Source organism: Aliivibrio wodanis (assembly GCF_052920805.1).
Genome location: NZ_JBREXA010000002.1, coordinates 2,422,195 through 2,537,537 on the forward strand (window position 1 = coordinate 2,422,195; position 115,343 = coordinate 2,537,537).

At 41.0% G+C, this 115,343-nt stretch carries 73 protein-coding genes, 19 tRNA genes, 15 rRNA genes, 9 pseudogenes and 1 riboswitch (1 of these 117 running past the window's edge); of the genes and pseudogenes, 90 read left to right on the plus strand and 26 right to left on the minus strand.

Going from position 1 to position 115,343, the window contains the following annotated elements:
• Positions 1-4: 4 nt before the first annotated feature.
• From ACU5DF_RS19155 to ACU5DF_RS19200, 10 genes and pseudogenes are all read left to right on the plus strand, one after another.
• Positions 5-81: transfer RNA gene (locus tag ACU5DF_RS19155), tRNA-Arg, on the plus strand.
• Between the two features lie 44 nt (positions 82-125).
• Positions 126-201: transfer RNA gene (locus ACU5DF_RS19160), tRNA-His, on the plus strand.
• 85 nt (positions 202-286) lie between these two features.
• Positions 287-363: transfer RNA gene (locus ACU5DF_RS19165), tRNA-Pro, on the plus strand.
• 42 nt (positions 364-405) lie between these two features.
• A tRNA-His gene (locus ACU5DF_RS19170) sits at positions 406-481 on the plus strand.
• 74 nt (positions 482-555) lie between these two features.
• Positions 556-632 (plus strand) — tRNA-Pro (locus tag ACU5DF_RS19175).
• Between the two features lie 558 nt (positions 633-1,190).
• Entirely contained in the window at positions 1,191-2,906 is a 1,716-nt protein-coding gene (locus ACU5DF_RS19180) for a dipeptide ABC transporter ATP-binding protein (protein ID WP_446713893.1), read from the plus strand.
• Positions 2,907-2,970: 64 nt separating this feature from the next.
• Positions 2,971-4,525: pseudogene (locus tag ACU5DF_RS19185) on the plus strand (ABC transporter substrate-binding protein).
• Between the two features lie 143 nt (positions 4,526-4,668).
• Positions 4,669-5,646, plus strand: coding sequence for an ABC transporter permease (locus ACU5DF_RS19190; protein ID WP_446713894.1), 978 nt, complete (start codon positions 4,669-4,671; stop codon positions 5,644-5,646).
• A gap of 2 nt (positions 5,647-5,648) precedes the next feature.
• A pseudogene (locus ACU5DF_RS19195) lies at positions 5,649-6,591 on the plus strand (ABC transporter permease).
• A gap of 237 nt (positions 6,592-6,828) precedes the next feature.
• Positions 6,829-8,409: a BCCT family transporter gene (locus tag ACU5DF_RS19200; protein ID WP_045103185.1), complete on the plus strand. Its 1,581-nt coding sequence runs from the start codon at positions 6,829-6,831 to the stop codon at positions 8,407-8,409.
• 77 nt (positions 8,410-8,486) lie between these two features.
• On the opposite strand, the pseudogene ACU5DF_RS19205 reads toward ACU5DF_RS19200, so the two are convergent.
• The 4 genes and pseudogenes from ACU5DF_RS19205 to ACU5DF_RS19220 all read right to left on the minus strand — a co-directional run.
• Positions 8,487-9,365, minus strand: a pseudogene (locus ACU5DF_RS19205) (IS3 family transposase); the annotation flags it as partial.
• Positions 9,329-9,835 (minus strand): helix-turn-helix domain-containing protein, encoded by a 507-nt coding sequence (locus tag ACU5DF_RS19210; RefSeq protein WP_446711479.1) that lies wholly within the window; start codon positions 9,833-9,835, stop codon positions 9,329-9,331. The pseudogene ACU5DF_RS19205 and the gene ACU5DF_RS19210, both read right to left, overlap by 37 nt.
• Positions 9,836-9,919: 84 nt before the next feature.
• A complete protein-coding gene (locus ACU5DF_RS19215; protein ID WP_045103184.1) occupies positions 9,920-10,636 on the minus strand; it encodes a 3'-5' exonuclease in 717 nt (238 codons plus the stop codon).
• A 9-nt stretch (positions 10,637-10,645) separates the two neighbouring features.
• Positions 10,646-12,526 (minus strand): DUF294 nucleotidyltransferase-like domain-containing protein, encoded by a 1,881-nt coding sequence (locus ACU5DF_RS19220; RefSeq protein WP_446713895.1) that lies wholly within the window; start codon positions 12,524-12,526, stop codon positions 10,646-10,648.
• A gap of 168 nt (positions 12,527-12,694) precedes the next feature.
• Between ACU5DF_RS19220 and ACU5DF_RS19225 the strand changes: the two genes are divergently transcribed.
• The 3 genes from ACU5DF_RS19225 (at position 12,695) to ACU5DF_RS19235 (ending at position 14,704) form a co-directional block, all read left to right on the plus strand.
• On the plus strand, positions 12,695-13,618 hold the full coding sequence (locus tag ACU5DF_RS19225) for an SPOR domain-containing protein (RefSeq protein ID WP_446713896.1): 924 nt from the start codon (positions 12,695-12,697) through the stop codon (positions 13,616-13,618).
• Between the two features lie 10 nt (positions 13,619-13,628).
• The gene (locus tag ACU5DF_RS19230) at positions 13,629-13,892 is read left to right on the plus strand and encodes a hypothetical protein (protein WP_045103181.1); all 264 of its coding nucleotides are present in this window, start codon (positions 13,629-13,631) and stop codon (positions 13,890-13,892) included.
• Positions 13,893-14,113: 221 nt separating this feature from the next.
• A complete protein-coding gene (locus ACU5DF_RS19235; RefSeq protein ID WP_446713897.1) occupies positions 14,114-14,704 on the plus strand; it encodes a hypothetical protein in 591 nt (196 codons plus the stop codon).
• Positions 14,705-14,793: 89 nt separating this feature from the next.
• Here ACU5DF_RS19235 and gorA read toward each other — a convergent pair.
• Together gorA and ACU5DF_RS19245 are read right to left on the minus strand one after the other, a co-directional pair.
• A pseudogene (gene gorA, locus ACU5DF_RS19240) lies at positions 14,794-16,150 on the minus strand (glutathione-disulfide reductase).
• Between the two features lie 250 nt (positions 16,151-16,400).
• Positions 16,401-17,241, minus strand: a pseudogene (locus ACU5DF_RS19245) (23S rRNA (adenine(2030)-N(6))-methyltransferase RlmJ).
• 152 nt (positions 17,242-17,393) lie between these two features.
• Here ACU5DF_RS19245 and prlC point away from each other — a divergent pair.
• Positions 17,394-19,437, plus strand: a pseudogene (gene prlC, locus ACU5DF_RS19250) (oligopeptidase A).
• Positions 19,438-19,590: 153 nt separating this feature from the next.
• Here prlC and cyaY read toward each other — a convergent pair.
• Positions 19,591-19,905, minus strand: coding sequence for an iron donor protein CyaY (cyaY, locus tag ACU5DF_RS19255; RefSeq protein WP_446713898.1), 315 nt, complete (start codon positions 19,903-19,905; stop codon positions 19,591-19,593).
• 81 nt (positions 19,906-19,986) lie between these two features.
• Between cyaY and lptM the strand changes: the two genes are divergently transcribed.
• The 6 genes from lptM to ltrA (ACU5DF_RS19285) all read left to right on the plus strand — a co-directional run bounded on the left by lptM (position 19,987) and on the right by ltrA (ACU5DF_RS19285) (position 25,871).
• The gene (gene lptM, locus ACU5DF_RS19260) at positions 19,987-20,106 is read left to right on the plus strand and encodes an LPS translocon maturation chaperone LptM (protein ID WP_446713899.1); all 120 of its coding nucleotides are present in this window, start codon (positions 19,987-19,989) and stop codon (positions 20,104-20,106) included.
• A gap of 69 nt (positions 20,107-20,175) precedes the next feature.
• Positions 20,176-21,429, plus strand: coding sequence for a diaminopimelate decarboxylase (gene lysA / locus ACU5DF_RS19265; protein ID WP_446713900.1), 1,254 nt, complete (start codon positions 20,176-20,178; stop codon positions 21,427-21,429).
• Between the two features lie 79 nt (positions 21,430-21,508).
• Positions 21,509-22,339 carry a diaminopimelate epimerase gene (dapF, locus tag ACU5DF_RS19270; RefSeq protein ID WP_045103169.1) on the plus strand — a complete coding sequence of 277 codons (831 nt, stop codon included), beginning with the start codon at positions 21,509-21,511 and terminating at the stop codon, positions 22,337-22,339.
• A complete protein-coding gene (locus ACU5DF_RS19275; RefSeq protein WP_045103168.1) occupies positions 22,336-23,052 on the plus strand; it encodes a DUF484 family protein in 717 nt (238 codons plus the stop codon). Before dapF ends, ACU5DF_RS19275 begins: the two co-directional genes overlap by 4 nt.
• Positions 23,045-23,956: a tyrosine recombinase XerC gene (gene xerC / locus ACU5DF_RS19280; RefSeq protein ID WP_045103167.1), complete on the plus strand. Its 912-nt coding sequence runs from the start codon at positions 23,045-23,047 to the stop codon at positions 23,954-23,956. The genes ACU5DF_RS19275 and xerC overlap by 8 nt, the downstream gene beginning before the upstream one ends.
• Before the next feature lie 604 nt (positions 23,957-24,560).
• Positions 24,561-25,871, plus strand: coding sequence for a group II intron reverse transcriptase/maturase (gene ltrA, locus ACU5DF_RS19285; protein ID WP_446711496.1), 1,311 nt, complete (start codon positions 24,561-24,563; stop codon positions 25,869-25,871).
• A gap of 132 nt (positions 25,872-26,003) precedes the next feature.
• Here ltrA (ACU5DF_RS19285) and ACU5DF_RS19290 read toward each other — a convergent pair whose 3' ends face one another.
• Together ACU5DF_RS19290 and ACU5DF_RS19295 are read right to left on the minus strand one after the other, a co-directional pair.
• Positions 26,004-26,801: a Cof-type HAD-IIB family hydrolase gene (locus tag ACU5DF_RS19290; RefSeq protein ID WP_045103166.1), complete on the minus strand. Its 798-nt coding sequence runs from the start codon at positions 26,799-26,801 to the stop codon at positions 26,004-26,006.
• A 130-nt stretch (positions 26,802-26,931) separates the two neighbouring features.
• Entirely contained in the window at positions 26,932-27,897 is a 966-nt protein-coding gene (locus tag ACU5DF_RS19295; protein WP_446713901.1) for an alpha/beta fold hydrolase, read from the minus strand.
• A gap of 238 nt (positions 27,898-28,135) precedes the next feature.
• Here ACU5DF_RS19295 and ACU5DF_RS19300 point away from each other — a divergent pair, with 238 nt between their 5' ends.
• Positions 28,136-29,353 (plus strand): EAL and HDOD domain-containing protein, encoded by a 1,218-nt coding sequence (locus ACU5DF_RS19300; RefSeq protein ID WP_446713902.1) that lies wholly within the window; start codon positions 28,136-28,138, stop codon positions 29,351-29,353.
• Positions 29,354-29,465: 112 nt separating this feature from the next.
• On the opposite strand, the gene ACU5DF_RS19305 is transcribed toward ACU5DF_RS19300, so the two are convergent.
• The 4 genes from ACU5DF_RS19305 to hslR all read right to left on the minus strand — a co-directional run bounded on the left by ACU5DF_RS19305 (position 29,466) and on the right by hslR (position 35,023).
• The gene (locus ACU5DF_RS19305) at positions 29,466-31,478 is read right to left on the minus strand and encodes an AsmA family protein (RefSeq protein ID WP_446713903.1); all 2,013 of its coding nucleotides are present in this window, start codon (positions 31,476-31,478) and stop codon (positions 29,466-29,468) included.
• A 243-nt stretch (positions 31,479-31,721) separates the two neighbouring features.
• Positions 31,722-33,347 (minus strand): phosphoenolpyruvate carboxykinase (ATP), encoded by a 1,626-nt coding sequence (pckA, locus tag ACU5DF_RS19310; protein ID WP_045103162.1) that lies wholly within the window; start codon positions 33,345-33,347, stop codon positions 31,722-31,724.
• A 347-nt stretch (positions 33,348-33,694) separates the two neighbouring features.
• On the minus strand, positions 33,695-34,570 hold the full coding sequence (hslO, locus tag ACU5DF_RS19315; RefSeq protein ID WP_446713904.1) for an Hsp33 family molecular chaperone HslO: 876 nt from the start codon (positions 34,568-34,570) through the stop codon (positions 33,695-33,697).
• Positions 34,571-34,621: 51 nt separating this feature from the next.
• Positions 34,622-35,023, minus strand: coding sequence for a ribosome-associated heat shock protein Hsp15 (gene hslR, locus ACU5DF_RS19320; protein WP_446713905.1), 402 nt, complete (start codon positions 35,021-35,023; stop codon positions 34,622-34,624).
• A 280-nt stretch (positions 35,024-35,303) separates the two neighbouring features.
• On the opposite strand from hslR, the gene gspC reads away from it, so the two are divergent.
• From gspC to nfuA, 15 genes and pseudogenes are all read left to right on the plus strand, one after another.
• Entirely contained in the window at positions 35,304-36,215 is a 912-nt protein-coding gene (gspC, locus tag ACU5DF_RS19325) for a type II secretion system protein GspC (protein ID WP_446713906.1), read from the plus strand.
• 32 nt (positions 36,216-36,247) lie between these two features.
• A complete protein-coding gene (gene gspD / locus ACU5DF_RS19330; protein WP_446713907.1) occupies positions 36,248-38,275 on the plus strand; it encodes a type II secretion system secretin GspD in 2,028 nt (675 codons plus the stop codon).
• The gene (gene gspE / locus ACU5DF_RS19335) at positions 38,275-39,774 is read left to right on the plus strand and encodes a type II secretion system ATPase GspE (protein WP_446713908.1); all 1,500 of its coding nucleotides are present in this window, start codon (positions 38,275-38,277) and stop codon (positions 39,772-39,774) included. Before gspD ends, gspE begins: the two co-directional genes overlap by 1 nt.
• Positions 39,775-40,994: pseudogene (gene gspF / locus ACU5DF_RS19340) on the plus strand (type II secretion system inner membrane protein GspF).
• A 63-nt stretch (positions 40,995-41,057) separates the two neighbouring features.
• Positions 41,058-41,510: a type II secretion system major pseudopilin GspG gene (gspG, locus tag ACU5DF_RS19345; protein ID WP_045103155.1), complete on the plus strand. Its 453-nt coding sequence runs from the start codon at positions 41,058-41,060 to the stop codon at positions 41,508-41,510.
• 32 nt (positions 41,511-41,542) lie between these two features.
• Positions 41,543-42,136: a type II secretion system minor pseudopilin GspH gene (gene gspH / locus ACU5DF_RS19350; protein WP_446714280.1), complete on the plus strand. Its 594-nt coding sequence runs from the start codon at positions 41,543-41,545 to the stop codon at positions 42,134-42,136.
• Complete coding sequence (gene gspI / locus ACU5DF_RS19355) at positions 42,129-42,509, plus strand: type II secretion system minor pseudopilin GspI (RefSeq protein ID WP_045103153.1); 381 nt, start codon at positions 42,129-42,131, stop codon at positions 42,507-42,509. Before gspH ends, gspI begins: the two co-directional genes overlap by 8 nt.
• Positions 42,496-43,173 carry a type II secretion system minor pseudopilin GspJ gene (gene gspJ, locus ACU5DF_RS19360; protein ID WP_446713909.1) on the plus strand — a complete coding sequence of 226 codons (678 nt, stop codon included), beginning with the start codon at positions 42,496-42,498 and terminating at the stop codon, positions 43,171-43,173. The genes gspI and gspJ overlap by 14 nt, the downstream gene beginning before the upstream one ends.
• Entirely contained in the window at positions 43,170-44,213 is a 1,044-nt protein-coding gene (gspK, locus tag ACU5DF_RS19365; RefSeq protein ID WP_446713910.1) for a type II secretion system minor pseudopilin GspK, read from the plus strand. The genes gspJ and gspK overlap by 4 nt, the downstream gene beginning before the upstream one ends.
• On the plus strand, positions 44,182-45,432 hold the full coding sequence (gene gspL, locus ACU5DF_RS19370; RefSeq protein WP_446713911.1) for a type II secretion system protein GspL: 1,251 nt from the start codon (positions 44,182-44,184) through the stop codon (positions 45,430-45,432). Before gspK ends, gspL begins: the two co-directional genes overlap by 32 nt.
• Positions 45,432-45,920, plus strand: coding sequence for a type II secretion system protein M (locus ACU5DF_RS19375; protein WP_446713912.1), 489 nt, complete (start codon positions 45,432-45,434; stop codon positions 45,918-45,920). Before gspL ends, ACU5DF_RS19375 begins: the two co-directional genes overlap by 1 nt.
• The gene (locus ACU5DF_RS19380) at positions 45,917-46,678 is read left to right on the plus strand and encodes a type II secretion system protein N (protein WP_446713913.1); all 762 of its coding nucleotides are present in this window, start codon (positions 45,917-45,919) and stop codon (positions 46,676-46,678) included. The genes ACU5DF_RS19375 and ACU5DF_RS19380 overlap by 4 nt, the downstream gene beginning before the upstream one ends.
• A 9-nt stretch (positions 46,679-46,687) precedes the next feature.
• Positions 46,688-47,239: an ADP compounds hydrolase NudE gene (gene nudE / locus ACU5DF_RS19385; protein ID WP_045103148.1), complete on the plus strand. Its 552-nt coding sequence runs from the start codon at positions 46,688-46,690 to the stop codon at positions 47,237-47,239.
• Positions 47,240-47,244: 5 nt separating this feature from the next.
• Positions 47,245-48,063 (plus strand): 3'(2'),5'-bisphosphate nucleotidase CysQ, encoded by an 819-nt coding sequence (gene cysQ / locus ACU5DF_RS19390; RefSeq protein WP_045103147.1) that lies wholly within the window; start codon positions 47,245-47,247, stop codon positions 48,061-48,063.
• Between the two features lie 118 nt (positions 48,064-48,181).
• Positions 48,182-48,766: a Fe-S biogenesis protein NfuA gene (gene nfuA, locus ACU5DF_RS19395; RefSeq protein WP_045103146.1), complete on the plus strand. Its 585-nt coding sequence runs from the start codon at positions 48,182-48,184 to the stop codon at positions 48,764-48,766.
• Between the two features lie 162 nt (positions 48,767-48,928).
• On the opposite strand, the gene recG is transcribed toward nfuA, so the two are convergent.
• Both recG and ACU5DF_RS19405 read right to left on the minus strand, forming a co-directional pair.
• On the minus strand, positions 48,929-51,010 hold the full coding sequence (gene recG / locus ACU5DF_RS19400) for an ATP-dependent DNA helicase RecG (protein ID WP_446713914.1): 2,082 nt from the start codon (positions 51,008-51,010) through the stop codon (positions 48,929-48,931).
• Positions 51,011-51,026: 16 nt separating this feature from the next.
• The gene (locus tag ACU5DF_RS19405) at positions 51,027-51,359 is read right to left on the minus strand and encodes a DUF2500 domain-containing protein (protein WP_045103144.1); all 333 of its coding nucleotides are present in this window, start codon (positions 51,357-51,359) and stop codon (positions 51,027-51,029) included.
• 276 nt (positions 51,360-51,635) lie between these two features.
• On the opposite strand from ACU5DF_RS19405, the gene ACU5DF_RS19410 reads away from it, so the two are divergent.
• Both ACU5DF_RS19410 and ACU5DF_RS19415 read left to right on the plus strand, forming a co-directional pair.
• Positions 51,636-52,001 (plus strand): hypothetical protein, encoded by a 366-nt coding sequence (locus ACU5DF_RS19410; protein WP_045103143.1) that lies wholly within the window; start codon positions 51,636-51,638, stop codon positions 51,999-52,001.
• Positions 52,002-52,857: 856 nt separating this feature from the next.
• Positions 52,858-53,100 (plus strand): YecH family metal-binding protein, encoded by a 243-nt coding sequence (locus ACU5DF_RS19415; protein WP_045103142.1) that lies wholly within the window; start codon positions 52,858-52,860, stop codon positions 53,098-53,100.
• Positions 53,101-53,151: 51 nt separating this feature from the next.
• Here ACU5DF_RS19415 and ACU5DF_RS19420 read toward each other — a convergent pair whose 3' ends face one another.
• The 3 genes from ACU5DF_RS19420 to rsmD form a co-directional block, all read right to left on the minus strand.
• Positions 53,152-53,745, minus strand: coding sequence for a YhgN family NAAT transporter (locus ACU5DF_RS19420; protein WP_045103141.1), 594 nt, complete (start codon positions 53,743-53,745; stop codon positions 53,152-53,154).
• 139 nt (positions 53,746-53,884) lie between these two features.
• Positions 53,885-54,157, minus strand: a complete 273-nt coding sequence (locus ACU5DF_RS19425; RefSeq protein WP_045103140.1) for a DUF1145 domain-containing protein — start codon at positions 54,155-54,157, stop codon at positions 53,885-53,887.
• Positions 54,158-54,760, minus strand: a complete 603-nt coding sequence (rsmD, locus tag ACU5DF_RS19430; protein ID WP_045103139.1) for a 16S rRNA (guanine(966)-N(2))-methyltransferase RsmD — start codon at positions 54,758-54,760, stop codon at positions 54,158-54,160. It lies immediately after the preceding gene.
• 70 nt (positions 54,761-54,830) lie between these two features.
• Here rsmD and ftsY point away from each other — a divergent pair, with 70 nt between their 5' ends.
• From ftsY to glpG, 6 genes are all read left to right on the plus strand, one after another.
• The gene (ftsY, locus tag ACU5DF_RS19435; RefSeq protein ID WP_446713915.1) at positions 54,831-56,054 is read left to right on the plus strand and encodes a signal recognition particle-docking protein FtsY; all 1,224 of its coding nucleotides are present in this window, start codon (positions 54,831-54,833) and stop codon (positions 56,052-56,054) included.
• Between the two features lie 3 nt (positions 56,055-56,057).
• Positions 56,058-56,726: a cell division ATP-binding protein FtsE gene (ftsE, locus tag ACU5DF_RS19440; RefSeq protein ID WP_045103137.1), complete on the plus strand. Its 669-nt coding sequence runs from the start codon at positions 56,058-56,060 to the stop codon at positions 56,724-56,726.
• On the plus strand, positions 56,719-57,672 hold the full coding sequence (gene ftsX / locus ACU5DF_RS19445; protein ID WP_045103136.1) for a permease-like cell division protein FtsX: 954 nt from the start codon (positions 56,719-56,721) through the stop codon (positions 57,670-57,672). Before ftsE ends, ftsX begins: the two co-directional genes overlap by 8 nt.
• Positions 57,673-57,892: 220 nt before the next feature.
• On the plus strand, positions 57,893-58,753 hold the full coding sequence (rpoH, locus tag ACU5DF_RS19450; RefSeq protein WP_045103135.1) for an RNA polymerase sigma factor RpoH: 861 nt from the start codon (positions 57,893-57,895) through the stop codon (positions 58,751-58,753).
• 419 nt (positions 58,754-59,172) lie between these two features.
• Complete coding sequence (glpE, locus tag ACU5DF_RS19455) at positions 59,173-59,496, plus strand: thiosulfate sulfurtransferase GlpE (protein ID WP_045103134.1); 324 nt, start codon at positions 59,173-59,175, stop codon at positions 59,494-59,496.
• Positions 59,497-59,502: 6 nt separating this feature from the next.
• Positions 59,503-60,336: a rhomboid family intramembrane serine protease GlpG gene (gene glpG / locus ACU5DF_RS19460; protein ID WP_446713916.1), complete on the plus strand. Its 834-nt coding sequence runs from the start codon at positions 59,503-59,505 to the stop codon at positions 60,334-60,336.
• A gap of 71 nt (positions 60,337-60,407) precedes the next feature.
• Here the strand turns inward: glpG and ACU5DF_RS19465 are convergent, their stop codons facing one another.
• Complete coding sequence (locus tag ACU5DF_RS19465) at positions 60,408-60,818, minus strand: flagellar basal body-associated protein FliL (RefSeq protein ID WP_045103132.1); 411 nt, start codon at positions 60,816-60,818, stop codon at positions 60,408-60,410.
• 121 nt (positions 60,819-60,939) lie between these two features.
• Here ACU5DF_RS19465 and ACU5DF_RS19470 point away from each other — a divergent pair, with 121 nt between their 5' ends.
• Entirely contained in the window at positions 60,940-61,479 is a 540-nt protein-coding gene (locus ACU5DF_RS19470; protein WP_045103131.1) for a chorismate lyase, read from the plus strand.
• Complete coding sequence (gene ubiA, locus ACU5DF_RS19475; RefSeq protein WP_446713917.1) at positions 61,479-62,336, plus strand: 4-hydroxybenzoate octaprenyltransferase; 858 nt, start codon at positions 61,479-61,481, stop codon at positions 62,334-62,336. The genes ACU5DF_RS19470 and ubiA overlap by 1 nt, the downstream gene beginning before the upstream one ends.
• A gap of 85 nt (positions 62,337-62,421) precedes the next feature.
• Here the strand turns inward: ubiA and plsB are convergent, their stop codons facing one another.
• A complete protein-coding gene (plsB, locus tag ACU5DF_RS19480) occupies positions 62,422-64,845 on the minus strand; it encodes a glycerol-3-phosphate 1-O-acyltransferase PlsB (protein WP_446713918.1) in 2,424 nt (807 codons plus the stop codon).
• A 241-nt stretch (positions 64,846-65,086) separates the two neighbouring features.
• Here plsB and lexA point away from each other — a divergent pair.
• From lexA to ltrA (ACU5DF_RS19500), 4 genes and pseudogenes are all read left to right on the plus strand, one after another.
• A pseudogene (lexA, locus tag ACU5DF_RS19485) lies at positions 65,087-65,708 on the plus strand (transcriptional repressor LexA).
• Positions 65,709-65,849: 141 nt separating this feature from the next.
• Positions 65,850-66,644 (plus strand): class I SAM-dependent methyltransferase, encoded by a 795-nt coding sequence (locus tag ACU5DF_RS19490; protein ID WP_446713919.1) that lies wholly within the window; start codon positions 65,850-65,852, stop codon positions 66,642-66,644.
• A 108-nt stretch (positions 66,645-66,752) separates the two neighbouring features.
• Positions 66,753-68,084, plus strand: a complete 1,332-nt coding sequence (dinF, locus tag ACU5DF_RS19495; RefSeq protein ID WP_446713920.1) for an MATE family efflux transporter DinF — start codon at positions 66,753-66,755, stop codon at positions 68,082-68,084.
• A 613-nt stretch (positions 68,085-68,697) separates the two neighbouring features.
• Complete coding sequence (gene ltrA, locus ACU5DF_RS19500) at positions 68,698-70,008, plus strand: group II intron reverse transcriptase/maturase (RefSeq protein ID WP_446713678.1); 1,311 nt, start codon at positions 68,698-68,700, stop codon at positions 70,006-70,008.
• Between the two features lie 64 nt (positions 70,009-70,072).
• Here the strand turns inward: ltrA (ACU5DF_RS19500) and sthA are convergent, their stop codons facing one another.
• Positions 70,073-71,488, minus strand: coding sequence for a Si-specific NAD(P)(+) transhydrogenase (gene sthA, locus ACU5DF_RS19505; protein WP_446713921.1), 1,416 nt, complete (start codon positions 71,486-71,488; stop codon positions 70,073-70,075).
• 234 nt (positions 71,489-71,722) lie between these two features.
• Between sthA and fabR the strand changes: the two genes are divergently transcribed.
• Both fabR and ACU5DF_RS19515 read left to right on the plus strand, forming a co-directional pair.
• Positions 71,723-72,406, plus strand: a complete 684-nt coding sequence (gene fabR, locus ACU5DF_RS19510; protein ID WP_099047752.1) for an HTH-type transcriptional repressor FabR — start codon at positions 71,723-71,725, stop codon at positions 72,404-72,406.
• Positions 72,407-72,450: 44 nt separating this feature from the next.
• Positions 72,451-72,825 carry a YijD family membrane protein gene (locus ACU5DF_RS19515; protein ID WP_045103124.1) on the plus strand — a complete coding sequence of 125 codons (375 nt, stop codon included), beginning with the start codon at positions 72,451-72,453 and terminating at the stop codon, positions 72,823-72,825.
• A 105-nt stretch (positions 72,826-72,930) separates the two neighbouring features.
• Here ACU5DF_RS19515 and trmA read toward each other — a convergent pair whose 3' ends face one another.
• On the minus strand, positions 72,931-74,037 hold the full coding sequence (gene trmA, locus ACU5DF_RS19520) for a tRNA (uridine(54)-C5)-methyltransferase TrmA (RefSeq protein ID WP_446713922.1): 1,107 nt from the start codon (positions 74,035-74,037) through the stop codon (positions 72,931-72,933).
• Between the two features lie 148 nt (positions 74,038-74,185).
• Positions 74,186-74,416: riboswitch (cobalamin riboswitch) on the plus strand.
• Between the two features lie 45 nt (positions 74,417-74,461).
• Here trmA and ACU5DF_RS19525 point away from each other — a divergent pair.
• From ACU5DF_RS19525 to murI, 3 genes are all read left to right on the plus strand, one after another.
• Positions 74,462-76,297 carry a TonB-dependent receptor domain-containing protein gene (locus ACU5DF_RS19525; RefSeq protein WP_045103369.1) on the plus strand — a complete coding sequence of 612 codons (1,836 nt, stop codon included), beginning with the start codon at positions 74,462-74,464 and terminating at the stop codon, positions 76,295-76,297.
• A gap of 46 nt (positions 76,298-76,343) precedes the next feature.
• Positions 76,344-77,015 (plus strand): Dph6-related ATP pyrophosphatase, encoded by a 672-nt coding sequence (locus ACU5DF_RS19530; protein ID WP_446713923.1) that lies wholly within the window; start codon positions 76,344-76,346, stop codon positions 77,013-77,015.
• Positions 77,016-77,077: 62 nt separating this feature from the next.
• Entirely contained in the window at positions 77,078-77,866 is a 789-nt protein-coding gene (murI, locus tag ACU5DF_RS19535; protein ID WP_045103121.1) for a glutamate racemase, read from the plus strand.
• Here the strand turns inward: murI and ACU5DF_RS19540 are convergent.
• Positions 77,829-78,314 (minus strand): RNA recognition motif domain-containing protein, encoded by a 486-nt coding sequence (locus ACU5DF_RS19540; protein WP_045103120.1) that lies wholly within the window; start codon positions 78,312-78,314, stop codon positions 77,829-77,831. The genes murI and ACU5DF_RS19540 overlap by 38 nt on opposite strands.
• A gap of 570 nt (positions 78,315-78,884) precedes the next feature.
• On the opposite strand from ACU5DF_RS19540, the gene ACU5DF_RS19545 reads away from it, so the two are divergent.
• The 27 genes and pseudogenes from ACU5DF_RS19545 to ACU5DF_RS19675 all read left to right on the plus strand — a co-directional run bounded on the left by ACU5DF_RS19545 (position 78,885) and on the right by ACU5DF_RS19675 (position 107,869).
• A 16S ribosomal RNA gene (locus tag ACU5DF_RS19545) occupies positions 78,885-80,427 on the plus strand.
• A gap of 329 nt (positions 80,428-80,756) precedes the next feature.
• Positions 80,757-83,647 (plus strand): 23S ribosomal RNA (locus ACU5DF_RS19550).
• A gap of 136 nt (positions 83,648-83,783) precedes the next feature.
• Positions 83,784-83,899 (plus strand): 5S ribosomal RNA (gene rrf, locus ACU5DF_RS19555).
• A 402-nt stretch (positions 83,900-84,301) separates the two neighbouring features.
• A 16S ribosomal RNA gene (locus ACU5DF_RS19560) occupies positions 84,302-85,844 on the plus strand.
• A gap of 71 nt (positions 85,845-85,915) precedes the next feature.
• Positions 85,916-85,992, plus strand: a tRNA-Ile gene (locus ACU5DF_RS19565).
• A gap of 39 nt (positions 85,993-86,031) precedes the next feature.
• A tRNA-Ala gene (locus ACU5DF_RS19570) sits at positions 86,032-86,107 on the plus strand.
• A gap of 284 nt (positions 86,108-86,391) precedes the next feature.
• Positions 86,392-89,282, plus strand: a 23S ribosomal RNA gene (locus ACU5DF_RS19575).
• Positions 89,283-89,418: 136 nt separating this feature from the next.
• Positions 89,419-89,534 (plus strand): 5S ribosomal RNA (gene rrf, locus ACU5DF_RS19580).
• 401 nt (positions 89,535-89,935) lie between these two features.
• Positions 89,936-91,478, plus strand: a 16S ribosomal RNA gene (locus tag ACU5DF_RS19585).
• 71 nt (positions 91,479-91,549) lie between these two features.
• A tRNA-Ile gene (locus ACU5DF_RS19590) sits at positions 91,550-91,626 on the plus strand.
• 39 nt (positions 91,627-91,665) lie between these two features.
• Positions 91,666-91,741: transfer RNA gene (locus tag ACU5DF_RS19595), tRNA-Ala, on the plus strand.
• A 287-nt stretch (positions 91,742-92,028) separates the two neighbouring features.
• Positions 92,029-94,919: ribosomal RNA gene (locus ACU5DF_RS19600) — 23S ribosomal RNA — on the plus strand.
• A gap of 136 nt (positions 94,920-95,055) precedes the next feature.
• A 5S ribosomal RNA gene (rrf, locus tag ACU5DF_RS19605) occupies positions 95,056-95,171 on the plus strand.
• 401 nt (positions 95,172-95,572) lie between these two features.
• Positions 95,573-97,115, plus strand: a 16S ribosomal RNA gene (locus tag ACU5DF_RS19610).
• A gap of 96 nt (positions 97,116-97,211) precedes the next feature.
• A tRNA-Glu gene (locus ACU5DF_RS19615) sits at positions 97,212-97,287 on the plus strand.
• 2 nt (positions 97,288-97,289) lie between these two features.
• Positions 97,290-97,365 (plus strand) — tRNA-Lys (locus tag ACU5DF_RS19620).
• 25 nt (positions 97,366-97,390) lie between these two features.
• Positions 97,391-97,466: transfer RNA gene (locus ACU5DF_RS19625), tRNA-Ala, on the plus strand.
• A 31-nt stretch (positions 97,467-97,497) separates the two neighbouring features.
• Positions 97,498-97,573: transfer RNA gene (locus ACU5DF_RS19630), tRNA-Val, on the plus strand.
• A gap of 282 nt (positions 97,574-97,855) precedes the next feature.
• Positions 97,856-100,746, plus strand: a 23S ribosomal RNA gene (locus ACU5DF_RS19635).
• A 124-nt stretch (positions 100,747-100,870) separates the two neighbouring features.
• A 5S ribosomal RNA gene (gene rrf / locus ACU5DF_RS19640) occupies positions 100,871-100,986 on the plus strand.
• Positions 100,987-101,387: 401 nt separating this feature from the next.
• Positions 101,388-102,930 (plus strand): 16S ribosomal RNA (locus ACU5DF_RS19645).
• A 71-nt stretch (positions 102,931-103,001) separates the two neighbouring features.
• Positions 103,002-103,078: transfer RNA gene (locus ACU5DF_RS19650), tRNA-Ile, on the plus strand.
• A 39-nt stretch (positions 103,079-103,117) separates the two neighbouring features.
• Positions 103,118-103,193, plus strand: a tRNA-Ala gene (locus ACU5DF_RS19655).
• 287 nt (positions 103,194-103,480) lie between these two features.
• Positions 103,481-106,371 (plus strand): 23S ribosomal RNA (locus ACU5DF_RS19660).
• Positions 106,372-106,495: 124 nt separating this feature from the next.
• Positions 106,496-106,611 (plus strand): 5S ribosomal RNA (gene rrf, locus ACU5DF_RS19665).
• Together the 16S, 23S and 5S rRNA genes with 11 tRNA genes alongside form the textbook arrangement of a ribosomal RNA operon.
• 33 nt (positions 106,612-106,644) lie before the next feature.
• A tRNA-Asp gene (locus tag ACU5DF_RS19670) sits at positions 106,645-106,721 on the plus strand.
• A gap of 179 nt (positions 106,722-106,900) precedes the next feature.
• Positions 106,901-107,869: pseudogene (locus ACU5DF_RS19675) on the plus strand (IS630 family transposase).
• 75 nt (positions 107,870-107,944) lie between these two features.
• Here ACU5DF_RS19675 and pssA read toward each other — a convergent pair.
• On the minus strand, positions 107,945-109,297 hold the full coding sequence (gene pssA / locus ACU5DF_RS19680) for a CDP-diacylglycerol--serine O-phosphatidyltransferase (RefSeq protein WP_045103118.1): 1,353 nt from the start codon (positions 109,295-109,297) through the stop codon (positions 107,945-107,947).
• Between the two features lie 72 nt (positions 109,298-109,369).
• The gene (locus ACU5DF_RS19685; protein ID WP_446713924.1) at positions 109,370-109,801 is read right to left on the minus strand and encodes a GNAT family N-acetyltransferase; all 432 of its coding nucleotides are present in this window, start codon (positions 109,799-109,801) and stop codon (positions 109,370-109,372) included.
• A gap of 72 nt (positions 109,802-109,873) precedes the next feature.
• Here ACU5DF_RS19685 and murB point away from each other — a divergent pair, with 72 nt between their 5' ends.
• Positions 109,874-110,923: a UDP-N-acetylmuramate dehydrogenase gene (murB, locus tag ACU5DF_RS19690; protein ID WP_045103116.1), complete on the plus strand. Its 1,050-nt coding sequence runs from the start codon at positions 109,874-109,876 to the stop codon at positions 110,921-110,923.
• Complete coding sequence (birA, locus tag ACU5DF_RS19695) at positions 110,907-111,869, plus strand: bifunctional biotin--[acetyl-CoA-carboxylase] ligase/biotin operon repressor BirA (protein ID WP_446713925.1); 963 nt, start codon at positions 110,907-110,909, stop codon at positions 111,867-111,869. Before murB ends, birA begins: the two co-directional genes overlap by 17 nt.
• Here the strand turns inward: birA and coaA are convergent, their stop codons facing one another.
• Entirely contained in the window at positions 111,870-112,793 is a 924-nt protein-coding gene (coaA, locus tag ACU5DF_RS19700; RefSeq protein WP_446713926.1) for a type I pantothenate kinase, read from the minus strand.
• A 195-nt stretch (positions 112,794-112,988) separates the two neighbouring features.
• Between coaA and ACU5DF_RS19705 the strand changes: the two genes are divergently transcribed.
• The 6 genes from ACU5DF_RS19705 to nusG all read left to right on the plus strand — a co-directional run.
• Positions 112,989-113,064: transfer RNA gene (locus ACU5DF_RS19705), tRNA-Thr, on the plus strand.
• Between the two features lie 33 nt (positions 113,065-113,097).
• A tRNA-Tyr gene (locus ACU5DF_RS19710) sits at positions 113,098-113,181 on the plus strand.
• A 33-nt stretch (positions 113,182-113,214) separates the two neighbouring features.
• Positions 113,215-113,289, plus strand: a tRNA-Gly gene (locus tag ACU5DF_RS19715).
• Positions 113,290-113,375: 86 nt separating this feature from the next.
• Positions 113,376-114,560: an elongation factor Tu gene (gene tuf / locus ACU5DF_RS19720; protein ID WP_045103114.1), complete on the plus strand. Its 1,185-nt coding sequence runs from the start codon at positions 113,376-113,378 to the stop codon at positions 114,558-114,560.
• 228 nt (positions 114,561-114,788) lie between these two features.
• A complete protein-coding gene (secE, locus tag ACU5DF_RS19725; RefSeq protein ID WP_045103368.1) occupies positions 114,789-115,166 on the plus strand; it encodes a preprotein translocase subunit SecE in 378 nt (125 codons plus the stop codon).
• A 12-nt stretch (positions 115,167-115,178) separates the two neighbouring features.
• Positions 115,179-115,343, plus strand: partial view of a transcription termination/antitermination protein NusG gene (gene nusG, locus ACU5DF_RS19730; RefSeq protein ID WP_045103113.1) — the start only. The gene runs 381 nt beyond the window's last position; 165 of the gene's 546 nt are visible here — the first part of the coding sequence; its start codon is at positions 115,179-115,181; the stop codon falls past the right edge of the window.

Here is a 115,343-nt window from a genome sequence, read left to right on the forward strand (position 1 = left end):
GTATACGCCCGTAGCTCAGTTGGATAGAGCGTTGGCCTCCGGAGCCAAAGGTCGAAGGTTCGAATCCTTTCGGGCGTGCCATCCGGAATAGAAATTAAAGGCACAGAAAAAGTAATAAAGTAGTGGTGGCTATAGCTCAGTTGGTAGAGCCCTGGATTGTGATTCCGGTGGTCGCGAGTTCGAATCTCGTTAGCCACCCCATTATTTTGGTAACCAAGTTTACTTACGTAAATAAAGTTTCCAGTTTTGATTCAAGTAACATCCCAAGAATCGAAACAAAATTTGTCGGTGAATAGCGCAGCTTGGTAGCGCATCTGGTTTGGGACCAGAGGGTCGGGGGTTCGAATCCCTCTTCACCGACCACTATTTCAATAATCGCAATAGCGGTTATATAAAAAGTTAGTGGTGGCTATAGCTCAGTTGGTAGAGCCCTGGATTGTGATTCCGGTGGTCGCGAGTTCGAATCTCGTTAGCCACCCCATTAATTTTAAGGTAACTTAGTAAATAAGGTTCCCTTTTTGATTCAAGCTCCATCCCAAGAATCAAATAAAAACTCGGTGAATAGCGCAGCTTGGTAGCGCATCTGGTTTGGGACCAGAGGGTCGGGGGTTCGAATCCCTCTTCACCGACCACCTTTAAAAGCCTCGTCAGAAATGACGAGGCTTTTTTCATTTCTGCTTTATATTATTCTAACCTTTATCACAGAATCACTATTTTACGTTGTGACTTATTCCTGAATTAAACTCTGATTCTACAAGTTTCTATGACTTAGTTTTATTCTTATTTTGATAGCTTACACTGGCTTTAAACTAAAATTACGTTATAAAACTCTGGTACTAATCACGTATCTAAATTAATGCATCATTTCTAATGTTAAAATATATTATGTGTATTTATCTAAAAGTTTTGAAATTTAAGCTTGATAACTTACTTATTGAATTGTTATTAACTGTATGTTTTATTTTGATTTTATAGCACTTTACAATAGTCAAACATCTCATTTGATATAGTTTTAAATGACTTTTTATTCAGTATAATGACATATATTAGTTTTATACTCTTTGATTGTTGCTTTTTTGTGAATAATTGACTACATTGGTGTCCTAATCAGGTTACAGTATTTATCGCTGTTTCGAATGGAATCAATGTGCAGACAGGGCAGGATGCTGCCGAGTAGTCGGAGTCTGATAATGTCACTTTTAGAAGTTAAAAATTTACGTATCGAATACCCATCTCGCCATGGTGTTCATGCCGCAGTGAAATCGCTATCATTTTCAATAGAGCGTGGTGAAATTGTAGGGGTTGTTGGTGAATCAGGTGCAGGTAAGTCAACAGTAGGTAATGCTGTTATTGATTTATTAAGTCCTCCTGGTGTTATTGCTGATGGAGAGGTCTTTTTAGATGGTGAGAAAGTCTCGGGTTTATCAACAGAAGAGATGCGTAAAGTTAGAGGTTCTAAAATTGGTTTTATTTTCCAAGATCCGATGACGTCGCTAAATCCTCTGTTTACTGTCGAACAGCAAATTACAGAAACCATTCATGCGAATTTAAAAGTATCAGCAGCAGAAGCATATGAGAGAGCATTATCTCTTATGAATCAGGTTGGTATTCCACAGCCTGAAAACCGTCTAAAACAATACCCACATCAATTTTCAGGTGGTATGCGTCAGCGTGTTGTTATTGCGATCGCTTTGGCTGGTGAGCCAGATCTTATCATTGCAGATGAACCAACGACAGCACTTGATGTTTCTATTCAAGATCAAATTCTAAGCCTTATTCGAGATCTCTGCGTTGAAAAAAATGTAGGCTGTATGCTAGTAACCCATGATATGGGAGTTGTTTCTAACGTTACAGATAAAGTTGCAGTAATGTTCCGTGGTGATTTAGTTGAGTTTGGTAACACAGACAAGGTTCTAGGTAATCCAGATCACTCTTATACTCGTAGCTTAATTTCAGCAGTACCTCGCTCAGATATCAAATTAGATCGTTTTCCATTGGTAAGTTACATCGAAGAAGCTGTAGAGCATGAATGTATCGATGTAAAGACACATTGGTTAGGGCAAAGCCAAGATCATCGTGAATATTCAGGCCCATTATTAAAAGTGGATAATGTTAGTCTTCGTTTTGTGACGAAAGATTCTATGTTTGAAAGTCGCCGTGAATACGTTCAAGCTTCAAATAATGTTAGCTTTGATATCCATGAAGGTGAAACGTTTGGTCTTGTTGGTGAATCTGGCTCAGGTAAATCAACAATAGCCCGTGTTATTGCCGGTTTGTATACACCAAATTCAGGTTCAGTGACATTTGAGGGGGTTGATCTTACAGCTCTTAAATCTGAAAAAGAGCGTCGTCCAATGCGTCGACAAATGCAAATGGTTTTCCAAAATCCATATACTTCAATGAATCCGCGTATGAAAATCTTCGATATCATCGCAGAGCCTATCCGTTTTCATAAGTTGACCGGTTCAGAAGCAGAGACACAACAGATCGTGAATGATCTTCTTGATCACGTTGGTTTAGGGCGAATGGCTGCATTGAAGTATCCGCATGAGTTCTCGGGCGGCCAGCGTCAACGAATTTCGATTGCTCGAGCATTAGCAACACGTCCACGTCTATTAATTTGTGATGAACCAACCTCAGCGTTAGATGTATCGGTTCAGGCACAAATTCTCAATTTATTAAAAGATTTACAAGATGAGTTAAATTTAACTATGTTGTTTATCAGTCACGATTTACCAGTTATTCGTCAAATGTGTGATCGAGTGGGTGTGATGCAGATGGGTAAGCTATTGGAAGTAGCTCCAACTGAAAATCTTTATACGAATCCTCAGCATGAATACAGTAAGCAATTAATTTCACTTATGCCGGAATTTAAAGGCTTAAGAGAAGATATAACAGCGGTATAAACCGTCTAATAATAAGTAAAAACACAACAAACTAGGGATGAATTCCCGCATAAGGAGTTATGCAATGAAAACCATGAAGACAAAATTGGCTATCGCTCTGATGGCAGCAGGTCTAAGCTTTAGTGCAGCAGCAGCAGATATTACAGTTGCTTATGATGCAGATCCAGTTTCACTTGATCCGCATGAGCAGCTATCGGGCGGTACTTTACAACTATCTCATATGGTGTTTGATCCCCTAGTACGTTACACGCAAGATTTAGATTTTGAAGCTCGTCTTGCTGAAAAGTGGGAGCGTTTGGACGAAAAAACGGTTCGTTTCACACTACGCAAAGGTGTTAAGTTCCATTCTGGTAATGAGATGACTGCCGATGATGTGGTTTGGACATTTGAGCGACTAAGAAATTCACCAGATTTTAAAGCAATTTTTGAACCGTATGAAAAATTAGTAAAAGTTGATGATTATACGATTGAGCTTGTTTCTAATGGTGCTTACCCGTTAGTACTGCAAACTGCAACTTACATCTTTCCAATGGATAGTAAGTTCTACACCGGTAAAACAGCAGAAGGTAAAGATAAATCAGAAGTTGTGAAGCATGGTAACTCATATGCTTCTACACATATTTCAGGTACGGGTCCATTTGTTGTTAAATCTCGCGAGCAAGGTGTAAAGGTTGTGTTTGATCGTTTTGATGGTTACTGGGATACAAACTCCCCAGGTAACGTTGACGAACTAACACTGGTTCCAATTAAAGAAAATGCAACACGAGTAGCCGCTCTACTTTCTGGTGACGTAGACATGATTGCGCCAGTTGCACCAAATGATCATAAACGAGTGAAGAAAACAAAAGGTATTGATCTAGTAACTCTACCTGGTACTCGTATCATTACATTCCAAATGAACCAAAACTAGTAATGAAGCATTAAAAGACGTGCGTGTTCGTCAAGCGATTGTTCATGCGATTAATAATGAAGGTATTGTTAAGAAAATCATGAAAGGCTTCGCTACAGCAGCTGGTCAGCAAGGTCCATCTGGATATTCTGGTTATGATGCAGATCTAGTGCCACGTTACGATCTTAAAAAAGCAAAACAGCTAATGAAAGAAGCGGGTTACGAAAACGGCTTTAAACTTAGTATGATGGCACCAAATAACCGTTATGTGAATGATGCAAAAGTAGCACAAGCATCTGCGGCGATGCTATCGAAGATTGGTATTAAAGTTGATCTGAAAACATTACCAAAAGCACAATATTGGCCAGAGTTTGATCTGTGTTCTGCTGACATGATGATGATTGGTTGGCACTCAGATACAGAAGATTCAGCGAACTTCTCTGAGTTCTTAACAATGACTCGTAATGAAGAAACAGGTAAAGGTCAATATAACTGTGGTCATTACTCAAACCCAGAGCTAGATAGCCAAGTTACAGCAGCTAACGTAGAAACTGACATCGCGAAGCGTAATAAAATGCTACAAGGTGTTGAGAAAACATTGTATGACGATGCTGCATTTGTTCCTCTACATTGGCAGAACCTAGCGTGGGGTGCGAAATCTAACGTTCAAGTTCAACCAATTGTAAACGCAATGAACTTCCCATACTTTGGTGATTTAGTTGTTAAATAATCTCTTTTAAAGTGACAAGGTTGCTCTGAGCTTCAGGGCAGCCTTTCTTTTTAAATGAGATGTAATAAAAAGAAATGCGAGTAATTTTTTAGGTGTGGTTTTAATTGCCATATCATTTTTAGGATAGATTAAGGGGACAAGGAATGTTTACGTTTCTGGTCAAGCGCCTGTTTCAGGCACTGATAGTGATGTTTGTGATCAGTCTGGTTGCGTTTTCCATCCAAGATAATTTGGGTGACCCGTTACGTGAATTGGTTGGACAATCAGTTTCAGAAGCAGAGCGTCAAGCTCTGAGGGATGATTTAGGGTTAAACGACCCATTCATCACAAAGTACACTCGTTTTATTACTAATGCGGTTCAAGGTGACTTGGGCACGTCTTATTTCTTTAAAAAACCAGCGGTAGAAGTCATTCTTGATAAGCTAGTTGCAACCTTAGAGTTAGTATTAGGGTCCGCTATAATTATTGTTTGTCTCTCGATTCCTCTTGGTGTTTATTCTGCTATTCACCCAAAAAGTTTTTTCACTAAAGCTATCATGGCATTCAGTAGTATTGGTATCTCTGTACCCGTATTCTTAACCGCTATAATGCTGATGTATGTTTTCTCGATTGAATTAAATTGGCTACCGTCTTATGGACGAGGCGAAACTTATAATTTATTAGGTTGGGAATCAGGGTTCTTTACTCTTGATGGTTTAGCTCATTTGGTATTGCCTTGTATCTCATTAGCTTCAATTATGCTTCCTTTATTTATTCGTTTGGTTCGTTCTGAAATGTTAGAAGTGCTGAGCTCTGAATACATTAAATTTTCAAAAGCTAAAGGTATTGCAACAAATAAAATCTATTACCAACACGCACTTAAAAATACCATGCTACCGGTATTAACCGTGGGTGGTGTTCAGATTGGTACTATGGTCGCTTATACCATTTTAACAGAAACAGTATTCCAGTGGCCGGGAACGGGCTTCTTATTCTTAGAGGCGATTAACCGTGTTGATACACCACTGATTACTGCTTACGTTATCTTTGTCGGTCTAATTTTTGTGGTGACAAATACCATTGTCGATTTGTTATATGGACTAATTAACCCAACCGTAGATATCACAGGGAAAGGAGCGTAACCATGGATGTAACGACTAACCACGTTCCAACACGTTGGGAACGATTCAAATCATCAGACTTTTTGTATTATTTTTTACGCGATAAAGTAGCAATGTTCAGTTTTGCTGTATTTATGGTGTTTCTTTTAGGTGCATTGTTATCACCAGTACTGGCTCCAAGTAATCCGTATGATCTGAGTTCAATCGATATTATGGATTCTGAGCTTCCTCCATCTTGGATGGAAGAGGGCGATGAACGTTTCCTTCTAGGTACTGATGACCAAGGTCGTGATGTTCTATCAACCATTCTTTATGGTTCTCGTTTATCATTAACGATTGGTTTTCTTGCCGTTGCAGTACAGCTTACATTAGGCATTGTGATTGGTTTGTCTGCAGGGTATTTTGGTGGTCGAATTGACAGTTTCTTAATGCGTTTTGCTGATGTACAGTTATCATTCTCGACCATGATGGTTGCGATCATTGTATCTGCAATTTTTAAAGCAAGCTTTGGTACTGAGTTTTTCAGCCAATATGCGGTAATCATGCTCGTTGTGATTATCGGTGTTGCCGAATGGCCACAGTATGCACGTACGATCCGTGCATCTGTATTGGCAGAGAAGAAAAAAGAATACGTAGAAGCTGCAAAAGTGATGGGATTTCGTTCTCCACGCATTATGTTTCGTCATATCTTTACCTAACTGTCTATCGCCTATTTTGGTTATTTCAACAGTACAGATTGCCAACGCGATTATGTCGGAAGCCGCACTTTCTTTCTTAGGTTTAGGCTTACCAGTAGATCAACCGTCATTAGGTTCATTAATTAGTATTGGTTTTAACTATATTTTCTCTGGTTCATGGTGGATCACCGCATTCCCTGGCTTGGTATTAGTTACTTTAGTTTTAGTAATTAACCTGCTTGGTGACTGGTTAAGAGATGTATTTAACCCAAAAATTTATAAAGACTAACAACTAAAAGTTAACTTAAAAGCGGTGATTTAATCATCGCTTTTTTTTTGTTTATAAAACATCAATAACGTCTTACAGGAAAGAAAAGAAGCTTATTTTGTTGTTTTTCTGACTAATTTGTCGCTTTTACTGGTAATAATTTACTCAGTTGTTAGGATCATGCAGTGTGTTTAAATATTTTAAATCGAGTATTTGAATTAAACCAAAACAGAGAACTTCGGTTCGAAGTGAGGAATAATGAGTAGAAATAAGGACAAGTACAGTATAGATAATACGGATTATACTGTTGGACAGGATAACGTTCAAAAATGGGGGTTTGATGTACATAATCCCGTCTTCGGCATCAGTGCTGGTCTGATAGCCCTCTTCTTAGTTGCTGTTGCAGTAACTGATCCAGAAGCAGCAAAAACCGTTTTAGATGGCTTTAAATGGAAAATTATTAATGCGTTTGATGGTTTGTTCATGTGGTCTGCCAACATCTTTGTTATTTTCTGTTTAGCATTGATTGTATCGCCATTTGGCAAAATCCGTCTTGGTGGCGACAAAGCAAAGCCTGATTACTCAATGATATCTTGGCTCTCCATGTTATTTGCAGCGGGTATGGGTATTGGTCTCATGTTCTGGGGAGTTGCAGAACCTGTTGCTTACTTTACTGGTTGGTATGAAACGCCGCTTGGTGTTGAGGCAAATACCCCAGAAGCTGCGAAATTAGCACTAGGAGCAACCATGTTCCACTGGGGTCTTCATCCTTGGGCTATTTATGGCGTTGTTGCTTTATCTTTAGCATTTTTTGCTTATAACAAAGGCTTACCACTTTCAATGCGTTCAATCTTCTATCCAATTCTTGGTGATAGAACATGGGGTATTCCAGGACACATTGTTGATATTTTAGCGGTATTAGCGACCTTATTTGGCCTGGCGACATCACTAGGGCTAGGTGCTCAACAAGCTGCAAGTGGCTTTGAACATGTGTTTGGCATGGAAGGTGGCTTAGGCTTACAAGTTGCGATTATTTTTATTGTTACTTTACTTGCTGTTATCTCGGTTATGCGCGGTATTGATGGCGGTGTAAAAGTGATTAGTAATATTAATATGCTGATTGCAATTGTACTGGTTTCTTTTGTTGCTTTAGTGACATTTGCGGTATCAATGGGCACGATCCCAACAACAATCATGGGCTATGTTGAAAATATTATTCCACTAAGTAATCCTCATGGTCGTGAAGATGAAGCGTGGATGCATGGTTGGACTGTGTTCTATTGGGCGTGGTGGATTTCATGGTCTCCATTTGTTGGTATGTTTATCGCTCGAGTATCTCGTGGTCGTACAGTGCGTGAGTTCTTAACTGCAGTATTAATTGTTCCAACAATTTTCACCGTTCTTTGGATGTCTATCTTTGGCGGCGTAGCGATTGATCAAGTAGTGAATAATATTGGTACTTTAGGTTCTAAAGGTTTAACTGACGTATCACTAGCGATGTTCCAAATGTTTGATTCATTACCAATGGGTAACATCCTTTCATTAATTGCAGTCGTTCTGGTATTGGTATTCTTTATTACCTCATCAGATTCAGGTTCATTGGTTATCGATAGTATTACTGCTGGTGGTAAAGTTGATGCACCAGTACCACAACGTGTGTTCTGGGCATTCATGGAAGGTGCAATTGCGGTTGCTCTACTGTGGGTTGGTGGAACTCAGGCGATTGAAGCATTGCAAGCCGGTGCAATCTCTACCGCTCTGCCATTCACTATTATCTTATTGGTAATGTGTGTTAGCTTACTAATGGGTATGAGAACAGAAAAACATAACCGTTCTTAATTTTTAAGATGTTTGTAATAAAAAGCCGATGAAGATTAGTATCTTCTGAAGTGACCCCGTTAAGTTGGACATTTTAGTTAAGCGGCTTGTAAGGCCTGGTTTCGATATTCTATCGGAGTCAGGCCTTTTAGTTTTACCTTAATCCGCTTCGTATTGTAATACTCGATATATTCTTCGATCTTTTCTATTAACTCATCTGCATCCTTGAAGATGTATCCATGATACATTTCAGTTTTAAGTAAACCAAAGAAATTTTCAGCTACTGCATTATCTAAGCAGTTTCCTTTTCTAGACATACTTTGTTGAAGCCTATGCTTTACAAGTTCCTGTTGATAAGTCTTATGTCGATATTGCCAACCTTGATCACTGTGTAAAATTGGCTTCGAGCCCTTACTTAGTTTGCCTATTGCTTCTTTAAGCATATCCGTGACTAGCGGTAAACGTGCATTCTTTGTCACTTTATAAGCGATAACTTCTTGATTGAATAAATCAACCACTGGCGATAGGTAAACTTTTTGTCCGTTAACTTTAAATTCTGTTACATCGGTTACCCATTTCTCATCTGGTTTCGTAGCACTAAAATCCCTTTCAAGTACATTTGGGACTGATTTACCCACCTCTCCTCGATAAGAACGATATTTTTTGGGTCTTACTATAGATTTTAGGTTTAGTTGCGCCATCAGCCTTTGTACTGTTTTATGATTCAGCTCTACACCTTTTCTTCGCATAGCTAAATGGATCCGTCGATAGCCATAACGTCCTTTATGTTCATGGTAGATAGACTCAATCATCTCTAACTCATGCTCATAAGTATCAGGCCTTCTACTTATTTGAGCCTGATAATAGAAGACACTTTTTGCCAAACTGGTGATACGAAGTAAATATTTTAAAGGGTAATTAGCTTTGAGAGCTAAAACAATTAACGCTTTTTCTTTGTTTGTTGGCGTTTTTTCTGTTTCAGCTCTTCGAACTTTTTTAGAACAGCATTCTCTGTTCGTAAATAACTTAACTCTTCTCTTAGCTCTTCAATGGTCATTTCGTCATCTGATTTTTGTGTAGTATTGGATAATAATTTCATTGAAGGCCTTCCTATATTACTATTCTTGAGTCCCTTAAACCCCGCTTCATTATATGTTTTAAGCCAGACTGATAGCGTGCCAGGGGAGGATAAGTTTAATACTGCACTAGTGTGAGTGAGAGACCAACTGTTAGTCCACATTAATTTCAATGCTTGTAATTTTGTTTTGGCATTATCGGCATGTGTAGTTGGTAAAAATGAGTTTTTACCATGGATAGAAAATACTTGAGTCCAATATCGTATCTGACGAGCAGATATCGAATATTCTTTAGATAATTGAATTGATGTACGACTAACTAAGCACTGCTTAGCAATAATTAGTTTTAGCTCACGACTATATTTGGACATAAAAAAGACCCTCAGTAATTGGTTGTCCAATTATTGGGGGTCAGTTCACTTCATTGGCTTTTTTATTTATGAGAGGTTATCAATTTATAACCATAATTTTTTTATTGGGTCATCAGAAGAGAAATGATGGTGAACTTGGGCTTGAAAAAGCTCAGCAGTTGCAATGGCATCAGTTAACGCATGGTGAGGAGGGTAAGATGGTAAGCCATAACGTGAGCGGGAATTAGCTAAACGTATCGACTCAGAACGGTTTCCCTTGATCCAATTCATTAATCCCTTAGATCGTTGATGCTGATAGTCACCTTCAATTTGCATTGTATCGATAACAGGAAAAACAATTCCCTCACCAATTAAACTACGAAGGTTAGTATCAAAGAAATCACGCTCAATTCTTCGATAATGTACTACAACCACTTTCCCTGCTAGTGCATCTAAGACCTTAACCAGAATACGGCGTAAATCAGGTGCGTTTTGTAGATCTGTATGAGTGATCCCATGGATAACCACAGACTCTTCTTCTAAGCTATCTTGAGCTTTTACAAACCAATGCTGTGATTCACGACAGCGAATTCTCTGCAAACTAAATGGGACTAAACCAATACTGATAATACTATTTTGATTGGCATCTAACCCTGTGGTCTCAAAATCCAACGCAACAAAATCAATGTCGCTCAGTGGTGTCTCTTCGTCATAGGTTCCTGACTTATAAAAATTCTTAAGTCTTTTATCTTTACTGATCTTACACTTATGTTTAAAAAAAGAAGACCAATTTAAAATTTCTTGAGGAGAATAGGGAAACATCATTAACTCCTAGAATTTATTTGCACTATAGCGATACTTTAAAAAGTTTTGGGCATTGCTCAGGACTTGGAATGCATCTTTTAGGTTTCGTCGCTCAAAGTCAGACATATTTTCAGGCTCGATATTATTGTCAGGTTCAATATTTGCTTCAACGTCTAACGCTTGGTGGCGAAGGCGAACCAATGAAATAAATTCCATAGCATGCTGCAAATCGACCCCTTTTGATTTTGGTAAAATACCCGCTTCAATAATATCATCTAGACGTTCAAATGAGTTTTGGGCTTGAGAACCAATAGCTAAAGCATGCACTCGTATTAAATCTGCGAGGGGCGCTGTTCCACGGCGTTTTAAGTTAATTGAATTATTATGACGGCCATCTTTTTCCATCACAAAATCCTTAAAGAAACCTAATGGTGGCGTGCGACGTAAGCCATTTCTAGCAAGACAAGCGAGAAAACGATTATTCTTTTTAGCTCGTCGAACAATGAAACCATTTAGCTGTTCTGCCCATTTAGTTCGACCATAAACGCCATTCAAATCGAAGAAAATAGAACAGTTTAATAAGGCTTGTGGATCTGGATTATCAATCCAATCAGCGAAACATTCTTCCCATTCAGACTGTGTTTTTCGCCACTCTGGGTTGGTAGCCATAATATCGCCACTACAATGTTTATAACCACATGCTGCTAAGCCATCACAAACGAAATCAGATAGAGCTTTAAAGTAATCAGCATGTTCAGAGTCGTTATAGTCATTATCTAAAATAATTGCGTTATCTTGGTCGGTAACAATCAACTGCTCATCACGCGCCATTGAACCTAATGCTAAGAAGCAATAAGGGACTGGTGGTTCTCCAAGTTCTTCTTCTGCTAATTCTAACAGTCGTTGCTTAAAGCTACGTCCAATTTCTGACATTGCACTACCAACCATATGAGAATTAGCGTCTTCATTGACCATACGGACAAAACAATCTTTTAATTGGTCTGAAAGGATGACCAAATCTTCAATGGTTTGCTGCTGAAAAATACTGCTTACAAACAACAAACTATTTTGAGATTCATAGCGAACGATATCAGAGACTTCGATGACACCAATAGGCTGTTTGTTTCTCAATACAGGTAGGTGGTGGACGTTATAGCGAAGCATCATTAACATAGCTTCAAATACATAAGCGTTATGATCTAGCGAGATAAGCTCGGTAGACATAACCTCTGATACTGGGGTTTCAAAATCAAGTCCACATGCTAAAACCTTAGTACACAAATCTCGGTCAGTAATAATACCCACAAAATCATTATCTTCTTCATCAGTATTAATTTCTGGGTCGGTAATTAATACTGCTGATACGTTCTCTTCTGCCATGGTTTTAGCAGCAGATTGAATGGTTTCGTGCTTAGTTATCATTACCGCTTCACGGGTTAATAATGTTTTCACCTTAGAGGTAGTTAAATCGTTTGCATCATCACTATTATTTTCGACAGCTTGCTTTAGGCGAGTGGTATCCTCTACTTCAACAAAATCTGAAAACTCGTCATAACGCTCGCAGAAATCATCAAATACAGATTCAGGAATGCAATATAATAAGGAATCATTCAGTGCCTTGGCTGGGAAACGAACCTTGTTGTTCATTAATAGTCCCATTTGGCCGAAAATACTGCCTTCGTCGACACGATTATACAATTCACCATTACGACGATAAATTTCAATTATCCCACTGCGAACCATATAAAGATCTTTAATCTCATCACCAAATCCAATCACCATACTTTCCGCACGATAATAGGAAATCTCAACGCTTTGAGCTGCTTGTTTTATTGCTTCTTCAGGTAATAAACTAAACGGAGGGTATTGAGACAAAAAGTGTTGGATTTCTAACAGTTCAACTTCCATGTAAGGCTCGATAGTAAGGTAAAAAGTAAGGATTTAGTTTAGTTTAACATTATAGGGATAGCTATCTGAATTATGATTAAATCATACGGATATTTGAAACATCACGGATTTTTCACAATGATTTTGCTAAGCTAAGTAAATGATAAAAAATTAAATGGTAATCAAATAATGGCGATATATCAAAAACCTAAAATATTAACGCTTTTACCATTATCACTAATGATGATGGCTTCTACTACTCAAGCGTCAGACGCTTTAAATAAGCATCTTACCTCGACAAATAGTGCATTAGCCTCTACGTGTTTTAGTCAAGATATATCATCAAATAGATTAAGCAATTCATGTCCTGTCGGTGAGGCATTATGGGGAAATCGAGAACCTAAATTAGCGGCAGGTGAAAGTGAGTTTTGGATTCAATGTGGTGTCTTTAGCACAGAACTTAGTGCTGATAAATTACAACGAGTACAAAGTAAAGTGAATGCACCAATTAGCATGAAAGTAGAACCAAAACGTAATCGCTGCCTTATTGGTCCTTATCAAGATATAGCAACAGCTCGAACACAGTTAAAATCATTGCAAAGTGATAAGCTATTTAGTAATTCAATTTTACGTGAAGTGGAAGTCGCTGCTTCATCTTCTAAGAGCGTACCTAAAAAAGAAAAGGCAGTGCAGCCTAAAGTTGTTGTGAAATCTGAACCAAAATTAAAACCAACGCCTAAAGTACAATCAAAATTAGAGCGCAAATCTGAGTCATATTCAGTGACGATACGTAAGCAAACTGAAATTGATGGTCATCAGTTTATTGTTCCATTTATAGACAATGGTGATGAAGGTTTTTATATGGAAGATGGTAAACCTTGGTTACGTGCTAGTTTTGAACACAGTGCTGACATTTGTCAGAAATTAGGAATGAACTTATTGACCAAAGAGCAATGGTTGCAATTAATCGACTCAAACATCATGAATAAAAATAAGTGGCCAATACAACTGCCTTATTGGGGAGCTGATAATCAGGGCTTCTTTAAAGATGGTGCGGTAAGAATATTAAAAAATACATCAATGCTAAATGTGATGTGTACAAAGAAGGCATGAGGAAAAGTCGTTGGAAATCCAATTTAAAGGTCGCTGGGACAGTAAGTCTTTAGCTGAGAATTTACAAGAAGCATTAGAGACATTAGAAGAAGAGTTTGGTGTAAAAGCACTTTCAAATATAACGCTAAATATTTGCTTGGAAGATGAGCATCAAGAAGAGTTAGCATTGCTAAGCCCAACAGGACGTGCACTAGATTTTTTGGTGATTAATAATCCAAAAGATATTAATGAAGGTGAAAAAGCGCCGGTTTTAGAGTTTAAGCCGCGCGGGTGAGTATAGTTTAATCATATTTATGATCGAGATAATGAATGGGAAATTACATAGTAGTTTCCCATTTATTTATTAGCTGATACTGAAACTCCTTTCAGCATAGTTCAAATAAGATTATTACACCCATGTAATAGTTATTTGTTTTTTACAGGGATAGTCATTTCTCAAATAAAGATTACACTTATCTCATCAAATCGAGCTAAGAATCTAATAAGGTAATCATTATGGCTGAACACAACACTCCGCAATTTCAAGTTGGACAAACGTTTACAGATCATCCTTTCCAACAAGGTGATGGTGCAATGCTTGAGTTGTTCCGTAATGATTTACCAAACATGCTTTATGTTGGCCTTGGGAATATTACCGCTGACGAACAAGCAATATTAGGCCAAACTGACGTGCAACTAGGCGTGGTTTCTTCGGAAAAAGGCGGCTGTTTAGTCGTGGTTAGCTTTGGTGATCTAGCATTTGAAATGCAATTAAACTCAGCAGCTATTCCTGACGATTATTTCACACTGACAGAAGAGAAAACCCTGTCTACTTCTATGATTGCCGTTGATAGCGCAACGAATTTGCTAATCGCTGTTCGTGAGTTTACGTTACCAGAAGCGTTAAGCCGTCAGTTTGTTGAAGTGGTTAAAGCGCAGCGTGAGTTGGGTAATGTGGATGCGGTGAATATGGGAAATATGCAGTTAATAAACTCGTTAACGCCAGAAGCTCTGCAAGAAAAAATGGAGTTTCACCCCCTACAAAGCGTGATCGCTGCACCAGTATGTGGTTGCGGTCATAACCATCACCATGATCACTCGCATTAAATTTTAATGTGAGATAGAGAACAAACAAAAACGCCGCCAATATTAACTATTGGCGGCGTTTTTTATAGTTAAAACAGTCTAAAAGTAGACTATCTCATAGTAACAAATTCTTTCAGAACCTGTTGGGTGGATAGCAACAACTGCATCGAAATCAGCCTTAGTTGCGCCCATTTTCATTGCTACTGCAAAACCTTGGATCATTTCATCAACCGTGAAACCGATACCGTGTAAGCCAACAACTTTCTCGTCTTCACCAGCACAAACCAGTTTCATCTTACACGGTTGACGGTGCTTAGTTACTGCTGTGTACATCGCTGTGAAGCCTGATGTGTACACTTTTACGTTGTCTTTGCCGTATTGCTCGTCAGCTTCTTGTTCAGTAAGACCAATCGTACCAATCGGTGGGTGGCTAAACACAACAGTAGGAACTAATGAGTAGTCCATTTTTGCGTTTGTTTGACCATTAAATAGACGCTCAGACAGTAAACGACCTGCTTTAACCGCGATAGGAGTTAGCTCGATGCCGCCTTCCATGATGTCACCGACACAGTAGATGCCTTTCACGTTAGTTTCTTGGTATTCGTCTACTTTGATGTAACCGCGATCATTAGTAGCAACGCCTGTTTTTTCTAAGTTGATTGCGTCAGTCGCAGGGTGACGACCAATTGCCCAGATTAGGGTATCAACATTTTGTGTTTCACCATTTTCTAGGTGAAGTGTTAGGCTGCCATCCGCTTCTTTAACCACTTCTTTTGGTACAGAGTGAGTATGAAGAGTTGGGCCTTCTGTGTTCATCACTTCAACTAGCGTATCGATGATCATTGGGTCAAAGCTACGAAGAGGAGATTCTTTACGAACGAATAAATGAGTCTCTGTGCCTAAAGAATGAAGTACACCGGCAATTTCTACTGCAATGTAACCTGCACCAATAATCGCAACGCGTTTTGGTTGTTCAGTGATCTCAAAGAAACCATTTGAATCAATACCGTGTTCAGCGCCTGGAATATTAGGGATTGTTGGACGACCACCAACAGCAATAAGGATATGATCAGCGGTGTAGTGCTCGCCATTTACTTCAACAGTGTTTGCGTCTACAAACTTAGCGAAGCCTTTAATTACATTGATTTTATTGTTACCAAGAACGCGATCGTAAGATTGGTGAATACGACCAATGTACGCTTGGCGGTTTTCAACCATTTTGCTCCAGTTGAATTTTTTCAGTTCAACATCAAAGCCGTAATCTTCAGCGTATAAGTTAATCGCTTCAGCAACTTGTGCACCATGCCACATCACTTTCTTAGGAACACAACCTACGTTTACACACGTGCCGCCTAGATCTTGCGCTTCAATAAGAGCAACTTTTGCGCCGTGCATAGCCGCACGGTTTGCTGATGCGATACCGCCAGAACCACCGCCGATACAAATATAATCAAAATGAGTAGCCATTACTTTCTCTCCAATAAGTGTTATACCAATGCCAATCATTATCTAATTAATTACATTGGTATTAATTTTTTTACATACTATGTATGAAATGCGACCAAATTTTATTTTTTCAAGGTATAAGAGCTTCAAGGTCTACTAGGTTTCAGGTCGCTTCGCTTGCAGGTTTCAGGAAGGAGATAAAACTGAGCAATGCTATCTGCTTTTCCTGAATCCTTTGAGGGAGCTTGCGACCGGCCTGAACCCTTATTTTTTATTCCGGAACAATCCACTCTACTTTGAAGTGACCTGTTGCTGGTGCAATTGCTTCTTTTAAGAAAGGCAAAATAGTGTTCATTTGGCTTTCTAATTTCCAAGGTGGATTAATGACGATCATGCCAGATGCTGTCATGCCACGCTCGTTAGTATCCGCAGAAACACCCAACTCAATTTGTAGAATGTTACGGATATCTAATTTTTTAAGCCCTTTAATCATATCGTCGATGTCACAACGATTAACCACTGGATACCAAATCGCGTAAATGCCTGTAGCCCAACGCTTGTGGCTTTGGCCAATTGCGTTGACGACATCATAATATTCTTTTGCAAGCTCATAAGGTGGGTCGATTAAGACTAACCCTCTGCGCTCTTTTGGAGGAAGGCTTGCTTTTAGTCGTGCAAAGCCGTCTGTCTTTATAAATAGACACTTGGCGATCACGATGAAACTCTTGCTCAAGCAAAGGGTGATCGGCAGGGTGAAGTTCGGTTAATACCATGCGGTCTTGACGACGCAGGTGAGCACGACCAACACGTGGTGAGCCTGGATAGTAACGCAGTTCTTCACCGTCGTTTAATTCTGTGATGGCATTTAGGTAGCTAGTGATTTCCTCAGGAAGATCAGTTTGTTCCCAAAGACGTGCGATACCTTGCTTGTATTCGCCGGTTTTTTCAGACCATTCATGCGTTAAATCGTAACGACCAACCCCTGAGTGGGTGTCGTGATAAACAAATGGCTTATCTTTTTGTGTTAATGAATTAAGGATAAGGCTTTGAACAATGTGTTTAACCACATCGGCATGGTTGCCTGCATGAAAACTGTGACGATAACTTAGCATGGATGAACTCTCACTATTGGAATCACATGATTATACCCAAGTTTATAGCTCAATGTGTGTACTCTTGCTCCAGCCATTGAAATTTTATCCATTAAGCACCATCTTTAAGGGATAAGCCGATCCTAAAAACGAAAAATAGAAAAGGAATGAATATGTCTAATCCGTTACTTACCTTTACTGATTTACCGCTGTTTTCTCAAATTAAGCCTGAACACATTCAGCCAGCGGTAGAACAAGCCATTGCTGATTGTCGCGCTAAAGTGGAAGAAGTATTGGCGTCTGATACTGCCCCAAGTTGGGAGAGTATTATTATTCCTCTAGCAGAAACTGATGATCGTCTAAGTCGTATTTGGTCACCAGTGAGTCATTTGAATTCAGTGCAAAACAGTGAAGAATTACGCGAAGCGTATGAAGCGTGTTTACCTGCATTATCTGAGTACGGTACGTGGGTTGGTCAAAATAAAGGACTGTACGAAGCGTATAAATCAATTAAAGAGAGTGAGGCGTTTGTAACCCTATCTCAAGCTCAACAAAAAACAATCATTGATGAGCTGCGTGATTTTGAATTATCAGGCATTGGTTTACCTGCTGATCAACAAAAGCGCTACGGTGAGATCAGTAAGCGTACTTCAGAATTAAGCTCAAATTTCAGCAATAATGTGCTTGATGCAACCATGGGTTGGTCAAAACACATTACTGATGAAGCTGAATTATCAGGTTTACCAGAATCAGCAATGGCAGCAGCAAAAGCCGCGGCAGAAGCAAAAGAGTTAGACGGTTGGTTACTGACACTAGAAATGCCATCGTACATTCCGATCATGACTTATGCTGATAATAAACCACTACGTCGTGAAATTTATGAAGCGTTCGTTACTCGTGCATCGGATCGCGGTCCAAATGCCGGTAAATGGGATAACACCGATTTAATTTCTGAAGAGTTGCAACTTCGTCATGAAGTATCACGTCTATTAGGTTTTGCTTCTTATAGTGAAAAGTCACTAGCAACCAAAATGGCGGAAAGCCCAACTCAAGTCCTTGGTTTCTTAAATGACTTAGCAGCGAAAGCGAAACCACAAAGGTGAACGCGAAGTTGAAGAGCTAAAAGCATTTGTAAAAGAAGAGTTTGATATTGATGAGTTAGATCTATGGGATGTGACTTATTACTCTGAAAAGCTAAAACAAAAGCTGTACCAAATCTCTGATGAAGAGCTACGCCCTTATTTTCCTGAATCAAAAGCAGTATCTGGCCTATTTGAGGTCTTAAACCGTCTATTTGGTATGACAGTGGTTGAACGTGAAGGCGTTGATGTATGGCATGAGTCAGTGCGTTTCTTCGATATCTTTGATTCTACCAATACATTACGTGGTAGCTTCTACCTAGATTTATACGCGCGTGAGCACAAACGTGGTGGCGCATGGATGGATGAGTGTCGTGTGCGTCGTATTACTGAAAATGGTGAACTACAAACGCCGGTTGCGTACTTAACTTGTAACTTCAATAAGCCAGTAGGTGGCAAACCAGCGCTGTTTACTCATGATGAAGTCGTGACGTTATTCCACGAATTTGGTCATGGTATTCACCACATGCTAACGCAAATTGATGTTGCGTCAGTGTCTGGTATTAATGGTGTGCCTTGGGATGCGGTTGAACTGCCAAGTCAGTTCCTAGAAAACTGGTGTTATGAAGAGGAAGCGTTGGCGTTTATTTCTGGTCACTATGAAACGGGTGAGCCACTGCCAAAAGAAATGCTAGATAAAATGCTTGCTGCGAAAAATTTCCAATCTGCGATGTTTATTTTGCGTCAGTTAGAATTCGGCATGTTCGACTTCACTTTGCACACAAATTACGATCCTGATTTAGGTGCAAAAGTATTAGAAACGCTAGCTGAAGTAAAAGCGAAAGTGGCGGTATTACCAAGTGTTGAGTGGAACCGCTTCTCTCACAGCTTCGGTCATATTTTTGCGGGCGGTTACGGTGCGGGTTATTACAGTTACCTATGGGCAGAAGTATTATCAGCCGATGCGTTCTCTCGTTTTGAAGAGGAAGGCATTTTTAATACAGAAACTGGTCAAAGTTTCTTGAATAACATTCTTGAAATGGGCGGTAGTGAAGAGCCTATGGAGTTGTTCAAACGCTTCCGTGGTCGTGAGCCACAAGTAGATGCAATGCTACGTCATGCGGGTATTGGTAAATAAAGCTATACGCTGGCGCTAGCTAGAAACTAGACGCTTCGCTTCTATAAGAGCAGAAATTGCGGGTATGGATAAATAACTTATCAAGTTACCGTATTTTTGCTCTTATAGTTTCTAGACGCGAAGCGTTATAGTTAGCGATAGCGTATCGTAGATTTAAACCCACTCAATCTCTTCATCTGCGTGCTTTTGGCACTCTTCTTTTACCATTTCGATAAATTCCATACCTGTTTTAGAGCATGTCCATTTCTCATCGGTATAAGCAAAGTGGAAGCCACCAGATTTTGATGCTAACCAAATTTCGTGCATTGGTTCTTGTTTGTTAATTACGATTTGGCTACGGTTTTCAAATTCCAGTGTTAATACGTTGCCTGTGATTATTGGCTCAATATCTGCGCCAGAATCGTCAATCATATCTTCGAGTAATTGCAGTTTTTCATCGACTAATTCGTGAAACTCAGTGTTATTCATCTTATTTATCCTATTGCTTTTCTTGGCTGTGGTGCGATTATAGAGAGCATAACCAGATATTAACACTAATGGTAAAATCTTATGCAAAAAAGAGTGATGGCATTAATGCTATTGAGTGCCTTAACACTGGCAGGTTGTGGTCAAACGGGTTCGTTGTACATGCCGGAAGATGAAGCACCAAAAACAGAAGTAGCAGAATAATTTATTTGTAGTCAGTGTAGTTGAATTACCACTGGCTAATAAACACTGAACTAGACAAGGAAGACGACATTGGATTATTTCAATTATAAGGATAATGGACAACTTTGGGCTGAAGAGTTACCAGTTGCAGAATTAGCAGAGCAATATGGCACGCCGTTGTATGTCTATTCTCGAGCGACACTAGAGCGCCACTGGAATGCATTTGATAGCTCTGTTGGTGAACAACCTCACCTTGTGTGTTACGCCGTAAAAGCGAACTCAAATATCGGCGTGTTAAATGCACTTGCCCGTCTAGGTTCAGGGTTTGATATTGTGTCTCAAGGTGAGCTTGAGCGTGTTGTGGCTGCCGGTGGCGATCCAACTAAAGTGGTGTTTTCTGGCGTTGGTAAAACGGCTGATGAAATGCGCCGAGCGTTAGAGTTAAAAATTAAATGCTTTAATGTTGAATCAGAGCCTGAGCTTGAGCGTTTAAATTCAGTTGCGGCTGAAATGGGTGTAAAGGCTCCAATTTCACTGCGAATTAATCCAGATGTTGATGCAAAAACACATCCATATATCTCAACGGGTCTACGTGATAATAAATTTGGTATTGCGTTTGATCGTGCACCTGAAGTGTATAAATTTGCACAAACCCTATCTAATTTAGATATCCAAGGCATTGATTGTCATATCGGCTCTCAGTTAACGGATATTACGCCATTCATTGATGCAACAGATCGCCTTCTTGCCTTGATTGATGATTTAAAAGCACAAGGTGTCAATATTCGACATCTTGATGTGGGTGGTGGTTTAGGTGTGGTTTATCGTGATGAATTACCGCCACAACCATCAGAGTACGCAAAGGCATTATTAAGCCGTTTAGCTGGGCGTGAAGAACTGGAGTTAATTTTTGAACCAGGTCGTGCGATTGCAGCAAATGCCGGTATTCTTGTGACTAAAGTTGAGTTTCTTAAACATACCGAACATAAAAACTTTGCCATTATTGATGCTGCAATGAATGACTTAATGCGTCCAGCATTATATCAAGCATGGCAAGATATAGTGCCTGTAGCTCCTCGTGAAGGCGAAGCGCAAAGTTATGATTTAGTTGGTCCTATCTGCGAAACTGGCGACTTTCTTGGTAAAGATCGTGCTTTAGTATTAGAAGCAAATGATTTACTAGCAGTTCGCTCGTCTGGTGCTTATGGTTTTGTGATGTCATCGAACTACAATACTCGCTGTCGTGCTGCTGAAATCATGGTGGATGGTAAAGATGTACACCTAGTTCGTAAGCGTGAAGAGCTAAGCTCTTTGTGGGAACTTGAATCTATTTTACCGCATTAATATAAATTTTAAAGAGCAGGTGCTAAGGGGACTTGCTCTTTTGGTATTCAACCTAAAAATATAAAAAAGAAGAACAACTATGCACTTTCATTTTTCTAAAATGCACGGGCTTGGCAATGACTTTATGGTGGTTGACTGCTTAACTCAAAATATTTTCTTTTCACCAGATTTAATCCGTCGTCTAGCGGATCGTAACCGTGGTATTGGTTTTGATCAGTTATTGGTGGTTGAAGCTCCCTATGATCCTGAAACTGATTTTCACTACCGTATTTTTAATGCTGATGGCACCGAAGTAGAGCAGTGTGGTAATGGCGCTCGTTGTTTTGCTCGTTTCGTACGAATGAAAGGCCTAACCAATAAAATCAGTATTTCGGTTAGCACCAAAAAAGGCAAAATGACGTTAAAAGTGGAAGATGATGATCAAATAACGGTAAACATGGGTGAGCCAGTATTTGAACCAAATAAAATTCCATTTAAAGCAACTCAAGCTGAGAAAACCTATTTATTGCGTGCAGAAGATAAAACGCTTTTCTGTGGTGCGGTAAGTATGGGGAATCCACACTGTGTCACTGTGGTTGATGATGTTGATAATTATGACGTTGATAAATATGGCCCGCTAGTCGAAGGGCACGAGCGTTTTCCTGATCGTGTTAATGCTGGCTTTATGGAAATCGTTTCACCAAATGAAGTTAAATTACGTGTTTATGAACGTGGTGCAGGTGAAACTCAAGCGTGTGGAAGTGGTGCGTGTGGTGCGGTTGCTATCGGTATCATGCAAGAGTTATTAGGTGAAAACGTTAAAGTCTCTCTACCTGGTGGTGATTTGTATATCGTTTGGCAAGGCCCTGGGCATCCATTATTTATGACAGGTCCAGCTACACATGTTTATGATGGTCAATTATCAATATGAGTGAGTGTAATGTGATGGAGCAACAGCAAGAAGCGGTATTATCTACGCAATTAACAGAAGAGGTTGTTGCTCAATTTCTAATGGACCACCCTAATTTTTTCCAACAGTATCCTGAACTATTGAACAGAATTAAAGTTGATACACCTGAGCGTGGTGTTATTTCATTGGTTGAAGTTCAAGTTAATAAGTTACGAGATCGTATTGGTGATTTAGAAGAAGAAATTACACAAATTATGTCATTAGCGGCTAAAAACGATCGCCTTTTTCATGATTTCGCCGAAGTACAAAAGCAATTGTTGATTTGTGATGATTTTTTCCAAGCAGCAAAAGTAATTGAACACAAAGCAAAAGAACTGGGTTTGACTGCTCATATTAAAATTGTTGATCATCAACACCCTAAGTATCATGTAGAAAAAACGGCCCTCGCTAATTTTATTAAAAAATTTTTGAATGGCCACTCAGCTTATTTAGGTCGATTACGTCAGACAGAGAGAGATAGCTTATTAGCCTATGGTGGGCTTAACCATTCAAGTACTGAATTAGGTTCATTTGCAATTCTGCCTCTTGGCCAGTCTAACCCAATGGGAATTATCGCGTTTGCTAGTCATGATGGGGGTCACTTTGAACCCAATATGGATACTATTTTTTTAGAGCAATTGGTAAGTGTGTTCCATTATTTATTAATGCAATGGTCAAAATCTTCTCATGAGTGATGTACTTCCTCTTCAATATTCAAAACATCTTGATGCCTTTTATGAATTCTTACGTAATGAAAAAGGCTTAAGTATTTATACTCAACGCAGTTATAAGCGCCAACTAACAACGATTGCTGAGCAACTGGTTGAGTTAGGCGTAGAGTCTTGGCAAGACGTCGATGCGGGTTGGGTGCGTCAAATTACCAGTAAAGGCATGCGAGAAGGATTGAAAGCGAGTAGCTTATCCACTCGACTATCTTCACTGCGCAGTTTTTTTGATTTTCTTGTATTGCGTAACATATTAACGGCCAACCCTGCTAAAGGTGTTTCTGCGCCTCGTAAATCTCGGCCATTACCAAAAAATATAGATGTGGATGAGATGGGGCAATTACTCGAAGTAAACGAAGATGATCCATTATCGATTCGAGATCGTGCCATGATGGAATTGATGTATGGCGCTGGTTTGCGTTTGGCTGAATTAGTTGGTATTGATGTTCGTGATATTCAATTACGCCAAGGTGAATTACGAGTGATTGGTAAAGGGGATAAAGAGCGTAAAGTTCCTTTTTCTGGTCAGGCGAAAGAGTGGTTAGGGCATTGGTTACAAGTTCGAAATCAACTAGCAAAACCAGAAGAAACTGGATTATTTGTCTCTAAATTGGGCGTTCGTATTTCGCATCGAAATGTGCAAAAACGCATGGCTGAGTGGGGGATGAAACAAGGGGTCAATAGCCATATTAGTCCGCATAAATTACGTCACTCATTTGCAACCCACATGCTTGAATCGAGTGGTAATTTACGAGCAGTTCAAGAGTTACTTGGGCATGAAAATATTTCTACGACTCAAATTTATACCCATTTAGACTTCCAACATCTTGCTCAAGCGTATGACCAAGCGCACCCAAGAGCGAAGAAAAAATAATACGTTAACTTGATGATAATAAAAAAGCGAGGTGTGGGTAATTACGCATCTCGCTTTTTTAGTGCGCCGAGCATGGCGTTGTTCTAGGAGGTGAAAGTCCTCTACGGGCTCAGTCGAACGAGAACCGTTAGCCTATGCAAGGGTGTTCACCGTGAGGTGAAATCTGAAGGAAGCAAATGGCAAAACATGGTGGTGACGAACAGAAATCTGATAGTAGGCTGTGACAACTTGGGTAACCTAGCTATAGATAGAATAACCCTATGTTTCGACGAGAAGTGTGTCGCAGTAAATCAGGCATGACCATGGGAAAGAACAGCGTCTTACCTCGGGAGATCTTAGCCTTTGTCTCAAAGAGACTAGAGCGGCAGTGATGTCACTCGACGGAAGTTAAGAAGTCAGCCGACGGCATAGTACTTTAAACCAGTACAGTTTAAAGGAAGGCCTGAACCGAATATATCAAGAAGCAGCCGCTAAACACTCAAATACGTGGAGTAACAGCAACGATGAAACCCATCACTCTGTCCCAGTTGGTAAAACCGCAAGTAGCACTGACGGTGACAAAGCGTAACAAACGTATCTGGCGTAGAAAGAAAGGCGAGTCTTGGTGAATACCTCTCAACTACTAGAGCGCATTAGCGCTCCAACTAATTTGAACGCAGCATTACGCCGAGTGAAGAGTAATAAAGGGTGTGCGGGAGTTGATAGACTCAGCATCGAAGCGACCATTAATAAACTCAAGCAAGGCGATAATGGACAACAATTGCGTCAATCCTTATTAGAAGGTAGTTATCAACCTCAACCAGTCTTGGGTGTTGAGATCCCGAAAGCTAAAGGTGGTGTCAGGCAGTTGGGAATACCAACGGTTCTAGATCGAATAGTTCAACAAGCTATCACGATAGTGTTAACAGAAGTTTATGAGCCAAAATTCTCGAAGAGTAGTTTTGGTTTTAGGCCAATGCGTAGCGCTCATAATGCCTTAGCGACAGCGAGTCAATACATCAGAGAAGGAAGAGGATACGTTGTAGATATAGATCTAGAAAAGTATTTCGATACCGTTAATCACGATAGATTGATGCATCGTTTAGCAGAAGATATTGAAGATAAACGAGTTTTGAAGTTAATTAGGTCATATTTACAAAGTGGACTGATGCGAAATGGGATAATAGAGTGTAGACAAAGAGGAACCCCACAAGGTGGTCCTCTGTCACCTTTACTATCTAATATAGTATTAGATGAGCTAGATAAAGAGCTAGAACGTAGAGGGCATAAGTTCTGTCGATATGCAGACGATTGCCAAATCTATGTGAGTAGTCAGGAAGCTGCAGAGAGAGTCAAAGACTCGATCACCGTATTCTTAGAGCATAAACTGAAACTCAAGGTTAACCGAGAGAAAAGTGCGGCGACAAGAATAACGGAGCGCAGTTATCTAAGCCACAGTTTTAGTTACTCAGGTCAGATCCGTCTATCAAAAGAGGCGAAAGCAAGAATGAAAAAGCGGGTCAGAGAGATAACGAAACGAAATCGAGGAAGAGAGTTAAAGGCAATAATAAAAGAATTAACTCAATATCTTAGAGGATGGCAACACTACTTTAAATTGGCTTTAAAACCGAGTGTAATGGGAACTCTAGACAGTTGGATAAGACGCCGACTTCGGAGCTACCGCCTGAAGCAGAGAAAGCGAAAATACAGCATAGCGATGTGGCTACGCCAAGAGGGTGTAAGCGAGCGAAATGCTTGGAAATTAGCGATGTCAGATAAAGGTTGGTGGAGACTCTCAAGAACACCTCAAGTGAATCATGCACTTCCAAACGTAAAACTGATGGAGATGGGATTATACTCATTATTGGATGGGTATAAGGCACTGAAAATGTATTCGGAACCGCCGTATGCGACCCACGCTTGTACGGTGGTGTGAGAGGACGGAGGCCGCGAGGCCTCCTCCTACTCGATTAGTTGTTTGTTCTTGGATTGGTGATTTCTAGCTAACTATTTGTTTTTAAATAGAAGTCGACTATTTCGCCTATGATGGGCCAAGTAGTGAATAAGCTTATTTTAATAATAAATTTTCTAAGTAATGGGCAACGGCTTCGTCGGCAGATGAGCCGATAACCTCATTGTTTGGTAATGCTTTTTTTACTTTCTCATGCGATGTTCCCATCACGATCCCTTTACCGGCCATATGCAGCATTTCATAATCATTCATGCCATCACCAAACGCGATGCAGTTATCTAATGTCTTACCAAGTAACTTAGCTACCGCTTCTAATGCAGCACCTTTAGATACTTCTGAGGCCATCACTTCTAAACACCAAGGTGTGGAGAATGCGACCATTACTTGGTCACCAAAGTGTGCTTTTAGCTTAGTTTCATATTGCACCAAATATTCATGCTCTGGCATGGTCACGAAAATTTTTGCCATGTTTTCAACGGGCGGGTTTTCAACATCAAATAAAGTGTAAGTGAAGCCACTGTCATGGAATTTTTTCAACTCTTCGTCTTCTTTATGAATAAACCATTTATCATCTGAGTACATATGAATAGATAACAATTCATCATGTTTTAGTAGGTCCAATACTTGTGGAACTAAATGTTCAGGAAGGTTTTTACTGTAAACAAGATTGTCATCAGTATCGTGAACGCGAGCACCGTTGGATGTGATCATGTAAGCAGGAATGCCCACATCGTTACGAATATTACCCACATCAATGTGGTGACGACCCGTTGCAAAAATAAAGGTCAGGTCTTGTTGGTGCAGTTTATTAAGTGTTTTTTTAGTGAAGTCTGCAATTTTGTGTTCAGGAGTCAGTAGGGTGCCGTCAAGATCAGATGCAACGATAGTAATCATAAAGCCTCATAAAAAGAATTAATTTAAAGGAAATTAAATTCAGTTTACGTGAGTTTATAAAGAAAAAAGAGGGTAAAGATAATAAGATTGCTTTTCCTCTTTTACTTTAGCTCTATATTACATTTATCGTTTACTTATTATGTTGGTGGAAAAAATTGAGAGTCTCAGATAAAGCTTGATTGCGACAAGTATCAGATTCAAAAAGCAGTTCGTGCTTTGCTTCTTTTATTGTGACTAATTGGCAATTTGGAGCTCTTTTTTGAAATTCAATATGAGCATTATTATCAACAATACGGTCGTTTTCACCTTGTAATAATAAGGTGGGAATAACGCATGAATGGGCGTGTTCAATACAGAGTTTTGCCCCTATTAATCCTTGATTTACCCAATGATTACTTGCTCCACCAATTTGAAGTTCGGGTTTAACAGCATATAGAGCCCTGAACCATTGATAGCGAATTTCACACGTAGTAAGTAAATTATTTAAAAAAGGTTTTGCATGATATGGAGCTTGGCCGAATGCATACGATGGTTGAGAAGTACGTTGGCTTAAATAGCGACTAATAGTACCTGCCAGTGGCTTTAACCAAGGCTGTATATGAATACCATGCATTGGGGCACTTAAAGTTAATGCAGTATATGGATGTTCATGATTTTCAACATATTGAGTGGCAATTGCTCCTCCCATAGAGTGACCAAGTAGGTAGCTATCTTGGTAATTCATTGGTGTGATCAGCTTTTTAGTGATGCTATCTAAATCAATAACATAATCAGAAAAATCTTCAATATGCCCAATGTCACTGTTTTCTGTTAAACGATCAGATAAACCTTGCCCACGATGATCAAATGAGTAAATGTCATAACCTTGGCAAAATAAATCGTAAAATAGCTCTTGGTATTTATGAACACTTTCAATGCGGCCATTAACAACCATTATTGCTTTTTGATGTGTTGGGCTAGTAAAGCTGACCCAGTGTAACTGCACTCCTTTTTGTCCTTGATAAAAACCATGTTGTCGCTTTTCCCAGAAGGGAGAGACTTGATTTTTCATTGTCTCAAGGTAATGCGATTCTTGTATAAACGTGGTTTCTTTCATTAGACTCACCGAGTGATGATAAATAGGTAATTAATGCTATTATACAAATAATAATAAAATGAATATCATATTTTGAATAGTTCTCGCACAGGATTTAATCAAGCGCATATTTTTTTCTGTAGTATTCTATTATTATACCCACGATAGTCCACTTCATTATTTGTCTTAAGAATATAATGATAGTGCCGATAAGATGTCTTATTGTATTTATATTTTCACAGGATAATACTTTCAAGTTATGTATTCATACGTTGCTCGACAACCGATACTTAATCGGAAAAAACAAACGATAGGGTACGAGCTACTTTTTCGAGATGGTGAAAATAATGCGTTTCCTAATATAGAAGCGAATCAAGCGACATGTCGATTGTTGGTTGAAAATTTCATGTCAGCAGGCCGAAATCCTGCTTTGGAATCTCCTCGCAGTTTTATCAATTTCCCTCAAGAATCTTTGATCTCTCTTTACCCTACCGCTTTTCCGAAGCGTAAAATTGTAGTTGAGGTATTAGAAACCTGCATTCCTAACGATGAGCTATTTAGTGCGATAAAGCACCTACATCGAATGGGATATATTATTGCATTAGACGATTTTAGCTTAGGTGCTGAATGGGATCGTTTTTTACCTTATTCTCATATTATAAAGTTAGATATCATGCAGCTTGGCATTGATGAGTCATGTGAGTATGTTAAAAAACGCAAACAGCAAGGCTGTAGGCGCCATTATTTAGCTGAGCGTGTTGAGACTAACGAAGAGTTTCAACGTGCTTTTGATGTCGGATTTAATTTTTATCAAGGGTATTTTTTTAGTAAGCCTGAAATAATTAAAAACCGGATAGTAAAACCAGAAGAAGTACTAACGATACAATTGTACCAAGAAGTGTGTCGTGAAGAAGTGAATTTTTCGAGAGTAGAGCAGCTTATTACTCAAGATGTTTCTCTATCTTACCAATTACTAAAATTTGTTAATACAGCATCAGTGAGACTTGAAAAACCGATCTCTTCATTTAAGCAGGCGCTAGTGTATCTAGGGGAAGAACAAATCAAAATGTTCGTGACTCTTGTTGCTACCGCGCACGCTGCAATTAACAAACCGAAAGAACTTTATAAGCAATCGTTAGTTAAAGGACGCTTTTGTGAGTTGATGATTTATCGTTGTCAAAACGGGATGCCAGGGCAGCAAGCATTTATTGTTGGTTTGTTCTCATTACTTGATGCATTGCTTGATCGTAAGCTTGAAGAAGTATTAGGGCAGTTATCATTAACTAAAGAAATTGAGCAAGCAATATTAAGTCGTGCTGGTTTGCTGGGTTCAATGTTAGAGTTGTATGAATGTATTGACTCTGGTGATTGGGAAAAAATAGATCAGATCAGCCGGTTACTTGGTTTCTCAGCTAAAACAGTAGAAAAAACATATCAAGATGCCGAAGAATGGTATCACTGTATTCTTGCTAAATAGAGTCGTAGTATCTTTTAAGCTCTGTACTTCTATAATTTATTGAGAATTTAATATTAAAAAAATCCCCATCAATAGTTGTTATTGATGGGGATTTTTTGTTTATCTTATTATGTTATTGGCAGTTATTAATGACTTGTACTTCTTCTGAGAATAAGCGTTGTACCAATTGATGACATTCTTGGATCAATGACGTTGTTGTTTGAGCTTGTTTTGGGTTAACTAGATCGTAATCACCCTGAATACTATAACTAAAACCCTCCCCTTTGATTAAGATTGGAACGATAGAGATGCGTCCACGGTTTGCCAAGATAGTGATGGGGTCAATGTTTATTGGATATTGAGTTATAGCACTTTCGTTTTTGATTGTACTGTCAATATTGTCATTTGCCTTACTTTCATTTTCTCGTTCCGTTAAGCGAGTTAATTGTTCTTTGTCAGGAGTGAGGCCGAGTTTGCTTTGCCATAATTCTAGAGCGGTTTTGGTTGTGGTCATTTCTCTAGGAGCTAGGTTTAGTTCACCGTTAAAACTGTAATTAAAACTGTCTCGATTAGATGCAAGTCCATTACCACTAAAAGTAAATTCAGTAATACCATCTAGAGGTAAATCTGTAGATAGTAGCTGTGAAAAATAATCAACAGGTAACCCATCACCATAAGCTTCTAATTGCCAAGGTTGGCTGTCTTGAGCTAAATGAATTTTGCCATTAAAACCAATTAACCCTTCACTTAGAGGAAACAGAGCTCGATCTATCGACCACAACCCTTCTTGAGTATTCATTTCAATAAGCGGTTGTTGAGTAAGTAAATAGTTTACACTGGCGTTAGAAGCGCTTAATGATAGTTCTCCATTCCATAGTCCCCATTGAGAATAACGACGTAGTTCTAGATCGCTCCCTTCTGCATTTAACCCTGTTATTTGGTAAGGTTGTTGAGTATCCAGTTGTATTAATTGAATATTATTAATGTCTAATTGTGCAATGTTGACAAGATTAAGTTGGGTAATATATTGAGAGATTGCAGTCATCTCTTCGTGGCTAATAAGCCATTTTATCTGACCTAAAGTGAGGGATGTTAACTCGACGTCTGTGGGTGATACTTTTCCTGCAAGTTGAATGTTGCCATTGAATATATCAAATGAAAGGTTTGATATATTCGCTTCTTTGCCATTTAACATTAGATTAAATATAGGTTTTTCAATGGTATATTCATTCAAGACTAGACTGTCTGCATTGAAAGATATATTGGCATCTGTTTGTTGCCATAAATGATAAGGAAATAATACATTTTCGGCCGATAAACTTAAATTATTTGCAATCAATTGGGGTAATTCAATATTGATGTCTAGCAGGTCAATGCGATCAAATTGGTAGGTGAAATTCTGTTGAGCTAACCATTCTAAAGGTTTTCCGATTACCTCAGTATTATCAGATTCTAAATTAAATTTACGTAAAGTAAATTGAGGTATTACCCATAATTTATTTTCTTTCAATTCGGCTTGTGCAGTAATGGTACTGTCACGCCAAGTTAGTGAAATACCATGCAGTGCCGTGTAATTTTGTGTGTAAAAGCCATCGATTAATATGTCATTTAAGGCTTCGCCTTGCCAATATAGTTGGGTTGTTAAAAATTGAAAATCCCCTTCAAAAGGTAACGTTTTATTCTCATCAACAGACCAATTGGTTAATTGAATATGAGCATCTCTAATCACTAATCCTTTATGTGAAAAATCGAGATTAGAAATACTTAAGTGAGCAACCGAAATCCAAGCGGCTTTATCTGTGTTAGGAAAGCCATTCTGTAGGTTCAAACTATCAATTTTGATGTTATCAAAAGCCAGTTTTTTGTTTTGTATTGGATATTGTGAAAGCCAGAAATCGATTTGTTGAATATTTAGGTCATGTTCATTTTCTTCTGTATGAATCGTAATATCTGAAAGCGTCAGGTGTAAAGGAGATTGGATTGAGTAATTAATTCCACCAAAAGAGACCTGTTGCTGCGTTATTTTTTGTACCAATGGATTAAGTACTTGTTGCGCATAAGGAGTATGCAAAAGGGATAAGAACGCGACCACAAGTAATAAACAGAAAGCGATAAGCCAGCCTAGGCTTTTCAGTGTGGTATACATTGTTAACTCCAAGAAAATAAATTTGAATAGAAAGAGTGGAGTAAAAGTAAGATTCAATCAAGTTATAGTGAGGCTTTATATAAACTTAACGAAATATTTGCTCATTATTGTTTGTTCTAATCAATTTTTCTACACCATTATCGGGGCTGCTATTTATCTGAATTGGTATGACGATAAGCTAGAAAATAAAAAAGCCCTTCGTTGAAGAAGGGCCTAAAAATTCATCGATGTGTATTATAAGTCTTAGCTAAGTTGAGGGCCTGCTTTAACTAATGCTTTACCTTCTTCGTTATCGGTATATTGAGCAAAATTTTTGATAAAGCGTTGTGCAAGATCTTCGGCTTTGCTATCCCATTGTAGAGGGTCAGTGTAAGTATCTCGAGGGTCTAAGATTGAGGTATCAACACCAGGCAATGATGTTGGAACTTCAAGGTTAAATACTGGAATGTTTTTAGTTTCAGCGTGGTCAATTGAGCCATCTAAAATCGCATCAATGATTGCGCGAGTATCTTGGATTGAGATACGTTTTCCTGTGCCGTTCCATCCTGTATTGACGATGTAAGCTTCTGCGCCTGCTGCTTCCATACGTTTGACTAATACTTCAGCGTATTGTGTTGGATGCAGAGTTAGGAATGCAGCCCCAAATGCCGCAGAGAAGGTTGGTGTTGGTTCAGTAATTCCTCGTTCAGTACCTGCAAGCTTTGCCGTAAATCCTGATAGGAAATGATATTTAGTTTGTTCTGGTGTTAGTTTCGCAACTGGTGGTAGAACGCCAAACGCATCAGCTGTTAAGAAAATAACTTTATTCGCATGCCCTGCTTTTGAGACTGGCTTAACGATATTATCAATATGATAAATAGGATAAGAAACACGTGTGTTTTCTGTTTTTGAGCCGTCATCAAAATCAATGGTGCCATCATTACGAACGGTTACGTTCTCTAATAGAGCATCACGACGAATGGCATTATAGATATCTGGTTCAGCTTCTTTAGACAGGCGAATCGTTTTTGCGTAACAGCCACCTTCAAAGTTAAAGATACCGTCATCATCCCAACCGTGCTCATCATCACCAATTAGTTGGCGTTTTGGATCAGTCGAAAGTGTCGTTTTACCTGTACCAGATAAACCAAAGAATACCGCAACATCACCTTCTTCGCCGACATTGGCAGAACAGTGCATTGAAGCAATGCCTTTGAGTGGAAGAAGGTAGTTCATCATTGCGAACATACCTTTTTTCATCTCACCGCCGTACCAAGTACCGCCGATGATTTGTACGCGCTCTGTTAAGTTGAAAGCAACAAAGTTTTCCGAATTTAATCCGTGTTCTACGTAATTAGGGTTGGTTGCTTTTGCACCGTTCATTACCACAAAATCGGGTTCAAACGTTGCTAGTTCTTCCTCTGTTGGTCGAATGAACATGTTTTTCACGAAGTGTGCTTGCCATGCTACTTCAGTGATAACACGAACACTTAAACGAGTATCAGGGTTTGCACCACAGTAACCATCAATAACAAACAGACGCTTACCAGAGAGTTGTTCTGTTACTAGGGCTTTTAGATCATCCCAAACTGCTGGTGTGATAGCTTTATTGTCGTTTTTACCTTGATCAGACCACCATAATGTATTTTTAGTCGTGTCATCTTTCACGATGTACTTATCTTTTGGTGAACGGCCAGTAAAGATCCCTGTATCTACCGAAACGGAGCCAAGCTCTGTCATTACACCACGCTCATAGCCTTCTAGGTCTGGACGTGTTTCTTCTTCAAACAGTTGTTCATAACTTGGATTACGCAGTACGTCAGTAACACCAGTTAGACCATGTTTAGTCAGATCAAGCTGCGTCGCTTTTTTGTGTTCCATAACAGTCATAGGAGCTCCTTAAAGGAATTTTGTAGGGATTTTAATATTTTTAATATTTTGTAATTATTTATTGTCTGCTAAACATGCTATCAATGCGGTAAATTGAAAACAGGGAGATAAATCATAAATTAACTATAAAGTAGTAGTTGTTGTTTAATCATCATCACAAAATAGCAATAGCCCTATTCTACTCTTAAAGAAATCGTTTGCGCTAGATGTAATTGATTATTATTTAAGCAAAATTAAGTGTGGATAAGTGGAATTAAAAAGGTGTTTTATATCAAATTTAGTTATAAAAAAAGCCAACCTAATGGCTGGCTTTTAGACAAAATAAGTAACTTATTCTATATGATAAATTAATGAACGGTGTCATTACCTTTTGTCGCTTCTTCAAAAATATGAGCAACATCGATACTATCAAAATCGTAACTTGTGCCACAATAATCACAATGCAGAGAAATTTTTCCTTCTGTTTTTACGATGTCATCAACTTCAGCTCTTTCAATCGTAACGATTGCACCTGCGCTGCGCTCACGAGAACAACCACAGAAAAACTCTACATGCTGAGGTTCAAATAATTGCACTTTATCTTGGTTATATAAACGATACAGAACATCTTCGCCTTCTAGACCAAACAGTTCTTCATTTTTAATGGTATCTGTTAGTTGTTCTAAGTGCTCGAAGTCATCAGCAGAACCAGTACCGTCAGGCATAACTTGTAGTAACATACCTGCAGCATGAGGCCTGCCTTCAAATTCCCCTAGGCGCAACCATAAGCGAGTCTTCAATTGTTCTGAACGCTCGAAATATCCTTCAAAACATGCAGCTAAATCTTTACCGTCAAGTGCAACAACACCTTGGTAACGCTCACCATCTTTTGGTGCGATAGTAATAACTAGGTAACCTTTTCCCATTAATTGGTGCAGTGTAGCGTCATCAGAAATTTCGCCATCAAAGCGAGCGACACCACGAACTTTTTGGTCGTTATCGCCATTAATTACCACAAGAGAAACAGGACCGTCACCTTGAAGCTGAAGGGTGATTGAACCTTCAAATTTTAAGGTTGCTGTTAATAAGGTAGTGGCAACTAATAGCTCACCCAAAAGGTTTTGTACTGCTTTTGGGTATTCCTTGCTAGAAATAATTTGTTGGTAAGCATCGTCTAGTTGAACTAATTCACCACGAACAGATAAATCTTCAAATAAGTAGCGATGCAGTGTGTTATTTGCCATGAAATACTCCAGCAATTGTCTTAAGGATTGTTGTTGCGCACAGTATAGCGATTATTGTTGCTTGAATCTCATGATATCGCGTCGTTGTTTCTTATCAGGACGCTTATCTGGATGTGGGCTACCGAGAGAATTAAGTTTGCGTAATTTGGCATTTTCTTCTCGATGTTTAATGCTGTCAGTGGTTTCTTTATAAAGTGTTTGTGCAATGGGTGCGCCACGGCGTTGATCTGATACGATCTCGATGATCACTGTGAGCTCTTCGTTGTTGCCTTGACGAAGTTTAATTTCAGCGCCAACTTCAACTAGTTTACTTGGTTTGGAGCGTTGGCCGTTATATTGAACTTTACCGCCATCGACCATATTACGAGCAATAGAGCGTGTTTTATAAAAACGAGCTGCCCAGAGCCATTTATCGAGCCTGATGCCATCGCTAGTATTGGATTTGGAACTCATTATGGGTACCTAATGTCTTAGTATCTGCTTATGTAAATGGTGTCGAGATATTTTTTTTCAATCTTTTTGGGGGGAATTAATCAAAATTTGTATCCAATTAGGGTCATTACTGAAAAATAATGCTCTAATATAAGGTCGATTTATTGGATAACGTGATGTGGCTTCGAGGAATAATAAGAAAACGAAATCATTATCAGTAATTGTATATTGTTATTTTATAATTTATTCAAATGTCGCTATTTAATTGTTTTGCAGACATAGAAAGGAAGATCAGAGTCTAATGAGAGCTAATATGAAAATTGAGAGGATGTCTCAATATTGGTCAGCATACCAATCTGCGATTTCAAAAGGGTTAACTGTTACTTTGGTGGCTTGTTTTGCGTGGATATGTGGAGCTCTTTTTTGGTCTATGTTAGCACCACAAACATCGGTTTCTCAATGGGAGCCAAAAGCATCATCAATAAACTCACTAGCAAAGAAAAATAATGATGAGGATTCATTATCTGGTTTATTAAATGGCCAAGTCTTTGGGTTATTTAATCCAAGTAAGAAAATAGAACAACCCAAGGCCGTTGAAATTAAAGATGCACCTAAAACTCGTCTTAATCTTACATTATCTGGTGTTGTGGCAAGCTCAAACCCTGCGTTAAGTTTAGCCGTGATCGCGAATCGTGGTAAACAGAATACCTATGGCCTTGAAGAAACGATTGATGGTACACAAGCGACAGTGAAAGCCATCAGTGTTGATCGTATTATTATTGCAAATAATGGTCGTGATGAAACCTTAATGCTAGAAGGGGTGAAATACAGCAAAATATCTACTGAGCGTAATGCAACAGGTAGTTCAGGTACTGTATTAGGCAATAATCGCCAAAATTCAAATCAAGATGAATTAGACCAAATTCGTCGGGAGATGGCTCAAAATCCACAATCGGTACTGAAATATATTCGTCTTTCACAAGTGTCGAGCAATGGCAATATTACAGGTTATCGAGTTAACCCAGGTAAAGATCGTAAATTATTTGATTCGGTAGGCTTAAAGCCTGGTGATATTGCAACTAGTTTAAATGGGATTGATTTAACTAACCCATCAGCCATGAGCGCATTGTGGAAAAATATGTCAGAAATGACAGAGCTTAATTTAACCGTCCAACGTGATGGACAATTACATGACATTTTTATCGGGTTATAAGCGCTCAATAAAGAAATGAATAAGGGTATGTTGTGAAAAAGTGGATAGGCAAGGGAGCCTTATTACTTGCGAGTAGCATGGTGTGGACATCAGCCATCGCAAATGATTTTAGTGCAAGTTTTAAAGGGACAGATATTCAAGAGTTTATCAATATTGTTGGTCGTAATTTAGAGAAAACCATCATTGTTGATCCTTCTGTTCGAGGCAAAGTAGATGTACGTAGTTATGATCTATTAAATGAAGAGCAATATTATCAATTCTTTCTTAGTGTATTAGAAGTGTATGGGTATGCCGTCGTTGAAATGGATACTGGCATTCTTAAAGTCATTAAAGATAAAGATGCAAAAACATCGGCGGTTCCAGTTCTGGGAGCAAAAGACAATATCACTGGTGATGCTGTTATTACCCGAGTGATTGCAGTACGTAATGTTTCGGTGCGTGAGCTTTCCCCTTTATTACGACAGCTGAATGATAATGCTGGAGCTGGTAACGTTGTTCATTATGATCCAGCTAACATCATTATGATTACTGGCCGTGCTGCGGTAGTGAATCGTCTTGCTGAAATCATTGAACGTGTTGATCAAGCGGGTGATAAAGAAGTTGAAGTTGTTGATTTGGACAATGCTTCAGCCGCTGAGATGGTGCGTATCGTTGATGCTTTAAATAAAACGACGGATGCGAAAAATACCCCTGCCTTCTTACAACCAAAATTGGTTGCAGATGAACGTACCAATTCAATCCTTATCTCTGGTGATCCTAAAGTTCGTAATCGTCTGAAAAAATTGATCAAACAGCTTGATGTTGAAATGGCGACCAAAGGCAATAATCAGGTTGTTTATTTACGTTACGCTAAAGCCGAAGAGTTAGTTGATGTATTAAAAGGGGTTTCAGATAATTTAAGCGCAAGTAAAGGCACGAGTAAAAAAGGCAGTTCAAATAATCGCAGTGATGTGATGATTGCAGCTCATGCTGATACTAATGCGTTAGTAATTACTGCGCCGCCAGATGTTATGCGTGCAATGCAAGATGTGATTGCTCAGTTAGATATTCGTCGTGCTCAAGTATTGATTGAGGCCTTGATCGTTGAATTAGCCGAAGGTGATGGCGTTAATTTAGGCGTACAATGGGGTAACTTAGAAACTGGGGCTATGATCCAATACAGCAATACCGGTGCATCAATTGGCGCCACCATGGTTGGTTTGGAAGAAGCGAAAGATACGACAACCACTACTGCTGTTTATAATGATAAGGGTGAGTTTGTTCGAAATGAAACCACTACAGAACAAGGTGATTACACAGCTCTTGCTTCTGCGCTTGGCGGTGTACAAGGTGCTGCTGTTAGTGTGCTGATGGGAGATTGGGCTGCATTAGTTACTGCGGTTTCTACTGATTCAAATTCAAATATTTTGTCCTCTCCAAGTATTACCGTAATGGATAATGGTGAAGCGTCATTTATGGTCGGTGAAGAAGTTCCTGTATTAACAGGAGCAACGTCAGGCTCAAATAATGATAATCCATTCCAAACCGTTGATCGTAAAGAAGTGGGTATTAAGCTAAAAGTCGTACCACAAATCAATGAAGGTAACTCAGTTCGTTTAGATATCGAGCAAGAAGTGTCTAATGTACTAGGTGCAACGGCAGTTGATGTGCGTTTTGCTAAGCGTCAATTAAATACATCTGTAATGGTTGAAGATGGGAAAATGTTGGTACTGGGTGGTTTGATTGATGAAAAAGCAATGGAAAGTGAATCTAAAGTTCCTTTCTTAGGAGATATCCCTTTTCTAGGTTATCTATTTAAATCGACTACTACTAAAGTCGAAAAGAAAAACTTAATGGTATTTATTAAACCGACTATTATTCGTGATGGAATGACGGCAGATGGTATCACTCAGCGTAAATACAACTATATCCGTGCAGAGCAACTGTATAAGGCAGAGAAAGGCTTAAAACTAATGGATGACGGCCTTATTCCAGTATTGCCTAAATTTGGTAAGGAAGTTATTCACCCAGCTGAAATCCAAGCATTTTACGAACAATTTAGAGAAAATAAGGAAAAGTAATGGCGGATACCTTATTTCCTGAATCTTTAGCAATACTGCGTTTGCCTTTTTCTTTCGCAAAAAGGCATTCGGTGGTTATTGAATCTAGTTCTGATGGTTGGTTACTGTATTATGCAGTAATCCCTTCCCCAATGGTTCTGTGTGAAATCCGCCGAGTATGCCAGTCGGGCTTTTCATTAATTCAATTAACTAAAGATGAATTTGATACTAAAGTCACACAGGTATATCAACGCAATTCTTCAGAAGCTCAGCAACTAATGGAAGATATTGGTGCAGATAATGATGACTTTTTCTCTTTAGCAGAAGAGTTACCAGATAATGACGACTTGTTAGAGTCAGAAGATGATGCTCCTATCATCAAATTGATCAACGCTATGTTGGGTGAAGCGATTAAAGAAGGGGCGTCAGATATTCATATTGAGACGTTTGAAAAAGTATTATCCATCCGCTTCCGTATTGATGGTGTATTACGTGATGTCTTAAGTCCAAGCCGAAAACTTGCTCCTTTATTGGTTTCTCGTGTCAAAGTTATGTCTAAGCTCGATATTGCAGAGAAGCGCGTGCCACAAGATGGTCGTATTTCTTTACGCATTGGTGGTCGAGCGGTGGATGTTCGTGTATCGACAATGCCTTCCTCACATGGTGAGCGTGTGGTAATGCGTTTATTAGACAAGAACGCTACGCGCCTAGATTTAAACAGTTTAGGTATGGAAGCCAAGAACCATCAAAACTTCCAACATATTATTAAACGACCTCACGGTATTATCTTGGTGACGGGCCCTACGGGTTCAGGTAAATCAACCACCTTGTATGCGGGATTAGGGGAATTAGACAGCACTCAATCCAATATTTTAACCGTAGAAGATCCAATCGAATTTGATATTGATGGCATTGGGCAAACGCAAGTAAACCCAAAAGTAGACATGACATTTGCTCGTGGGCTACGTGCCATTCTTCGTCAAGATCCCGATGTAGTTATGATTGGTGAGATCCGTGATTTAGAAACCGCAGAAATTGCTGTTCAAGCCTCTTTAACGGGTCACTTAGTGATGTCGACACTTCACACTAACACCGCGGTTGGTGCGATTACTCGTCTTCGTGATATGGGAATTGAGCCTTTCTTAATTTCTTCTTCTTTATTGGGTGTTCTTGCTCAACGTTTGGTGCGTACCTTATGCAAGGAGTGTAAAACCCCTTATCAAGCCGATAGTGAGCAGAAGAAACTTTTTTCTTTATTGCCATCGGATGATCTCGTGCTCTATAAACCTACCGGTTGTGAACACTGTAATAGTAAAGGTTATCGTGGGCGTACCGGTATTCATGAATTACTGGTAGTCACTGAAAAAGTACAAGAACTGATTCATAAAGAAGCCGGTGAACAAGAGATCGAAAAAGAAGTGCGTAAGAATACGCGTGGTATTCAGCAAGATGGTTTATTAAAAGTTCAACAAGGTATTACTACGCTAGAAGAGGTGATGCGAGTCACTCGGGAAGGGTAAATGGCAGCATTTGAATACAAAGCCCTCGAAAAAAATGGCAAACACAAAAAAAAGGCGTAATGGAGGGTGATAATGCTCGCCAAGTGCGTCAACGTTTAAAAGAACAAGGTATTATCCCTGTTGAAGTGATTGAAACCAAATCTAAACAACAGAAAAGTGCATCTCAAGGTTTAAGTTTTAAGCGTGGTATTAGCGTTAATGATTTATCGTTGATTACACGCCAACTTGCGACTTTAGTTCAAGCGGGTATGCCACTCGAAGAGTGTCTGAAAGCCGTCGCAGAACAGGGTGAAAAAGCACACATTCGTAGCATGATGATGGGGGTTCGTTCAAAAGTGATTGAAGGGTATCCATTAGCGGAAAGTTTTGGTGAATACTCTCATGTGTTTGATGATTTGTTTTGTTCAATGGTTGCTGCGGGTGAAAAATCAGGTCATTTGGATACGGTATTAAATCGCTTAGCAGATTACGCTGAGAACCGTCAAAAGATGCGTAGTAAATTACAACAAGCAATGATTTATCCAATCATGCTGACGTTAATTGCGATAGCCGTTATTTCCTTTTTGCTTGCTACTGTGGTGCCTAAAATTGTCGATCAGTTTGTGCAAATGGGACAAGGGCTACCAACTGTAACTGAAATATTACTGGCTGCCAGTAATTTTGTTGTTCACTGGGGGCTTTTGGTTGTTGTTGCTGTTGTGCTGGTGCTTGTTGGGGTGAAGTGGTTACTTACCAAGCCACATTTACGTCTAGCGTGGGATAAGAAAATTTTACGACTTCCTGTTATTGGTAAGGTGGTTCGTGGTTTAAATACCTCTCGTTTTGCTCGAACATTATCCATTTGTACTTCAAGTGCGATCCCATTACTGGATGGCATGAAAGTCGCCGCAGATGTAATGAGTAATAAGTATTTTAAACAACAAGTATTAGAAGCTGCTGATAATGTTCGCGAAGGGGCAAGTTTACGTATCTCTCTTGAGAAAACCAAATTGTTTCCACCAATGATGCTGCATATGATTGCTAGTGGTGAGCAAAGTGGTGAATTAGAGCAAATGCTAACGCGCTCGGCAGATAATCAAGACCGTGATTTTGAATCATTAGTAAACATGGCATTAGGTATTTTTGAACCCTTACTTATTGTCTTCATGGCAGGGATCGTACTCTTCATTGTAGTTGCGACCTTGATGCCAATTATCGAATTAAACAATTTGGTGGGGTAGCATTCACTGCTATCTATTTTTCTTTTTATTTATATATGAATTTTTAACGTTAGGAGTTATTCCATGCAAGTCAATTCAGCTCAACGTAAACAAGGCGGCTTTACTCTTTTAGAAGTCATGGTTGTTATCGTTATTCTTGGTGTGTTAGCGAGCTTAGTTGTTCCAAACTTACTGGGTAACAAAGAGAAGGCCGATCAACAAAAAGCGATCACTGATATAGTAGCACTAGAAAACTCATTAGATATGTACAAGCTAGATAACAGCGTGTACCCATCAACAGATCAAGGTTTAGAAGCATTAGTATCTAAACCATCAGCAACGCCTGAGCCTCGTAATTACCGTGCTGACGGTTATATTCGTCGCTTACCAAATGATCCATGGGGCAATGAATACCAGTACTTAAGCCCTGGTGATAACGGCACAATTGATATCTTCTCATTAGGTGCGGATGGTCAAGAAGGCGGTGAAGGTGCTAATGCAGATATTGGCAATTGGAACATGCAAGACTTTCAATAAGTCATAAGCTTCATAGTTAGATAAGAGCAATGATGAAAATAAAACGTGAGGTTGGGTTTACCCTAATCGAAATTATGTTGGTATTGGTGCTGCTGTCGGTGAGTTCGATGGCGGTTATCATGAGTTTACCTGAAAGTAGTGACGATCAACTTGAAGAGCAAGCCTCACGTTTTTATCAGCTAGTACAACTTCTTAATGAGGATGCTTTACTCAACGGGATGGATTACGGCATCTACTTTAGTCAAGAGCGACAAGAATATCGCTTTATGACCTTAAAGTCAGATGGTTGGCAGCCTCTTGAGGAAAGTCGCTTTTTTACCGAAGTGAAAATGGAAGATGACATTACCTTCGAAATGGAACTCGGCGGCTCTGCATGGGCTGACGATGACCGTTTATTTGAACCGGGCTCGTTGTTTGATGAAGAGATGTTTGCTGACGTTGAAGAAAAGAAAAAGCCGAAACCCCCTCAAGTGATGGTGTTATCAAGCGGAGAAATGACCCCATTTATTGTTCGTTTTTTACCTGCTAATGAGCGTGGTAATGTAGATGATAAAATGTGGTTAATTAAAGTGGATGAATCCGGTGTGATCATTTTAATTAAGCCAGGGGAAGAGATTGATGAGTAATTCTTCATCAAGTCGTCGAGCATTAAATAAAGGCATGACTCTGCTTGAGGTGTTGGTTGCTCTGGCTATCTTTGCTACGGCAGCCTTGAGTGTACTTCGTTCTGTGACTCAACATATTAATACGTTAAGTTATTTAGAAGAAAAAACGTTCGCCTCTATGGTGGTTGATAACCAAATGGCATTAATGATGTTAGATAAACCGCCAACCTCGATTAAAAAAGGGGAAACAGAATTGGCAGGCCAAACATGGTATTGGACTATCGCACCAGTAAAGACGACGTCTGATATTTTAAAGTCGGTTGATGTGTCTGTTGCGACAACCAAAGATCAACAATCTCCCTTATTAACGGTAAGAACCTATGTTGCGCCGTAGTTCTAATCAGAAAAAGTCTCGAGGCTTCACGCTTATTGAAGTGATGGTCGCGATCTCAGTGTTTGCCACCTTAAGTTTTTCTGCCTATCAAGTATTAAACCAAGTACAGCGCAGTAATGAACAGTCATTAGAAAAAAGTAATCGCATTAAAGCCTTACAACGCAGTTTGGTTTTTTTAGATAATGATTTTCGTCAGATTGTTGCTCGTCAATTCCGTACTCATGGTGAAAAAGTATCTGATAAATTACTTGTCGCAGAAGAATATCTTTTAGAGTCCGAGTCTCAAGGTATTCTCTTTGTGCGTTTAGGCTGGAAAAACCCTCAAAATGCTTTTCCTCGTGGTGATCTTACCAAAGTTGGATATCGTTTAATTGAAGGTACAATTGAACGGCTGTGGTGGCGCTACCCTGATACTCCGGTAGGACAAAAACCAGTCGTTACCCCGTTAATTGATGGGGTTGAAGAACTTAAGTTTGAATTCTATGACGGTAAAAAATGGCTGAAAATATGGGAAGTAAAAAATAAGCTGCCTAAAGCGGTTAAAATGATAATAACCTTTAAAGATTATGGTGATGTAGAGCGTATCTATTTAACTTCTGGTTCAAAAGTCGAAAGTAGCTCAAGCCAAAGTGGTGATGCTTCAAGAGATGAAGGTGAATCATGATAGTAGGTAAAAGATCGAATTTTACTCCGTCTGCAAGTAAGCAAAAAGGTGTTGCTCTTATTGTTGTGCTATTACTGCTTGCCATTATGGCAACGATAGCAGCACAAATGTCAGAACGTCTATTTATTCAATTTCATCGTGCGCAAAATCAAGTTAATCACCAGCAAGCATATTGGTATTCTGTTGGTGTAGAAGCGTTAGCAAAAACAGGTATCGAAGAAGCATATAAAGATGGTGATACTATTAATTTAAGCCAAGTGTGGGCAACAGAAGAAACCATTTATCCATTAGATTATGGTGAAGCGTTTGGTGGAATAAAAGATAAACAAGCGTGTTTTAATTTAAATGCGCTAAGCCAAGTAAAACCTAGTAGTGACCCTTCTCAGCGCCCATTTTTAGTAAAAGTATGGATGAATTTATTAGAGTCAGTTGAAATAGAAAATTATTTAGCGGAAGTTATTGCTGACTCTACGTGGGAATACCTCGATGAAGATGACATGGTTCGATCTATGTCTGGTGTAGAAGACAGCACGTATCAATCTTTTAAACCTGCTTATTTAGCACCCAATAGTTGGATAGGTGATGCTAGTGAGTTGCGTGCTATTAATGGCGTAACAGCTGAAGTTATCGAGAAAGTTTCATCGTTAGTTTGTGCTATACCAAGTGATAATTGGTATTTGAATATAAATACACTAACACCTGACAATGCCAATGTATTAGTTGCTTTATTCTCACCTAATTTAAGTGAGAGTGATGCTAGAAGTTTATTAGAAGATCGACCGTTTGATGGTTGGAACAGTATTGATGATTTTCTTGCCGAAAGTGTGATCAGTCGAATCGATGCCAAAACTCGCAAACAAGCGAAACCTTACTTGTCGGTTAGTAGTCAGTTTTTTGAGTTAGATGCTCAAGTATTAGTAGAAGATTCGCGCGTACGTGTGCGTTCTTTATTGCATAGCAGTGATAAAAAAGTGGTGAACGTTGTCCGTCGCCAATATGGAGGAATGAGTGAGCGAACATCTGATAATAAGGCTGAATAGTCAGCCATCAGATCCCATTCAATGGATAGTCTGGTCACCAGAAAATAATGAAGTAATCGCTTCTGGAGAGTTGAGTCCTGCAGAGGATCTTAGTTCGTTATTGAAATATAGCGAGCAACGAATGGTCTCAGTGCTTTTACCAAGTAGCGACATAGTATTAAGAGAAGTCGCAATACCAGAGGGCGCGGCTCGACAGTTTTCATCAATGCTACCTTTTATCGTCGAAGATGATTTGGCACAAGATGTAGATGAGATGCACATTGTTATTTTGAGTAAAACAGCCAAGCTTGCTCAGGTAGCTATTGTTGAGCATCAAAAAATGACAACGTGGATTGAACAGCTTGCTGATGCGGGTATTCATACTAAACGCTTGATCCCTGATGTATTAGCATTGCCTTTGCATCATGACGGTGTGTCTATGGTTGAGCTTAATCGACAGTGGTTATTACGTTTTGATGAGTATCAAGGAGCTGTCGCAGAATCCGAATGGATGCCGATGTTAATTGAGGGCTTAGTAGTAAATACAACGGCTTCTTCAGAAGAAGAAAATGATCCCGACGAAGGAGAGGTTACTTCAGATTATATTCTTCATAGTTATTCTCCTTGTCAGGTTAACGTAGCAAACACCAAGTCGGTGCAAGAACCCCCAGAGCTTGTGATGCAACTTTTAGCTGAGGGATCGTTACGCACTAAAGTGAACTTACTTAGTGGTCGATATCGCCCTCAATCTTCATGGCGTAAACATTGGCGAATTTGGCATAAGGTGATTTTAGCATTTGGTTTGGTCATGGTGGCTTTTGTTGCTCAGCATATTGCAGAAGTACAAAGATTAGAGCAACACAGCATTGCATTGCGGGCCGAAAGTGAACGTGTTTTTAGAGATATTTTCCCTGGGAAACGTAAAATTCCTACGGTTAGTTATTTAAAATCTCAAATGAAAAAAGAAGAAGTACGCTTACAAGGTGGATCGGGTGGTGATGATCTATTAGCTTGGATGTCTGAGTTAGCTCCTTATTTAGTTAAAGTACCTCAAGTGAAATTACAGAGCTTAAAATTTGATGGTAAACGCGATGAATTACGCCTACAAGCCAGTGCATCAGATTTTCCATATTTTGAGCAATTAACGTCAGAATTAAATAACAAGTTTGATGTTGAGCAAGGGCAATTAAATAAAAATCAAGGCCAAGTGTTTGGTGCGATTATTATTAGGAGAAAATAATGAAAGCCTTAATGACCTGGTGGCAAAGTATCTCACCACGAGAGCGAGTACTCGTTGGTGGTGGCAGTATTGCATTATTGGTAGCAGCCGTGTATTGGGGAGGAATAAAGCCTCTAAACGATCGTGCTGAAATTGCTCAAAACCGAATTAATAGCGAGAGAAGCTTATTAACGTGGGTGCAGAAAAAAGCGGACACGATAGTGACTTTAAAAGGAGGATCATCAACCTCTCAAACTTCTATTCAGCCAATGAATCAAGTGATCCCAAGCAGTACGCGTCAATTTAAGATTGAGTTGATCCGTATGCAGCCTCGTGGTGAGCAAATGCAAGTATGGATAAAACCGTTACCGTTTAATTCATTAATTAATTGGTTAGCGTATTTACGTGATTCACAAGGCGTTAATATTCAATTTTTAGATATCAACAAAACAGACGTAGAAGGAATGGTTGAAGTGAATCGTCTACAGTTAACGAGAGAAGCGTCATGAAGTTTAAATTACTAATTGCGACGGTTTTTTCTACTTTTTTTACGTTGAGTGCATTACTTCATGTGCCAATCCAATGGATTGTTGATCAAGCCCCTAAAGTTAGACAATTAAAATTGACTGGGTTATCAGGTACGCCATGGAAAGGACAAGTTGATTCATTATCGTGGCAGCGAATTAATTATGGTCAAGTTCAATGGCAAATTGACCCATTAGCAATTTTAAAAGGGCACGCAGTTTTCTCTGTGCGCTTTGGTCGTGGTAGTGAGCTAGACTTACGTGGTAAAGGTACGATCGGATATAGCGTATCAATGGGTGCATATGCTGAAAATATGGTGATTTCTTTTCCAATCGCTAATGTGATGAAGAGATTACCAATGGCTATTCCCGTTTCATTACAGGGGCAAGCTGAGATTAGTGTTGAATATTTCCAACAAGGTCAACCATGGTGTAAGCAAGCAACAGGGGAGGTGGTTTGGTCTGGAGGTGAAATCATTTCACCGCTAGGTAATATAAACCCAGATACTGTGATAGCTGATGTAGCTTGTATTGATAATAAAGTGACAGTAAAAAGTAGGCAGTCATCGAAAGATGTAGCAAGCCAGTTTGATGTGGTATTGAATCCGAATCAATCTTATCAAGTGAATGGATGGTTTAAACCAGAAACACATTTTTCACCAAGTTTAAGAAGTCAGCTTAAATGGCTAGGCAAGCCGGATGCAAAAGGGCAATATAAAGTGACTTATTCAGGACGTCTGTAAGGAAATACGATGGCTAAAAAACAGTTGCCGACGATTTTAGATAAACGCATTAAAGCACAATCAACATTGTTTTGTATTGAGTCGGTGGATTTACGTTTCTCTAATGGCGTTGAGCGTACTTACGAAAGAATGAAACCGAGTGGACGCCATGCTGTGATGATGGTGCCAGTGACAGAGCAAGGCGATTTACTTTTAATTCGAGAATATGCTGTTGGAACAGAAAGCTATGAATTAGGATTTCCTAAAGGCTTAATTGATAAAGGTGAAACGCCATTAGAAGCAGCAAATCGAGAGCTAAAAGAAGAAATTGGCTTTGGGTCTAAGGCATTAACACCATTAAAAGAATTGGTATTAGCACCATCGTATTTTTCAAGCAAGATGACATTATTTGTAGCTGAAGACTTATATCCAGAGCAGCTTGAAGGCGATGAACCCGAGCCGTTAGATATTGTTCGCTGGCCTTTGGCACAAGCGTCAGAGTTATTACATCATCTTGATTTTTCAGAAGCGAGGTGTATTAGTGCATTATTGCTTGCTCAACAATTTTTAGCAAAGGAGTAATATTGATGAATTCGACACTTTCTCATCTGCTACCAGAGGTGATCAATATTGCACGCGCATCAGGTCAGCTTATTCTTGATATTTATGAAAAAGGTGATTTTGAAGAATTTACTAAATCGGATGATACACCAGTTACCAGTGCCGATTTAGCCGCTCATAAATTAATAATGGAAAAACTGTCTCAATTGACGCCAGATATCCCAGTCTTGTCAGAAGAAGACGCTGATATTGCATTAGAACAGCGAAAGAAATGGGATCGTTATTGGTTAGTTGACCCACTAGATGGAACCCAAGAATTTATTGCCCGTAGTGGTGATTTCGCTACGATTATAGCTTTGGTTGAAAATAATCGTCCGGTAATGGGGGTGGTTTATGGCCCTGTTTCTGGTGTTACGTATTACGCTTATGAAGGTAAAGGTGCTTGGAAAATCCCGGATATGGATGAAAGTATTCGTATTAGTACCTTAAAACATGAAGATGAAAAACAACCAATTGCAATAGCTATCAGCCGTCGCCAAGACATAAATAATATTACGCGTTGTATGAGTCCTGAATGGAATTATGATTTAGTTCCTTTAGGTTCAGCTGCCTTAAAAGCGTGTTTGGTTGCTGAAGGTGCAGTAGATTGCTATTTGCGCTTAGGCCCAACAGGTGAATGGGATACAGCAGCAACACAATGTATTGTTCAAGAGGCTGGAGGTCGTATATTATCGACAGAACTTGAACCACTTTCTTATAACGAAAGAGAGTCGCTAGAGAATCCGAATTTTATTGTATTAGGTGATGAGAATTTACCTTGGAATAAAATATTAACATGCAAATAATTTGCTCCAATCTTGATAAATCAATTATTAAGGTTGGTATAATTTGAGGGTGCTACTCGAAAACAATTCGTTTTCAGAGTACAATCCTTAATCATACTAATTTAGTCAGGTATTACTTGTGTCTTCAATCAATATTACTGAAAGTGCCCAAGAGCATTTTGCAAAACTTCTAGCACAACAGCCAGAAGGGACAAACATCCGTGTATTCGTTGTGAATCCGGGCACTCAAAACGCAGAGTGTGGTGTTTCTTATTGCCCACCAGAAGCAATCGAAGCGAATGATACTGAGCTGAAATTTGAAAAGTTATCAGCGTATGTTGATGAGTTAAGCTTACCTTTTCTTGAAGATGCTGACATTGATTATGTTACTGACAAAATGGGCTCTCAATTAACATTGAAAGCACCAAACGCAAAAATGCGTAAAGTAAACGATGATGCACCTTTGTTTGAACGTGTTGAATACGCAATTCAAACTCAAGTTAATCCACAGCTTGCTGGTCACGGTGGTCACGTTAGTCTGATGGAGATCACGGAAGCAGGCATTGCAATCGTTCAGTTCGGTGGTGGTTGTAACGGTTGTTCAATGGTAGATGTGACTCTAAAAGAAGGCATCGAAAAAGAACTGCTAGTTCAATTTGAAGGTGAACTGACAGCAGTTAAAGATTTAACTGAACATGATCGTGGTGAGCACTCTTACTACTAAAAGTTTTGCTTAATCAACGAGTTAAAAAGGTGAGTGGGTACTCACCTTTTTTGTGTCTGTTGTTTATGAGAGTAATATTATACCAATCGTAGTAAATAACTGTTCACCCTAGCCTTTTTCCTGCGCTATTTCTAATCACTTACTTACTGTGTTCGGTATTATTTATGCGTTTGAATAAATCTCTCGTTCGCCTAACCAACGCAGAACAATAGCTTTAGCATTGTCAGGGTAATTATCATGTAAGTGACGTGCAATGCGTTGTACTTCAGGAATTAAATGCTGATCTCGAACCAAGTCTGCAATTTTAAAATCAGCCAGTCCGGTCTGTTTTGTTCCCAGTAATTCACCTGGTCCTCGGATTTCTAAATCCCGTTGGGCAATCACAAAGCCATCATTACTTTCACGTAGAACACTCAAACGTTTTTGTGCTGTTTTTGATAGCGGAGAATGATAGAGCAACACACAATGACTGGCGACAGAACCTCGACCCACTCGACCACGCAATTGGTGTAATTGAGCTAAGCCTAAGCGTTCTGGGTTCTCTATGATCATTAAACTAGAGTTGGGGACATCAACACCCACTTCAATAACCGTAGTGGCCACTAACAAGTGAAGCCTACCTTCCTTAAATTCTTGCATGATTTGTTGCTTTTCTTTTGACTTCATTCGGCCATGAACCAAACCAATATTCAGTTCTGGCAATTGTAAGCGTAGTGCGTCAGCAGTATCAGAGGCAGCTTGTGCTTCAAGAACTTCGGAATCATCGATTAAGGTACAAACCCAGTACGCTTGTCGTCCATCATTCACACAGGCGCTTCTTACTTTATTTACGATTTCATCGCGTCTTGTATCTGGCAAGGCAATAGTTTGAATAGGCGTTCGACCCGGAGGAAGCTCATCAATTACAGAGGTTTCTAAATCAGCATACGCGGTCATTGCCAAGGTTCTTGGAATAGGCGTTGCCGTCATGATCAATTGATGTGGGTAAGCACCATCTTTCTTGCCCTTCTCTCGTAGCTCTAAGCGTTGGTCAACTCCAAAGCGATGTTGTTCATCAATAATGACTAAAGCAAGGTGATGAAACTCAACGTGTTGCTGAAACAGTGCGTGAGTACCCACTATCATTTTAGCCTGACCACTGGCAATGCGTGCTAATTCTTTCTCTTTTGCTTTACCTGTTAGTTTTCCTGCTAACCAGCCGACAGGAATACCCATGCTTTCAAACCAATGACCAAAGTTTACTGCGTGTTGCTCTGCTAATAATTCGGTGGGTGCCATTAAAACGACTTGATAGCCATGTTCAATTGCTTGTACGGCTGCTAATGCGGCAACTAAGGTTTTCCCAGAACCAACATCCCCCTGAACTAAACGCATCATTGGGTGTGGTTTTGTTAAATCTTGTTCTATCTCTGCCACAACACGTTGTTGAGCTCCGGTAGGCGTGAAAGGCAGTTGGGCTAATAACTTTTGTTTTAAGTCAGATACTGTCGCCAGTGGTAATGCATTTTCTTGTTGGCCTTTACTTCGAATTGAAAGCATTGAAAGATTTTGAGCTAATAATTCTTCCATAATTAAACGTTGTTGAGCTGGGTGTTTCCCTTCGTCAAATGCATCAAGATTAATTGAAGGGTCAGGGCGATGAATAATGTGTAGTGCTTGGCTTAGGGTAATTTGGTTATTATATAAACCTTGAGGTAATAACTCAGTAACAGCTGTTTTATCGAGCAACTCTAACGCTTGATCGGTCAAACTGCGTAGTGTGTTTTGACGTAGACCATCGGTTGTTGAATAGACTGGCGTTAATGTGGCTTCTATATCTAAAGGTTTAGAAGGGGTATGAAATTGATATTCAGGATGAACAATCTCTAAACCACTTCCACCACGCTTAATTTCACCATAGGCATGAACCAGTTTTCCTTCATTGAAACTGTTTTTCATTCCGGCATTAAAATTAAAAAAACGTAAGGTAATGGTTCCGTTGCCGTCGCTAATTTTGACTAACAGCATTTTTCGTTTGCCAAATTGCATATCACAAGACATGATTTTGCCTTGCACTGCTGCAAATAAACCAGAATGAACTCGTGCCATTGGGTAAACACGAGTTCTGTCTTCATAGCGAAGAGGAAGGTGGAATAATAAGTCTTGAATAGTGACCAACCCAATTTTTTCGAGCTTTTCTGCTACCTTGGCTCCAACACCAGAAAGAGAGGTTAATGGAATAGCAGAAAGCATTGCGTTGGTCATAGTGAATTTCCTAGAGTTAATCTCGCTTTAAAGCAAAGTGATGAAATTTTCGCCCTTGATAGGTCATTATACCTTTATCTCCAGGATTTAGAGCATGAAAATAGTGAACGCCTATTTCAAATTCTCTTTTTGGTCCGAATTTTCCTTTCTGCACGTATATCCAAAACTCTTGGTCTTCCTCTCCGGGCTGTGTGTCTGGGATTTCTACTATTTGTTTATCTAGAATGGTCACTTCTGCTTTCATCTCAGGGGCGTTATCACCCAAAATAAATTTAGTTTGAAAGCGTTGGAATAACACTGCGGCAATCAAAATAAATACGATCAAAAGAATAATATAAGTAACTGGCATGATTTTCCTTAAACTTGCAAGATAAGTACATGTGAACATCAATACTTTAACGTGGTCTATATCGATAGATAATGAATATTTGTTCAGTTTGTGTCGGCTTTCTAACTATTTTATATATATTATTTATTAACGTATAAAATGAAGTGTGAACTGAGATCTGACTCGAATACTCTTAGTAAATTATCCCCTATTATTTTATGAAGTAGGATAAATCTAAGAGATTTGGCATTGGGTGAATGGAAAGAGAAATCTAAAACGAAGGATTAGGAGAGTGAGATGTCTGATATTGATCTTGTTGTAAAACAAAGTAGAAAAATTGAATCTTTATTAAAAGCACATTATCACGCAGAAGGAAAAGGACTTCATCAACTTGTTACCAGTTGTGAGGAACGTTTGCCCCATGAGGTGATTGGAAAATTACGATTTATTGCAACTATGAGAAATAAGGTAGTGCATGAAGATGGGTACAAGTTAGAAGATAAATCAAGTTTCAAAGATGCATGCAATGAAATGGTTGATATTTTGACTCCAAGAGCCAGTCGTTTTTTATGGAAACTTGTTGGTGTGATTGTTTTGTTGTCAACGTTAGTATCTGTATCTATCTATATGATTCATTGGGATAATATTAAGAACTTTTTTTGATTGTTTTATTTTTAGCATAAAAAAACGGACGCAGAAGCGTCCGTTTTTTTATATAAACTTATTTGAATGTAGATTAGTACATCATTGGCAGGGTCATTAGTCCAACAACTACTGCGATCATCATAAGTCCTTGTTTTTGCGATGAAGTAATCATTACTATTCTCCTTTAATGTATTCTCTCATTGCTTGTTAAATAGAATACCATCATTTTCAGTCTTTGATCAAGTGCTGATTCCTCTAAAGCTTAAAAAAATAACTTTTCTATGACATTTTCGGCTGTTTTTACCTTGGTAAGGGTATGCTTTTGTCTGTTGATATTATGCATTATTATGTTTCATTTGTGTTAACTTGATTTAAGTTGTTGATTTTGATGTCATTTGCCCATTTTTTTTGTGTTTGATAATTAATCTAATATTTTACTGGTTATTTTGATGCGTAGGCTCTCTGTGTTGTGGTTTTACTTCTTTTATGTTTTTTATAAACTTTTTTCTTGGTGTTTCAGTGAGGTTTAAAGAGTGCGAGATTCTAGTTAAGGATTATTTTTATTTAAAAGAGTATATTTAAAGCTATGTTTTTTCTTGGATGTTTTTATAAATTTAGCTTTTTGGTTTTTTAATCTATTGTTTTTAAATGATTTTTTGTATTTTTGTTTGATTGTTTTTTTATTCGGTGAGTAAGTGTTATTTAAACTAGCTTTGCTTTTGCTCTGTTGGTCTTATTTGAAGTGATAAAGGTGGTTATGAAGAGGTTGGATTTGAATTGTTTATTTACTATGAGCTGAATCATAAGAGCTAATTGGTTTTCTGTTACTCTGTACGAACCTATGTAGCTGTTTAATTAGAAAAAGAGATAGATAATGAAACAAGATATTCACGGTCATGTAGTTCTCAATATGTTATTGGATACTAATGTACCTCTTTCTTATTTAGCATTAGAAGAGAAAATAGAAGCAGAGTTTGGTAGTGAGGTCTGCTTTCATACTTGTAGTCAGCAAAACTTAAGCTTAAGTGAATTGCTTGAATTTCTTTTATCTAAACGGAAAATTGTTGAAATTGAATCAGGGTTAATAGCAAATCCTGATCGTATATGTAATCACTAAATGTAAAAAGGTCGCAAGAAGTGCGACCTTTTTTGTTTACGGTATTTGTTATTAGATATGCGTAAAATAGCTGGTAATACCATCTAAGAACATTTGTACAGAAATCATCAGTAGTAACATCCCCATTAGCCTTTCAATGGCGGCGAGACCTTTTTCACCAACAATACGTTGGAATAGGTCTGAGAACATTAAGATAACGGTTGTCAGAGACCATGCGCCTAATAACGCTAAACTCCAGTCAAGCATACGTCCTGGTTCTTGGTGAGCAAGTAATAGTAACGTTGCGAGAATTGAGGGCCCAGCAATCATAGGAATGGCAAGGGGAACGATTAAAGGTTCATCCCCAGCACCTAAGCTCGCGCCTAATCCTCCTTCTGGTGGAAAAATCATTTTTAAGCCAATTAAAAATAGAATGATAGCGCCAGAAATAGAAACCGCTTCTTTTTTTAAACTTAAGAAATTGAGTATTTGTTCACCCATGAATAAGAAAGCCATCATAATTGCAAGGGCAATTAGCAATTCTCGAATAAGAATAATACGTCTTCTTTTTTTCTCTACGTGTTTAAGTATAGAAGTAAAAACAGGTAAGTTACCCATTGGGTCCATGATGAGAAAAAGCATAACAGCAGCGGAAAGGGTATCCATAAGTGAGTACCTAAGTTGGAGATTAAAAGAATGAAAAGATCATAACATAGATAGATATTTGATACGGGATAGAGCATGGAGAATAGGCAACAAAAAAGGAGCAATAAGTGCTCCTTAGTTATAGAGGGAATAATACGTGTTATTTATCCATCATGTGTTTTTTTCTGATGTCTAATAAGGCAAACACCCCAAAGATAAGAATCGACCACTTTTCCCATCGGCTCATTGAGATTTTATCGCCAAATGCACCAATAAAGATAAGCATTTGTAGACCGTGCATCATAAATAAAAATGCAGTCAGGATATAAAGTGCAATTGCGCCTTTTCCTGGAAATGGCATAAATAGGTTAAGTAATAATATTAACCAAACACACCCAAGTGCGATTTTGGTTAGAATAATCAATCCTTTCATCTATACTTCTCTTTTATATAATTTAAACGTGACCTGTCCAGCTGTTTTATCTCGATGTAAGTGCCAATGAGCAGGTACGGGCAATGAACTGAGTTCTTTTTCTGCTTCAATATATATCATGGCATTTGCTGCTAACCATCCATTCTTTTCTAATTTTGTTAGCGTTGTTTCTAATAAATCTTTTCTAAATGGAGGATCAATAAAGACCACATCAAATGGTGTTGCTACTTTATCTAAAAAGGTAAGTGCATCAATATGGTGAAGCTCGATATTATCAGCTTTTAAACTTTCTGAATTTTGTTTTAAGTGTGCATGAGCTTGTTTGTTTAATTCTAACATTACGACTTTTTCAGCACCGCGTGAAGCAGCCTCAAACCCTAATCCACCGCTACCTGAAAAAAGATCTAAACAGTGAGCATGGGGAATATCAAGGGCTAACCAGTTAAAAACCGTTTCTTTTACACGGTCGGTGGTAGGTCTTAAGCCTTCAGCATCATGGACTGGAAGTTTGCGTCCACGCCAACGTCCACTGATAATACGAATGCTTCCAGAGCGTCCATTTGTTCCAGAAGTGCGAGATGAATGTTGTTTACGTTTAAGCATAGATTTTTTGACCGCTAAGAAAGTGATAGTATACGAGAAAATTGTACCAATTTAATTCTAGGATTTCCCAATGACAGGCAAAAAGAAACGCGGATTATTGTCTTGGTTAGGTTTTGGTGATGAAGAAAAAGCCGAACAACTAGCCGTAGATCAACAATCAGTAGAAAGTACAGCAGAGAGTGTAGTTGAAGAGACTGAGCTTGAACAGCATAAAGCCGAGGAAGAAACGTTAACTTCAAATGAGGCTAATGATGAAGAGACAGCAGATACCTCTAAGATAGAAGAGATACCTGTTATCTCTCAAGAGGAAGAAACTGAAGAAAAAGAGTTTGAAACTTCCCCTGTAATTGAAGAGGTTCAAGCGAAACCAACAGAAAGCTTTTTTACCCGCTTAAAACGTAGTCTACAACGCACAAAAGAGAATATAGGCGCAGGCTTCTTTGGTTTATTCAGTGGTAAAAAAATTGATGAAGACTTATTTGAAGAATTAGAAGAGCAGTTATTGATTGCAGATGTTGGTATGGATACCACAACTAAAATTATTGAGAGCTTAACGGAAAAAGCAAGTAAACGTGATTTAAAAGATGGTGAAGCTTTATACGGCCTATTAAAAGAAGAAATGGCTGAAATTTTAGTTAAGGTTGAAAAGCCATTAGAAATTAATGAAAAGAACATGCCTCACGTTATCTTAATGGTAGGAGTGAATGGTGTTGGTAAGACTACGACTATTGGTAAATTAGCAAAACAATTCCAGAATGACGGTAAATCAGTCATTCTAGCTGCGGGTGATACCTTCCGTGCCGCAGCGGTTGAGCAGCTTCAAGTCTGGGGTCAACGTAACGATGTTCCTGTTATTGCGCAGCATACTGGAGCAGACAGTGCTTCTGTGATTTATGATGCAATTGAAGCAGCAAAAGCAAGAAAAGTTGATGTTGTTATCGCTGATACAGCAGGCCGTCTACAGAATAAAAGTAATTTAATGGAAGAATTGCGTAAAATTGTACGTGTGATGCAGAAAATTGACCCAACAGCACCTCATGAAGTGATGTTAACACTTGATGCCGGTACGGGACAGAACGCGATCAGCCAGGCTAAGTTATTTAGTGATGTAGCTCCAGTTACAGGTATTACTTTAACTAAATTAGACGGTACTGCAAAAGGTGGTGTTATCTTTTCAATTGCCGATCAATTCCAAATCCCAATTCGTTTTATTGGCGTGGGCGAAGGTATTGATGATTTACGTCCATTTGTGGCACAAGATTTTATTGATGCACTGTTTAGTCGTGAGGAATAATGCATGATTCGATTTCAGCAAGTGTCGAAAGCCTATCGAGGTGGCCGTCCAGCATTACAAAAAGTAAACTTTCATCTAAATAGAGGTGAGATGGCTTTTTTAAGTGGTCATTCAGGTGCAGGTAAAAGTACCTTGCTGAAGTTGATCTGTGCCATTGAGCGCCCTAGTGATGGCAAAATCCTATTTAACGGTCATGACATCACTAAGGTCTCAAATCAAGATATCCCTTTTCTACGTCGTAATATAGGGATTGTTTTTCAAGACCACAAATTACTAATGAACCGAACCATTTTTGATAATGTAGCATTACCGATGCGAGTTGAATCGGTTCGAGAAAATGATATTAAGCGTCGTGTATCAGCAGCCTTGGATAAAACAGGGTTATTAGATAAAGCAAAAAGTTATCCAATGCAACTCTCTGGTGGTGAGCAGCAACGAGTTGGTATCGCTCGTGCAGTCGTTAATAAGCCTATGTTATTACTGGCGGATGAACCAACAGGTAATCTAGATGCACAATTATCTCGCCAAGTTTTTAATTTATTTGCTGAGTTTAATCGTGTTGGAGTTAGCGTATTAATGGCGTCGCATGATTTGTCGTTAATTGGTGGAAATAAATATCGTCGTTTTGATTTACACCAAGGTTGCTTACGTGAGGTGGTTGATCATGGCTAAACGTAAGTCTAAAAATACTCAAGGTGCAGCCAGTGATGGCTTTTGGGCTACTCATAAAAAACAAGCAAGACTTTCTTTTAGAGAGTTATTACGCCGCCCATTAGGTAACTTATTAACGTTAGCTGTGATAGCTATGTCATTAACCTTACCATCAAGTATGTACTTACTAGGTAAAAACCTCACTATTGTGGCCTCTAAGTGGCAAGCGCCATCACAGGTTAGTTTATACTTACAACAAGATGTTTCAGAGTCAAAAGCTCAGAGTTTACGGGATGAGTTATCTAACTGGAAAGAGGTTGAGGCAGTTCAATACATCTCTCCACAAGAGGGATTAAAAGAACTCAGTGAGCACTCTGGATTTGAACAAGCACTGACGTTGTTAGATTCTAACCCATTACCTGCGGTATTGATCGTTTCACCTAAATCTGAATGGCAGGAAAAAGATCAAGTGAATCAATTGGTCGAACGATTTAAACGACAGTCTTATGTAAATGATGTTCGTTTGGATGATGATTGGTTAGTGCGATTAGATGCGATTAAACATGTGGCGGTTGTGGTCGCAAGTACATTGGCTATTCTAATGTTTGTTGCAGTATTCTTAATTGTCGGTAATACATTGCGTTTTAATGTATTAGAACAAAAAGATGAAATTCAAGTTATGAAGTTAGTGGGAGCGACTAATACCTTTATCTTACGTCCATACTTATATACAGGGATGTGGTTTGGCTTATTAGGTGGTTTTGTTGCTTGGTTACTAACCGCGATAATTACAGTGACATTGAATGGAGCAGTCGATAATGTCGCTGTACTTTATGACAGTGTATTTAGATTAGTAGGACTAACTTGGGATGAAAGCTTACTATTGTTAATGTTATCATCGTTTTTAGGCTTACTTGCTGCTCGAATTTCAGTATTACGTCATTTGAAAGAAATAGAGCCAGTGTGATGATCTAAGATCATTACTTTTACTTAAGATCTTCTTAAACCGTTAATTCTTTGAATTAGCGGTTTTTTTGTTATTTTTTTTGTTAAAAAGTGAACTTAGTTAACAGTAATGAGTCCATAAAGTGTGGATAATTTTCCGCCTTTCACTTGCAGTCTGTTTGTTTTAAGTACATCATTGCAAGGTTAAGTTAAGTAATATCTAGATATAAATGGGGATTTGAATGTCGAAAGAGATGTATTCAATGGCTGCTGTTTCACAAGATAGTATCGATATCTATCTGCGTTCTGTTAATAGTTATCCAATGTTAACGGTGGTAGAAGAGCGTGAATTAGCAGAACGTTTACACTATAAAGAAGAAATAGAGGCAGCGAAAAAGCTGATTCTATCTCATCTTCGCTTCGTCGTACATGTTGCTCGTGGCTATTCTGGTTATGGCTTACCATTAGCGGATCTTATCCAAGAAGGTAATGTCGGTCTAATGAAGGCAGTGAAGCGCTTTAACCCTGAAGTAGGGGTTCGTCTAGTTTCTTTTGCTGTACATTGGATTAAAGCTGAGATCCACGAATACGTATTAAGAAATTGGCGTATTGTGAAAGTGGCTACGACAAAAGCACAGCGTAAACTGTTTTTTAATTTAAGAAAAAATAAAAAGCGTCTTGGTTGGTTTAATAATGGTGAAGTTGAAGCTGTTGCGAAAGATCTTGGTGTTGCACCTTCTGAAGTGAGAGAGATGGAATCTCGTTTGGCAGCACAAGATTCAACATTTGAAGCTCCGACAGAAGATGATGACCGTGATATGGCATTCACAGCACCAGTTTACTACTTAGAAGATAAGCAGTCAGATATTGCGAACTCTTTAGAGGAAGATAACTGGGAAGCATATACGAATAATCGCTTAGCAAATGCGATTGCAACATTGGATGATCGCAGTCAGCATATTGTTCAGTCTCGTTGGCTAACCGATGAGAAGGCGACATTACAAGAGTTAGCGGATACTTATGAAGTATCGGCAGAGCGTATTCGCCAATTAGAAAAAAATGCGATGAAAAAGTTAAAAGATGCTGTTGGTGATGTGTTTTAATTAAATCGAATTCAATAGAAAGGCTGATCTCGAAAGAGGTCAGCCTTTTTTATTTGTTAATTATGGATCGAGAGGTAGTATAGAGTGATATTACTTCTTGTGTATAACTAGTGAGATATCTGTTTAGATCTTAGTTATTTTTTAACGAAGCTAGATAAAATGGACCCTTAGAGCAAAATTTATATCCACACATTAAAAAGGATCTTTACTACATATGGTGGATCGGTTTTTTTAAAAACACTTTATCAACGTAATCCACAAGCTTTTCCACAGGAGCTCAAAAAAAGAACAGTTATATTCTAGGGTATAAATGCTGTGGATAATAACCCTGTGAATAACCTTGCTTTATCCTTACATACTCTGTGTTTTTCTTGTGGTTAATCGAGAGTACAATAAAGAAAAAAGAGAGAGAACTTTAAATGGAACAGTTTCAACATATCTCAGTAGTAGAAGCTAATAATAAGCTACAAAATAAAGATCTTAATGCTGTGATCGTCGATACTCGAGATCTTCAATCATTTTCCCGTGCTCATGTAGAAAATGCTTTTCATTTAACCAATGACACTATTGTTGAGTTAATGAATACAGTAGATTTTGAACAACCTGTATTAGTGATGTGTTATCACGGACATAGTAGTCAAGGCGCTGCCCAATACTTAATTAATCAGGGCTATGATGAAGTTTATAGTGTTGATGGCGGTTTTGAAGGCTGGCATAAAGCAGGGTTGCCTGTGGAGAAGTAATAATCTATGCATAGATTAATCGCATTATCTAACCCAAGAGCAGGGCAGTCATTTATTGATTATATGGCTTCACGCCAAATTGATATTCGAATGATGCCAGAGGGAGAAGGGCTGTTTGCATTATGGGTGGTATCTGATGATACTTATTTACTAGAGGTAGAGTCTGAATTACAAGCTTTTTTAAGTAATCCTAATGATACAAAATATCAGTCAGCATCGTGGGATATGGCTGATACGCGAACGGCTAAGTTTACTTATAATTCCCCTGATCTTATTAAGATGGTTAAAGCGAAAGCTGGTTTTTTCACCTTACTGATCATAGCTGCTTGCATCGTTATTTTTACTTTGCAACAGTTAGGGTGGAATCATTCTATTTTCCAAGTGTTACATTTTCCTGCATTTCAAGGGCAAAGCGTTGAGATATGGCGATGGTTTTCACACGCATTACTTCATTTTTCTGCAATCCATATTATTTTTAATTTATTATGGTGGTGGCAGCTTGGTGGAGATATTGAATTACGCTTGGGAAAAACAAAGCTTGTTCAACTGTTTTTATTCTCGGCACTGTTTTCTGGATTAGCACAGTTCTGGGTAGAAGGTGCTAATTTTGGTGGCCTATCTGGGGTGGTGTATGCACTACTTGGATATTCTTGGTTTATTGGTTGGCTAGCTCCAGAGAAAGGGATTTTTGTATCGAAACCAATTGTTGGCTTTATGTTGGCGTGGCTAGTTCTAGGGTATGCTCAACCTTTTATGGCAATTGCAAATACCGCGCATCTTGCTGGATTGATTACTGGATGTGTGATTGGATTGATGGACAGTAAATTAAAAAAAGCATAGAGATATGGATAAAAAATGAGTAAGCCACTTCGTGTCTTGCTCATTTTTTGTTTACTTAGTAAGAGTAGCTATTACTGATAAATATATTTAGTAAAGAGGAGATCAACCGCTAACGTTTTTCCTGTTTCTGTTAATAGCAGTTCATTGATAGCGGTTAAGCATTCTTTTCTGATTTCTTCTCTACCTGCCAGTGATTTAATACGCTGCTCTGGTTGTTGTCCCATGACTTCTACTAGTGCATTCCTGATTTGTGGGTTGTGTTGCTCTAAATTAGGTAGCTCTTTATTATCAGCGACTAGGATATCAACACGAATTTGAATGTATCCGAGTTTCTTCCCTGCTGTTACAAAGTTAGTTGTTAGATCTGGCGCTAAAGTAAAGTAGCCCATTTGTGGTGCGGCTTCATCTTCTGCGAAAACCGCAGGGGAAAAAACTTGGCTAATAATTAGCAGTAATCCTGCAAATAATGATTTCTTTGTCATTTTCTAATCCATTCGTCAGTCAATTTATTTTATTACTTGTTACAATAGTCGGCAGTTGTGAGAAAAAATTAACCATTATCTCTCAATATAATCGATATATGTGAGAGATGTTATAGAGAATATGTCAGATATCAATTCTTGGTGCGCTTCTGCACTTAAAAAAGTACAGTGGCAAGAAGCCGATACCTTTAAATGTCATAGTGAATGGCAGCAATACTGGTTGCTGGGTTTAGATTCATTATCGCGTCGTTTAGAGCAACATTGCCAATTGTTGTCTGTATCGGTATTAGATAATACACACGTGAATCCAGAAACGTTAACCGAAGTAGAATTAGATCTTCTTGGTGATGAGGTGTGTTTGCGTCGAAAAGTTATTCTAAAGGGAGATCAAAATTCGTGGGTATATGGTAGAACATTGATCCCACTATCATCACTTCAAGATCAACCGCACGATTTGACTCGTCAAGGTCAGGTACCATTAGGTGTTACCGTGTTTAGTGCTCAAAGCGCGCATAGGGATAAGCTTCAAGTTGGAAAGATTGAGACAGAAAAAGGGATGTTATTTGCTCGACGTTCTCGATTATGGATGAATGAAAAGCCTATGTTGGTGGCGGAATTATTTTTACCTAACGCGCCTATTTACTCAAAGGAAATGAACTAATGACCACGTCAAAAGCACAAGCGTTTTGGCAATTAACACGAATGAATCGTCCTATTGGTTCATTATTACTTTTATGGCCAACATTGTGGGCATTATTCTTAGCTGCTGATGGATTACCTGATTGGCATGTATTCATTGTCTTTGTGCTCGGTGTGGTATTCATGCGTTCGGCAGGATGTGTGATTAATGACTTTGCTGATCGTAAAGTCGATGGTCATGTGAAGCGTACCGCTAATCGTCCATTACCTTCTGGATTAATTTCATCAAAAGAAGCATTAACACTGTTTGCTGTTTTAGTGCTGTGTTCATTTTTATTGGTCTTAACGATGAACACGTTAACGATTATGCTTTCGGGGATTGGTATCGTGCTTGCGGTGGCCTATCCTTTCATGAAGCGAGTGACTTACTTGCCTCAGTTTGTTCTTGGCTTAGCATTCAGTTGGGCGATCCCAATGGCGTATGCTGCAGAATCAAATCAAGTACCACCAGAAGCCTGGTTATTGTTTGTGATTAATGCCTTATGGACTATTGCCTATGATACGCAATATGCGATGGTCGATAGGGATGATGACCTTAAGATTGGCATTAAATCGACAGCGATATTGTTTGGCCGGTTTGATAAGCTCATCATAGGCCTATTGCAATTAAGTGTGCTAGCATTATTGATTATTCTTGGTTCTCAATTAGTACTTTCAAGTGTGTATTATTGGGGAGTATTAGCGGCGGCAGGATTTTTTGTTTATCAGCAATGGCTGATTAAAGGCCGTGAAAGAGAGGCGTGCTTCAAAGCGTTTTTAAATAATAACTATGTAGGTGGTTTAGTTTTTGCAGCGATTGGTGCAAGCGTTCTGATTTAAATTATCCTCATTTATTTAAAAGAAAAGCCAGTATGGTACTTTCAAGAAGAAATGCCATACTGGCTTTTTTGTATCTCAAAGAACACTACTTTTCTTTGTTCATAACCGCTTGGATTGTTAACTTAATCTCAGGGCTTAATAACTTAGAGATATCGTGTGCGAACGGTGCGACTTTCTCAAGTACTGCATTGCCCTCACTATCTAGATAGCCTTCTGTTTTTAAACTATTAAACAAGATACCAAAAACGCCTTTGTCAAAAAACTCAGGAGCATTGATACCATGTAGGCGACTTAGGCGTTGGGCCATTATTTGGCTTTGTTCTTCTAACTCGCTCTTATCTAATTCAGGTGACGCTTGCAGGTGCGTCAGAGCAATCGCGTAGCGCTGTAGTGTTTCTGAAATAGTGTGAGCCAATAGATGAAGTTTACGAATATTGGTCGAGTTAAGCTGTAAAACCCCACCTTTTTGTACAATTAACTTCTGACGAATGAGCTCTTCAACATGTTGATTTACCACATCATTTAATTCATTTTCTTCATAATGCAAAAATAACTCAGCTTTGAGAAATGGATAAATTTGTTGAATTTGATGTTGGATATCATCAACAGAAATAGAACGATATTGAACAACTAATTTTGCGATTAATGAGGGCAATGCAAATAGATGGATAATATTATTGCGATAGTAGGTCATTAGGATTGATTGGTTTCTATCTAATGAAACGATCTCGCCTAAAGTATCTTTTTCTATTACAAATTTATCAAGAGCAATAGCATGCTCTAATAATTCATTAGCACTTTCTGCTGGTACGGTTGCAGTATCAGAGTAAGGGATGTTACGTAATAACTGTAAATAACACTCTAGCTGTTCTGTTAAGTCCTCTTTACTTAATGCACGTTGACGAGCGGCAAGTAAAGCGGTTGCACATAAAGTTAATGCATTAGCTGCTGCTGCATCATTGATGTGTGTCATCATCTTATTTGCAATGCCATTAACGACTGGATTCATCCATTCTGGTTTTTGTGGCTCAATTGGATTAATTGACTCAGACCAGTTCGGTGCGTGCTCATTTAAATAATGATTCAAAGAGATCGGTTCGCCAAAGTTTACATAGCCTTGACCAAAGTTACGTAATTTGCGAATAGTGCGTAAAACCTGTCCTGCATTTTCTTTCTCTTTACGCTTTCCTTGTAGTTCTTTAGCGTAAGTGGTTACTTCCATTACGTGTTCATAGCCAATATAAACAGGTACTAGGGTTACTGGACGATTTAGACCGCGCAACATCGCTTGAACTGTCATCGCTAACATTCCGGTTTTTGCTTCCAATAAGCGACCAGTACGTGAACGTCCACCTTCACTGAAATACTCCACAGAATAACCTTTAGCAAATAGCTCTGCTAAATATTCACGAAAAATAGTTGAATAAAGACGATTACCTTTAAAGCTACGGCGAATAAAGAAAGCCCCGCCACGACGGAAGATAGGACCCGCAGGGAAGAAGTTTAAGTTAATACCTGCTGCAATATGTGGTGGCACTAATCCTTCATGATAAAGAACATAAGAAAGTAATAAGTAATCCATGTGGCTACGATGACAAGGAACATAAACAATCTCGTGACCTTCTTGTGCTAACTTACGCACAGTAGCCGCATTGTTGATGTTTAAACCTTGATATAAACGATTCCATAACCATTTAAGTAAGCGGTTACCATTCTTTATGAGTGAGTAAGAAAAGTTAGTCGCGATTTCTTCCATGATCCCCATGGCTTCTTTACGTACTTTTTCTACTTCTACATTGCGTATTTTTGCTTCTTCTAAAATTACTTTTTCTATCGCTTGTGATTTTAACAAACGATTAAATAGCGCTTGGCGGTTAGGTAAATTAGGACCTGATGCTGCTAATTTTTGACGAGAAAAATGAATTTTAGCAACACGAGCTAATTTATGGGCAATTGCTTCATCCGCACCGTGATTGTCTGCCATGTAGCGTAAAGAGACTACTGGGCTAATACGCACTGTTGAGTCACGGCCAGCTTTAATCAGCGTGATGAATTTTTGAGGGGCGTTAAGTGGCATTAAGTGAGGTTTGCTAGTGCCTTCTTTGCCAGGTTTTCTTCCCCATAGAATAGAGGTCGGAATTAATTGAAAATCGACGTCAGGATTATCAGCGTGATGTTTTAAGACCGTTTTAAATAGCTCTAATGACTCTTGTGGTAGGTCATCATCGGTGTCGAATATTTTTGGTCCGATAGAAGTGAATACGTAGCGTGGGTATTCAACGCCATTAATATCTATTGGAGAAAGAGGGTCGGGCAACCCTAATTCTAATGTACTTTTTTGTAATGTCAGTAAATCAACATGTGAGCGAAATGGCAGTGCATAAATAATTGGACGCTCAAGATCGATCTTGAGGTCTTCAATTGGATTCGATGGAATCGAAGTGCTCTTCACCATTACAGATAGTGGTAGTTTTAGCAAAGAGTGATAGATAGTTTGTCCTGTAGACATAATGACAATGACGCCTTAGTTATGTACCGATCAGTCGGTTATATATAGATGCTTACAATTTGTTGGCAAGAATAGCAGAACTGGTCAAACCTTTTAATATAAATGAACATATTATCCCCAATACTACGACTAATATGACAGAAAAGTAGTCTGATTTGCCTTATTTTTAATCAATAGGTCTTTCAAAGCATAGCACAGCTGTATATACTCACAGTTAACTGTATAAACAAACAGGTGAGTTATGAAGCCACTAACGGCAAGACAGCAAGAAGTCTTTGAGCTAATCAAAGCAAAAATTGATGACACTGGAATGCCACCAACACGTGCAGAAATTGCTCGTGAGTTGGGGTTTCGTTCAGCTAATGCAGCAGAAGAGCATTTAAAAGCATTAGCTCGTAAGCAAGTGATCGAGATTATTCCAGGTGCCTCTCGAGGTATTCGTATTCTTTTACAAGAAGCTGAGAATGAAGATCTTTGGCGTACCTTTGATTGGTCAGGTTGCTGCGGGTGAACCAATTCTTGCCCAAGAGCACGTAGAGAGTCATTATCAAGTGGATCCTGGTATGTTTAAGCCACAAGCTGATTTCTTATTGCGCGTGAATGGTGAAAGCATGAAAGATATTGGCATTATGGATGGTGACTTATTAGCTGTTCATAAAACTCAAGACGTTCGTGATGGACAAGTGGTTGTCGCTCGAGTCGATGATGATGTAACCGTTAAGCGTTTAGAGCGTAAAGGGGCGATGGTTTTTCTTCATGCTGAAAATGAAGAATTTGCTCCAATTGAAGTAGATTTAACATCACAGAGCTTAAGTATTGAAGGTCTTGCTGTTGGGGTTATCCGCAGTACAACTTGGATGTAATACTTACGCATAATTAATATTCATGAGGTATTTTTCTTTTGAGTATTATTAAATTGTCATTATCGCTTGTTTTTCTGAAATAGAACTTTACAAGTGGTAATGATAGTTATTATCATCTAATCTCTTTCATAGGAGATGATAATGACACAGCTCGGCCATAAAATTCCTTCTCGCCTATTACAACCTCTTTGGTTGAGAAGTCGTGAAAGTATGATCGACAATGGATTAATTTATGATCCTATTGCAGCTGCTGCATGTCGACATTGTCACCTTTCTTCTGAATGTCTCTCTGGAGATATCGATCAAAAGCAATTACTTCATGCCACGCTTACCGTTCAATGTGACCAACAAGTTTCTCGATTCCTAAAATCTAATCCATCGGGTTGGGTGGTGAATGTGGGGGCAGGGTTAGATACTCGTTTTTATCGTTTGGATAACGGTCGTTGTCATTGGCTTGAACTCGATATTAATGAAAACCTCCTTTGGCGACAAAAGCTATTCCATACTAATGAACGTTATTATCTGCGTTGTGGCTCTGTCACTGAAGAAAGCTGGGTTGAGAGTCTCCCTGTGCCACATGATGTTCCTGTAATGATTGTCTGTGAACATGCTTTATTAGAATGCGAAGAAAGACAGCTTGCTAAGTTTGTTCAGTTATTAGGGTGTCGTTTTCATCATGCAGAAGCGTTATTTGTCGTTGCCGGTGATCGTTGTAATACTATGATAGGCCAAAAGCTTGGTAGTACGGAATATCAACATGGTTTATCTCACCCAAAGCAGTCTTTTACTGGATGGTTACCTTGGATTGAAACTTTATCTGTTACTTCTCCTCTTGAACATGATTGTACCAGATGGAAGCCATGGCAGCGTTGGTTAGCTAAATTCCCATTATTTAAACATAGAGTGACACCGATCTTGATTCATATGAATTGGTGATGTACTTGAACCTCTTAATAGCAGTAGATAAATAGCCTTAAGCAAAGGTTTAGAACAGAAAGAAAGTACGTAATAATATTACCTATTTTTCAATCTCGGTATGAGCTCATGTTACAGGCATTAAAAAACCTTTCTTTACACCGACAGGTATTAGCGCTAGCTATTCCTATGGTGCTTTCAAATATCACTATTCCGTTATTAGGTTTAATTGATGCAGCTGTAATTGGTCACCTTGAACACGCATGGTATTTAGGAGGGGTTGCAGTAGGCGGCACCATGATCAGCGTGACGTTTTGGTTGTTGGGTTTTTTACGTATGGCAACCACGGGCTTATCTGCACAAGCGTATGGTGCTGAAAATAAAATGTTACTGAGCCAAACATTTTCTCAGGGTGTTTTGTTAGCTTTTTGTTTTTCTTTTATTCTTCTTATCTTTCATCAACCTCTTTCTTACGCCATTTTTTCTTTTAGTGACGCAGCGCCTGAAGTTAAATTGTATGCAGAGCAATATTTCTCTATTCGGATATGGAGTGCACCTGCCGCATTGAGTAATTTGGTTATCATGGGCTGGTTACTCGGAACGCAGAATGCTCGTTATCCTATGTGGCTTGTGATCATAACGAACAGCATTAATATTATTCTCGATTTACTCTTTGTTGTTGGGTTTAACTTGAAGGTAGAAGGGGCTGCTCTCGCTTCTGTTATTGCTGATTATTCGGCGTTTATAATTGGTCTTTACTTTGTTATTAAGCAAAGTAAAAAATTGGGTTTACCGCGCTTTATCATGCCAGTTGCCGATCTTCTTTCTGGCTTTAAGCGTTTATTTAAATTGAACCGAGATATTTTCTTACGTTCACTGTGCCTTCAAGCTTGTTTTACTTTTATGACTTTTCAAGGAGCGTCATTAGGGGTAGATATTGTGGCTGCTAATGCCGTGTTGATGAGCTTTTTGATGATGATTTCATATGGTATGGATGGTTTTGCCTATGCAATGGAAGCGATGGTAGGTAAGGCTATTGGAGCAAAGAGTAAATCTCAGTTATCTGATTCTTTAATTGGCACTACTTTTTGGAGCTTCATTACTAGTTTAATACTCAGCTTAGCCTTTGGGCTTGGTGGCTATCAACTAATTTCAATGATTTCCTCTATTGAAGCGGTACAACAAACAGCGCTTATTTATCTTCCTTGGCTTGTTGCTATGCCATTAGTCTCAATGTGGTGCTTCTTATTAGATGGGATTTTTGTGGGGGCGACTAAGGGAGCTGAGATGAGAAACTCTATGTTTATCGCAATGTTGACGTTCTTTACTACGTGGTGGTTAATGCAGGATTATGGCAATCATGCTCTGTGGGCTGCGATGTTATCTTTTATGGCGATGCGTGGAATTGGTCTGGCGATCACTTTCTCTATTCAGTGGAAAAAAGCAATTTTCCTATCATAGGCCAACTACTATGTTTCGTTGATAGTTAAATAAAAAAAGGGGTTAAGTCATGCTTAATCCCTTTTTATTAGTGCGCCGAGCATGGCGTTGTTCTAGGAGGTGAAAGTCCTCTACGGGCTCAGTCGAACGAGAACCGTTAGCCTATGCAAGGGTGTTCACCGTGAGGTGAAATCTGAAGGAAGCAAATGGCAAAACATGGTGGTGACGAACAGAAATCTGATAGTAGGCTGTGACAACTTGGGTAACCTAGCTATAGATAGAATAACCCTATGTTTCGACGAGAAGTGTGTCGCAGTAAATCAGGCATGACCATGGGAAAGAACAGCGTCTTACCTCGGGAGATCTTAGCCTTTGTCTCAAAGAGACTAGAGCGGCAGTGATGTCACTCGACGGAAGTTAAGAAGTCAGCCGACGGCATAGTACTTTAAACCAGTACAGTTTAAAGGAAGGCCTGAACCGAATATATCAAGAAGCAGCCGCTAAACACTCAAATACGTGGAGTAACAGCAACGATGAAATCCATCACTCTGTCCCAGTTGGTAAAACCGCAAGTAGCACTGACGGTGACAAAGCGTAACAAACGTATCTGGCGTAGAAAGAAAGGCGAGTCTTGGTGAATACCTCTCAACTACTAGAGCGCATTAGCGCTCCAACTAATTTGAACGCAGCATTACGCCGAGTGAAGAGTAATAAAGGGTGTGCGGGAGTTGATAGACTCAACATCGAAGCGACCATTGATAAACTGAAACAAGGTAATAGTGGACAACAACTGCGTCAATCCTTATTAGAAGGTAGTTATCAACCTCAACCAGTCTTGGGTGTTGAGATCCCGAAAGCTAAAGGTGGTGTAAGACAGTTGGGAATACCAACGGTTCTAGATCGAATAGTCCAACAGGCTATCACGATAGTGTTAACCGAAGTTTATGATCCAAAATTCTCAAAGAGTAGTTTTGGTTTTAGGCCAATGCGTAGCGCTCACAATGCCTTAGCGACAGCGAGTCAATACATCAGAGAAGGAAGAGGATACGTTGTAGATATAGATTTAGAAAAGTATTTCGATACCGTTAATCACGATAGACTGATGCATCGTTTAGCACAAGACATTGAAGATAAACGAGTCTTGAAGTTAATTAGGTCATATTTACAAAGTGGACTGATGCGAAATGGGATAATAGAGCGCAGACAAAGAGGAACTCCACAAGGTGGTCCTCTGTCACCTTTGTTATCCAATATAGTATTAGATGAGCTAGATAAAGAGTTAGAACGTAGAGGGCATAAGTTCTGTCGATATGCAGACGATTGTCAAATCTACGTGAGTAGTCAGGAAGCGGCGGAACGAGTCAAAGACTCGATCACAGTATTCTTAGAGCATAAGCTGAAACTCAAGGTCAACCGAGAGAAAAGTGCGGCGACAAGAATAACGGAGCGCAGTTATCTAAGTCACAGTTTTAGTTATTCAGGTCAGATCCGTCTATCAAAAGAGGCGAAAGCAAGAATGAAAAAGCGGGTCAGAGAGATAACAAAACGAAATCGAGGAAGAGAGTTAAAGGCAATAATAAAAGAATTAACTCAATACCTTAGAGGATGGCAATACTACTTTAAACTGGCTTTAAAACCGAGTGTAATGGGAACTCTAGACAGTTGGATAAGACGCCGACTTCGGAGCTACCGCCTGAAACAGAGAAAGCGAAGATACAGCATAGCGATGTGGTTACGCCAAGAAGGTGTAAGCGAGCGAAATGCTTGGAAATTAGCGATGTCAGATAAAGGTTGGTGGAGACTCTCAAGAACACCTCAAGTGAATCATGCTCTTCCAAACGTAAAACTGAGAGAGATGGGATTATACTCATTACTTGATGGGTATAAGGTACTAAAAATGTATTCGGAACCGCCGTATGCGACCCACGCTTGTACGGTGGTGTGAGAGGACGGAGGCCGCGAGGCCTCCTCCTACTCGATTTTGTTTGTATATGCTGCTCTTTTTTGATTTAAAAGAGGCGGTTTAATCCATTTAGAGCGGCAACACGATAGGCTTCAGCCATTGTTGGATAGTTAAATGTAGTATTAACAAAATACTCAATAGTGTTTGCTTCGCCTTTCTGTTCCATAATCGCCTGACCGATATGAATGATTTCAGCGGCACGTTCACCAAAGCAATGTATGCCTAAGATTTCTTTGGTTTCACGATGGAAAAGAATTTTTAAACTACCGATATCCATTCCCGCAATTTGAGCGCGAGCTAAATGCTTGAAGGACGCTCTTCCGACTTCATAAGGTACTTTTGCCGCCGTTAATTCTTGTTCTGTTTTGCCCACAGAGCTGATTTCAGGAATGGTATAAATACCAGTAGGAATATGATCAATTAATTGAGCTTCAGCTTTTCCTTTCGTGATCGCTTGAGCGGTAAAGCGTCCTTGATCATAAGCGGCACTAGCTAGACTAGGATAACCAATAACATCACCAACAGCATAGATGTGATCAGCAGTTGTTTGGTAATTACCATTAACCTTGAGCTGCCCACGAGAATCGGCTTCAAGTCCTACTGCAGATAGGTTTAATTTATCTGTATTACCTGTTCTGCCATTAGCAAATAAGATGCAATCTGCTTTCATTTTTTTACCAGATTCAAGGTGCATCACTACCCCTTCATCACTGGCTTCAATACTCTCAAAGGTTTCATCATTACGAGTCACAATACCACTGTTCCAAAAGTGGTAGGAGAGGGCGTCAGACATTTCATTATCTAGGAAAGAAAGTAAGCGATCACGAGTATTAACAAGATCAACTTTAACGCCTAAACCTCGAAAGATTGATGCGTATTCACTACCAATTACCCCAGCACCATAAATAATGATATGTCGAGGATCATGTTGAAGAGATAAAATTGAGTCACTGTCATAGACTCGGCTATGATTGAAGTTTACTCCAGCAGGGCGATAAGGGCGAGAACCTGTGGCAATAATGAACTTATCAGCGGTATAGGTTTCAATAGATCCGTCTTTTGCGGTTACGGCAATAGTATTTTTTTCGACGAAACTGGCTTCACCAAAAATTAATGAACACTGGTTACGATCATAAAATCCTTGCCTCATTCTAGTTTGTTTATCGATTACACTTTTCGCATGTCCTAAAATATCTGAAAAAGTCGAATGAAGACTGGTATTATTTTTACAGTAGAGAGGGTTTGAATTAAATTCAATAATACGGCTAACAGCGTGACGCAATGCTTTGGATGGTATAGTTCCCCAGTGGGTGCAACCACCACCAACGCTTGGTTCTCTTTCAATAATAGCAACATTTAAGTTTGCCTTAGTGAGACCCATTGCTGCGCCTTCTCCCCCAGGACCACTGCCAATGACAATGGCATCAAAGTGGGTTGAATGTGTAGGGCTTGAGTTAGTCATTATGAGCGCCTTATTATTATCAATCTCGCAACATTGCTAGTTAAGTATTTTAACCTTTTCATTCATTTGGTAAATCAAGTGAGTCAGATAGAGTGGAGAGGATCACGTTGTTTGTGGAAATATACTTGATAATGGATTTCATCATTTACATCGATAAATAGAAATCGATAATGTGAACTAGTGAAAAGTTTGTGATACCCATTCAATTAAATTGTGCAATATACGGTAAAATATATGTATCCTGAATTTGAAGCTGATGAGCTCAACGCTGTAGAAGAAGTGAAGAGGTCTGACAGTGTGAAAGGTGTGCGAGCACAGCAAAAAGAGAGAACGCGCCGGACAATTATCGATGCGGCTTTTTGCCTACTATGTGCCGAAAGAGGTTTTACGAGTTTAAGCTTACGAGAAGTGACAAGAGAAGCAGGAATAGCACCTACCTCATTTTATCGCCATTTTAAAGATATGGATGAATTAGGTTTAACTTTAGTTGATGAAGGTGGTCTTATCCTACGTCAACTAATGAGACAGGCTCGACAACGAATAGTTGTTGAAGGAAGTGTGATCCGGACATCGGTTGACACTTTTATGGAGTTCATTGAAAGCAGTCCTAATGTATTTCGTTTACTATTAAGAGAGCGCTCTGGGACATCTCCAGCTTTTCGTGCAGCAGTTGCAAGAGAAATCCAACACTTTGTTGCCGAACTAACGGAATATTTAGTTGCCACAACAGGTGTGGCTCATGAAGAAGCATTAGTACAGGCTGAAGCCTCGGTCACGTTAGTCTTTAGCTCTGGAGCTGAAGCGTTAGATTTAGATACAGCATATAGAGAGGAGCTTTCTGAACGGCTAATTTTCCAATTGCGCATGTTATCTAAAGGCGCTTACTGGTACCGTAAAGAAATGAAAAATAGAATTTAACTGCATTGGTCATAGTGAATCAATGTCTACACGAGGTAATAAACATGACACATGAAAATAGTAGAAATGAACGCAAGACATTAGCGCTATCAGTGGTGGCTGGTCTTTGTTTAAATGCAACCTGGATTGGCTTTACAGCTGCAGAAGTAGCATTTTCAATTTTCCCTATTATAGCCCTAGTTCTTGCAGCTCAAGGATTATATCAAGAATATTTACGTCAACCTGCGAATGATGATACGTCTCTTGTCGCAGTAGCGTGCTTTTTTGTTGGCTTATTTGGTCATTCTGCATTTGTAAAAGCGCAATACCCAGAAATGGGTGGTAACTTTTTCTCTATCCTTGTTGCATTAAGTTTACTACTTTGGATTGCAGTTAAAATGGGACTGTTGAATAAGAAAGGCGAACAAGCTGAAGCATAAGTTGAAGTAATAAAAAAGGCTCAGAATTATACTAGTGAGAATAGTATGCTTCTGGGCCTTTTTTTATCTGTTACTTTTAGTACTAATTACAATTAGGATAGTAAGTTATTTTCTTTCTAAGAAAACTCCAGCTTCCATATGATGGGTATATGGAAATTGGTCGAACAGCGCAAAACGAGTGATATTATGGGTTTTACCTAAAATTTCTAAGTTTTCTTTCAATGTTTCAGGGTTGCAAGAGATATACATTATACGCTCATAACCTTGTACCATTTTACAAGTGCCTTCATCCATGCCTGAGCGCGGTGGGTCGACAAAAATGGTATTACAGTTATAGCTCTTTAAGTCAACGTTTTGATCTTTTAAGCGTCTAAACTCTCGTTTACCTTCCATCGCATCAGTAAAATCTTCTGCTGACATACGAATGATTTGAACATTATCAATATTGTTTGCTGCGATATTATACTGCGCAGATTCAACGGAAGGTTTTGCAAGCTCAGTTGCTAGTACACGATCAAAGTTTTTAGCTAGGGCTAAAGAGAAGTTACCATTACCACAGTAAAGTTCTAATAAATCACCTTGGCTATTTTGAGTACAGTCTACCGCCCACTCCAACATTTTTTGAGCAACAACACCATTTGGTTGAGTAAAGCTGTTTTCAACTTGCTTATAAGTCAGGATATCATCATTAACTTTTAGTTTTTCAATAACGAATTCTTGGTCTAAAACGATTTTCATTTTACGTGCGCGACCAATAATATTTAAATTAAACCCTTCATCATTTAAACGCTGCTTTAATGCAGCTGCTTCTTTTTTCCAAGCCTCATCTAATTGACGGTGGTAGAGCATAGATACTAAGATTTCACCGCTTAGTGTTGATAAAAAATCAACTTGGAACATTTTATAGCGCAGTGTTTTACTTTCTTTTACTGCTTCAGCGAGCAGTGGCATTAAATCGTTAATAAGACGAGTAGCAGGTAAGAAATAGTCTACACGATATTTCTCTTTTGTTTTTTGATCGAACATGACGTAATACATATCGTCACCTTCATGCCAAACTCGAAACTCTGCACGCATGCGGTAGTTTTCAGCAGGAGAAGAGAAGACTTCCAATTCTGGAACGTCAAATTCAGAAAATAAAGTAGATAGTGTTTCTGCTTTTTCATCTAATTGCACTTGATAATTTTCTGGGTTCATGACGGATTGTGTCATTGTCTTGCCTCGCGCTGCTCAAAATAAGAGCGCCGATTTTATGCGATAGAGATCTGTTGTCCAGTATTTGTGTGTGATTGGTCGAAACTAATTGTATAAGCACTGTGATATTCAGCACATAAACCTAGACAAGAGTACTGTACACCTCTAGTATTTCGCCAATGTTGGTGCGCTATTCTCATATTCGATAATAGCCTGAAAAGGGAATCTGGTGAAAATCCAGAACTGACGCGCAGCGGTAAGAGAGAACGAAGGTACATATCCATTCACACTGTTGTTTTTCTGTATGATAAAGGATATAGAGAAAAATAATGGGAAGTGAGTACTTTAGGTTAACTGCTCTTAAGTCCGAAGACCTGCCAACAATAAGTGATACATGATGTATTACTGTATGGACTTAACGCGATTTTAGGAAACAATGGAAATGAAAAAAACTGCCCTTGCGACTGCAATAGTGTCGCTGCTTTCTCACGCCTATACTTCCCCTGTATTTGCTCAAAATACAACTATTGAAACTGATGAGACAATGGTTGTTACTGCGAATCGATTTGAACAGTCAGAATCTTCGGTATTAGCATCAATTAGTGTTGTAACAAAAGAAGAAATTGAACGTTTACAAGCTAAAACATTAACGGAAGTGCTACGTTATATTCCTGGTGTTCAAGTTGGTGAAAGTGGAGGACCTTCAAATACAACATCCATATTTTTACGAGGTTCTGAGAGTAAGCACACTTTAGTTCTTCTTAATGGTATGAAAATTAACAATGCATCTTCGGGAGGGTTTGATTTTTCAATTATTCCAGTTGAAACTATTGAGCAAGTAGAAGTTATTCGTGGACCTAGAGCCGCGATTTATGGGGCTGACTCTATTGGTGGTGTTATTAATTTAATCACTAGAACACCACATAAACAAAATATTCATCAAATAAAGATGAGTGCTGGGAGTGATGGTTACTATCAAACTTCTTGGCAATCTAAAAGCCTATTGAATGAAAATACTTATGGTACTTTCTCGGTAAACTATAAAGAAAGTGATGGTTACAATATTAAGGAAGGTACAACAAAAGATATTGGCGGCGAGTATGGATATGAGTCAAAAAATTTCGTAGCTTCTTTAGTGCATGATTTATCTTCTAAGGTTAGTCTTAATGTAGATTTATATTATGTAGATTCTCTGAATGACTTTAATGGTAGTGATAGTGGTTGGAATACAGCATTAAACAAACAAGATGCTGAATTCTTTCAAATTAATGGTGGTGTTAAATATACTGGCGATAAACTATCTAGTCGTTTGAATGTATCAAAATCTCTTCAAGAAAATAATTCGTATCCTGAAAGTGAGCCAGAGTACCAATCTATATATAAAACAAATCGCACTACAATTAATTGGTTAAATAGTTATCAATATACGAATAACTGGATTGTAAATGCAGGTTTAGATTTTGCTAACGAAGACGTATCAAGCGGTACAATAGATTACACAAAAAAAGATAGAACGAATAAAGCAGTTTTTGTTACGACAACCGCTGAGATTAATGATTTTACTTTTGATAGTAGTGCTCGTTTTGATAAAGACAGTGGTTTTGGTGATTTTACTACGTGGTCAATGGCGTTGGCTTACGCGCTTAATAGCAACCTAAAAACATATGTAAGTTATGGCACGGCTTTTAAAGCCCCTTCATTTTATGATTTGTATGATCCTAATTTCGGGAATTCAGAGCTTAATGCAGAAGAGTCAAATTCAGCGGAGATTGGCTTGATAGGTCAGTTTGAACTGGTGAGCTGGCGCTTAAATGCATTTTCTTCTGATATTAAAGATATGATTATTTATTATGAGCACTTAGGTTGGGCTCCAATAAATACTGATGCTGATATTAAAGGTATCGAATTAGAAGGCGACTTTAGTACTGGAGCTATAGATCATCATGTTAGTTTAGCACTAATGGATCCTGAAGATTCAGAAGGGAAGCAACTTGCTCGTCGAGCAAAAGAGACAGGGTCTTGGATTGGAACATTTACACAAGATGAGTGGGATGCTTCTTTAGGTATGACTTACCAAGGTGACCGATATTCTGATTATAGTAATAATGATAAATTAGACGCTTATATGTTATGGAATTTATCAGCTAATTATTATGTAACATCAAATGTAACGGTGTCAGGAAAAGTGAGTAATTTACTTGATGAAGAATATGAAACTGCTAAATATTATAAGACTCAAGAGCGTAGTTATTATTTAAGTGCTTCTTACATTTTTTAACTTATAAAACCGCCTTTAATAGGCGGTTTTCTTTTCTGGGGTCTATATGAAAAAGAAAGTCATCATCAGTTGGTCATCAGGTAAAGACTCGACACTAACTCTTATCCACCTACTTAATAATCCTGAGTATGACGTTGTCGGCTTATATACCACACATGTAGCAAATGAAGTGCCTTTTCAAGTCACTCCTATTTCCGTTGTTCAAATGCAGGCTGATCTAACTGATCTACCATTAATCACAATCGAATTGCCTACTGTGTTCCCTGCTAATAATGAATATCAACGCTTAGTAGTAGAAGGCTTAAAAGAATGTGGTATTGAATTTAATGCCGTCGCTTTTGGTGATATGTTTTGCAATGGTATTGTCGAGTATAGAAAAAGCTATATAGAAGAGGCGGGTTGGGAGTGTGTATTCCCATTGGTAGGACAATCAAGTAATGAGTTAGCAAAAGAAATTATTAGTTGCGGAATTCGAACCATTCTTGTCACAACGGATGGAACTCAATTAGATAATAACTTCTGTGGTAAAGAGTACACAATTAATCTGCTTTCTGAACTGCCAAAACAAGTTGACCCATGCGGGGAAAATGGTGAGTTTCATACTCTAGTAATAGAGGCCCCTTGTTTTAACGGTTCGATAGAATTATTTAGTACAACAATTGATGAGCAAGAACGATTTACTCATTTACGTTATCAGGCTTCTGTTTTACAAAAATAGCATAAGCGGTATGATGAAGCTCCAATCTTCATATCGACTATAAAGAGTCTGTGGTTTCAGTTATGCCAAAACATATTTTGATTTTTGATTCAGGTATCGGTGGGTTATCTGTATATAGAGAGATTCAATACCAATTACCTTTAGAAAAATATATCTATGCCTTTGATAATGCAGCGTTCCCATATGGTGAACTTACAGAATCAGTATTAATTGAAAGAACGACGCATATAATTTCTCAGCTTTGTGCTAAGTTTTCTATAGATATAGTGGTGATAGCCTGTAATACAGCAAGTACGATTGTTCTACCGGCACTTAGAGATAAGTTAACCATACCAGTCGTTGGTGTTGTCCCTGCAATAAAGCCAGCTGCGCTTGTTTCAAATAAAATAGGCTTGCTTGCTACTCCTGCTACGGTTAAGCGGAGCTATACTTACGAATTAATCAAATCATTTGCTCCAATATCTGATGTACAGCTACTAGGATCGACAAGATTAGTTGAAATGGCAGAAGAGAAAATGATTGGAGTAGATGTAGACCTGGAAGAGTTAAAGGGCATTCTATCTCCCTGGCAAAATAAGGTTGATACGATTGTTCTTGGTTGTACTCATTTTCCATTTTTGAAAAATGAAATTAAAAAAGTACTAAATGGTAATGTTTTGCTTATTGATTCAGGTGTAGCCATAGCAAGAAGAGTAAAGCAGTTACTAGGAGAATATAAAGAGGAAGCAGGAGAAGTTATAAAGGGGGAGGTATTTTGTAGTGCCTCAACAGAGAATGAAGAGGCACTTAATAAAACATTTCAAGAACTAGGATTTAGTCCTCTTCAATATTTGGGTTACCCGAAGTTTTAGGATCATTCGCAATACGTACTTTAAGAGTACGCTGATCAAACTCGTTATTGTTTAAGTTTTCGATAACGCTATCCGCATCTTTACTTGCAACAACCACAAAACCAAAGCCTCTTCTTTTACCTGTACGCTTATCTTTCATTAGGCGAACCGCAAAAACGTCCCCAAATTCAGCAAATAGATCTTTTACATCTGATTCATTTGCTCGATAAGGTAGGTTACCAACATAAAGAGTAGTACTTGCTTGCTCTGAAGATAGAGATTCATCAACAGAAGCTTTAATACTTCTTATGTTAGTTGGTGCTTTATTAATGGTTAGCAGTGTAAAACCAGTAATTACTGCGCCAAGAGCGAAAGTAAAAGCAGGAGATGCCGTTGGGAACAAAGAGACGGCGCCTGCACCGAGTGCAGCAATAGCAATAATAATAATATTTGAATTAGTAGATTTCATGATAAGTAAGGTCTAGTAAAATAAATGAAAGGTAATGAATTAACAATAAAATCACATTGATACTACTTATATTATTTATCAATTGCCAACTAATTAAGTCAATGTTCATTTCTTGTAGGGCTTTTGTGTGAAAAAAAGTGATCTGTGTAGAAAATAATCACTTAGAATGAAATTTTAAAAAAGTACTTGCGAAACTATCAGTGCTCCCTATAATGCGCATCCGTTACCAAGGGAAAGCGAAAGCAAGAACCTAGTGGCATTAAGTTTTTAGTGTTTAAAATTATTTTTAAATAAGTATTGACTTAAAATTTTGGCTCTGTATTATACGCAGCCTAAGCAACGAAGCGGAAACGTTAAGTTGCTGAAAGATAAGCTCTTTAACAATTTGAAACCTATTAATCTGTGTGGGCACTTGTGAGTTGATAATCACTAGTTTGCTTTTACTTTTCGAAGTGAATTCAAACAAAAATAATCAATGAACTGAGTGACTACACAAAATTACTTTTATGTAAGAAATCAGTATTAATCATTGAGTCGATATCCTTTCTGCTGAAAGGTATCAAAAAACTTTAATTGAAGAGTTTGATCATGGCTCAGATTGAACGCTGGCGGCAGGCCTAACACATGCAAGTCGAGCGGTAACAGGAATTAGCTTGCTAATTCGCTGACGAGCGGCGGACGGGTGAGTAATGCCTGGGAATATGCCTTAGTGTGGGGGATAACTATTGGAAACGATAGCTAATACCGCATAATGTCTTCGGACCAAAGAGGGGGATCTTCGGACCTCTCGCGCTAAGATTAGCCCAGGTGAGATTAGCTTGTTGGTGAGGTAAGAGCTCACCAAGGCGACGATCTCTAGCTGGTCTGAGAGGATGATCAGCCACACTGGAACTGAGACACGGTCCAGACTCCTACGGGAGGCAGCAGTGGGGAATATTGCACAATGGGCGAAAGCCTGATGCAGCCATGCCGCGTGTATGAAGAAGGCCTTCGGGTTGTAAAGTACTTTCAGTCGTGAGGAAGGGTGTGTAGTTAATAGCTGCACATCTTGACGTTAGCGACAGAAGAAGCACCGGCTAACTCCGTGCCAGCAGCCGCGGTAATACGGAGGGTGCGAGCGTTAATCGGAATTACTGGGCGTAAAGCGCATGCAGGTGGTTTGTTAAGTCAGATGTGAAAGCCCGGGGCTCAACCTCGGAACCGCATTTGAAACTGGCAAACTAGAGTGCTGTAGAGGGGGGTAGAATTTCAGGTGTAGCGGTGAAATGCGTAGAGATCTGAAGGAATACCAGTGGCGAAGGCGGCCCCCTGGACAGACACTGACACTCAGATGCGAAAGCGTGGGGAGCAAACAGGATTAGATACCCTGGTAGTCCACGCCGTAAACGATGTCTACTTGGAGGTTGTGGCCTTGAGCCGTGGCTTTCGGAGCTAACGCGTTAAGTAGACCGCCTGGGGAGTACGGTCGCAAGATTAAAACTCAAATGAATTGACGGGGGCCCGCACAAGCGGTGGAGCATGTGGTTTAATTCGATGCAACGCGAAGAACCTTACCTACTCTTGACATCCAGAGAATTCGCTAGAGATAGCTTAGTGCCTTCGGGAACTCTGAGACAGGTGCTGCATGGCTGTCGTCAGCTCGTGTTGTGAAATGTTGGGTTAAGTCCCGCAACGAGCGCAACCCTTATCCTTGTTTGCCAGCACGTAATGGTGGGAACTCCAGGGAGACTGCCGGTGATAAACCGGAGGAAGGTGGGGACGACGTCAAGTCATCATGGCCCTTACGAGTAGGGCTACACACGTGCTACAATGGCGCATACAGAGGGCTGCAAGCTAGCGATAGTGAGCGAATCCCAAAAAGTGCGTCGTAGTCCGGATCGGAGTCTGCAACTCGACTCCGTGAAGTCGGAATCGCTAGTAATCGTGAATCAGAATGTCACGGTGAATACGTTCCCGGGCCTTGTACACACCGCCCGTCACACCATGGGAGTGGGCTGCAAAAGAAGTGGGTAGTTTAACCTTCGGGAGGACGCTCACCACTTTGTGGTTCATGACTGGGGTGAAGTCGTAACAAGGTAGCCCTAGGGGAACCTGGGGCTGGATCACCTCCTTAAACGATAGATTATGATTTATGAGTGTTCACACAGATTGATTAGGTTTTAATAAGTTGAAGTGACAGAGCTTTAATTAATGATTTCGATTATTGATTAAAGCTTTTTGCTTTAAGCTCTTTAACAATTTGGAAAGCTGACTGATTTAAATAACTTACGAGTTATTCAAATCAAAATTTAAAAGTTCTTAATATCTTTTGTTTATCTTAGATAAACAAATTAAAAACACATTCAAGTGTTCTTGTATTTTGAATCCGGCGAAAAACCAGAACTCGCAATGACGAGTTCAACCTTGGTTGTTTATGCCATACGAAACCTCTTGGGGTTGTATGGTTAAGTGACTAAGCGTACACGGTGGATGCCTTGGCAGTCAGAGGCGATGAAAGACGTATTAACTTGCGATAAGCCCAGATTAGGTAGTAAAAACCTTTTGAGTCTGGGATTTCTGAATGGGGAAACCCACTAGCATAAGCTAGTATCGCTGCGTGAATACATAGCGCAGCGAAGCAAACCGGGAGAACTGAAACATCTAAGTACCCCGAGGAAGAGAAATCAACCGAGATCCCGAAAGTAGCGGCGAGCGAAATTGGGTTAGCCCTTAAGCTTTTAATGAGACAGGTGAAGCCTCTGGAAAGTGGCGCGATACAAGGTGATAGCCCTGTAACCGACATCTCATAATCAGTGAAAACGAGTAAGGCGGGACACGTGATATCCTGTCTGAATATGGGGGGACCATCCTCCAAGGCTAAATACTACTGACTGACCGATAGTGAACCAGTACCGTGAGGGAAAGGCGAAAAGAACCCCTGTGAGGGGAGTGAAATAGAACCTGAAACCGTGTACGTACAAGCAGTAGGAGCATACTTGTTATGTGACTGCGTACCTTTTGTATAATGGGTCAGCGACTTATATTCAGTGGCAAGGTTAACCGTTTAGGGGAGCCGTAGGGAAACCGAGTCTTAACTGGGCGTTCAGTCTCTGGATATAGACCCGAAACCAAGTGATCTAGCCATGGGCAGGTTGAAGATTGAGTAACATCAATTGGAGGACCGAACCGACTAATGTTGAAAAATTAGCGGATGACTTGTGGCTAGGGGTGAAAGGCCAATCAAACTTGGAGATAGCTGGTTCTCCCCGAAATCTATTTAGGTAGAGCCTCGGACGAATACTACTGGGGGTAGAGCACTGTTAAGGCTAGGGGGTCATCCCGACTTACCAACCCTTTGCAAACTCCGAATACCAGTAAGTACTATCCGGGAGACACACGGCGGGTGCTAACGTCCGTCGTGGAGAGGGAAACAACCCAGACCGCCAGCTAAGGTCCCAAAGTTATAGCTAAGTGGGAAACGATGTGGGAAGGCTCAGACAGCCAGGATGTTGGCTTAGAAGCAGCCATCATTTAAAGAAAGCGTAATAGCTCACTGGTCGAGTCGGCCTGCGCGGAAGATGTAACGGGGCTAAGCTATACACCGAAGCTGCGGCAGTGCAATTTATTGTGCTGGGTAGGGGAGCGTTCTGTAAGCCGTCGAAGGTGTGCTGTAAGGCATGCTGGAGGTATCAGAAGTGCGAATGCTGACATGAGTAACGATAAAGGGGGTGAAAAACCCCCTCGCCGGAAGACCAAGGGTTCCTGTCCAACGTTAATCGGGGCAGGGTAAGTCGACCCCTAAGGCGAGGCTGAAAAGCGTAGTCGATGGGAAACGGGTTAATATTCCCGTACTTCTTATAATTGCGATGGGGGGACGGAGAAGGCTAGGTGGGCTTGGCGACGGTCGTCCAAGTTCAAGTGCGTAGGCTAAGAGTTTAGGTAAATCCGGACTCTTGTTAGGCTGAGACACGATGTCGAGCATCTACGGATGTGAAGCCATTGATGCCATGCTTCCAGGAAAAGCCTCTAAGCTTCAGATTATAAGAAATCGTACCCCAAACCGACACAGGTGGTCGAGTAGAGAATACTAAGGCGCTTGAGAGAACTCGGGTGAAGGAACTAGGCAAAATGGTACCGTAACTTCGGGAGAAGGTACGCTCCTAGCGGTGATGAGACTTGCTCTCTAAGCTGCCGGGAGTCGCAGATACCAGGTGGCTGCAACTGTTTATTAAAAACATAGCACTGTGCTAAATCGTAAGATGACGTATACGGTGTGACGCCTGCCCGGTGCTTGAAGGTTAATTGATGGGGTTAGACTTCGGTCGAAGCTCTTGATCGAAGCCCAAGTAAACGGCGGCCGTAACTATAACGGTCCTAAGGTAGCGAAATTCCTTGTCGGGTAAGTTCCGACCTGCACGAATGGCGTAATGATGGCCACGCTGTCTCCACCCGAGACTCAGTGAAATTGAAATCGCTGTGAAGATGCAGTGTACCCGCGGCTAGACGGAAAGACCCCGTGAACCTTTACTACAGCTTGGCACTGAACATTGACCCTACATGTGTAGGATAGGTGGGAGCCTTTGAAACCAGTACGCTAGTATTGGTGGAGGCAATCTTGAAATACCACCCTTGTATGCTTGATGTTCTAACGTTGGCCCCTTATCGGGGTTGCGGACAGTGCCTGGTGGGTAGTTTGACTGGGGCGGTCTCCTCCCAAAGAGTAACGGAGGAGCACGAAGGTGGGCTAAACACGGTTGGACATCGTGTGGTTAGTGCAATGGCATAAGCCCGCTTGACTGCGAGAATGACAATTCGAGCAGGTACGAAAGTAGGTCATAGTGATCCGGTGGTTCTGAATGGAAGGGCCATCGCTCAACGGATAAAAGGTACTCCGGGGATAACAGGCTGATACCGCCCAAGAGTTCATATCGACGGCGGTGTTTGGCACCTCGATGTCGGCTCATCACATCCTGGGGCTGAAGTCGGTCCCAAGGGTATGGCTGTTCGCCATTTAAAGTGGTACGCGAGCTGGGTTTAGAACGTCGTGAGACAGTTCGGTCCCTATCTGCCGTGGGCGTTGGATGATTGAAAGGGGCTGCTCCTAGTACGAGAGGACCGGAGTGGACGAACCTCTGGTGTTCGGGTTGTTACGCCAGTAGCATTGCCCGGTAGCTAAGTTCGGGATCGATAAACGCTGAAAGCATCTAAGCGTGAAGCGAGCCTTGAGATGAGTCATCCCTGATACTATACGTATCCTAAAGGGTTGTTGGAGACTACGACGTAGATAGGCAGGGTGTGTAAGTGCTGCGAGGCATTGAGCTAACCTGTACTAATTGCCCGTGAGGCTTAACCATACAACACCCAAGGGGTTTTGAACGGATTTAAAGTTGCAAGAAACAGATTGAATGTGATTAAGAACAACTCTTTATATAGAGAAACGGCTTTCCAGATTATTATTTATCTCTTAGTGAGGTAGATAGAAAGAATTTGCTTGGCGACCATAGCGTTATGGACCCACCTGATCCCATGCCGAACTCAGAAGTGAAACGTAATAGCGCCGATGGTAGTGTGGGGTTTCCCCATGTGAGAGTAGGACATCGCCAGGCTTGAATTTGAATAAGTGCCCGTTCAATAGAACGGGCTTTTATTTCGCTCCCAGATTGTCACTGTGAGCCAAGTCAACATAACGTTTTTAAGTCTTTCATAAATAAATGAAAAAGTTGAAAATATTATCTTGACTTTCAAATCAGAAAGCGTATTATACGCAGCCTGAAGCGACGAAGCGGTAACGCTAAGTGGTTGAAAGACAAGCTCTTTAACAATTTAACCAAATCAATCTGTGTGGGCACTTGTGAGTTGATAATCACTAGTTTGCTTTTACTTTTCGAAGTGAATTCAAACAAAAATAATCAATGAACTGAGTGACTACACAAAATTACTTTTATGTAAGAAATCAGTATTAATCATTGAGCCGGTTTTGTTTCTGCTGAAACAAACCAAAAAAACTTTAATTGAAGAGTTTGATCATGGCTCAGATTGAACGCTGGCGGCAGGCCTAACACATGCAAGTCGAGCGGTAACAGAAATTAGCTTGCTAATTTGCTGACGAGCGGCGGACGGGTGAGTAATGCCTGGGAATATGCCTTAGTGTGGGGGATAACTATTGGAAACGATAGCTAATACCGCATAATGTCTTCGGACCAAAGAGGGGGATCTTCGGACCTCTCGCGCTAAGATTAGCCCAGGTGAGATTAGCTTGTTGGTGAGGTAAGAGCTCACCAAGGCGACGATCTCTAGCTGGTCTGAGAGGATGATCAGCCACACTGGAACTGAGACACGGTCCAGACTCCTACGGGAGGCAGCAGTGGGGAATATTGCACAATGGGCGAAAGCCTGATGCAGCCATGCCGCGTGTATGAAGAAGGCCTTCGGGTTGTAAAGTACTTTCAGTCGTGAGGAAGGGTGTGTAGTTAATAGCTGCATATCTTGACGTTAGCGACAGAAGAAGCACCGGCTAACTCCGTGCCAGCAGCCGCGGTAATACGGAGGGTGCGAGCGTTAATCGGAATTACTGGGCGTAAAGCGCATGCAGGTGGTTTGTTAAGTCAGATGTGAAAGCCCGGGGCTCAACCTCGGAACCGCATTTGAAACTGGCAAACTAGAGTGCTGTAGAGGGGGGTAGAATTTCAGGTGTAGCGGTGAAATGCGTAGAGATCTGAAGGAATACCAGTGGCGAAGGCGGCCCCCTGGACAGACACTGACACTCAGATGCGAAAGCGTGGGGAGCAAACAGGATTAGATACCCTGGTAGTCCACGCCGTAAACGATGTCTACTTGGAGGTTGTGGCCTTGAGCCGTGGCTTTCGGAGCTAACGCGTTAAGTAGACCGCCTGGGGAGTACGGTCGCAAGATTAAAACTCAAATGAATTGACGGGGGCCCGCACAAGCGGTGGAGCATGTGGTTTAATTCGATGCAACGCGAAGAACCTTACCTACTCTTGACATCCAGAGAATTCGCTAGAGATAGCTTAGTGCCTTCGGGAACTCTGAGACAGGTGCTGCATGGCTGTCGTCAGCTCGTGTTGTGAAATGTTGGGTTAAGTCCCGCAACGAGCGCAACCCTTATCCTTGTTTGCCAGCACGTAATGGTGGGAACTCCAGGGAGACTGCCGGTGATAAACCGGAGGAAGGTGGGGACGACGTCAAGTCATCATGGCCCTTACGAGTAGGGCTACACACGTGCTACAATGGCGCATACAGAGGGCTGCAAGCTAGCGATAGTGAGCGAATCCCAAAAAGTGCGTCGTAGTCCGGATCGGAGTCTGCAACTCGACTCCGTGAAGTCGGAATCGCTAGTAATCGTGAATCAGAATGTCACGGTGAATACGTTCCCGGGCCTTGTACACACCGCCCGTCACACCATGGGAGTGGGCTGCAAAAGAAGTGGGTAGTTTAACCTTCGGGAGGACGCTCACCACTTTGTGGTTCATGACTGGGGTGAAGTCGTAACAAGGTAGCCCTAGGGGAACCTGGGGCTGGATCACCTCCTTAAACGATAGATTACGATTTATGAGTGTTCACACAGATTGATTAGGTTAAAAAAGTAAAAGAGACATAATGTTGGGTCTGTAGCTCAGTTGGTTAGAGCGCACCCCTGATAAGGGTGAGGTCGGTGGTTCAAATCCACTCAGACCCACCAATACTTTTCCAGTAAGTATTGGTGATAACATTATATTTTGGGGCTATAGCTCAGCTGGGAGAGCGCCTGCCTTGCACGCAGGAGGTCTGCGGTTCGATCCCGCATAGCTCCACCATTTTTAAGTATTCTCTTTGAGAGTCTTTAAAAATGGTTTCGAAACCTTTTATTAGGTTGAAAACAATTGCTCTTTAACAATTTGGAAAGCTGACTGATTTAAATAACTTACGAGTTATTCAAATCAAAATTTAAAAGTTCTTAATATCTTTTGTTTATCTTAGATAAACAAATTAAAAACACATTCAAGTGTTCTTGTATTTTGAATCCGGCGAAAAACCAGAACTCGCAATGACGAGTTCAACCTTGGTTGTTTATGCCATACGAAACCTCTTGGGGTTGTATGGTTAAGTGACTAAGCGTACACGGTGGATGCCTTGGCAGTCAGAGGCGATGAAAGACGTATTAACTTGCGATAAGCCCAGATTAGGTAGTAAAAACCTTTTGAGTCTGGGATTTCTGAATGGGGAAACCCACTAGCATAAGCTAGTATCGCTGCGTGAATACATAGCGCAGCGAGGCAAACCGGGAGAACTGAAACATCTAAGTACCCCGAGGAAGAGAAATCAACCGAGATCCCGAAAGTAGCGGCGAGCGAAATTGGGTTAGCCCTTAAGCTTTTAATGAGACAGGTGAAGCCTCTGGAAAGTGGCGCGATACAAGGTGATAGCCCTGTAACCGACATCTCATCATCAGTGAAAACGAGTAAGGCGGGACACGTGATATCCTGTCTGAATATGGGGGGACCATCCTCCAAGGCTAAATACTACTGACTGACCGATAGTGAACCAGTACCGTGAGGGAAAGGCGAAAAGAACCCCTGTGAGGGGAGTGAAATAGAACCTGAAACCGTGTACGTACAAGCAGTAGGAGCATACTTGTTATGTGACTGCGTACCTTTTGTATAATGGGTCAGCGACTTATATTCAGTGGCAAGGTTAACCGTTTAGGGGAGCCGTAGGGAAACCGAGTCTTAACTGGGCGTTCAGTCTCTGGATATAGACCCGAAACCAAGTGATCTAGCCATGGGCAGGTTGAAGATTGAGTAACATCAATTGGAGGACCGAACCGACTAATGTTGAAAAATTAGCGGATGACTTGTGGCTAGGGGTGAAAGGCCAATCAAACTTGGAGATAGCTGGTTCTCCCCGAAATCTATTTAGGTAGAGCCTCGGACGAATACTACTGGGGGTAGAGCACTGTTAAGGCTAGGGGGTCATCCCGACTTACCAACCCTTTGCAAACTCCGAATACCAGTAAGTACTATCCGGGAGACACACGGCGGGTGCTAACGTCCGTCGTGGAGAGGGAAACAACCCAGACCGCCAGCTAAGGTCCCAAAGTTATAGCTAAGTGGGAAACGATGTGGGAAGGCTCAGACAGCCAGGATGTTGGCTTAGAAGCAGCCATCATTTAAAGAAAGCGTAATAGCTCACTGGTCGAGTCGGCCTGCGCGGAAGATGTAACGGGGCTAAGCTATACACCGAAGCTGCGGCAGTGCAATTTATTGTGCTGGGTAGGGGAGCGTTCTGTAAGCCGTCGAAGGTGTGCTGTAAGGCATGCTGGAGGTATCAGAAGTGCGAATGCTGACATGAGTAACGATAAAGGGGGTGAAAAACCCCCTCGCCGGAAGACCAAGGGTTCCTGTCCAACGTTAATCGGGGCAGGGTAAGTCGACCCCTAAGGCGAGGCTGAAAAGCGTAGTCGATGGGAAACGGGTTAATATTCCCGTACTTCTTATAATTGCGATGGGGGGACGGAGAAGGCTAGGTGGGCTTGGCGACGGTCGTCCAAGTTCAAGTGCGTAGGCTAAGAGTTTAGGTAAATCCGGACTCTTGTTAGGCTGAGACACGATGTCGAGCATCTACGGATGTGAAGCCATTGATGCCATGCTTCCAGGAAAAGCCTCTAAGCTTCAGATTATAAGAAATCGTACCCCAAACCGACACAGGTGGTCGAGTAGAGAATACTAAGGCGCTTGAGAGAACTCGGGTGAAGGAACTAGGCAAAATGGTACCGTAACTTCGGGAGAAGGTACGCTCCTAGCGGTGATGAGACTTGCTCTCTAAGCTGCCGGGAGTCGCAGATACCAGGTGGCTGCAACTGTTTATTAAAAACATAGCACTGTGCTAAATCGTAAGATGACGTATACGGTGTGACGCCTGCCCGGTGCTTGAAGGTTAATTGATGGGGTTAGACTTCGGTCGAAGCTCTTGATCGAAGCCCAAGTAAACGGCGGCCGTAACTATAACGGTCCTAAGGTAGCGAAATTCCTTGTCGGGTAAGTTCCGACCTGCACGAATGGCGTAATGATGGCCACGCTGTCTCCACCCGAGACTCAGTGAAATTGAAATCGCTGTGAAGATGCAGTGTACCCGCGGCTAGACGGAAAGACCCCGTGAACCTTTACTACAGCTTGGCACTGAACATTGACCCTACATGTGTAGGATAGGTGGGAGCCTTTGAAACCAGTACGCTAGTATTGGTGGAGGCAATCTTGAAATACCACCCTTGTATGCTTGATGTTCTAACGTTGGCCCCTTATCGGGGTTGCGGACAGTGCCTGGTGGGTAGTTTGACTGGGGCGGTCTCCTCCCAAAGAGTAACGGAGGAGCACGAAGGTGGGCTAAACACGGTTGGACATCGTGTGGTTAGTGCAATGGCATAAGCCCGCTTGACTGCGAGAATGACAATTCGAGCAGGTACGAAAGTAGGTCATAGTGATCCGGTGGTTCTGAATGGAAGGGCCATCGCTCAACGGATAAAAGGTACTCCGGGGATAACAGGCTGATACCGCCCAAGAGTTCATATCGACGGCGGTGTTTGGCACCTCGATGTCGGCTCATCACATCCTGGGGCTGAAGTCGGTCCCAAGGGTATGGCTGTTCGCCATTTAAAGTGGTACGCGAGCTGGGTTTAGAACGTCGTGAGACAGTTCGGTCCCTATCTGCCGTGGGCGTTGGATGATTGAAAGGGGCTGCTCCTAGTACGAGAGGACCGGAGTGGACGAACCTCTGGTGTTCGGGTTGTTACGCCAGTAGCATTGCCCGGTAGCTAAGTTCGGGATCGATAAACGCTGAAAGCATCTAAGCGTGAAGCGAGCCTTGAGATGAGTCATCCCTGATACTATACGTATCCTAAAGGGTTGTTGGAGACTACGACGTAGATAGGCAGGGTGTGTAAGTGCTGCGAGGCATTGAGCTAACCTGTACTAATTGCCCGTGAGGCTTAACCATACAACACCCAAGGGGTTTTGAACGGATTTAAAGTTGCAAGAAACAGATTGAATGTGATTAAGAACAACTCTTTATATAGAGAAACGGCTTTCCAGATTATTATTTATCTCTTAGTGAGGTAGATAGAAAGAATTTGCTTGGCGACCATAGCGTTATGGACCCACCTGATCCCATGCCGAACTCAGAAGTGAAACGTAATAGCGCCGATGGTAGTGTGGGGTTTCCCCATGTGAGAGTAGGACATCGCCAGGCTTGAATTTGAATAAGTGCCCGTTCAATAGAACGGGCTTTTATTTCGCTCCCAGATTGTCACTGTGAGCCAAGTCAACATAACGTTTTTAAGTCTTTCATAAATAAATGAAAAAGTTGAAAATATTATCTTGACTTTCAAATCAGAAAGCGTATTATACGCAGCCTGAAGCGACGAAGCGGTAACGCTAAGTGGTTGAAAGACAAGCTCTTTAACAATTTAACCAAATCAATCTGTGTGGGCACTTGTGAGTTGATAATCACTAGTTTGCTTTTACTTTTCGAAGTGAATTCAAACAAAAATAATCAATGAACTGAGTGACTACACAAAATTACTTTTATGTAAGAAATCAGTATTAATCATTGAGCCGGTTTTGTTTCTGCTGAAACAAACCAAAAAACTTTAATTGAAGAGTTTGATCATGGCTCAGATTGAACGCTGGCGGCAGGCCTAACACATGCAAGTCGAGCGGTAACAGAAATTAGCTTGCTAATTTGCTGACGAGCGGCGGACGGGTGAGTAATGCCTGGGAATATGCCTTAGTGTGGGGGATAACTATTGGAAACGATAGCTAATACCGCATAATGTCTTCGGACCAAAGAGGGGGATCTTCGGACCTCTCGCGCTAAGATTAGCCCAGGTGAGATTAGCTTGTTGGTGAGGTAAGAGCTCACCAAGGCGACGATCTCTAGCTGGTCTGAGAGGATGATCAGCCACACTGGAACTGAGACACGGTCCAGACTCCTACGGGAGGCAGCAGTGGGGAATATTGCACAATGGGCGAAAGCCTGATGCAGCCATGCCGCGTGTATGAAGAAGGCCTTCGGGTTGTAAAGTACTTTCAGTCGTGAGGAAGGGTGTGTAGTTAATAGCTGCATATCTTGACGTTAGCGACAGAAGAAGCACCGGCTAACTCCGTGCCAGCAGCCGCGGTAATACGGAGGGTGCGAGCGTTAATCGGAATTACTGGGCGTAAAGCGCATGCAGGTGGTTTGTTAAGTCAGATGTGAAAGCCCGGGGCTCAACCTCGGAACCGCATTTGAAACTGGCAAACTAGAGTGCTGTAGAGGGGGGTAGAATTTCAGGTGTAGCGGTGAAATGCGTAGAGATCTGAAGGAATACCAGTGGCGAAGGCGGCCCCCTGGACAGACACTGACACTCAGATGCGAAAGCGTGGGGAGCAAACAGGATTAGATACCCTGGTAGTCCACGCCGTAAACGATGTCTACTTGGAGGTTGTGGCCTTGAGCCGTGGCTTTCGGAGCTAACGCGTTAAGTAGACCGCCTGGGGAGTACGGTCGCAAGATTAAAACTCAAATGAATTGACGGGGGCCCGCACAAGCGGTGGAGCATGTGGTTTAATTCGATGCAACGCGAAGAACCTTACCTACTCTTGACATCCAGAGAATTCGCTAGAGATAGCTTAGTGCCTTCGGGAACTCTGAGACAGGTGCTGCATGGCTGTCGTCAGCTCGTGTTGTGAAATGTTGGGTTAAGTCCCGCAACGAGCGCAACCCTTATCCTTGTTTGCCAGCACGTAATGGTGGGAACTCCAGGGAGACTGCCGGTGATAAACCGGAGGAAGGTGGGGACGACGTCAAGTCATCATGGCCCTTACGAGTAGGGCTACACACGTGCTACAATGGCGCATACAGAGGGCTGCAAGCTAGCGATAGTGAGCGAATCCCAAAAAGTGCGTCGTAGTCCGGATCGGAGTCTGCAACTCGACTCCGTGAAGTCGGAATCGCTAGTAATCGTGAATCAGAATGTCACGGTGAATACGTTCCCGGGCCTTGTACACACCGCCCGTCACACCATGGGAGTGGGCTGCAAAAGAAGTGGGTAGTTTAACCTTCGGGAGGACGCTCACCACTTTGTGGTTCATGACTGGGGTGAAGTCGTAACAAGGTAGCCCTAGGGGAACCTGGGGCTGGATCACCTCCTTAAACGATAGATTACGATTTATGAGTGTTCACACAGATTGATTAGGTTAAAAAAGTAAAAGAGACATAATGTTGGGTCTGTAGCTCAGTTGGTTAGAGCGCACCCCTGATAAGGGTGAGGTCGGTGGTTCAAATCCACTCAGACCCACCAATACTTTTCCAGTAAGTATTGGTGATAACATTATATTTTGGGGCTATAGCTCAGCTGGGAGAGCGCCTGCCTTGCACGCAGGAGGTCTGCGGTTCGATCCCGCATAGCTCCACCATTTTTAAGTATTCTCTTTGAGAGTCTTTAAAAATGGTTTCGAAACCTTTTATTAGGTTGAAAAACAATTGCTCTTTAACAATTTGGAAAGCTGACTGATTTAAATAACTTACGAGTTATTCAAATCAAAATTTAAAAGTTCTTAATATCTTTTGTTTATCTTTTAGATGAACAAATTAAAAACACATTCAAGTGTTCTTGTATTTTGAATCCGGCGAAAAACCAGAACTCGCAATGACGAGTTCAACCTTGGTTGTTTATGCCATACGAAACCTCTTGGGGTTGTATGGTTAAGTGACTAAGCGTACACGGTGGATGCCTTGGCAGTCAGAGGCGATGAAAGACGTATTAACTTGCGATAAGCCCAGATTAGGTAGTAAAAACCTTTTGAGTCTGGGATTTCTGAATGGGGAAACCCACTAGCATAAGCTAGTATCGCTGCGTGAATACATAGCGCAGCGAGGCAAACCGGGAGAACTGAAACATCTAAGTACCCCGAGGAAGAGAAATCAACCGAGATCCCGAAAGTAGCGGCGAGCGAAATTGGGTTAGCCCTTAAGCTTTTAATGAGACAGGTGAAGCCTCTGGAAAGTGGCGCGATACAAGGTGATAGCCCTGTAACCGACATCTCATAATCAGTGAAAACGAGTAAGGCGGGACACGTGATATCCTGTCTGAATATGGGGGGACCATCCTCCAAGGCTAAATACTACTGACTGACCGATAGTGAACCAGTACCGTGAGGGAAAGGCGAAAAGAACCCCTGTGAGGGGAGTGAAATAGAACCTGAAACCGTGTACGTACAAGCAGTAGGAGCATACTTGTTATGTGACTGCGTACCTTTTGTATAATGGGTCAGCGACTTATATTCAGTGGCAAGGTTAACCGTTTAGGGGAGCCGTAGGGAAACCGAGTCTTAACTGGGCGTTCAGTCTCTGGATATAGACCCGAAACCAAGTGATCTAGCCATGGGCAGGTTGAAGATTGAGTAACATCAATTGGAGGACCGAACCGACTAATGTTGAAAAATTAGCGGATGACTTGTGGCTAGGGGTGAAAGGCCAATCAAACTTGGAGATAGCTGGTTCTCCCCGAAATCTATTTAGGTAGAGCCTCGGACGAATACTACTGGGGGTAGAGCACTGTTAAGGCTAGGGGGTCATCCCGACTTACCAACCCTTTGCAAACTCCGAATACCAGTAAGTACTATCCGGGAGACACACGGCGGGTGCTAACGTCCGTCGTGGAGAGGGAAACAACCCAGACCGCCAGCTAAGGTCCCAAAGTTATAGCTAAGTGGGAAACGATGTGGGAAGGCTCAGACAGCCAGGATGTTGGCTTAGAAGCAGCCATCATTTAAAGAAAGCGTAATAGCTCACTGGTCGAGTCGGCCTGCGCGGAAGATGTAACGGGGCTAAGCTATACACCGAAGCTGCGGCAGTGCAATTTATTGTGCTGGGTAGGGGAGCGTTCTGTAAGCCGTCGAAGGTGTGCTGTAAGGCATGCTGGAGGTATCAGAAGTGCGAATGCTGACATGAGTAACGATAAAGGGGGTGAAAAACCCCCTCGCCGGAAGACCAAGGGTTCCTGTCCAACGTTAATCGGGGCAGGGTAAGTCGACCCCTAAGGCGAGGCTGAAAAGCGTAGTCGATGGGAAACGGGTTAATATTCCCGTACTTCTTATAATTGCGATGGGGGGACGGAGAAGGCTAGGTGGGCTTGGCGACGGTCGTCCAAGTTCAAGTGCGTAGGCTAAGAGTTTAGGTAAATCCGGACTCTTGTTAGGCTGAGACACGATGTCGAGCATCTACGGATGTGAAGCCATTGATGCCATGCTTCCAGGAAAAGCCTCTAAGCTTCAGATTATAAGAAATCGTACCCCAAACCGACACAGGTGGTCGAGTAGAGAATACTAAGGCGCTTGAGAGAACTCGGGTGAAGGAACTAGGCAAAATGGTACCGTAACTTCGGGAGAAGGTACGCTCCTAGCGGTGATGAGACTTGCTCTCTAAGCTGCCGGGAGTCGCAGATACCAGGTGGCTGCAACTGTTTATTAAAAACATAGCACTGTGCTAAATCGTAAGATGACGTATACGGTGTGACGCCTGCCCGGTGCTTGAAGGTTAATTGATGGGGTTAGACTTCGGTCGAAGCTCTTGATCGAAGCCCAAGTAAACGGCGGCCGTAACTATAACGGTCCTAAGGTAGCGAAATTCCTTGTCGGGTAAGTTCCGACCTGCACGAATGGCGTAATGATGGCCACGCTGTCTCCACCCGAGACTCAGTGAAATTGAAATCGCTGTGAAGATGCAGTGTACCCGCGGCTAGACGGAAAGACCCCGTGAACCTTTACTACAGCTTGGCACTGAACATTGACCCTACATGTGTAGGATAGGTGGGAGCCTTTGAAACCAGTACGCTAGTATTGGTGGAGGCAATCTTGAAATACCACCCTTGTATGCTTGATGTTCTAACGTTGGCCCCTTATCGGGGTTGCGGACAGTGCCTGGTGGGTAGTTTGACTGGGGCGGTCTCCTCCCAAAGAGTAACGGAGGAGCACGAAGGTGGGCTAAACACGGTTGGACATCGTGTGGTTAGTGCAATGGCATAAGCCCGCTTGACTGCGAGAATGACAATTCGAGCAGGTACGAAAGTAGGTCATAGTGATCCGGTGGTTCTGAATGGAAGGGCCATCGCTCAACGGATAAAAGGTACTCCGGGGATAACAGGCTGATACCGCCCAAGAGTTCATATCGACGGCGGTGTTTGGCACCTCGATGTCGGCTCATCACATCCTGGGGCTGAAGTCGGTCCCAAGGGTATGGCTGTTCGCCATTTAAAGTGGTACGCGAGCTGGGTTTAGAACGTCGTGAGACAGTTCGGTCCCTATCTGCCGTGGGCGTTGGATGATTGAAAGGGGCTGCTCCTAGTACGAGAGGACCGGAGTGGACGAACCTCTGGTGTTCGGGTTGTTACGCCAGTAGCATTGCCCGGTAGCTAAGTTCGGGATCGATAAACGCTGAAAGCATCTAAGCGTGAAGCGAGCCTTGAGATGAGTCATCCCTGATACTATACGTATCCTAAAGGGTTGTTGGAGACTACGACGTAGATAGGCAGGGTGTGTAAGTGCTGCGAGGCATTGAGCTAACCTGTACTAATTGCCCGTGAGGCTTAACCATACAACACCCAAGGGGTTTTGAACGGATTTAAAGTTGCAAGAAACAGATTGAATGTGATTAAGAACAACTCTTTATATAGAGAAACGGCTTTCCAGATTATTATTTATCTCTTAGTGAGGTAGATAGAAAGAATTTGCTTGGCGACCATAGCGTTATGGACCCACCTGATCCCATGCCGAACTCAGAAGTGAAACGTAATAGCGCCGATGGTAGTGTGGGGTTTCCCCATGTGAGAGTAGGACATCGCCAGGCTTGAATTTGAATAAGTGCCCGTTCAATAGAACGGGCTTTTATTTCGCTCCCAGATTGTCACTGTGAGCCAAGTCAACATAACGTTTTTAAGTCTTTCATAAATAAATGAAAAAGTTGAAAATATTATCTTGACTTTCAAATCAGAAAGCGTATTATACGCAGCCTGAAGCGACGAAGCGGTAACGCTAAGTGGTTGAAAGACAAGCTCTTTAACAATTTAACCAAATCAATCTGTGTGGGCACTTGTGAGTTGATAATCACTAGTTTGCTTTTACTTTTCGAAGTGAATTCAAACAAAAATAATCAATGAACTGAGTGACTACACAAAATTACTTTTATGTAAGAAATCAGTATTAATCATTGAGCCGGTTTTGTTTCTGCTGAAACAAACCAAAAAACTTTAATTGAAGAGTTTGATCATGGCTCAGATTGAACGCTGGCGGCAGGCCTAACACATGCAAGTCGAGCGGTAACAGAAATTAGCTTGCTAATTTGCTGACGAGCGGCGGACGGGTGAGTAATGCCTGGGAATATGCCTTAGTGTGGGGGATAACTATTGGAAACGATAGCTAATACCGCATAATGTCTTCGGACCAAAGAGGGGGATCTTCGGACCTCTCGCGCTAAGATTAGCCCAGGTGAGATTAGCTTGTTGGTGAGGTAAGAGCTCACCAAGGCGACGATCTCTAGCTGGTCTGAGAGGATGATCAGCCACACTGGAACTGAGACACGGTCCAGACTCCTACGGGAGGCAGCAGTGGGGAATATTGCACAATGGGCGAAAGCCTGATGCAGCCATGCCGCGTGTATGAAGAAGGCCTTCGGGTTGTAAAGTACTTTCAGTCGTGAGGAAGGGTGTGTAGTTAATAGCTGCATATCTTGACGTTAGCGACAGAAGAAGCACCGGCTAACTCCGTGCCAGCAGCCGCGGTAATACGGAGGGTGCGAGCGTTAATCGGAATTACTGGGCGTAAAGCGCATGCAGGTGGTTTGTTAAGTCAGATGTGAAAGCCCGGGGCTCAACCTCGGAACCGCATTTGAAACTGGCAAACTAGAGTGCTGTAGAGGGGGGTAGAATTTCAGGTGTAGCGGTGAAATGCGTAGAGATCTGAAGGAATACCAGTGGCGAAGGCGGCCCCCTGGACAGACACTGACACTCAGATGCGAAAGCGTGGGGAGCAAACAGGATTAGATACCCTGGTAGTCCACGCCGTAAACGATGTCTACTTGGAGGTTGTGGCCTTGAGCCGTGGCTTTCGGAGCTAACGCGTTAAGTAGACCGCCTGGGGAGTACGGTCGCAAGATTAAAACTCAAATGAATTGACGGGGGCCCGCACAAGCGGTGGAGCATGTGGTTTAATTCGATGCAACGCGAAGAACCTTACCTACTCTTGACATCCAGAGAATTCGCTAGAGATAGCTTAGTGCCTTCGGGAACTCTGAGACAGGTGCTGCATGGCTGTCGTCAGCTCGTGTTGTGAAATGTTGGGTTAAGTCCCGCAACGAGCGCAACCCTTATCCTTGTTTGCCAGCACGTAATGGTGGGAACTCCAGGGAGACTGCCGGTGATAAACCGGAGGAAGGTGGGGACGACGTCAAGTCATCATGGCCCTTACGAGTAGGGCTACACACGTGCTACAATGGCGCATACAGAGGGCTGCAAGCTAGCGATAGTGAGCGAATCCCAAAAAGTGCGTCGTAGTCCGGATCGGAGTCTGCAACTCGACTCCGTGAAGTCGGAATCGCTAGTAATCGTGAATCAGAATGTCACGGTGAATACGTTCCCGGGCCTTGTACACACCGCCCGTCACACCATGGGAGTGGGCTGCAAAAGAAGTGGGTAGTTTAACCTTCGGGAGGACGCTCACCACTTTGTGGTTCATGACTGGGGTGAAGTCGTAACAAGGTAGCCCTAGGGGAACCTGGGGCTGGATCACCTCCTTAAACGATAGATTACGATTTATGAGTGTTCACACAGATTGATTAGGTTAAAAAAGTAAAAAGCAATGGAAGGTGCCCAACACCTTCAAAATATCCAGTGTCCCGTTCGTCTAGAGGCCTAGGACACCGCCCTTTCACGGCGGTAACAGGGGTTCGACTCCCCTACGGGATACCATTGGGTCGTTAGCTCAGTTGGTAGAGCAGTTGACTTTTAATCAATTGGTCGCAGGTTCGAATCCTGCACGACCCACCATTTCCTCCCAAGGAAATAAAATTATGGGGCTATAGCTCAGCTGGGAGAGCGCCTGCCTTGCACGCAGGAGGTCTGCGGTTCGATCCCGCATAGCTCCACCATTCTTTCTCACGAAGGAATTAAAACTTTCGTGGGCGATTAGCTCAGTTGGGAGAGCACCTCCCTTACAAGGAGGGGGTCACTGGTTCGAGCCCGGTATCGCCCACCATATTTAAGCGTTCTTGAGGTAAATAAACCTTTGAGAGTCTTTAAAAATGGTTTCGAAAGAAACATTGCTCTTTAACAATTTGGAAAGCTGACTGATTTAAATAACTTACGAGTTATTCAAATCAAAATTTAAAAGTTCTTAATATCTTTTGTTTATCTTAGATAAACAAATTAAAAACACATTCAAGTGTTCTTGTATTTTGAATCCGGCGAAAAACCAGAACTCGCAATGACGAGTTCAACCTTGGTTGTTTATGCCATACGAAACCTCTTGGGGTTGTATGGTTAAGTGACTAAGCGTACACGGTGGATGCCTTGGCAGTCAGAGGCGATGAAAGACGTATTAACTTGCGATAAGCCCAGATTAGGTAGTAAAAACCTTTTGAGTCTGGGATTTCTGAATGGGGAAACCCACTAGCATAAGCTAGTATCGCTGCGTGAATACATAGCGCAGCGAGGCAAACCGGGAGAACTGAAACATCTAAGTACCCCGAGGAAGAGAAATCAACCGAGATCCCGAAAGTAGCGGCGAGCGAAATTGGGTTAGCCCTTAAGCTTTTAATGAGACAGGTGAAGCCTCTGGAAAGTGGCGCGATACAAGGTGATAGCCCTGTAACCGACATCTCATCATCAGTGAAAACGAGTAAGGCGGGACACGTGATATCCTGTCTGAATATGGGGGGACCATCCTCCAAGGCTAAATACTACTGACTGACCGATAGTGAACCAGTACCGTGAGGGAAAGGCGAAAAGAACCCCTGTGAGGGGAGTGAAATAGAACCTGAAACCGTGTACGTACAAGCAGTAGGAGCATACTTGTTATGTGACTGCGTACCTTTTGTATAATGGGTCAGCGACTTATATTCAGTGGCAAGGTTAACCGTTTAGGGGAGCCGTAGGGAAACCGAGTCTTAACTGGGCGTTCAGTCTCTGGATATAGACCCGAAACCAAGTGATCTAGCCATGGGCAGGTTGAAGATTGAGTAACATCAATTGGAGGACCGAACCGACTAATGTTGAAAAATTAGCGGATGACTTGTGGCTAGGGGTGAAAGGCCAATCAAACTTGGAGATAGCTGGTTCTCCCCGAAATCTATTTAGGTAGAGCCTCGGACGAATACTACTGGGGGTAGAGCACTGTTAAGGCTAGGGGGTCATCCCGACTTACCAACCCTTTGCAAACTCCGAATACCAGTAAGTACTATCCGGGAGACACACGGCGGGTGCTAACGTCCGTCGTGGAGAGGGAAACAACCCAGACCGCCAGCTAAGGTCCCAAAGTTATAGCTAAGTGGGAAACGATGTGGGAAGGCTCAGACAGCCAGGATGTTGGCTTAGAAGCAGCCATCATTTAAAGAAAGCGTAATAGCTCACTGGTCGAGTCGGCCTGCGCGGAAGATGTAACGGGGCTAAGCTATACACCGAAGCTGCGGCAGTGCAATTTATTGTGCTGGGTAGGGGAGCGTTCTGTAAGCCGTCGAAGGTGTGCTGTAAGGCATGCTGGAGGTATCAGAAGTGCGAATGCTGACATGAGTAACGATAAAGGGGGTGAAAAACCCCCTCGCCGGAAGACCAAGGGTTCCTGTCCAACGTTAATCGGGGCAGGGTAAGTCGACCCCTAAGGCGAGGCTGAAAAGCGTAGTCGATGGGAAACGGGTTAATATTCCCGTACTTCTTATAATTGCGATGGGGGGACGGAGAAGGCTAGGTGGGCTTGGCGACGGTCGTCCAAGTTCAAGTGCGTAGGCTAAGAGTTTAGGTAAATCCGGACTCTTGTTAGGCTGAGACACGATGTCGAGCATCTACGGATGTGAAGCCATTGATGCCATGCTTCCAGGAAAAGCCTCTAAGCTTCAGATTATAAGAAATCGTACCCCAAACCGACACAGGTGGTCGAGTAGAGAATACTAAGGCGCTTGAGAGAACTCGGGTGAAGGAACTAGGCAAAATGGTACCGTAACTTCGGGAGAAGGTACGCTCCTAGCGGTGATGAGACTTGCTCTCTAAGCTGCCGGGAGTCGCAGATACCAGGTGGCTGCAACTGTTTATTAAAAACATAGCACTGTGCTAAATCGTAAGATGACGTATACGGTGTGACGCCTGCCCGGTGCTTGAAGGTTAATTGATGGGGTTAGACTTCGGTCGAAGCTCTTGATCGAAGCCCAAGTAAACGGCGGCCGTAACTATAACGGTCCTAAGGTAGCGAAATTCCTTGTCGGGTAAGTTCCGACCTGCACGAATGGCGTAATGATGGCCACGCTGTCTCCACCCGAGACTCAGTGAAATTGAAATCGCTGTGAAGATGCAGTGTACCCGCGGCTAGACGGAAAGACCCCGTGAACCTTTACTACAGCTTGGCACTGAACATTGACCCTACATGTGTAGGATAGGTGGGAGCCTTTGAAACCAGTACGCTAGTATTGGTGGAGGCAATCTTGAAATACCACCCTTGTATGCTTGATGTTCTAACGTTGGCCCCTTATCGGGGTTGCGGACAGTGCCTGGTGGGTAGTTTGACTGGGGCGGTCTCCTCCCAAAGAGTAACGGAGGAGCACGAAGGTGGGCTAAACACGGTTGGACATCGTGTGGTTAGTGCAATGGCATAAGCCCGCTTGACTGCGAGAATGACAATTCGAGCAGGTACGAAAGTAGGTCATAGTGATCCGGTGGTTCTGAATGGAAGGGCCATCGCTCAACGGATAAAAGGTACTCCGGGGATAACAGGCTGATACCGCCCAAGAGTTCATATCGACGGCGGTGTTTGGCACCTCGATGTCGGCTCATCACATCCTGGGGCTGAAGTCGGTCCCAAGGGTATGGCTGTTCGCCATTTAAAGTGGTACGCGAGCTGGGTTTAGAACGTCGTGAGACAGTTCGGTCCCTATCTGCCGTGGGCGTTGGATGATTGAAAGGGGCTGCTCCTAGTACGAGAGGACCGGAGTGGACGAACCTCTGGTGTTCGGGTTGTTACGCCAGTAGCATTGCCCGGTAGCTAAGTTCGGGATCGATAAACGCTGAAAGCATCTAAGCGTGAAGCGAGCCTTGAGATGAGTCATCCCTGATACTATACGTATCCTAAAGGGTTGTTGGAGACTACGACGTAGATAGGCAGGGTGTGTAAGTGCTGCGAGGCATTGAGCTAACCTGTACTAATTGCCCGTGAGGCTTAACCATACAACACCCAAGGGGTTTTGAACGGATTTGAAGTGACAAGAAACAGATTGAATGTGATTAAGAACACAATAGCGGCTTTCCAGATTATTATTTATCTCTTAGTGAGGTAGATAAAAAGAATTTGCTTGGCGACCATAGCGTTATGGACCCACCTGATCCCATGCCGAACTCAGAAGTGAAACGTAATAGCGCCGATGGTAGTGTGGGGTTTCCCCATGTGAGAGTAGGACATCGCCAGGCTTGAATTTGAATAAGTGCCCGTTCAATAGAACGGGCTTTTATTTCGCTCCCAGATTGTCACTGTGAGCCAAGTCAACATAACGTTTTTAAGTCTTTCATAAATAAATGAAAAAGTTGAAAATATTATCTTGACTTTCAAATCAGAAAGCGTATTATACGCAGCCTGAAGCGACGAAGCGGTAACGCTAAGTGGTTGAAAGACAAGCTCTTTAACAATTTAACCAAATCAATCTGTGTGGGCACTTGTGAGTTGATAATCACTAGTTTGCTTTTACTTTTCGAAGTGAATTCAAACAAAAATAATCAATGAACTGAGTGACTACACAAAATTACTTTTATGTAAGAAATCAGTATTAATCATTGAGCCGGTTTTGTTTCTGCTGAAACAAACCAAAAAACTTTAATTGAAGAGTTTGATCATGGCTCAGATTGAACGCTGGCGGCAGGCCTAACACATGCAAGTCGAGCGGTAACAGAAATTAGCTTGCTAATTTGCTGACGAGCGGCGGACGGGTGAGTAATGCCTGGGAATATGCCTTAGTGTGGGGGATAACTATTGGAAACGATAGCTAATACCGCATAATGTCTTCGGACCAAAGAGGGGGATCTTCGGACCTCTCGCGCTAAGATTAGCCCAGGTGAGATTAGCTTGTTGGTGAGGTAAGAGCTCACCAAGGCGACGATCTCTAGCTGGTCTGAGAGGATGATCAGCCACACTGGAACTGAGACACGGTCCAGACTCCTACGGGAGGCAGCAGTGGGGAATATTGCACAATGGGCGAAAGCCTGATGCAGCCATGCCGCGTGTATGAAGAAGGCCTTCGGGTTGTAAAGTACTTTCAGTCGTGAGGAAGGGTGTGTAGTTAATAGCTGCATATCTTGACGTTAGCGACAGAAGAAGCACCGGCTAACTCCGTGCCAGCAGCCGCGGTAATACGGAGGGTGCGAGCGTTAATCGGAATTACTGGGCGTAAAGCGCATGCAGGTGGTTTGTTAAGTCAGATGTGAAAGCCCGGGGCTCAACCTCGGAACCGCATTTGAAACTGGCAAACTAGAGTGCTGTAGAGGGGGGTAGAATTTCAGGTGTAGCGGTGAAATGCGTAGAGATCTGAAGGAATACCAGTGGCGAAGGCGGCCCCCTGGACAGACACTGACACTCAGATGCGAAAGCGTGGGGAGCAAACAGGATTAGATACCCTGGTAGTCCACGCCGTAAACGATGTCTACTTGGAGGTTGTGGCCTTGAGCCGTGGCTTTCGGAGCTAACGCGTTAAGTAGACCGCCTGGGGAGTACGGTCGCAAGATTAAAACTCAAATGAATTGACGGGGGCCCGCACAAGCGGTGGAGCATGTGGTTTAATTCGATGCAACGCGAAGAACCTTACCTACTCTTGACATCCAGAGAATTCGCTAGAGATAGCTTAGTGCCTTCGGGAACTCTGAGACAGGTGCTGCATGGCTGTCGTCAGCTCGTGTTGTGAAATGTTGGGTTAAGTCCCGCAACGAGCGCAACCCTTATCCTTGTTTGCCAGCACGTAATGGTGGGAACTCCAGGGAGACTGCCGGTGATAAACCGGAGGAAGGTGGGGACGACGTCAAGTCATCATGGCCCTTACGAGTAGGGCTACACACGTGCTACAATGGCGCATACAGAGGGCTGCAAGCTAGCGATAGTGAGCGAATCCCAAAAAGTGCGTCGTAGTCCGGATCGGAGTCTGCAACTCGACTCCGTGAAGTCGGAATCGCTAGTAATCGTGAATCAGAATGTCACGGTGAATACGTTCCCGGGCCTTGTACACACCGCCCGTCACACCATGGGAGTGGGCTGCAAAAGAAGTGGGTAGTTTAACCTTCGGGAGGACGCTCACCACTTTGTGGTTCATGACTGGGGTGAAGTCGTAACAAGGTAGCCCTAGGGGAACCTGGGGCTGGATCACCTCCTTAAACGATAGATTACGATTTATGAGTGTTCACACAGATTGATTAGGTTAAAAAAGTAAAAGAGACATAATGTTGGGTCTGTAGCTCAGTTGGTTAGAGCGCACCCCTGATAAGGGTGAGGTCGGTGGTTCAAATCCACTCAGACCCACCAATACTTTTCCAGTAAGTATTGGTGATAACATTATATTTTGGGGCTATAGCTCAGCTGGGAGAGCGCCTGCCTTGCACGCAGGAGGTCTGCGGTTCGATCCCGCATAGCTCCACCATTTTTAAGTATTCTCTTTGAGAGTCTTTAAAAATGGTTTCGAAACCTTTTATTAGGTTGAAAAACAATTGCTCTTTAACAATTTGGAAAGCTGACTGATTTAAATAACTTACGAGTTATTCAAATCAAAATTTAAAAGTTCTTAATATCTTTTGTTTATCTTTTAGATGAACAAATTAAAAACACATTCAAGTGTTCTTGTATTTTGAATCCGGCGAAAAACCAGAACTCGCAATGACGAGTTCAACCTTGGTTGTTTATGCCATACGAAACCTCTTGGGGTTGTATGGTTAAGTGACTAAGCGTACACGGTGGATGCCTTGGCAGTCAGAGGCGATGAAAGACGTATTAACTTGCGATAAGCCCAGATTAGGTAGTAAAAACCTTTTGAGTCTGGGATTTCTGAATGGGGAAACCCACTAGCATAAGCTAGTATCGCTGCGTGAATACATAGCGCAGCGAAGCAAACCGGGAGAACTGAAACATCTAAGTACCCCGAGGAAGAGAAATCAACCGAGATCCCGAAAGTAGCGGCGAGCGAAATTGGGTTAGCCCTTAAGCTTTTAATGAGACAGGTGAAGCCTCTGGAAAGTGGCGCGATACAAGGTGATAGCCCTGTAACCGACATCTCATCATCAGTGAAAACGAGTAAGGCGGGACACGTGATATCCTGTCTGAATATGGGGGGACCATCCTCCAAGGCTAAATACTACTGACTGACCGATAGTGAACCAGTACCGTGAGGGAAAGGCGAAAAGAACCCCTGTGAGGGGAGTGAAATAGAACCTGAAACCGTGTACGTACAAGCAGTAGGAGCATACTTGTTATGTGACTGCGTACCTTTTGTATAATGGGTCAGCGACTTATATTCAGTGGCAAGGTTAACCGTTTAGGGGAGCCGTAGGGAAACCGAGTCTTAACTGGGCGTTCAGTCTCTGGATATAGACCCGAAACCAAGTGATCTAGCCATGGGCAGGTTGAAGATTGAGTAACATCAATTGGAGGACCGAACCGACTAATGTTGAAAAATTAGCGGATGACTTGTGGCTAGGGGTGAAAGGCCAATCAAACTTGGAGATAGCTGGTTCTCCCCGAAATCTATTTAGGTAGAGCCTCGGACGAATACTACTGGGGGTAGAGCACTGTTAAGGCTAGGGGGTCATCCCGACTTACCAACCCTTTGCAAACTCCGAATACCAGTAAGTACTATCCGGGAGACACACGGCGGGTGCTAACGTCCGTCGTGGAGAGGGAAACAACCCAGACCGCCAGCTAAGGTCCCAAAGTTATAGCTAAGTGGGAAACGATGTGGGAAGGCTCAGACAGCCAGGATGTTGGCTTAGAAGCAGCCATCATTTAAAGAAAGCGTAATAGCTCACTGGTCGAGTCGGCCTGCGCGGAAGATGTAACGGGGCTAAGCTATACACCGAAGCTGCGGCAATGCAATTTATTGTGTTGGGTAGGGGAGCGTTCTGTAAGCCGTCGAAGGTGTGCTGTAAGGCATGCTGGAGGTATCAGAAGTGCGAATGCTGACATGAGTAACGATAAAGGGGGTGAAAAACCCCCTCGCCGGAAGACCAAGGGTTCCTGTCCAACGTTAATCGGGGCAGGGTAAGTCGACCCCTAAGGCGAGGCTGAAAAGCGTAGTCGATGGGAAACGGGTTAATATTCCCGTACTTCTTATAATTGCGATGGGGGGACGGAGAAGGCTAGGTGGGCTTGGCGACGGTCGTCCAAGTTCAAGTGCGTAGGCTAAGAGTTTAGGTAAATCCGGACTCTTGTTAGGCTGAGACACGATGTCGAGCATCTACGGATGTGAAGCCATTGATGCCATGCTTCCAGGAAAAGCCTCTAAGCTTCAGATTATAAGAAATCGTACCCCAAACCGACACAGGTGGTCGAGTAGAGAATACTAAGGCGCTTGAGAGAACTCGGGTGAAGGAACTAGGCAAAATGGTACCGTAACTTCGGGAGAAGGTACGCTCCTAGCGGTGATGAGACTTGCTCTCTAAGCTGCCGGGAGTCGCAGATACCAGGTGGCTGCAACTGTTTATTAAAAACATAGCACTGTGCTAAATCGTAAGATGACGTATACGGTGTGACGCCTGCCCGGTGCTTGAAGGTTAATTGATGGGGTTAGACTTCGGTCGAAGCTCTTGATCGAAGCCCAAGTAAACGGCGGCCGTAACTATAACGGTCCTAAGGTAGCGAAATTCCTTGTCGGGTAAGTTCCGACCTGCACGAATGGCGTAATGATGGCCACGCTGTCTCCACCCGAGACTCAGTGAAATTGAAATCGCTGTGAAGATGCAGTGTACCCGCGGCTAGACGGAAAGACCCCGTGAACCTTTACTACAGCTTGGCACTGAACATTGACCCTACATGTGTAGGATAGGTGGGAGCCTTTGAAACCAGTACGCTAGTATTGGTGGAGGCAATCTTGAAATACCACCCTTGTATGCTTGATGTTCTAACGTTGGCCCCTTATCGGGGTTGCGGACAGTGCCTGGTGGGTAGTTTGACTGGGGCGGTCTCCTCCCAAAGAGTAACGGAGGAGCACGAAGGTGGGCTAAACACGGTTGGACATCGTGTGGTTAGTGCAATGGCATAAGCCCGCTTGACTGCGAGAATGACAATTCGAGCAGGTACGAAAGTAGGTCATAGTGATCCGGTGGTTCTGAATGGAAGGGCCATCGCTCAACGGATAAAAGGTACTCCGGGGATAACAGGCTGATACCGCCCAAGAGTTCATATCGACGGCGGTGTTTGGCACCTCGATGTCGGCTCATCACATCCTGGGGCTGAAGTCGGTCCCAAGGGTATGGCTGTTCGCCATTTAAAGTGGTACGCGAGCTGGGTTTAGAACGTCGTGAGACAGTTCGGTCCCTATCTGCCGTGGGCGTTGGATGATTGAAAGGGGCTGCTCCTAGTACGAGAGGACCGGAGTGGACGAACCTCTGGTGTTCGGGTTGTTACGCCAGTAGCATTGCCCGGTAGCTAAGTTCGGGATCGATAAACGCTGAAAGCATCTAAGCGTGAAGCGAGCCTTGAGATGAGTCATCCCTGATACTATACGTATCCTAAAGGGTTGTTGGAGACTACGACGTAGATAGGCAGGGTGTGTAAGTGCTGCGAGGCATTGAGCTAACCTGTACTAATTGCCCGTGAGGCTTAACCATACAACACCCAAGGGGTTTTGAACGGATTTGAAGTGACAAGAAACAGATTGAATGTGATTAAGAACAGAATAGCGGCTTTCCAGATTATTATTTATCTCTTAGTGAGGTAGATAAAAAGAATTTGCTTGGCGACCATAGCGTTATGGACCCACCTGATCCCATGCCGAACTCAGAAGTGAAACGTAATAGCGCCGATGGTAGTGTGGGGTTTCCCCATGTGAGAGTAGGACATCGCCAGGCTTTTAAATTAAGATACACCTGAATAGACACTGCGGAGTGGTAGTTCAGTTGGTTAGAATACCGGCCTGTCACGCCGGGGGTCGCGGGTTCGAGTCCCGTCCACTCCGCCACTACACCAAGAAAGCCCTAATCGAAAGATTAGGGCTTTTTTACATCTGAATAAAACGAATCGTTCAGGTTATAATACCAATTCCGTTAATTTTATGATCTAATATGGACTCTTAAAAGGAGTCCTTATGAAGCATGATTTCCGAGTCTGATTAATTCCACATCCAATGCTCGACTTAGAATGCGTTATTTATCCGTTTCTCATTTTGTTGACGGTAAAAGTCGCGCTCAAATAGCTAAGTACCTTAAAGTTAGCAGAGTAAGCGTCAATAAATGGGTCAAAGCATATCTCAACAATGGTCTTCAAGGACTTCAAGAGAAACCACATTCTGGTAGACCTCATCGCCTAACAGACGAGCAAAAATCACAACTCAAAGAATATGTATCGAACATACCGTAAATGAGAGTGGCGGTCGTCTTCAAGCAAGAGACATTGGGCTCTATATAGAAAGCAACTTCAATACATCATATAAAAAGTCGGGGCTCTATCAGTTATTACATGACATAGGTTTGAGTTGGATTACTACTCGTTCCAAACATCCTAAGCAGTCAGTTGAAGCTCAAGAAGCTTTTAAAAAAATTCCCAATCGAAACGATCCTTAAGATCCCTGGTCTCGTCCCCTTAAAAGATGTTCAAATATGGTTTCAAGACGAGGCTAGATTTGGTCAACGCAATACAACAACGCGCATATGGGCAGAGAAAGGGACCCGCCCTAGAGTAGTACAACAACAGCAATTTGAGTATGCATACCTTTTCGGAGCTGTATGTGTCACGACAAGAGAAACTGAAGCGATAGTGGTTCCCCTGAGCAATATGGAAGCAATGAAAGAGCAACTCAGATTAATTTCTCAAGCCACACCAGCTGGCAAGCATGCTGTTGTTATCATGGTTCAAGCGAGTTGCCACCAGAGCTATCTTGCCGATGAATTTGATAACCTCACCATAATTCATATCCCACCTTATTCTCCCGAGCTTAACCCTATAGAACAGGTATGGAGTTGGCTCCGCCAAAATGAAGTAGCAAACAGGTGCTTCGAAAACTATGACGATATCGTAGAGACATTATGTAGAGCGTGGAATCGGTTTTGTGAAGATAAAGGCAGAGTCATCTCACTCTGCTTTAGAGATTGGTTAAACTTGATAAGTTAATTAACGGAATTGGTATAAGCTTTTTTGGTGAAGAGGTACTTTATCTCTACGAGTATGTAGAGATAAAGTATGAGTTTATAAAATTTGATTTAAGATATGATCCGCTTTAAAACGCTTAATTCGTTTAATTAAACGCTTTACTTCTGACGGGTAGTTTTCTAACTTATCAATTTGCTTGTAAGATCCCACTAATTGAGTGTGCTCAAGGATAATATCTAGTTCAACTTTTTTCTCTGCAACTAAAAGCTGTTCTGGATCTTGAATTAATAAACCATTTTCAAGATCTAATTTCCAAGCTCTAGGGTTTAAATTACTACCAGTGAATAGTGTAAATTCATCATCAACCCAAACTCCTTTTAGATGAAAACTGTTGTTTTTATGTTTCCATAGACAGAGTGATAGTTGTCTGCTTGCGATTGCTGTTTCATTGACCTTAGCAAAGTGTCGTAGATTCATTTCATATAAGTAAGGAAGCCCCGCAATGGTTCTAAACTCTTCTTCTGGTGAAATATAAAAGTCATTTGCAGTTTTATCACCAACAATAATGGTAACTTTAACTCCTCGATTTAATGCTTTTTTCAACTCTTTTGCAATGGGCTTTGGAAAGTTAAAGTATGGTGTACATATGGTAATCTCAGATGTGGCAGCAGCTAACAATAGTTGAATATGGTTGTTCAGTTTATTCCCCTTTCGACCTAAACCGACTAGAGGTGTGATACCTATTTCACCTGATTTTCTCATTTGAGGTGTAAATTGATAATTAACTAAACTAAGTTGCTTTCGTAGCTCTTTTATTGCTGGTTTTAATGATTTTGTATTTGGTCTATTTTGTTGTGATAAGCAATTTACAGCAGGACTGGAAATTAGTGTCTTAGTAATAAATGAAACCATTGAGTTAGCTAAAAACTGATTATTTAGAATATGATATCGATCAAAACGATACTTTTCTTTATGGGCTAAATATACATCGTTTAGACTAGCGCCACTGTAAATTACGGTATCATCAAAAATAAAACCTTTTAAATGAAGAACACCAAACACTTCTTTATTTCTAACAGGGACACCAAGAACATTAATAGAATACTTATATTTTTCTGAAAACTCACGGTACAGTGCCGCATTTCCATCACTTTTCTCAGCCCCGATTAGTCCTCTTTGTGCTCTATGCCAATCAACAAGTACATTTATATCAAGAGTCGGTTGTTTCTGTTTTGCTTGATATAAGGCAGTAAAGATTTCACGGCCAGCATCATCATTTTCTAAGTAAAGAGCTACAATATAGATTCTTTTTTTAGCATTCTTTATTTGTTGTAATAGCTCATACCGAAAATCCTCTGCAGTATGAAGAGTTTCAATATTCTCGGGCTTTTGAGACAGCATTGGAAGCTTTAATAGCTGTTCTTTACTTTCTTGAGGCTTTGAGTTCATAACCGATCATTAAATTATCAATATAAGATCAGTAATATTAGCAAACTAAATTACTATTGCCGAGATTAATATCTAATTGTTGCTTTTTTTATATACAAGAACATCTAATTTTTTACCATCTTTTGTATAGCGATCATATTTAGAGGCAATAATATGAGGTAAGGATTTGTGGCTAATGCATATAAACCCATTTTGTTGGTAAAAGTTAGTAAGATAAGGTTCGCATAAGCAATAAGACTCTCTCAAAGATAGAAACGGTGCTATTTCGCTAAGAAAGTAGCTGCCTAAGTGCTGTTGACGTTTTTCCTGAATAATCATCATACCTGTTAAAAAGTGGCAGTCATCATAGGTTTTTATACGAATTGAGCCTATTATTCGTTTTTTTTCTTCAAGAATGACGATTTCCTCTTTTCCTTTAGGTTTTCCTGATGGGTAATTCTCTTTATAAAGCTTATGAAGGAGAGGAAGACGTAGTTTATCTAAGTATGAAAGAGTTAGATTCATTTATGGTGTTCTATGTAGTTTTTATGTATTAAGTTAGAATGTACTTAATTTAGCCTTAAAAATACAGTCGATATGAAAATTTTACCAAGTAAAAACTTGAAGAAATATAATAGTTTTGCCTTAAACGAAGAGGCAGAATTGATCTTAGAAGCAGAAAGTATCCAAGACTTGATTGATATTTGGTCAAGCCCTGAATATTCAACATTTGTTAAACTTCCTTTAGGGAGAGGCAGTAATACATTATTTTGTGGTACTTTTAGTGGCATAGTTGTTCTTAATCGTATTTTTGGTAAAAAAGTTAAAGAACTTGATAATGAGTATTTGATTACTGTTTCTAGTGGAGAAGATTGGCCTAAGTTTGTAGAGTGGTGTGTCGATAATCACTACTACGGTATTGAAAATTTAGCAATGATTCCTGGGTGCGTTGGAACTTCCCCTATTCAAAATATTGGTGCTTATGGTATAGAGTTTAAAGATGTTTGTGAATCAGTAGAATATTTAAATCTAACAACGTTAAAAGTTGAAAGTTTAAGTAGAGATGAATGTTTATTTGATTATAGGGATTCGATTTTCAAGAATGAATTGAAAGACAATGTAATTATTACCGCAGTTACATTACGTTTAAGTAAATCTTGGGCGCCATTATTATCATATGGACCATTATCAGTTTTAAATAGTTCAGAAACAACAGTAAGGGAAGTCTATGAGGCAATATGTAAAATCCGCACAGAAAAACTACCAGACCCTGCACTACTAGGGAATGCTGGGAGTTTTTTTAAAAATCCAATCATTTCAAATGAACATTATTCTGATTTAACTTTGCGCTTTCCTAACATGCCGGCATATCCATTTGGTGACCAGAAAAAAATTGCTGCAGGGTGGCTTATTGATAATGCAGGGCTTAAAGGGGTTAAAATTAATGGTGCACAAGTGCATAAAGAGCAAGCTTTAGTATTAATTAATAACGGCACAGCCATATCTTCTGATATTTTGACTTTAGCTAATCACGTGAAAACCAAAGTATTTGAAAAATATCAAATAGAATTAGAGCACGAAGTTCGATTTTACCTTGGCGCGAAAGAAACTTTTTTATCGGAGTTATTTAATGAAAGAACATGCTAAAAAGTTAGCAATACTTCGTAAGTTAAGTGATGGACTATTTCACTCAGGAGAAGAACTTGGTGAGTTATTAGATATTTCTCGTTCAGCAATTAGTAAGCATATTTCAGTAATTCAAGGTTGGGGGTTGTTGATTTACAAAGTAAAAGGAAAGGGATACGCATTATCTAATCCAATAGAGCTTCTTTCAAAAGATAAAATAACTTTTGCTCAGTTACCTATCCCAATACTTTTAGGTGTTGTTGATTCAACTAATCAATATTTATTGAATAATATGGCAACGCTTAAGTCAGGACAATCTTGTTTTGCAGAGTATCAAACAGCAGGTCGAGGGCGAAGAGGTAGGAAGTGGGTATCTCCATTTGGAAGTAATATTTATTTCTCTTTATATTGGAAATTAGATGATGGTTTACCTGCAACTATGGGGTTAAGCCTTGCCATTGGGGTTGCTGTGGTAAATGCCTTGGAAAAGCTAGGGTGTACTAATTTAAAATTAAAATGGCCAAATGATATTTACTGGAATGAAAAAAAATTAGCTGGAGTTTTGATTGAGCTTTCAGCGCAGTCTGGTGGTGCAGCACATATTGTTGTAGGTGTTGGGATAAATATAGATCTTGATGAGCGATTTAATGATGATATTGGACAACCTTGGGTTGATTTAGCATCTGCATTAGGGGGAGGGAAAATGCAAAGAAATAAGCTTGCCAATGAGTTATTAATATCTTTATTTGATGTTATGAATGAATTTGAATCAGAAGGGTTAAAACCATTTATTGAAAGATGGAAAAGCTTAGATAATTTTATGGATAGAGAAATATCCTTACAGCTAGGCTCGACTGTTACTAAAGGAATTTGTAAAGGTATTGATGAACAAGGAGCTATTTTATTAGAGAAAAATGGAATTCTAACCCCATTTATTGGAGGAGAAGTCTCTATTCAAAAAAACTAGTTACTTTCTGATTGATACTTTATTTATTGAGTGATTTTCTGTTTTTGATAAGATTAAATTAGCTCTATTTCTCGTAGGCAAAATATTCTCTTCTAGGTTTAAGCCATTAATCGTATCCCAAATGTGATTAGCTTTTACAATTGATTCTGCTGTAGATAGTTCTGTGTAGTGTGAAAAATAAGCCCCTTTTTGCTTAAAAGCACTAGTTCTTAATTTTAAAAAACGAGCAACGTACCATTCTTTGAGTTGTTTTTTAGATGCATCAACATAGATTGAAAAATCTAAGAAATCTGAGACAAAGCGATTATGCTGTTTATCTGGATAATCATAGCTATTTTGTAATACATTTAGCCCTTCAATTATTAAAATATCAGGTTTAGAGATAACTTTTTTCTCAGTCGTTATATCATAGGTTAAATGTGAATATATTGGCGCTTCTACCGCATCATGACCGCTTTTGACATCGGCAATAAAAGAAACTAATGATTGCATATCGTATGATTCAGGGAACCCTTTTCTATGCATGATCCCTTTATGATTAAGAAGTTTATTTGGATATAAAAAACCGTCTGTTGTGATTAAGTCTGTTTTTAAATCAGGGACTAATTGATTTAAAAGAGTCTGAATAATTCGGGCGGTAGTACTTTTCCCTACAGCGACGCTACCTGCAATACCAATAATAAATGGGGAATTGATGGCATCATTTAATAAAAAATGCTCTAAAACAGCATTTTTCTCTCTATGTTTTTCAATATTTAGCTGAAGTAAACGGATTAAAGGAAGATAAATTTCTTCAACTTCGATGATATTTATATTTTCATTAATTCCACGAAGGTGTGTGAGTTCTTGTTCTGTCAAGGTTAGAGGTGTTGAGTTACGCAACTCGGCCCAATGATCACGGGAAAACGTTAAATAAGAGCTCACATTACTTACCAGTCGGATATTATGAAAGGTGAACAATACAATAAGGCAGAATAAGAAAAAAGTGTTCTTATCTTATTTTCAGCAATGTCGTTGATGAAATTACTAGAAATAGTATTGAAAAAGTAAAAAAAAACATTTTATTTGATTTTTCGGTTGCATGATATTTCGAGATTAACTAGAATGCGCACCAATTGTGCCGACTTAGCTCAGTAGGTAGAGCAACTGACTTGTAATCAGTAGGTCACCAGTTCGACTCCGGTAGTCGGCACCATTTCTTTTTAATAGTAAAAGAAATTAAAAATTTGGAGGGGTTCCCGAGTGGCCAAAGGGAGCAGACTGTAAATCTGCCGCGAAAGCTTCGATGGTTCGAATCCGTCCCCCTCCACCATATTCAAGGTGAAATAGCTCCGCCGAGTTACATGCGTGCATCGTATAATGGCTATTACCTCAGCCTTCCAAGCTGATGATGCGGGTTCGATTCCCGCTGCACGCTCCATCTTCTATTTCCCCTTATAATTTTTAAATATATTTTTGGTTACGTGGTCATATTAATGCCACCAATAGCCGTACCTAGGAGACATCATGTCTAAAGAAAAATTTGAACGTACGAAACCGCACGTAAACGTTGGTACTATCGGCCACGTCGACCACGGTAAAACAACTCTAACTGCTGCTATCTGTACTACACTTGCAAAAGTGTACGGTGGTGTTGCTAAAGATTTCGCATCAATCGATAACGCTCCAGAAGAGCGCGAGCGTGGTATCACAATCTCAACTTCTCACGTTGAGTACGATACACCTGAGCGTCACTATGCACACGTTGACTGTCCTGGACACGCCGATTATGTTAAAAACATGATCACTGGTGCTGCTCAAATGGATGGTGGTATCCTAGTTGTTGCTGCAACTGATGGTCCAATGCCACAAACACGTGAGCACATCCTACTTGGTCGTCAAGTTGGTATCCCTTACATCATCGTATTCATGAACAAATGTGACATGGTTGATGATGAAGAGCTTCTAGAGCTAGTAGAAATGGAAGTTCGTGAACTTCTTTCTGAATACGATTACCCAGGTGATGATTTACCAGTAATCCAAGGTTCAGCTCTTGGTGCTCTACAAGGCGAAAAACAATGGGAAGATAAAATCGTTGAGCTTGCAGAAGCACTAGATTCTTACATTCCTCTTCCAGAGCGTGCTGTAGACATGCCTTTCCTACTTCCTATTGAAGATGTATTCTCAATTCAAGGTCGTGGTACTGTTGTTACTGGTCGTATCGAACGTGGTATCCTACGTGTAGGTGACGAAGTAGAAATCATTGGTATCAAAGAAACTACAGTTTCTACATGTACTGGTGTTGAAATGTTCCGTAAACTGCTTGACGAAGGTCGTGCTGGTGAGAACGTTGGTGCACTTCTACGTGGTACTAAGCGTGATGACGTTGAGCGTGGCCAAGTACTTGCTGCTAAAGGTTCAATCAACCCACACACTAAATTTGAGTCAGAAGTATACGTTCTTTCTAAAGATGAAGGCGGCCGTCATACTCCTTTCTTCAAAGGCTACCGTCCACAGTTTTACTTCCGTACAACGGATGTAACTGGCGATATCACACTTCCTGAAGGTGTTGAAATGGTAATGCCTGGTGACAACGTTCAAATGACGGTTGAGCTAATCGCTCCAATCGCTATGGACGAAGGTCTACGCTTCGCAATCCGTGAAGGTGGCCGTACAGTTGGTGCTGGTGTTGTTGCTAAAATCTTCGCTTAAGATTTGACTAAGTACTAATAAAAAGGGCATCATTCGATGCCCTTTTTCTGCGTTGTATTGTGTGTTGTTTTATTTTTACTCTATAATTTTAAGAAAATGCAGAGCACAGCGCAGATAAATTAGCAAATCGCTGGTTTATAGGATGAAGAGAGTAGGGTATATTTACTCTTGTTTTTGAATTTCTGTCTAATGATGGAAAATGATTTTAGTTATGTCACAGGTTGGTTTATGAAAACAAATACTGAGACGACAGAAACTTCAGGCGCAGTTGATACAGTTAAGTGGTTACTAGTTCTAGTACTACTTTCTGCTGCGGTTATAGGTAATTATTTACTAGCTGATTTGTCTGTTGTTATTCGAGCTGCCGGTGTAGTTGCATTGATTGCTGCTGCTGGTGGTATTGCTGCCTTCACAGCAAAAGGTCAAACTGCAATTGCATTTGCTCGCGAATCAAGAATGGAAGTACGTAAAGTTGTTTGGCCTACACGCCAAGAAACAACACAAACAACTTTCATTGTTCTTGCTGTATGTATCGTAATGGCTCTGATTTTATGGGGTATTGATGGTATTATGGTTAGACTAATTGGCTTAATCACAGGTGTTTGAGGATAAGTGATCATGAGTGAAGCTCCAAAGAAACGTTGGTATGTAGTTCAAGCCTTTTCAGGTTTTGAAGGCCGTGTATCACAATCGTTACGCGAACATATTAAAATTCATAACATGGAAGAGTTATTTGGCGAAGTGCTTGTACCAACTGAAGAAGTGGTAGAAATGCGTGCTGGC

Bases quoted from the DNA above. Each gene is read 5' to 3' on its own strand.
- ACU5DF_RS19295 (WP_446713901.1), bottom strand. From the start codon at position 27,897: ATGAAAGAAACCACGTTTATACAAGAATCGCATTACCTTGAGACAATG.
- gspI (WP_045103153.1), top strand. From the start codon at position 42,129: ATGAGTAATTCTTCATCAAGTCGTCGAGCATTAAATAAAGGCATGACT.
- ACU5DF_RS19220 (WP_446713895.1), bottom strand. From the start codon at position 12,526: ATGGAAGTTGAACTGTTAGAAATCCAACACTTTTTGTCTCAATACCCT.
- gspE (WP_446713908.1), top strand. From the start codon at position 38,275: ATGGCGGATACCTTATTTCCTGAATCTTTAGCAATACTGCGTTTGCCT.
- gspC (WP_446713906.1), top strand. From the start codon at position 35,304: ATGAGAGCTAATATGAAAATTGAGAGGATGTCTCAATATTGGTCAGCA.
- glpG (WP_446713916.1), top strand. From the start codon at position 59,503: ATGCATAGATTAATCGCATTATCTAACCCAAGAGCAGGGCAGTCATTT.
- ACU5DF_RS19425 (WP_045103140.1), bottom strand. From the start codon at position 54,157: ATGAAAGGATTGATTATTCTAACCAAAATCGCACTTGGGTGTGTTTGG.
- ACU5DF_RS19405 (WP_045103144.1), bottom strand. From the start codon at position 51,359: ATGCCAGTTACTTATATTATTCTTTTGATCGTATTTATTTTGATTGCC.
- ACU5DF_RS19525 (WP_045103369.1), top strand. From the start codon at position 74,462: ATGAAAAAAACTGCCCTTGCGACTGCAATAGTGTCGCTGCTTTCTCAC.
- cysQ (WP_045103147.1), top strand. From the start codon at position 47,245: ATGAATTCGACACTTTCTCATCTGCTACCAGAGGTGATCAATATTGCA.
- ftsE (WP_045103137.1), top strand. From the start codon at position 56,058: ATGATTCGATTTCAGCAAGTGTCGAAAGCCTATCGAGGTGGCCGTCCA.
- ACU5DF_RS19210 (WP_446711479.1), bottom strand. From the start codon at position 9,835: ATGTCCAAATATAGTCGTGAGCTAAAACTAATTATTGCTAAGCAGTGC.
- ACU5DF_RS19225 (WP_446713896.1), top strand. From the start codon at position 12,695: ATGGCGATATATCAAAAACCTAAAATATTAACGCTTTTACCATTATCA.
- pssA (WP_045103118.1), bottom strand. From the start codon at position 109,297: ATGAACTCAAAGCCTCAAGAAAGTAAAGAACAGCTATTAAAGCTTCCA.
- ACU5DF_RS19380 (WP_446713913.1), top strand. From the start codon at position 45,917: ATGAAGTTTAAATTACTAATTGCGACGGTTTTTTCTACTTTTTTTACG.
- murB (WP_045103116.1), top strand. From the start codon at position 109,874: ATGAAAATTTTACCAAGTAAAAACTTGAAGAAATATAATAGTTTTGCC.
- ubiA (WP_446713917.1), top strand. From the start codon at position 61,479: ATGACCACGTCAAAAGCACAAGCGTTTTGGCAATTAACACGAATGAAT.
- plsB (WP_446713918.1), bottom strand. From the start codon at position 64,845: ATGTCTACAGGACAAACTATCTATCACTCTTTGCTAAAACTACCACTA.
- recG (WP_446713914.1), bottom strand. From the start codon at position 51,010: ATGACCAACGCAATGCTTTCTGCTATTCCATTAACCTCTCTTTCTGGT.
- ACU5DF_RS19215 (WP_045103184.1), bottom strand. From the start codon at position 10,636: ATGTTTCCCTATTCTCCTCAAGAAATTTTAAATTGGTCTTCTTTTTTT.
- cyaY (WP_446713898.1), bottom strand. From the start codon at position 19,905: ATGAATAACACTGAGTTTCACGAATTAGTCGATGAAAAACTGCAATTA.
- xerC (WP_045103167.1), top strand. From the start codon at position 23,045: ATGAGTGATGTACTTCCTCTTCAATATTCAAAACATCTTGATGCCTTT.
- hslO (WP_446713904.1), bottom strand. From the start codon at position 34,570: ATGGCAAATAACACACTGCATCGCTACTTATTTGAAGATTTATCTGTT.
- murI (WP_045103121.1), top strand. From the start codon at position 77,078: ATGCCAAAACATATTTTGATTTTTGATTCAGGTATCGGTGGGTTATCT.
- dapF (WP_045103169.1), top strand. From the start codon at position 21,509: ATGCACTTTCATTTTTCTAAAATGCACGGGCTTGGCAATGACTTTATG.
- ACU5DF_RS19685 (WP_446713924.1), bottom strand. From the start codon at position 109,801: ATGAATCTAACTCTTTCATACTTAGATAAACTACGTCTTCCTCTCCTT.
- ftsY (WP_446713915.1), top strand. From the start codon at position 54,831: ATGACAGGCAAAAAGAAACGCGGATTATTGTCTTGGTTAGGTTTTGGT.
- hslR (WP_446713905.1), bottom strand. From the start codon at position 35,023: ATGAGTTCCAAATCCAATACTAGCGATGGCATCAGGCTCGATAAATGG.
- ftsX (WP_045103136.1), top strand. From the start codon at position 56,719: ATGGCTAAACGTAAGTCTAAAAATACTCAAGGTGCAGCCAGTGATGGC.
- ACU5DF_RS19530 (WP_446713923.1), top strand. From the start codon at position 76,344: ATGAAAAAGAAAGTCATCATCAGTTGGTCATCAGGTAAAGACTCGACA.
- ACU5DF_RS19420 (WP_045103141.1), bottom strand. From the start codon at position 53,745: ATGGATACCCTTTCCGCTGCTGTTATGCTTTTTCTCATCATGGACCCA.
- rpoH (WP_045103135.1), top strand. From the start codon at position 57,893: ATGTCGAAAGAGATGTATTCAATGGCTGCTGTTTCACAAGATAGTATC.
- secE (WP_045103368.1), top strand. From the start codon at position 114,789: ATGAAAACAAATACTGAGACGACAGAAACTTCAGGCGCAGTTGATACA.
- ACU5DF_RS19305 (WP_446713903.1), bottom strand. From the start codon at position 31,478: ATGTATACCACACTGAAAAGCCTAGGCTGGCTTATCGCTTTCTGTTTA.
- ACU5DF_RS19375 (WP_446713912.1), top strand. From the start codon at position 45,432: ATGAAAGCCTTAATGACCTGGTGGCAAAGTATCTCACCACGAGAGCGA.
- ACU5DF_RS19415 (WP_045103142.1), top strand. From the start codon at position 52,858: ATGAAACAAGATATTCACGGTCATGTAGTTCTCAATATGTTATTGGAT.
- ACU5DF_RS19490 (WP_446713919.1), top strand. From the start codon at position 65,850: ATGACACAGCTCGGCCATAAAATTCCTTCTCGCCTATTACAACCTCTT.
- pckA (WP_045103162.1), bottom strand. From the start codon at position 33,347: ATGACTGTTATGGAACACAAAAAAGCGACGCAGCTTGATCTGACTAAA.
- ACU5DF_RS19190 (WP_446713894.1), top strand. From the start codon at position 4,669: ATGTTTACGTTTCTGGTCAAGCGCCTGTTTCAGGCACTGATAGTGATG.
- dinF (WP_446713920.1), top strand. From the start codon at position 66,753: ATGTTACAGGCATTAAAAAACCTTTCTTTACACCGACAGGTATTAGCG.
- ACU5DF_RS19235 (WP_446713897.1), top strand. From the start codon at position 14,114: ATGGCTGAACACAACACTCCGCAATTTCAAGTTGGACAAACGTTTACA.
- ACU5DF_RS19300 (WP_446713902.1), top strand. From the start codon at position 28,136: ATGTATTCATACGTTGCTCGACAACCGATACTTAATCGGAAAAAACAA.
- sthA (WP_446713921.1), bottom strand. From the start codon at position 71,488: ATGACTAACTCAAGCCCTACACATTCAACCCACTTTGATGCCATTGTC.
- rsmD (WP_045103139.1), bottom strand. From the start codon at position 54,760: ATGCTTAAACGTAAACAACATTCATCTCGCACTTCTGGAACAAATGGA.
- gspG (WP_045103155.1), top strand. From the start codon at position 41,058: ATGCAAGTCAATTCAGCTCAACGTAAACAAGGCGGCTTTACTCTTTTA.
- gspH (WP_446714280.1), top strand. From the start codon at position 41,543: ATGAAAATAAAACGTGAGGTTGGGTTTACCCTAATCGAAATTATGTTG.
- ACU5DF_RS19465 (WP_045103132.1), bottom strand. From the start codon at position 60,818: ATGACAAAGAAATCATTATTTGCAGGATTACTGCTAATTATTAGCCAA.
- birA (WP_446713925.1), top strand. From the start codon at position 110,907: ATGAAAGAACATGCTAAAAAGTTAGCAATACTTCGTAAGTTAAGTGAT.
- ACU5DF_RS19200 (WP_045103185.1), top strand. From the start codon at position 6,829: ATGAGTAGAAATAAGGACAAGTACAGTATAGATAATACGGATTATACT.
- glpE (WP_045103134.1), top strand. From the start codon at position 59,173: ATGGAACAGTTTCAACATATCTCAGTAGTAGAAGCTAATAATAAGCTA.
- fabR (WP_099047752.1), top strand. From the start codon at position 71,723: ATGTATCCTGAATTTGAAGCTGATGAGCTCAACGCTGTAGAAGAAGTG.
- gspJ (WP_446713909.1), top strand. From the start codon at position 42,496: ATGTTGCGCCGTAGTTCTAATCAGAAAAAGTCTCGAGGCTTCACGCTT.
- ACU5DF_RS19180 (WP_446713893.1), top strand. From the start codon at position 1,191: ATGTCACTTTTAGAAGTTAAAAATTTACGTATCGAATACCCATCTCGC.
- ACU5DF_RS19470 (WP_045103131.1), top strand. From the start codon at position 60,940: ATGTCAGATATCAATTCTTGGTGCGCTTCTGCACTTAAAAAAGTACAG.
- lptM (WP_446713899.1), top strand. From the start codon at position 19,987: ATGCAAAAAAGAGTGATGGCATTAATGCTATTGAGTGCCTTAACACTG.
- ACU5DF_RS19290 (WP_045103166.1), bottom strand. From the start codon at position 26,801: ATGATTACTATCGTTGCATCTGATCTTGACGGCACCCTACTGACTCCT.
- trmA (WP_446713922.1), bottom strand. From the start codon at position 74,037: ATGACACAATCCGTCATGAACCCAGAAAATTATCAAGTGCAATTAGAT.
- ACU5DF_RS19515 (WP_045103124.1), top strand. From the start codon at position 72,451: ATGACACATGAAAATAGTAGAAATGAACGCAAGACATTAGCGCTATCA.
- ACU5DF_RS19410 (WP_045103143.1), top strand. From the start codon at position 51,636: ATGTCTGATATTGATCTTGTTGTAAAACAAAGTAGAAAAATTGAATCT.
- tuf (WP_045103114.1), top strand. From the start codon at position 113,376: ATGTCTAAAGAAAAATTTGAACGTACGAAACCGCACGTAAACGTTGGT.
- ACU5DF_RS19540 (WP_045103120.1), bottom strand. From the start codon at position 78,314: ATGAAATCTACTAATTCAAATATTATTATTATTGCTATTGCTGCACTC.
- nudE (WP_045103148.1), top strand. From the start codon at position 46,688: ATGGCTAAAAAACAGTTGCCGACGATTTTAGATAAACGCATTAAAGCA.
- gspK (WP_446713910.1), top strand. From the start codon at position 43,170: ATGATAGTAGGTAAAAGATCGAATTTTACTCCGTCTGCAAGTAAGCAA.
- ACU5DF_RS19275 (WP_045103168.1), top strand. From the start codon at position 22,336: ATGAGTGAGTGTAATGTGATGGAGCAACAGCAAGAAGCGGTATTATCT.